This is a genomic window from Lederbergia sp. NSJ-179 (genome assembly GCF_022867885.1).
Taxonomy (GTDB): domain Bacteria; phylum Bacillota; class Bacilli; order Bacillales; family Bacillaceae_C; genus Lederbergia.
In genome coordinates this window covers 1-85,563 of record NZ_JALIFP010000017.1, presented here as the reverse complement: position 1 = coordinate 85,563, position 85,563 = coordinate 1, and the positions used below count along the sequence as shown (strand labels likewise).

Annotated in this window: 81 protein-coding genes, 4 pseudogenes and 1 other annotated feature; of the genes and pseudogenes, 29 read left to right on the top strand and 56 right to left on the bottom strand. The window is 39.0% G+C overall.

From position 1 onward, the window contains the following. Together MUB24_RS13760 and MUB24_RS13755 are read left to right on the top strand one after the other, a co-directional pair. Positions 1-453, top strand: a pseudogene (locus MUB24_RS13760) (IS1634 family transposase); the annotation flags it as partial. Between the two features lie 214 nt (positions 454-667). Continuing rightward, a complete protein-coding gene (locus MUB24_RS13755; RefSeq protein WP_244705018.1) occupies positions 668-841 on the top strand; it encodes a hypothetical protein in 174 nt (57 codons plus the stop codon). A gap of 48 nt (positions 842-889) precedes the next feature. Here the strand turns inward: MUB24_RS13755 and MUB24_RS13750 are convergent, their stop codons facing one another. The 8 genes from MUB24_RS13750 to MUB24_RS13715 form a co-directional block, all read right to left on the bottom strand. Then, positions 890-1,081 (bottom strand): hypothetical protein, encoded by a 192-nt coding sequence (locus tag MUB24_RS13750; RefSeq protein ID WP_244705016.1) that lies wholly within the window; start codon positions 1,079-1,081, stop codon positions 890-892. Positions 1,082-1,232: 151 nt separating this feature from the next. Beyond that, positions 1,233-2,375 carry an ABC transporter permease subunit gene (locus MUB24_RS13745; RefSeq protein ID WP_244705014.1) on the bottom strand — a complete coding sequence of 381 codons (1,143 nt, stop codon included), beginning with the start codon at positions 2,373-2,375 and terminating at the stop codon, positions 1,233-1,235. Beyond that, positions 2,372-3,244, bottom strand: coding sequence for an ABC transporter ATP-binding protein (locus MUB24_RS13740; RefSeq protein WP_244705012.1), 873 nt, complete (start codon positions 3,242-3,244; stop codon positions 2,372-2,374). The genes MUB24_RS13745 and MUB24_RS13740 overlap by 4 nt, the downstream gene beginning before the upstream one ends. After that, a complete protein-coding gene (locus MUB24_RS13735) occupies positions 3,244-3,984 on the bottom strand; it encodes a hypothetical protein (protein WP_244705011.1) in 741 nt (246 codons plus the stop codon). Before MUB24_RS13735 ends, MUB24_RS13740 begins: the two co-directional genes overlap by 1 nt. Continuing rightward, on the bottom strand, positions 3,977-4,531 hold the full coding sequence (locus tag MUB24_RS13730) for an RNA polymerase sigma factor (protein WP_244705009.1): 555 nt from the start codon (positions 4,529-4,531) through the stop codon (positions 3,977-3,979). The genes MUB24_RS13735 and MUB24_RS13730 overlap by 8 nt, the downstream gene beginning before the upstream one ends. A 276-nt stretch (positions 4,532-4,807) precedes the next feature. Beyond that, a complete protein-coding gene (locus tag MUB24_RS13725; RefSeq protein WP_244705007.1) occupies positions 4,808-6,466 on the bottom strand; it encodes a 2-isopropylmalate synthase in 1,659 nt (552 codons plus the stop codon). A gap of 58 nt (positions 6,467-6,524) precedes the next feature. Continuing rightward, positions 6,525-6,795, bottom strand: a binding site (T-box leader). Positions 6,796-7,158: 363 nt separating this feature from the next. Continuing rightward, on the bottom strand, positions 7,159-7,338 hold the full coding sequence (locus MUB24_RS13720) for a type II toxin-antitoxin system antitoxin (RefSeq protein WP_244705005.1): 180 nt from the start codon (positions 7,336-7,338) through the stop codon (positions 7,159-7,161). A 10-nt stretch (positions 7,339-7,348) separates the two neighbouring features. After that, positions 7,349-8,194, bottom strand: a complete 846-nt coding sequence (locus MUB24_RS13715) for an SPFH domain-containing protein (RefSeq protein ID WP_244705003.1) — start codon at positions 8,192-8,194, stop codon at positions 7,349-7,351. Between the two features lie 306 nt (positions 8,195-8,500). On the opposite strand from MUB24_RS13715, the gene MUB24_RS13710 reads away from it, so the two are divergent. The 7 genes from MUB24_RS13710 to MUB24_RS13680 all read left to right on the top strand — a co-directional run bounded on the left by MUB24_RS13710 (position 8,501) and on the right by MUB24_RS13680 (position 15,279). Next, a complete protein-coding gene (locus tag MUB24_RS13710; RefSeq protein WP_244705001.1) occupies positions 8,501-10,270 on the top strand; it encodes an alpha-helical endospore appendage domain-containing protein in 1,770 nt (589 codons plus the stop codon). Positions 10,271-10,758: 488 nt separating this feature from the next. Next, entirely contained in the window at positions 10,759-11,058 is a 300-nt protein-coding gene (locus MUB24_RS13705; protein WP_244704999.1) for an alpha-helical endospore appendage domain-containing protein, read from the top strand. A gap of 248 nt (positions 11,059-11,306) precedes the next feature. Next, on the top strand, positions 11,307-11,696 hold the full coding sequence (locus MUB24_RS13700) for an alpha-helical endospore appendage domain-containing protein (RefSeq protein ID WP_244704997.1): 390 nt from the start codon (positions 11,307-11,309) through the stop codon (positions 11,694-11,696). A gap of 66 nt (positions 11,697-11,762) precedes the next feature. After that, positions 11,763-12,218: a hypothetical protein gene (locus MUB24_RS13695; protein ID WP_244704995.1), complete on the top strand. Its 456-nt coding sequence runs from the start codon at positions 11,763-11,765 to the stop codon at positions 12,216-12,218. Between the two features lie 17 nt (positions 12,219-12,235). Beyond that, positions 12,236-13,252, top strand: a complete 1,017-nt coding sequence (locus tag MUB24_RS13690) for a glycosyltransferase (RefSeq protein WP_244704993.1) — start codon at positions 12,236-12,238, stop codon at positions 13,250-13,252. A gap of 17 nt (positions 13,253-13,269) precedes the next feature. Then, complete coding sequence (locus tag MUB24_RS13685; RefSeq protein ID WP_244704991.1) at positions 13,270-14,331, top strand: polysaccharide pyruvyl transferase family protein; 1,062 nt, start codon at positions 13,270-13,272, stop codon at positions 14,329-14,331. 18 nt (positions 14,332-14,349) lie between these two features. Then, positions 14,350-15,279: a glycosyltransferase family protein gene (locus MUB24_RS13680; RefSeq protein ID WP_244704989.1), complete on the top strand. Its 930-nt coding sequence runs from the start codon at positions 14,350-14,352 to the stop codon at positions 15,277-15,279. Between the two features lie 90 nt (positions 15,280-15,369). Here the strand turns inward: MUB24_RS13680 and MUB24_RS13675 are convergent, their stop codons facing one another. After that, positions 15,370-16,461 (bottom strand): glycosyltransferase, encoded by a 1,092-nt coding sequence (locus tag MUB24_RS13675; protein ID WP_244704987.1) that lies wholly within the window; start codon positions 16,459-16,461, stop codon positions 15,370-15,372. Between the two features lie 458 nt (positions 16,462-16,919). Here MUB24_RS13675 and MUB24_RS13670 point away from each other — a divergent pair, with 458 nt between their 5' ends. After that, the gene (locus MUB24_RS13670) at positions 16,920-17,333 is read left to right on the top strand and encodes a carboxymuconolactone decarboxylase family protein (RefSeq protein ID WP_244704985.1); all 414 of its coding nucleotides are present in this window, start codon (positions 16,920-16,922) and stop codon (positions 17,331-17,333) included. Here the strand turns inward: MUB24_RS13670 and MUB24_RS13665 are convergent. The 14 genes from MUB24_RS13665 to MUB24_RS13610 all read right to left on the bottom strand — a co-directional run bounded on the left by MUB24_RS13665 (position 17,261) and on the right by MUB24_RS13610 (position 30,879). After that, a complete protein-coding gene (locus MUB24_RS13665; protein ID WP_244705020.1) occupies positions 17,261-17,560 on the bottom strand; it encodes a GIY-YIG nuclease family protein in 300 nt (99 codons plus the stop codon). The two genes, MUB24_RS13670 and MUB24_RS13665, sit on opposite strands and share 73 nt — an antisense overlap. A gap of 330 nt (positions 17,561-17,890) precedes the next feature. Further along, positions 17,891-20,479 carry an FtsX-like permease family protein gene (locus MUB24_RS13660; RefSeq protein WP_244704983.1) on the bottom strand — a complete coding sequence of 863 codons (2,589 nt, stop codon included), beginning with the start codon at positions 20,477-20,479 and terminating at the stop codon, positions 17,891-17,893. Between the two features lie 445 nt (positions 20,480-20,924). Next, positions 20,925-21,683 (bottom strand): ABC transporter ATP-binding protein, encoded by a 759-nt coding sequence (locus tag MUB24_RS13655; RefSeq protein WP_244704981.1) that lies wholly within the window; start codon positions 21,681-21,683, stop codon positions 20,925-20,927. Between the two features lie 64 nt (positions 21,684-21,747). Next, positions 21,748-23,544, bottom strand: coding sequence for an FtsX-like permease family protein (locus tag MUB24_RS13650; RefSeq protein ID WP_244704979.1), 1,797 nt, complete (start codon positions 23,542-23,544; stop codon positions 21,748-21,750). Then, positions 23,520-24,320, bottom strand: coding sequence for an ABC transporter permease (locus MUB24_RS13645; RefSeq protein WP_244704977.1), 801 nt, complete (start codon positions 24,318-24,320; stop codon positions 23,520-23,522). The genes MUB24_RS13650 and MUB24_RS13645 overlap by 25 nt, the downstream gene beginning before the upstream one ends. After that, on the bottom strand, positions 24,313-26,136 hold the full coding sequence (locus MUB24_RS13640; RefSeq protein ID WP_244704975.1) for an ABC transporter ATP-binding protein: 1,824 nt from the start codon (positions 26,134-26,136) through the stop codon (positions 24,313-24,315). The genes MUB24_RS13645 and MUB24_RS13640 overlap by 8 nt, the downstream gene beginning before the upstream one ends. Positions 26,137-26,175: 39 nt before the next feature. Next, positions 26,176-26,691: a TlpA family protein disulfide reductase gene (locus MUB24_RS13635; protein ID WP_244704973.1), complete on the bottom strand. Its 516-nt coding sequence runs from the start codon at positions 26,689-26,691 to the stop codon at positions 26,176-26,178. A 5-nt stretch (positions 26,692-26,696) separates the two neighbouring features. After that, positions 26,697-27,206 (bottom strand): MauE/DoxX family redox-associated membrane protein, encoded by a 510-nt coding sequence (locus MUB24_RS23685; RefSeq protein WP_396426760.1) that lies wholly within the window; start codon positions 27,204-27,206, stop codon positions 26,697-26,699. 1 nt (position 27,207) lies between these two features. Beyond that, positions 27,208-27,624 (bottom strand): MauE/DoxX family redox-associated membrane protein, encoded by a 417-nt coding sequence (locus tag MUB24_RS23680; RefSeq protein WP_396426759.1) that lies wholly within the window; start codon positions 27,622-27,624, stop codon positions 27,208-27,210. Between the two features lie 2 nt (positions 27,625-27,626). Further along, positions 27,627-27,968: a hypothetical protein gene (locus MUB24_RS13630; protein WP_244704971.1), complete on the bottom strand. Its 342-nt coding sequence runs from the start codon at positions 27,966-27,968 to the stop codon at positions 27,627-27,629. Between the two features lie 168 nt (positions 27,969-28,136). Continuing rightward, positions 28,137-28,370, bottom strand: coding sequence for a hypothetical protein (locus MUB24_RS13625; RefSeq protein ID WP_244704969.1), 234 nt, complete (start codon positions 28,368-28,370; stop codon positions 28,137-28,139). Between the two features lie 43 nt (positions 28,371-28,413). Beyond that, on the bottom strand, positions 28,414-30,201 hold the full coding sequence (locus tag MUB24_RS13620) for an asparagine synthase-related protein (RefSeq protein WP_244704967.1): 1,788 nt from the start codon (positions 30,199-30,201) through the stop codon (positions 28,414-28,416). Then, the gene (locus MUB24_RS13615) at positions 30,198-30,623 is read right to left on the bottom strand and encodes a lasso peptide biosynthesis B2 protein (protein ID WP_244704965.1); all 426 of its coding nucleotides are present in this window, start codon (positions 30,621-30,623) and stop codon (positions 30,198-30,200) included. Before MUB24_RS13615 ends, MUB24_RS13620 begins: the two co-directional genes overlap by 4 nt. After that, positions 30,616-30,879 (bottom strand): PqqD family protein, encoded by a 264-nt coding sequence (locus MUB24_RS13610; protein WP_244704963.1) that lies wholly within the window; start codon positions 30,877-30,879, stop codon positions 30,616-30,618. The genes MUB24_RS13615 and MUB24_RS13610 overlap by 8 nt, the downstream gene beginning before the upstream one ends. Positions 30,880-31,287: 408 nt before the next feature. Here MUB24_RS13610 and MUB24_RS13605 point away from each other — a divergent pair, with 408 nt between their 5' ends. Beyond that, the gene (locus MUB24_RS13605) at positions 31,288-31,821 is read left to right on the top strand and encodes an RNA polymerase sigma factor (RefSeq protein ID WP_244704962.1); all 534 of its coding nucleotides are present in this window, start codon (positions 31,288-31,290) and stop codon (positions 31,819-31,821) included. Between the two features lie 479 nt (positions 31,822-32,300). Here the strand turns inward: MUB24_RS13605 and MUB24_RS13600 are convergent, their stop codons facing one another. The 5 genes and pseudogenes from MUB24_RS13600 to MUB24_RS13580 form a co-directional block, all read right to left on the bottom strand. After that, positions 32,301-34,007, bottom strand: a complete 1,707-nt coding sequence (locus MUB24_RS13600) for an ABC-ATPase domain-containing protein (protein ID WP_244704960.1) — start codon at positions 34,005-34,007, stop codon at positions 32,301-32,303. A gap of 194 nt (positions 34,008-34,201) precedes the next feature. Continuing rightward, positions 34,202-35,110, bottom strand: coding sequence for a sensor histidine kinase (locus tag MUB24_RS13595; protein WP_244704958.1), 909 nt, complete (start codon positions 35,108-35,110; stop codon positions 34,202-34,204). A gap of 20 nt (positions 35,111-35,130) precedes the next feature. Further along, complete coding sequence (locus tag MUB24_RS13590; protein ID WP_244704956.1) at positions 35,131-35,880, bottom strand: ABC transporter permease; 750 nt, start codon at positions 35,878-35,880, stop codon at positions 35,131-35,133. Then, complete coding sequence (locus tag MUB24_RS13585; protein WP_244704953.1) at positions 35,877-36,788, bottom strand: ATP-binding cassette domain-containing protein; 912 nt, start codon at positions 36,786-36,788, stop codon at positions 35,877-35,879. The genes MUB24_RS13590 and MUB24_RS13585 overlap by 4 nt, the downstream gene beginning before the upstream one ends. Positions 36,789-36,885: 97 nt before the next feature. Beyond that, positions 36,886-37,047, bottom strand: a pseudogene (locus MUB24_RS13580) (winged helix-turn-helix domain-containing protein); the annotation flags it as partial. 536 nt (positions 37,048-37,583) lie between these two features. On the opposite strand from MUB24_RS13580, the gene MUB24_RS13575 reads away from it, so the two are divergent. Then, entirely contained in the window at positions 37,584-38,393 is an 810-nt protein-coding gene (locus MUB24_RS13575) for an aldo/keto reductase family protein (protein ID WP_244704951.1), read from the top strand. Between the two features lie 287 nt (positions 38,394-38,680). On the opposite strand, the gene MUB24_RS13570 is transcribed toward MUB24_RS13575, so the two are convergent. The 7 genes from MUB24_RS13570 to MUB24_RS13540 all read right to left on the bottom strand — a co-directional run bounded on the left by MUB24_RS13570 (position 38,681) and on the right by MUB24_RS13540 (position 46,079). Next, positions 38,681-39,070: a VOC family protein gene (locus MUB24_RS13570; RefSeq protein WP_244704949.1), complete on the bottom strand. Its 390-nt coding sequence runs from the start codon at positions 39,068-39,070 to the stop codon at positions 38,681-38,683. Then, a complete protein-coding gene (locus tag MUB24_RS13565; protein WP_244704947.1) occupies positions 39,070-40,098 on the bottom strand; it encodes an S-adenosylmethionine:tRNA ribosyltransferase-isomerase in 1,029 nt (342 codons plus the stop codon). Before MUB24_RS13565 ends, MUB24_RS13570 begins: the two co-directional genes overlap by 1 nt. Further along, a complete protein-coding gene (locus tag MUB24_RS13560; protein ID WP_244704945.1) occupies positions 40,098-40,823 on the bottom strand; it encodes an SDR family NAD(P)-dependent oxidoreductase in 726 nt (241 codons plus the stop codon). Before MUB24_RS13560 ends, MUB24_RS13565 begins: the two co-directional genes overlap by 1 nt. A gap of 426 nt (positions 40,824-41,249) precedes the next feature. After that, on the bottom strand, positions 41,250-43,289 hold the full coding sequence (locus MUB24_RS13555; protein WP_244704943.1) for a HelD family protein: 2,040 nt from the start codon (positions 43,287-43,289) through the stop codon (positions 41,250-41,252). Positions 43,290-43,469: 180 nt separating this feature from the next. Continuing rightward, positions 43,470-43,697 carry a hypothetical protein gene (locus MUB24_RS13550; protein ID WP_244704941.1) on the bottom strand — a complete coding sequence of 76 codons (228 nt, stop codon included), beginning with the start codon at positions 43,695-43,697 and terminating at the stop codon, positions 43,470-43,472. A gap of 253 nt (positions 43,698-43,950) precedes the next feature. Further along, positions 43,951-45,327, bottom strand: coding sequence for a sensor histidine kinase (locus MUB24_RS13545; protein WP_244704939.1), 1,377 nt, complete (start codon positions 45,325-45,327; stop codon positions 43,951-43,953). A gap of 41 nt (positions 45,328-45,368) precedes the next feature. Further along, positions 45,369-46,079, bottom strand: coding sequence for a response regulator transcription factor (locus MUB24_RS13540; protein ID WP_244704937.1), 711 nt, complete (start codon positions 46,077-46,079; stop codon positions 45,369-45,371). Positions 46,080-46,234: 155 nt separating this feature from the next. On the opposite strand from MUB24_RS13540, the gene MUB24_RS13535 reads away from it, so the two are divergent. The 8 genes from MUB24_RS13535 (at position 46,235) to MUB24_RS13500 (ending at position 54,837) form a co-directional block, all read left to right on the top strand. Next, complete coding sequence (locus MUB24_RS13535) at positions 46,235-47,002, top strand: ABC transporter ATP-binding protein (RefSeq protein ID WP_244704935.1); 768 nt, start codon at positions 46,235-46,237, stop codon at positions 47,000-47,002. Then, positions 46,989-48,848 carry an FtsX-like permease family protein gene (locus MUB24_RS13530; RefSeq protein ID WP_244704933.1) on the top strand — a complete coding sequence of 620 codons (1,860 nt, stop codon included), beginning with the start codon at positions 46,989-46,991 and terminating at the stop codon, positions 48,846-48,848. The genes MUB24_RS13535 and MUB24_RS13530 overlap by 14 nt, the downstream gene beginning before the upstream one ends. Position 48,849: 1 nt before the next feature. Beyond that, positions 48,850-49,224 (top strand): YxeA family protein, encoded by a 375-nt coding sequence (locus tag MUB24_RS13525; RefSeq protein WP_244704930.1) that lies wholly within the window; start codon positions 48,850-48,852, stop codon positions 49,222-49,224. A gap of 795 nt (positions 49,225-50,019) precedes the next feature. Next, positions 50,020-51,210 carry an ABC transporter substrate-binding protein gene (locus MUB24_RS13520; RefSeq protein WP_244704928.1) on the top strand — a complete coding sequence of 397 codons (1,191 nt, stop codon included), beginning with the start codon at positions 50,020-50,022 and terminating at the stop codon, positions 51,208-51,210. A gap of 299 nt (positions 51,211-51,509) precedes the next feature. Then, complete coding sequence (locus MUB24_RS13515) at positions 51,510-52,388, top strand: branched-chain amino acid ABC transporter permease (RefSeq protein WP_244704926.1); 879 nt, start codon at positions 51,510-51,512, stop codon at positions 52,386-52,388. A gap of 13 nt (positions 52,389-52,401) precedes the next feature. Beyond that, entirely contained in the window at positions 52,402-53,376 is a 975-nt protein-coding gene (locus MUB24_RS13510; RefSeq protein ID WP_244704925.1) for a branched-chain amino acid ABC transporter permease, read from the top strand. Further along, positions 53,351-54,136 (top strand): ABC transporter ATP-binding protein, encoded by a 786-nt coding sequence (locus MUB24_RS13505; protein WP_244704923.1) that lies wholly within the window; start codon positions 53,351-53,353, stop codon positions 54,134-54,136. Before MUB24_RS13510 ends, MUB24_RS13505 begins: the two co-directional genes overlap by 26 nt. Beyond that, complete coding sequence (locus tag MUB24_RS13500; RefSeq protein ID WP_244704921.1) at positions 54,130-54,837, top strand: ABC transporter ATP-binding protein; 708 nt, start codon at positions 54,130-54,132, stop codon at positions 54,835-54,837. Before MUB24_RS13505 ends, MUB24_RS13500 begins: the two co-directional genes overlap by 7 nt. A 117-nt stretch (positions 54,838-54,954) precedes the next feature. Here MUB24_RS13500 and MUB24_RS13495 read toward each other — a convergent pair whose 3' ends face one another. The 3 genes from MUB24_RS13495 to MUB24_RS13485 form a co-directional block, all read right to left on the bottom strand. Beyond that, positions 54,955-55,614 (bottom strand): DedA family protein, encoded by a 660-nt coding sequence (locus MUB24_RS13495; protein WP_244704919.1) that lies wholly within the window; start codon positions 55,612-55,614, stop codon positions 54,955-54,957. Between the two features lie 55 nt (positions 55,615-55,669). Continuing rightward, entirely contained in the window at positions 55,670-56,203 is a 534-nt protein-coding gene (locus tag MUB24_RS13490; RefSeq protein ID WP_244704917.1) for a hypothetical protein, read from the bottom strand. A gap of 336 nt (positions 56,204-56,539) precedes the next feature. Further along, positions 56,540-57,121, bottom strand: coding sequence for an LOG family protein (locus MUB24_RS13485; RefSeq protein ID WP_244704915.1), 582 nt, complete (start codon positions 57,119-57,121; stop codon positions 56,540-56,542). A gap of 97 nt (positions 57,122-57,218) precedes the next feature. Between MUB24_RS13485 and MUB24_RS13480 the strand changes: the two genes are divergently transcribed. Then, entirely contained in the window at positions 57,219-57,539 is a 321-nt protein-coding gene (locus MUB24_RS13480; RefSeq protein WP_244704912.1) for a MazG-like family protein, read from the top strand. A gap of 659 nt (positions 57,540-58,198) precedes the next feature. Here the strand turns inward: MUB24_RS13480 and MUB24_RS13475 are convergent. The 6 genes from MUB24_RS13475 to MUB24_RS13455 all read right to left on the bottom strand — a co-directional run bounded on the left by MUB24_RS13475 (position 58,199) and on the right by MUB24_RS13455 (position 63,215). Next, complete coding sequence (locus MUB24_RS13475) at positions 58,199-58,771, bottom strand: hypothetical protein (RefSeq protein WP_244704909.1); 573 nt, start codon at positions 58,769-58,771, stop codon at positions 58,199-58,201. Next, complete coding sequence (locus MUB24_RS13470; RefSeq protein WP_244704906.1) at positions 58,755-59,009, bottom strand: hypothetical protein; 255 nt, start codon at positions 59,007-59,009, stop codon at positions 58,755-58,757. Before MUB24_RS13470 ends, MUB24_RS13475 begins: the two co-directional genes overlap by 17 nt. Before the next feature lie 515 nt (positions 59,010-59,524). Further along, complete coding sequence (locus MUB24_RS13465) at positions 59,525-60,355, bottom strand: Cof-type HAD-IIB family hydrolase (RefSeq protein WP_244704904.1); 831 nt, start codon at positions 60,353-60,355, stop codon at positions 59,525-59,527. Between the two features lie 17 nt (positions 60,356-60,372). Further along, positions 60,373-60,645, bottom strand: coding sequence for a DeoR/GlpR family DNA-binding transcription regulator (locus MUB24_RS13460; protein WP_280516991.1), 273 nt, complete (start codon positions 60,643-60,645; stop codon positions 60,373-60,375). Between the two features lie 750 nt (positions 60,646-61,395). Continuing rightward, on the bottom strand, positions 61,396-61,599 hold the full coding sequence (locus tag MUB24_RS23285) for a PTS sugar transporter subunit IIA (protein WP_280516989.1): 204 nt from the start codon (positions 61,597-61,599) through the stop codon (positions 61,396-61,398). Positions 61,600-61,628: 29 nt separating this feature from the next. Next, positions 61,629-63,215 carry a PTS transporter subunit EIIC gene (locus MUB24_RS13455; protein WP_280516988.1) on the bottom strand — a complete coding sequence of 529 codons (1,587 nt, stop codon included), beginning with the start codon at positions 63,213-63,215 and terminating at the stop codon, positions 61,629-61,631. Between the two features lie 395 nt (positions 63,216-63,610). Between MUB24_RS13455 and MUB24_RS13450 the strand changes: the two genes are divergently transcribed. Beyond that, the gene (locus MUB24_RS13450) at positions 63,611-64,078 is read left to right on the top strand and encodes an ImmA/IrrE family metallo-endopeptidase (protein ID WP_244704901.1); all 468 of its coding nucleotides are present in this window, start codon (positions 63,611-63,613) and stop codon (positions 64,076-64,078) included. An 81-nt stretch (positions 64,079-64,159) separates the two neighbouring features. On the opposite strand, the gene MUB24_RS13445 is transcribed toward MUB24_RS13450, so the two are convergent. The 4 genes from MUB24_RS13445 to MUB24_RS13430 form a co-directional block, all read right to left on the bottom strand. Then, positions 64,160-64,654: a hypothetical protein gene (locus MUB24_RS13445; RefSeq protein WP_244704900.1), complete on the bottom strand. Its 495-nt coding sequence runs from the start codon at positions 64,652-64,654 to the stop codon at positions 64,160-64,162. 87 nt (positions 64,655-64,741) lie between these two features. Next, positions 64,742-65,758, bottom strand: a complete 1,017-nt coding sequence (locus MUB24_RS13440) for a DUF3231 family protein (RefSeq protein WP_244704898.1) — start codon at positions 65,756-65,758, stop codon at positions 64,742-64,744. A gap of 657 nt (positions 65,759-66,415) precedes the next feature. After that, the gene (locus tag MUB24_RS13435; protein WP_244704896.1) at positions 66,416-67,051 is read right to left on the bottom strand and encodes a nitroreductase family protein; all 636 of its coding nucleotides are present in this window, start codon (positions 67,049-67,051) and stop codon (positions 66,416-66,418) included. A 20-nt stretch (positions 67,052-67,071) separates the two neighbouring features. Continuing rightward, positions 67,072-67,683: a TetR/AcrR family transcriptional regulator gene (locus MUB24_RS13430; protein ID WP_244704894.1), complete on the bottom strand. Its 612-nt coding sequence runs from the start codon at positions 67,681-67,683 to the stop codon at positions 67,072-67,074. 130 nt (positions 67,684-67,813) lie between these two features. Between MUB24_RS13430 and MUB24_RS13425 the strand changes: the two genes are divergently transcribed. Both MUB24_RS13425 and MUB24_RS13420 read left to right on the top strand, forming a co-directional pair. Beyond that, positions 67,814-68,998: an MFS transporter gene (locus MUB24_RS13425; protein WP_244704892.1), complete on the top strand. Its 1,185-nt coding sequence runs from the start codon at positions 67,814-67,816 to the stop codon at positions 68,996-68,998. Between the two features lie 19 nt (positions 68,999-69,017). Continuing rightward, positions 69,018-69,132 (top strand): annotated as a pseudogene (locus MUB24_RS13420) (TetR/AcrR family transcriptional regulator); the annotation flags it as partial. Between the two features lie 513 nt (positions 69,133-69,645). Here MUB24_RS13420 and MUB24_RS13415 read toward each other — a convergent pair. Next, positions 69,646-71,715 carry a multicopper oxidase family protein gene (locus MUB24_RS13415; protein WP_244704890.1) on the bottom strand — a complete coding sequence of 690 codons (2,070 nt, stop codon included), beginning with the start codon at positions 71,713-71,715 and terminating at the stop codon, positions 69,646-69,648. 217 nt (positions 71,716-71,932) lie between these two features. Between MUB24_RS13415 and MUB24_RS13410 the strand changes: the two genes are divergently transcribed. Next, a complete protein-coding gene (locus MUB24_RS13410) occupies positions 71,933-72,412 on the top strand; it encodes a MarR family winged helix-turn-helix transcriptional regulator (protein ID WP_244704887.1) in 480 nt (159 codons plus the stop codon). Positions 72,413-72,733: 321 nt separating this feature from the next. On the opposite strand, the gene MUB24_RS13405 is transcribed toward MUB24_RS13410, so the two are convergent. From MUB24_RS13405 to MUB24_RS13390, 4 genes are all read right to left on the bottom strand, one after another. Then, complete coding sequence (locus tag MUB24_RS13405) at positions 72,734-73,165, bottom strand: SRPBCC family protein (protein ID WP_244704886.1); 432 nt, start codon at positions 73,163-73,165, stop codon at positions 72,734-72,736. A gap of 34 nt (positions 73,166-73,199) precedes the next feature. Further along, on the bottom strand, positions 73,200-74,837 hold the full coding sequence (locus tag MUB24_RS13400; protein ID WP_244704883.1) for an FAD-dependent monooxygenase: 1,638 nt from the start codon (positions 74,835-74,837) through the stop codon (positions 73,200-73,202). Positions 74,838-74,862: 25 nt separating this feature from the next. After that, positions 74,863-75,450 carry a PadR family transcriptional regulator gene (locus MUB24_RS13395; protein ID WP_244704881.1) on the bottom strand — a complete coding sequence of 196 codons (588 nt, stop codon included), beginning with the start codon at positions 75,448-75,450 and terminating at the stop codon, positions 74,863-74,865. Between the two features lie 796 nt (positions 75,451-76,246). After that, the gene (locus MUB24_RS13390) at positions 76,247-76,855 is read right to left on the bottom strand and encodes a TetR/AcrR family transcriptional regulator (RefSeq protein WP_244704879.1); all 609 of its coding nucleotides are present in this window, start codon (positions 76,853-76,855) and stop codon (positions 76,247-76,249) included. A gap of 119 nt (positions 76,856-76,974) precedes the next feature. On the opposite strand from MUB24_RS13390, the gene MUB24_RS13385 reads away from it, so the two are divergent. From MUB24_RS13385 to MUB24_RS13375, 3 genes are all read left to right on the top strand, one after another. Continuing rightward, positions 76,975-77,544 carry a cysteine hydrolase family protein gene (locus MUB24_RS13385; RefSeq protein WP_244704877.1) on the top strand — a complete coding sequence of 190 codons (570 nt, stop codon included), beginning with the start codon at positions 76,975-76,977 and terminating at the stop codon, positions 77,542-77,544. A gap of 72 nt (positions 77,545-77,616) precedes the next feature. Further along, positions 77,617-79,026, top strand: a complete 1,410-nt coding sequence (locus MUB24_RS13380; RefSeq protein WP_244704875.1) for an MFS transporter — start codon at positions 77,617-77,619, stop codon at positions 79,024-79,026. 538 nt (positions 79,027-79,564) lie between these two features. Next, a complete protein-coding gene (locus MUB24_RS13375) occupies positions 79,565-80,770 on the top strand; it encodes an oxalate decarboxylase family bicupin (RefSeq protein WP_244704873.1) in 1,206 nt (401 codons plus the stop codon). 433 nt (positions 80,771-81,203) lie between these two features. Here the strand turns inward: MUB24_RS13375 and MUB24_RS23830 are convergent. The 3 genes and pseudogenes from MUB24_RS23830 to MUB24_RS13365 all read right to left on the bottom strand — a co-directional run. After that, positions 81,204-81,581 (bottom strand): annotated as a pseudogene (locus MUB24_RS23830) (ISAzo13 family transposase); the annotation flags it as partial. A gap of 329 nt (positions 81,582-81,910) precedes the next feature. Beyond that, positions 81,911-83,308, bottom strand: a complete 1,398-nt coding sequence (locus tag MUB24_RS13370) for an MFS transporter (protein ID WP_244704871.1) — start codon at positions 83,306-83,308, stop codon at positions 81,911-81,913. A 154-nt stretch (positions 83,309-83,462) separates the two neighbouring features. After that, a complete protein-coding gene (locus MUB24_RS13365; RefSeq protein WP_244704869.1) occupies positions 83,463-84,242 on the bottom strand; it encodes a nuclear transport factor 2 family protein in 780 nt (259 codons plus the stop codon). 287 nt (positions 84,243-84,529) lie between these two features. Between MUB24_RS13365 and MUB24_RS13360 the strand changes: the two genes are divergently transcribed. Continuing rightward, positions 84,530-85,135 (top strand): TetR/AcrR family transcriptional regulator, encoded by a 606-nt coding sequence (locus MUB24_RS13360; RefSeq protein WP_244704867.1) that lies wholly within the window; start codon positions 84,530-84,532, stop codon positions 85,133-85,135. Positions 85,136-85,563 lie beyond the last annotated feature (428 nt).

Sequence of the window (85,563 nt, the reverse complement as noted above, 5' to 3'; positions counted from 1 at the left end):
GGAGAAAAATTATCCGATGTAGACTTGCTAAAAGCCTACAAAGGGCAACAGACCGTAGAAAATCGTTTTCGATTTTTGAAAAATCCTTATTTCGTGGGAAGGATTTACCTAGAAAAACCTAAGCGAGTGGAAGCCTTCGCCTATGTCATGATGTTGAGCGTCATGGTGTATAGCCTTTTTGAGTACCTCATTCGTAAAAACATGGAAGGAGAGAACGAACCACTGGACTTAATGGGCGGGAGCAGAAATAGTTTTCGACCAACAGGAGAGTCTGTCTTGGAGATTCTGGATACAGTGGACATCGTACACTTTAAACAGGAAGAAGGAATAATCCGTGTATTATCGGTCAACGGAAAAGCTCGTGTGGAACGTATTTTAGGTTTACTTGGCTTGAGTGAGAGTGTTTTTACGGAGCCACAAGGTCAAAAGATTGTCGAAAAAACAGGCCAGTAACATAGGCTTAAAATCCTTTTGCTTCGTTAGTGTCGATATATGTTGTGTGCTGTCATTATTTATAAAACACTGTCATAAGAGCAATGATCGGTTGCCTTTATGACAGTGGGCTTTTCAGAAAAAATTTTGCGTGGTAGGTGTAGCGCGGAATATGGGAATGAAATATTGCCACTGAGAAAAAGATAATATGTAAAACGAAGGTGAAGTCGCTATTTTGCCAAGTTCAAACTATCATGCAACAAAAAAAGAAGCTACCTTCTTGCTCATAAAAGTAGAGAAGGTAGCCTCTCCTGAAATTAGCTACTTGTTTTATTTATCTCAATTGCTTTTTTCATTAAGTCGCGAGTTTTCTGCCGTCCCTCTTCCGTTACCAGAGGACGAAGCATAAATACCATTGGTTTTGTATCAATTTCTTGTGCTAATTGACCTGGTTTGCTTAACGAGCGATTCTTAAGCAAATATCACTCCTTGTTTCCTCTACATAAAATCGATAACGTTCATTTTCAAAGGATTGTTTGGAAGCAAAGTTGTAAATATCATTCCTTCCTGCTTCCTCATCAGAAGAGGTACCGCCGACTAGGCTAGATATGGCCATACAAAGGATAAGCATCATACTTGATGATTTCATTCAACTACTTCGGTTTCTTTACATTCATACATTCGTATAGTCACCTACCTTCGTAACCGCAAAGGCAGGTGTTGAGTTCTCCTTTCATAACCCGATATAAATCTTATAAGACAAAAAACAACTGAACATATTCCTCCAAACTCCTAAAAAATCATATAACTTGGTAATTTTTCATTCGCAAATACACGATGACATCTAAAACAATTTTAATAACCACTAAAACTACCATGGTAAGCACGATATTTTGTACAAAAGTATTAAGAATAAATTCTTGTTTTGAACTCATTAAAGATAAAAAATCCTCAATCCGATAGTGATTGATTGGAAACAAGTTTAATAGTTTATATATGATACCCCTTTTAATGAGTTGAGTGATTGCTTTCGGCAAAAGGAATAATCCTAATGCCATGGTTAGAGCACTGAACGGTGAACGAGTGATAGAGGATACATATAATGTGATCCCTACAATCGAGAGCAGACCAATAAATTGGAGAGCCCCAGCTATCAAGAACACTTGTAAATGATTGATTTCATCTGGAAAACGAAACAACCCTAATGAAAAATTTGTTTGAATACTCGTATCCCAACCAGTAAAACCACTATTATACACATAGAAAGCGACCAGTAAAATCACTTGAATCAAAAGAAAGAGAAAAGCGGAAATCAGTGTTGCTGCCATAATTTTTGCGATCGTTAATTTGTTTCTGCCAAACCTTGTAGACAATAACAACTGATTCATATTTCTCGAAGTATCGCTAGAGAAAACAAGAGAACAGACTAGAATAGTTACAATACTAGTAAGAATGAATAATTGACCCATGACTTTAAAAAGGTCGTACCATGTGACGTAGCTACCAATCTTTAAAGGTGTTTCAAATTGGGCAAACCCTATTTCTTTGATCGTTTTAGGGTTGATTTGATCAATGGTCATTTTTTCACCTTGCTGCATGGCGTTATTCATTTTTAAATAAATATCTTCATCTTTTGGAAAAAATGTATCGGCTATTTCATAAGAGAACAGATCAAAAGTTCTATTATTCACATCAATACTTTGATATCGATCGATATAATCTGCAAGGATCTCCCTTACGTTTTGATCTGTAAATTCTCCAGTACTTTTTTCAACGACCTTATGATAAAGTTTAAGACCTTCCCCTTGCTTCGTGTTGACTTGTGAATAATGAAAACCAATAAGCAATATACTTGCCAAAACAAAACATGATACAATTAGTGCGCCAATAAACGTTTTGTTTTGCCGTATTTTTTCCATTTCATATTTTACTATTGTTCTCATTTTTCAGCGTCCTCTCTGAAATAGTATAGATATAAATCTTCCAATGTTGGTTGGACTTGTTCGGCATTATGAGTAGGTTTTTCTTTTGAAATAATTCTTAATACTGTCCCCGTTGCTTCGTGCTTTTGGTTACTAATCACATGTTTGGCTACCATCTCATCCAGTTTATTTTTTTCAACGATGGACTCCCAAACGTACCCCTGAATGGTATTGACTAGTTCAGAGGAAGCGCCTCTGTTTTCAAGTTTTCCTTGTTTCAAAACAAGGATTTCGTCTGCAATATATTCAACATCTGAAACGATATGAGTAGAAAGAATGACAATTTTATTTTCAGAAAAAGAGCTAATTAAATTTCGAAATCGAACCCGTTCTTTTGGATCTAAACCAACTGTCGGTTCATCCAAAATTAATACTTCAGGATCATTAATCATGGCTTGGGCAATTCCTAACCGTTGTTTCATTCCACCAGAGTATTTTTTTATCTTTTTATTCTTTACATCTTCTAATCCGACTAGTTTTAAAAGTTCAAGACATCTTTTTTTCGCAAAATTTTTATTGATCCCTTTAAGAGCAGCAATATATAACATAAATTTCATCCCGGTGAAATCAGGATAATAACTGAAATCCTGTGGTAAAAAGCCTAAAGTGGAGCGAAAAGCATCGGGATCGCTTCGTCCATCGTCATGATTATATGTAATGGTGCCCGCAGTTTGTTTCACTACCCCACAGATAATTCTAAACAAAGTCGTTTTTCCTGATCCGTTTGAACCTAAAAGCCCGTAAACTCCTGGTTCTAAACGAAATGATACATGATCAAGGACAAGCGCATCGTCATAGTTTTTTGTTATATTATGTAGCTCAAGTAACATTAGTAAAACGCCTCCCATTTTTTAACTTTAAGCATATTCATGACAATAAATACTAAAAGGAGCATTGAAAAAATGTATCCTGCTCCCCAATACTTCATCTCAATTTCATAAATATTGAAAAAGTTGGCTAAAAACATAACACCCATAAGAATGAGCCCTGAACTGATCCAAAAAACAACAGATGAGAGAGTATTTCTCCAAATCGTGAACAGAGAAAACAAAACGATACAAGTAATATTAAAAGGAACAAGTAAATATAAAATGATTTTCCAAAAAGAAATGACCATCACACCCTGACAAATAAAAGCGAGACAAGTAATGAATACTAAATCGGCTAATCCAAAAATCAGTAATTTTATTACAATATGCTGCCGTAAATCATATTTAAGTGTTTGCTCTAATTCCCACATTCCAGATGTAAAACTACGAAATAATTCATCGATAAAGAAAATCACGGAGAAGATCACTGACACTGTGAGACATTGTATAATGAAGATGGCTGGGTCATCATAAATTACTTTCGTAATCAAAAAAGTCGTCAAAATAAGGAGAGCGAATTGAATCAGCCACGTTTGAAGCCTTGTAAATCGAATAGACGAACGAAAGAGGTCAAACAGAGAATATCTGCTAAGTTGCTGTTCCATTATTTTTTGCTTTCCTAAATCAATGACCGCTTGTCGCTGAATTTCATCGCTTTTAATTTCATGGGTCTTGATTTTTTTGATCATTTCATTATCCATTCATAAACTCCTCTCTATCCAATAATTGACTAAGTTTTTTAAGGCCTTGATGAATTCTTGATTGCGATGTAGGAATGCTTGTCCCAGTAATTTTGGCAATGTCTTTCACCTTTAAATCATAGTAATATTTCAAAATTAATGCTTCTCTTTGAATATCAGGAAGAGTATTTAAGGCGACTTGAATTTGGTTTGCACTTTCCTCCATGATTAAATTCGACATAATCGTTTCAGAACCAACATTTAATACGTTCTCATCTAATTCAGACTGTGTGAATTTCTTTTTGTTATAGTAGTTATTACACACATTTACAGTAATGGTGAATAAATAATTAAAGAACTTCCCCCTAAATTTATATATATCGATGTTTTCAATCACTTTCAGAAAGATGTCTTGGGTTAAATCTGCGGCTAAAACTCGATCGCCCAAACATCTTCGTACACAAAATGAAAAGATTTGATGATAGTACTTGTTTACTAGTTTCTCCCAAGCCTCGGTATCACCCGATTTTATTTTCCGAATTAAGCTATAGTCTTCGATCGTCCTCACCTATTCATAACAAAAATACTCCTCACTATAAATTAACAAAGTTCTATCAAAAATCATTTAAGTTTAGGGAATAAATTTCACTAAAAAGAAATGTGACTTGAAAACGACCGAGAAATGAAATAGAGATATTGCTTTTTACACAATACCTCTTTATTCAATACGTATTCGATTTTGGTATAAATTTGAACGTTGGCTAGAAACACTGACATGTTTCTCCACATCAGCATATCACAGTTTTTTCCACCATTCTTTAGAACATAAATAATCTCGAAAAAATTAGAAAACCTCCAGTTTATTTACCGCAGCAGCTAAAGCCTGGACAGATGCCTTCATAATATCTTGATTGATTCCAGCTCCCCAGTACATCCGCCCTTGGTGTGAAATCCCAATCTGCGCTGACGCCTCGGCGATCGAACTTTTGCCTAACGAGTGCTGCTCATAAACTTCTAGATTATAATCGATCCCAAAATATGCTTGGAGTGCGTTGCTTACGGCATCCAAGCTCCCTGTGCCTTTTCCATGTATCTCAATTTGTTGATTATCTTTAAGCAAAGTCAACGTTACTTTCTGCTCCCCATTTTTGTTAAATTGATAGTCAATGACTTGAAATAATGGATAATAATCAACATAGTGCTCGATAAATACACGATAGATTTCTTCGGCAGAAAGCTCTTTGTTTGTTTTATCTGATATTTTTTTAGTCAAATAGCCCATTTCTTCATTCATTTTATAAGGCAATTTGATCCCATAATTACTTTCAAGGATATAACCAATCCCACCTTTTCCTGATTGACTATTAATCCGAATGACGTCGGTTTGATAATTTCTCCCCAAATCTGCCGGATCGACCGGAATATAAGGTACATCCCACTTTTCCACATTGTTTTCTCTTCTATATTTCATGCCCTTCGATATCGCGTCTTGATGCGATCCAGAAAATGCTGTAAAAACAAGATCTCCAGAATATGGTTGTCTTTCATGAACCGTCGTTCTTGTTAATCTTTCATATTTTTTACGAATCGTATCGAGGTGACTAAAATTCAATTCTGGATCATAGCCTTGCGAATACATATTCATCGCTAAGGTAATCAAGTCGACATTTCCGGTACGTTCGCCAATGCCAAATAACGTTCCTTCTACTCGTTCTGCACCTGCCAGAACACCAAACTCTGCATCACTAACTCCGCATCCACGATCATTATGCGGATGAATGGACAATGTAACGCCGTCTCGATACGACAGGTTTTTATGGATATACTCAATTTGACTTGCATAAATATGAGGCATCGCATTCTCAACAGTTGTCGGAATATTAATGATGGCTTTATGTTCTGGTGTCGGTTTCCAAATATCTAGTACACTATTACAAATATCCAACGCATACTCAACCTCTGTTCCAGGAAAACTTTCGGGACTATATTGAAAATAAATATCGCCTTCTGTTTCTTCGGCAAGCTCTTGTACTAGAATTGCACCATCTACAGCAATTTGTTTAATCTCTTCTTTGGTTTTCTTAAATACTTGTCGACGTTGTGCTTCTGAGGTTGAGTTATAGAGATGGACAATGGCCTTAGGCACACCTTGAATTGCTTCAAAGGTTCTGCGAATAATATGCTCTCTTGCCTGTGTAATGACCATAATCGTCACATCATCCGGAATCATGTTGTTATCAATCAGGGTCCTCAATAGGTTAAACTCCGTATCAGAGGCAGCAGGAAAAGCGACTTCAATTTCTTTAAATCCGATCTCAACTAGTAGCTGAAACATCTCTAGCTTTTCTTCTACATTCATCGGAATCGGTAAAGCTTGGTTTCCATCCCTCAAATCCACACTGCACCATATAGGCGCTTTTTCTACCGTTTCTTTCTTTACCCAATCATAAGAAAGTGTTGGAGGCAAATAATATTTTTTCTCGTATTTTTGATGATTAAACATGATCAATTCCTCCCTAAATTTGAATATAAAAAAAGCCCTTCTTTCTCCAGCAACTTGCTATGGAGACGAAAGACTGATCTTACGCGGTACCACCCCGATTTCATGATAATAAGACATTATCATGCACTTTACAGATACAGGCATTCTTGCCTTATACCCTTTCCCTTGTAACGGTGAGTTCTCCGTTCTTAGCTACTCTCATTCCACTCTTCCTGATTTGACTAAGCCTGCTCTAAGGCGAGTTCCCCGTTTTCCTACTATTGCTTCACATCAACCAGCAACTTTCTGAAAGTTAGCCAACAGGTACTATTCCTTGTCATCGCATGTTAATTTTTATTTGTATATCATCATAGCAGATTCATATAAAAAGGCAAAGGGGTAGAGATCACTTTATAAATTGTTTTTTATGTACGTTACATTGAAGGTAGTGAATGTCAAAAAACCCTTTCCCCACACGTTGCGTGATCGGATACAAGTTGAAAGGAGTTCAACCCCTTATGGACAAAGAAACCTTTTCCGTTTTCAAACATGTTAGACGTCTCTCAGGAAAGCCGGTAGACCATCTAGAAGTGAACAAATGCTGGATGCCAACAGCAAAAAGCCATTAGAAATTAGGTGCGATACCAATTTCTGATGGCTTTTTCATTTGGAATGCGGCTCTCTCATCCACAATCGAGTCAGTGCCAATTCCATTAATCTTCCCCTATGTCCTGGTCTTGTTTTTTCGGTAACCTACCTGCTCGCTTAGCAGATTCTCTGAGCAAAAATTCAACGTGGCTATTAACACTGCGAAATTCATCTTTTGCCCATCGTTGCAGTGTATCGTAGAGTTCGGGATCAATACGTAATGGAAAGTTTTTTTTCTTAGCCATCATAAGACCTTTATTGGTAAAGTGATCCCGTATTAATAACGGGTTGGGTTCCTTGATCCGAAACAATGGCAACAAGTAAATTATTGATCAGTGCTACTCTACGCTCATCGTCTAATTCCACAATATGGTCTGCCTCTAAACGAGCAATCGCATCCTGTGCCATCCCAACAGCACCTTGAACAATTTGCTCACGTGCGGAGATAATCGCACTTGCTTGTTGACGTTGTAACATAGCTTGAGCAATCTCTGTAGAATAAGCTAAATGTGTTAAGCGAGCTTCAATCACCTCAACGCCAGCAACCTTTAAACGTTCCTGAAGCTCTGTTGTCAATTCATCCGATACTTCATCTGCATTGCCACGTAGTGTTAGTTCATCATTGGTAAACGAGTCATATGGATAGGTAGTCGCCACTGCACGAATGGCTGTTTCGCTTTGAATTTCAACAAATTGTTCGTACCGATCAACATCAAAAACGGCTTTCGCAGCATCAACGACCTTAAATACAACCACTGCTGCAATTTCGATTGGGTTCCCGTTCACATCATTTACTTTCAATCGATTACTATTGAAGTTACGTACTCTTAAAGAAATCGTTCTGCGTACAGAGAATGGAACGGTTATTAAGATCCCTTCCTGCCGTACCGTTCCCATATACTTTCCTAAAAATATAACTACAACAGATTGATTAGGTTGCACAATCGTAATCCCACTAATGAGAACAACAGCCATAATAATAAGCACAATTCCCAAAATAAGTTGTGATTGAAAAATACAAAACGCACCGATAGCAAGTAAAATAACAATCAAACCGATCCCCAGTATTCCGTTTAAGCTCCAAGCTTTCCGTTCCTCCATAAAATCACCCTTTCATATCTTATTTATATTATTATGATATCACTTTTATATTATAATGTGAATTCTTATGTAAGAAATCAGTTGATATAATTCGTCCAAATATTTTTCATGCTAGTCCTTCTTACGCTTCTTTTGCCTCGACCGCATGTTTTTAAGAAAAAAAACAATAAAGAATAACTTTGCCTATACCGACTTGCTTATTGTGAATATATTGAATGAGAAAACAGCATTTAAACGTAGGGAATTCCTCTGTTTAATGATGCAGCTTTTTATTCTATATATATATCACTTGAAAGGAGCATGACAATGTCTCTACCTAATATCCCCAATTTCACTCCTACTATTTCTGTATCAAGAGATGATGTAATCAACTTACTACTCGCTTCCATTGCCATGGAAGAATTAGGACTTTCTCATATTATTAATGCAGAAGGAGAAAAAATCCAATACGCATTAGGTACAATACCTGGTTTAACTATTCCATCCTCATTGGATGAAATTTTGGAGGTAAACGAGAGTGTACAAGATATGCTTTCAACTGCGATGAAGAAGGAACTAATCTTAGAGGACAAATTAAGACGTGTAACAAGTATCATACCTAGTGGTGATATTGGACCGACCGGACCTACAGGGCCGACGGGGGCTACTGGACCAACTGGGGCTACCGGACCGACCGGCGCTACTGGAGCTGACGGAGCTACTGGACCGACCGGGGACACTGGACCGACCGGCGCTACTGGACCGACCGGAGCCACTGGACCAACTGGGGCTACTGGTGCTGACGGAGCTACTGGACCAACTGGGGCTACCGGACCGACCGGGGACACTGGTGCTGACGGAGCTACTGGACCGACCGGAGCCACTGGACCGACCGGAGCCACTGGACCAACTGGGGCTACCGGACCGACCGGGGACACTGGTGCTGACGGAGCTACTGGACCGACCGGAGCCACTGGACCGACCGGGGCTACCGGACCGACCGGAGCCACTGGACCAACTGGGGCCACTGGTGCTGACGGAGCTACTGGACCGACCGGAGCCACTGGACCGACCGGCGCTACTGGACCAACTGGGGCTACCGGACCGACCGGCGCTACTGGAGCTGACGGAGCTACTGGACCGACCGGGGACACTGGACCGACCGGAGCCACTGGACCAACTGGGGCTACCGGACCGACCGGGGCCACTGGTGCTGACGGAGCTACTGGACCGACCGGAGCCACTGGACCGACCGGCGCTACTGGACCGACGGGGGCCACTGGACCAACTGGGGCTACCGGACCGACCGGCGCTACTGGAGCTGACGGAGCTACTGGACCGACCGGGGCCACTGGACCGACCGGCGCTACTGGACCAACCGGGGCCACTGGACCAACTGGGGCCACTGGACCAACTGGGGCCACTGGTGCTGACGGAGCTACTGGACCGACCGGCGCTACTGGACCAACTGGGGCCACTGGTGCTGACGGGGCTACTGGACCGACCGGAGCCACTGGACCGACCGGGGACACTGGTGCTGACGGAGCTACTGGACCGACCGGAGCCACTGGACCGACCGGCGCTACTGGACCGACCGGGGCCACTGGACCAACTGGGGCTACCGGACCGACCGGCGCTACTGGAGCTGACGGAGCTACTGGACCGACCGGGGCCACTGGACCGACCGGAGCCACTGGACCAACTGGGGCTACCGGACCGACCGGCGCTACTGGACCGGCCGGAGCCACTGGACCAACTGGGGCTACCGGACCGACCGGGGCCACTGGTGCTGACGGAGCTACTGGACCGACCGGCGCTACTGGACCAACTGGGGCCACTGGACCGACCGGGGCTACTGGTGCTACCGGACCTGCTTTTGCAGAAAACGGCTTTTCTGCCACTCAAGCAACAATAACTGTAGCCGGATCACAACAAATAGTCAGCTGGTCTACGCTGACACCTGGTTCTTACCCTAACCCTAACTTTTCCGCATTAAATGGAATATTCACAGTCCCTGAAACAGGCCGTTATTCCATTAGTGCAACAATAAACTATCAAACAACAGCCGCACTTACCATTAATCTGGGGGGGGAGTAGACCCAGCTTTTGAAGTTCAACGGATTACGCCTGATCCTGCAACATTGGTAACCGGCTTATTCCCTATATTGAACGTAAACATTGCTCTGCTCCTCACCTTAAGAGCAGTATTAGGTAACGGAACTGTAACTCTTGCAAGAGAAGTCGAGCTTAATGCCGGGGACCAGATTGGTCTATTCTATGTAGCTAATGGTTTAACCATCAGTTTAAATTTAGGTGGTAGTGGCCAGCAAGGTATTTATTGGTCTATCAATCAAATTGCATAACAACTTAGACTGGAGCATCCTTTTTGCTCCAGTCTGTTTATATGCTCTTTCTAACTGTATAAACACATTTCATCACCATACTTTCTTTCAATTATCCAAGCAATACTTTTTTCTGCATAAATTAGCTTTAATAGTCATCTACCCAATGGAGGAACAGAGCGCCTAGCCCTTACATATAATAATACCGCACTAACAAATCTATGAAGAAATGAGGAAATCCACTTGTCACAAGCGAATATCCCCAATATTACACCTGAGATTTCAATTGACAGAGATGATGTAATTAATTTATTGTTAGCCTCCATCGCCTTGGAAGAATTAGGCTTGGCCCATATAATTAACGCAGAAGGAGAAAAGGTTCAATATGTGTTAGGAACTTTAACAACATCACCTGATATGATTTCAGAATTAGACGACCTATTAATCATTAATGACAATGTCCAATCCACGCTTGAAGTTATTCTGAAGAAAGAATTATTACTACAAACCAAACTAAAAAACATCATTGAACTCATTAACTGATGTCCTTAAAAATTTTCATTTAAAACCATTCACTAAATACAAGAAAAGTGAGTAAAATGAATCATATGCAGAAAAGCCTACTTTTACTTTGTTTAAAATTTAAATTAGTGTGTTGATAAAGTAACATTTCCATCAGTGAAATTTCACTGATGGTTAGCGAAACGTATCAGGATATTCAGCGTCCGTTGATCCCGAGAATCGCAATAGTGGTAGGGTCTTACGGATTTATAAAGCTAGGAGGAAGAATCATGTCAATGCCAACCATCCCTGACATTACACCTATCGTATCATTAACTCGCTGTGAGACAATCGAATTATTATTATCATCCATCGCGCTGGAAGAGATTGGGTTATCTCACATTTTGAATGCAGAGGGAGAAAAACTGCAAGCCTTCTTGAAAAGACGTGATCATTGTCTAGATGATTACTTAATACTAAATCACAGTGTCAATCAAACACTTCGTACAATTGTCAAATCGCAAATGCTTCTTCAATTCAAGTTAGAGGATGTAGCTGATCTAGATGATCGTTGTGAGTGTACTTGTGAAAAGTCAAAGCATAAACCTAAAAAAGAAGATTTTCACAATTTTTATGATCCGCTCCGGCCTGAAGACCATAAGCATTGTCGCGAAAAATAAGGAAATTTCATGCAGTATTACTGCACGTTCGTTCTGGATGACCACCTGTTGAGGAGGAAATGTAAGGTGTGCAAATATGACATGACTGTCAACCAAGATTTTATGAAAAGTGAAACTGAATATCTAGCATATATGCAAGCCTTCTTACATTTTCTATCATGCTATTTACTAGAATTAACAAAAGATTCAATTACAGAAAAAGAAAAATGGAAAGCGGAGAAGCAGTTGCTAAGTTCCCTACTTATATTGGAGAAGTTGCATCACCATGTTATAGCAAGAAAAAAACTATTAGAACCCTTTTTTAAATTAAAAGAGGAAACTTCATCTATAGATATGATTGCAGAAAAATTAGGACATCAGTTGTTAAATACCAAAAAAATTTTTTCGAATCATCCCTTTCAATCAGATCAACTCAAGCAACAATGTGTAACCATTCTAAGCCATTTAGTAAGCTATTATCCAATTATCCCTGTGGTTAATCAATCTCCCCCTGGTCTACCGTGGGTTTCTCAAGATTTGTAGGAAGGAGAGCGAAACACATGAAACAGATTCCCACTATTAGTTTATGTATGATCGTTAAAAATGAAGAAAAATTCTTAAAACAATGCCTAGAAAGCGTTCGTACACTAATCGATGAGATTATTATGGTTGATACCGGCTCAACGGATCGAACCATCGATATTGCCAAAGAATTTCAATCACAAATCTTTTATTATAGTTGGGATGACCATTTTGCAAATGCAAGAAATTCCAGCTTACAAAAAGCCACCACTGACTGGATTCTATGGCTAGATGCAGATGAACAATTGGACCATAGTAAGATAGAAGAAATCCAACAAGCCGTGCAAAGAACAGAAGCGATGGCGCTCTCCTTACCTATCGTCAATTATAGTGGTGACACACTAGAAGAGTCCAAGGATCAAGCTCACCTATATTACCAACCGCGGCTATTCCGTAATTATCAAGATATCCGTTTTGTTCACCGAATCCATGAAACATTGGATATTCCTAATCACGCCTCTATAGAATATCTTGATACACCCATCTACCATTACGGTTATATTACAGAAATAACTGAAAGCAAAAATAAAACAGATCGTAATAAACACTTATTAATGAAGGAATATCATAAAACAAACCATAGTCCATGGATTGAATACCATTTAGCCAGTGAATATTATCGTGAGCAGGATTATCAACAAGCCTTTGAGCTCGTCAACCAGTCCTTGTTACAATTTTTATTAGCGTCTAAAAAACCACCAGCCCTCCTGTACAAATTGAAATATGATATCTTACTGAGAACAAACAGTTTAGAACAGGCACTTGCTGGAATAGAGAAAGCACTCCTTCTATACCCTGATTATGTTGACTTACATTTCTATAAAGGCTGTATGCTGTTTGAACAGGGCGATTATTCCAGTGCTTTGCACAGTTTTAATAGATGCTTAGAATTGGGCGATCATCATCCTCATTATCTGATCTTAACAGGCGTAGGAAGCGATAAGGCTCTTGAATATAAAAAAGACTGCTTAAATAAGCTCGGCAGAGATAAATAATGCCAGGAGGTTATCACTTGAAACATGTATTATATATCGGTTGGATAGGTTATCACAATCTAGGTGATGAACTTATGTTTGACTTATTCAAACATAAGTTCTCCAAGCTAGGGGAATACTATAAACTTGATCTTGTCAATAATGAAAAGCGCTATCTTGATAATGCTCCTTTACATGTCTATGATTTAATTGTCCTTGGGGGTGGCTCTATTATTAGTGGACCAGATCAGCTGATTCAGCCCTATATTATTGAAACCTTATACAAGGCTATACAATTAAATAAAAAAGTCATGATTTGGGGTTCAGGTATTGACTGGGCACCTAAATCATATATAGCGCCTGATGCCCCAATATCTTGGCAGGCATCACCTGAAATAAAACAAAAGGCACAAACTGTTTTTGCGGAAAGCGTTTGGACTGGCGTAAGAGGTCCATTGACACAACAAATACTCCAGCATTGTGGGATAAATACTCCCATTGAAATAAGTGGGGACCCTGCTTTTCTATTAGACAAAAAATCTACCGATGAAAAGACGAATAAACTGATTGGTGTAAATTGGGGAACCTCTTATCAAAATATTTATGGGCACGATGAAATCATACTTGAAAATCGGTTAGCCTCTGCCTTAAATCAATTGATTGCCAAGGGGTATAAGCTCTATTTTTATTTAGTATGGCACGCCGATTTAGAAGTCACCAAACGCCTGTGCCAGAAATTAACCAATCAGCAAGCCATTACGCTTGATGAAAAAGTATATCATCAGGATGAATTAATGGTTTTAATGAATCGTTTTGATTTCACGATTAACTTTAAATTACATGCCAACTATCTATCCCTTGCTGCACAAGTTCCATTTATTGCCCTGGGCTATCGTTTTAAAATATTTGACTTTGCTGCCTCAATTGATTTAAGTGATATGGTAATTGCAACCGATGATGCTCAGCTTTCCGATAACATTCTAGCTCTTGAACAACAAATCGCTACCAACAAACAGAGGATCATCAACAGCATGCAACAATATCAACAAATCTATCAAAAGAAATTGATGAAACCCTTTGAACAGGGACTCTATCTTTAAAGGTAAGGAAGCGTAGCAATGAGTAAATTAAAGATATTATTTGTAACGCGCAATGATCGGCAATATACAGTACCTGCTTCTTATTATTTTATTCAGGAGCTTAGTAAGCTGGCCGATTTGTATGTATCACATAGGTCTTGTGATATTAATGAGATCGTAGCAAGCTTAGAGGAGAAACCAGATTTTATCTATATCAATGATTATTTCGAAAATGGTTCTCCGATTATCAAGGGATTAAAAGATGTAAAAATCCCCCTTGCCGTAGGCCTTCATGATCTCCATTATCAAAAGCCATATCGAAAAGCGATGCTTGAAAAGGAAGAGATCAAACATATTTTTACTTATTATCGCGATAAATTTCTGCAATGGTACCCCGAATTCTCTGCACAGATGTACTGGCTTCCACACCATGCACACACAGAACTTTATCATGATTACCAACTTGATAAAAACATCGATTTATTGATGACAGGCTCTTTACTAGAAGACTACTATCCATTAAGAGTACTGATGCAGAAACGATTATCAAAGCGGGCAGAATTCACCTATCTCCCCCATCCTGGCTATCGTCATATAAAAGAACAGGAAAAGAATACGTATGTAGGTGCCCGTTATGCAAAGGTATTAAACCAAGCCAAAATCAGCCTCACCTGTGACTCTGTTTTCAAGTATCCTTTAATGAAATACTTTGAAATCACTGCTTGTAATTCATTACTTCTAGCCCCTTACTCGAAAGAATTAGGCGATTTGGGCTTTGTTCCTGGTGTGCATTTTGTATCAATTGATGAACAGAATTTTGAGGAGAAGGCTTATTATTATTTGGAACATGAAGAAGAAAGACAAACCATTGCACAAAATGGCATGCAATTGTCACAAAAGCGCCATTCCACCAAACAACGAGCACAGGATTTCATAAAGAAAGTTGAAACCATTTTAACAGACAGTTAGCTACCTAAAGGCAGATAAACGGTAAACGTAGCAAACTATCGATTCTTTTTGAAACGGGCCCTTTTCTACAACAGAGAAAAGGGCCTAATCTTACTGTTTATTCTTCGCATACTCTTTGAAAAATCTCTCATTATATTGTACCTGGGTATCATTTGGCCGATATTGCTTTGCCTTACTATTATGTTCAATTGCTCGGTCTTGGTCACCAATTTGCCAATAGCATACACATAACTGTAAGTGAGGATACCAAGTGGCATAACTCTCCTGATAAAAACCCTGGCTATCACTAACGTCTACCTCTATGGCTAATCGATACCAAATAATCGCTTTTTCAAACATATTCTTCTCCTTATATAGATCGCCAATTCGACAGGACACTTCTGGTCGTGGAACATCGTAGATAATAGACATTACCAATGCTTCAATCTCTTTCTCCAGATTCCCTAGGCTTCTATAGCAAGAAGCCATATTAATGCAAGCTCGAATTTCATCCTCTACCCACCCCTTTTTGGTAGCAAGGAACTCTCGATAATAAATGGCAGCCTTTTGGAATTGGCGATGATCCTTTAATTCATTGGCATAGTAAAACAAGTCACGTGGACTAAATTCCTCTCCTTGCTTTAAACGCTTTTCATATATTTTCAGGTTGCGATCTTTCGGCACAGATTCTATTGATTTATCTGCTTTTCGATGTCTGATCGCAACATCGGATGAAATAATATTTCCATATACTTCCAAATATTCATGAACAGGACCAATCCATTGAAAATTCCTTGATCGTTTGACTAGCCTATTCCTTCGATAACTGAATGTTGGATTATCAAATTCATCAAAGGCAATTTGATAGACCATCGAAACAGCATCCACTGATTCGTCCAAATTTTCTATTACTTGTCTTAATTTCTGTTGATTTTCCTCTGTCAATATATCGTCTGCATCAAGCCAGAGAATATAATCACCATGTGCTTGACTAAACGCAAAATTTCTTGCCGCTGAAAAGTCATCCACCCATTTAAAATCAATGACCTGCTCTGTGAATTCCTTAGCAATTTCCTTTGTATGATCTGTAGAACCTGTATCGACAATAATAACTTCATCACAAATAGGCGCTACACTTTTTAAACACTGGCGCAACACCTCTTCTTCATTTTTTACAATCATACACAAACTAACCTTAACCATACATGTACACCACCAATAATAAGATATAGTAATATATGATCAGAATGGTTATTGTGAACCTTATACTGGACTCAAAAATGGAAAAATAAAAAATGAGAAGATCAGCCATGTATTTGAACTGGTCTTCTCATTATCGTTTTCAAAAAGATGGAACTGTCGATTGTTTCATGCTTAAGAATAACTCAATCTTCTAAAATAAAAAAATCTCTTCCTAAATTCTACATGTATCTGTATATTAACACACTTTATCAACGCTCATTTGACAAAAGCGAAAGATAGGACTATGTTTAAAGACAATAATAATCACCGATTAATATTATCGACAACTGTTATTATCTTTAATCGTTTATCCAAAAGCTACATACGACCATAGAGCTTTAATATCCATGTTTAATACGGCTGTTGCATGAACTGAAAAATATGAATATGCACAGACATTAACCTGGGAGGAAAGGAATATGACACAACGAATGAATTATTTTGAACTTGCACCCGATGCGGTGAAGATCATGAGAGAGATGGAAAAGTATACGAAAAAAAGCAGCATTAAGAGAAATTTACAGGAGCTAATAAAGATCCGAGCTTCACAATTAAATGGTTGTGCATTTTGTCTCAATATGCACACGGCTGATGCAAGGAAAATCGGAGAAACGGAACAACGTTTATATTGTGTTAGTGCGTGGGAAGAATGCACTTTCTATTCAGAGGAAGAAAAAGTAGCTTTAGAATTAACGGAACATATTACACTCATTGCAGAAAAGCGTGTTCCAGATGATTTATATGCGCGTGTTCGCAACTATTATTCCGAAAAAGAATATTTGGACCTAATCGTGCTCATTAACCAAATCAACAGCTGGAATCGGCTCCTCTGAAAAAGTTCACATTCTCCTTCATCACCAGGGTAGATTTGAACACCTTCTATCTGTAAATAAGGTCGCAAGTAATCTATATGCCAGCGTTTCTTTTTTTCCATCTGGATATGCCTATTTACTCTTGCTTGAATATTTCGCTTTGCACTTCCCACATATATATAATAGCCTTTAGAAAAATGAAAACCACCCAATTTTCCGATTGTAACCGCCTCTTCATCCTTTGGCATAAATGCTTTTATCGCATAAAGGGTATCAGATTCTTCGATTGAGTAATCCATAGCTTTTATCGCTATTCACCTCTATATAAATTGTTCCGATGATACACATTCATAATTATAGCAATGTGTATTCCCTTTTACACAGCTATATCATTCTAGTTTTCCCTCAAGCTGCTTGATATCTTCTCTTGGTGGTAGGCCAAACATACGAGTATAATTGCTGCTCCTGTAGTTTTAACTGCTTTTGAAAGAGATTGCTAATTTCCAAGAAAGACATGGCATGTAAAAACCGCCCTCTGTTATACGCGCTTTAAATGGGGTTTAAACAAGTAGGGTGATTCATCCACTAGTCTTGAAAACATCCATTATTTTCATTCTGGCTATTTTGCCCGCCATCGGTAATGTTGCCATCATGGTCAATATAAATATGACAAGATAGAGAATTCCCACCCCGCCCAAAGGAATATACGTAAATATTATTCTAAAATAACTATCCATATTGTAGACTGAAAAAAGTAGTATAGTTGCAGACGCGCTACCCATCATGATGGATAGGATAGCCAAGACAACTCCCTGCCAGGCTACCATTTTCATCATTTGAAAAGGCGTTAAAAAAACGGAACGCAATACGGCATAGTCCCGTCTTCTCGCATGGATTCCCGCATTGATTGCATTCATTACGCCTCCCGTGCCACAGATAATAATAATCACCGTCACTCCCAAGAGCAGCATCAGGATTTGTTGACGTAAAGTATCTATACTACTAATCGCTTCCGTTATATGGCCCCATCTCATTTCTGGGTATTCCCGTTGCAAAAGATTTAGGTCCTGCTTCATCTGCTCCTCGTAACCATCCTTAACTTCGACATACATTTCCCATAAACTTAAGGGTTGGACAGCTGGATGGCTTTCATCTATAAATAATGCGTTTGCATGTTGAGGTAGCGCGTCCATCTTATCGGTAATATCAACAATGACAACTGAAGTGGGCTGATCATCGACAATGATAGAGACCATATCTCCCATCTCTATTCCCAGTTCATCTGCAACTTTTTTGGGCAAAACACCGACATCCTCTAATGCATTATCTGGCAATGAAGCTAAATGCCATTCAACCAAGCTCCTTAAATCCGTCACAACATAGTGTAGCAAAGCTTGCTCCGCATCTGTCGAACCATCAAGGTTGTTGTTTCCATTCATCTTTGCAAATTGCGTTACCGGCAGTGGCAAGACATTCTCCACCCCCTCTAGTTCTTCTATTTCACGCTTTAAATACCACGGCATTTCAGGGGCAGAGGTAAGATAGAATTCCTGTTGTGCGTTAACAAAAAAATCTGCGTTCAAATATTCTGCCTTGTCCACTGAAGCGGAACGCCCAGTAGAAAGAAACACAGTTGCAACAGGAACACACACCATGATCACAAGCGCCATTAATATGACCGTTGATAGCTGTGATTTTTCCACCATTAGCCTTTGAGCTGATAACTTTAGTGAACGGCTTGCCACCCAATCCGGCAATAGGGTTATGAATCGCAAGAAGGCCATTCCCACCCAAACCGTCCTACTTAATAAAGCCATACACAGGAATAGGCCGCCAAGCATACTGGACAATGCTTTCATATTGATTAGCGGAATACTACTAGTGTCTTCCGGTATAAGATAGTTAACCAGCCATAACAATAATCCGGCAATGGTAAAAATCACCCACCATACTGCTTTGCCACTTCCCTCATCTGTACTATCCATTGATTCTCGAAAGCTCTGTACGGGATCGGTATCGATCACCTTTCTGACTGCGCCAAGGGAAGCCAACAATATAGCAAGCCAGGATACAAATGCGGTGACCGCCATCCCTATACCGCCGGAAGAATGAGCTTCGGTAACTAAATTCAGATGCAACAATCTAGAAACCCATATGATCCCATGTCCACTAAATCCCCAAGCCAAAATAAAGCCCAAGAATGAACCGACCGCACCGATCAAAGCCCATTCATAGATGACCATTTTCATGAGTTGTCGCGTACTTCCCCCGACCGCACGAATGACAGCCAATTCTTTCAGACGCTCCCGGTATGTTGTTTGCATCAAATTATATACCAATAAGACACTTGCTATGAAAGCAATGATGCTCAGTATATATCCATAAACACGAAAAAAGGCGTATTGTTCCTCTTCTTCCACCAGTCCATTTAACGCATCTACACGTACTTCCCTTGGTAACTCTCTTTTTAAATCATCCCCTATAAAGGGAATATTGGCTTTTGGTTTCAGTTCAATCAAAATGGGATTCATCGTTTCCGGCAGCCCCATCATTTCTTGTAAAGATGCCAAATGAAAGAAGATCCAATTCTCACTAGACTCTCCTTTATTTTGAGTTGGCTGAACAACTTCAGCTACTCTCCAAATGACACTGTTCCCGTCAAGTAAATCAATTTCAATAGAATCGGATACTGCAACATTCCACTGGGCGGCCAAGCTTTCCGATAATGCCACTTCATGGTCCGACAAGTCTTGCTTGAATTTGTAATATTCCTTTGTCACTTTTTCATTGTCAACACCGACATAATGGAAAGCTGTGTCATCAATGACAGCGCTTTGATTTTCATATAGAATCCTGCCTGCCATTTTTCCTTCCAATGCTTTGCCCACCGATTGTATTTGATCAACACTATTTACTTTTTCAAGAATATCAGTATCCAAGCCGCTCCATTCATTTTCACTTGTCGGAGGAGGTGAACTGATCCTAATATCGGCTGATCCGTATTCATTCTCTAACCGCTGGTGTAAATCTTGATTGAACATGATATGTAGCTGAAACATGGAACAGAGCTGGCCGACGCCTAAAGCAATCGCCAATATCGAGAACAACATCCTGCCCTTTTTCACAAGAAGCATTTTGAGGGATAACTGCCACAACTTACTGACCAATATTTTCAACCATCCTTTCTACGAAAGAATCCTGATACCAATGAGCCTGTGAAGTAGACATGATATTCTCCCCTTCAATTTATAGGATCCTTATATCCTTGTTCAATTAGTTTCCAACCAATATGTGATCTGAAAGCTGTGATAGTTCACTTAACTAGTCTGAGTAAACGGTTGCAATTATAAGTTCTGAGTGTGGATCCAGTGTGCAGTATGTTCGTCTAAAATAACAATTGAGCAATTGGAAGAAAATAAAAGAGCCACTACAAATGGGAATGACATGAAATATGGGATATTAAGTGCAGGAGGATAGATAAAATAACCGTTTATCAATACACGAATGATGACCAATGCCCTCGGAATATGGCTTTCTGTATATATGAGCAAGCCAGCCATATTATCGATAGAGATTGGTCATCAATCTTGTTCTTATTGGTTTTTCCTGCTCTCACTTTACCGCAAGCTGATCGAGTACACACCTGAGTCGTTCCTGTTCATCCTCGAACTGGGCATGCTGACGCCATTCCTGCTCAATGCTTCCATCTTTTATATAAATAATGCGATCCGCATGTGCTGCTACAGTGGGTTCGTGCGTAACAAATAGAATCGTTTGCCCATAACTCTCCCTCATTTGCTTGAACAGCTGTAACACTTCCTCTGTCGTAGTCGAATCTAAATTCCCTGTGGGCTCATCTGCTATGAGTAGTGCGGGACGATGGATTAGAGCCCGGGCAATCGCTACTCTTTGCTGTTGCCCGCCGGAAAGCTGGCTGGGAAAATGCTTCCGCCGCTCATATAGACCAACAAACTCTAGTAATTGTTTTGTCCGTTGCAAAATTTCTTGCTTTTTCAAACCAGCAAGAACAAGGGGAAGGGAAACATTATCCCATGCCGTAATCCCATGTAACAAATTAAAGGACTGAAAAATAAACCCCATTTTTTCTCTGCGAAATCGAGTGGAGTGTGGTTCGTTGAATAGTAAGTGGTTAACATTTTTGCCTTCAAAATAGATATCCCCTTTGGAAGAGCGTTCCATCCCTCCTAAGATATGCATTAGTGTCGATTTACCAGATCCACTCGGACCCATGATGGCGACAAACTCCCCTTTTTCAACTTGGAAATCGACGGAATGCAACGCCACAACACGATTCCCCCCTAGCTCAAACGTTTTGGAAAGATTACTAATTTCTAAGAATGCTTCTGTCAATCTAAAAACCTCCCTGCCTCATAACTTCATAGTGCAACCCCATACTGTAATGGCACAAAACGTGCTAATCAGCTGTTTTAAATACATCCATAATATGCATTCGCGTTATTTTTCCTGCCGTAGGTATTGTTGATAGCACGGACAATCCAATCAGTATGAGATATAACACACCCACGTTTCCAAGAGGGATATGGTCAAAGATACCATGAAATCCACTTGAACTATTGTATATTGAAAAGAGTAGAATAGTTGCCGTTATTGTACCGATGAATAAAGATAGAACAGCCAAGATACCCCCTTGCCATGCAATCAGCTTCATCATTTGCATAGGGGTTAAATAAATGGAACGCAAAACGGCATATTCACGTCTCCTTGCATGGATTCCCGCATTAAGTGCGTTTAATACACCACCAATACCAGCAACTATTATGATGACTGTAATTCCCTGTAGCATAGCTTGGGACTGTTGGCGTGTAGTATCAAACGTCCGAAGCGAGTCTGTCGTCTGGATCCAGACCATCTCCGGATATTCTCGTTGCAAAAGCTGAAGCTGTTGCCTCATTTGTTCGTCATAACCATCTTTCATCTCCACTAAAATTTGGTTTAAGTTACCAAGCTGAATATCAGGATGGCTTTCAGTGATTAATAATTTGTTCAGTTGGAATAGATCCATCTCGTCAATAATTTCAACTATTGTAACGGAAGTGGATTGATCATCGACTATCAATGGTAGAGAATCGCCAATTTGGATTCCTAGTTCATTGGCCATATCTTGTGGCAGAACGCCTGCATTCTCTACTAGGTCATCTGGCAATGAAACTAAATCCCATTCTGCCAATGCCTGCAAATCTGTTACACCGTAAGATATCAAATGATCCTCACCTGTAGAAGTAGCTTGGGTATCGTGATCATTTAACCTAGCAGCACGAGAACTCGGTAATGGTAGAACCTTCTCCACCCCTTCTACTTCTTCCGTTTCATGCTTTAAATACCACGGCATCCCAGGGGAGAATGAATTTTCTTGTTCTGCACTGATTAAAAAGTCCGCTTGTAAACGTTCGGCATGAGAGGCAGCCTCAGGACGATTCATCGATTGAAACAACGTGGTGACAGGAATATATACCATTATCACAAGCGCCATTAAGATCACCGGAAACAGTTGCGCTCTTTCTACCATCAACCTTTGCGCTGATAATCGAAATAAACGACTCGTCACTCTTTCCGGTAACAAAGTGACCCATCGCAATAAGGTAACACTTAGCCAAACTGCTCTACTTAATAGGGCGATGATCAATAATAGTCCACCTATCATACTGAACAACACTTTAATATCCATCTCTGTAATTCGAGTATCCGAAAGAAAGAAGCTGGCCATCCAAAATAATAATCCGATCACTGCAGAAATGATCCACCATATACTTTTACCACTATGTGCAACCTCCCTATCCAACGATTCGCGAAAACTTTGTACAGGCTCTGTATAACGAACCTTCCTGACAATTCCAAGGGAAGCTAGTAGTACAACCATCCAAGCTCCAAAAGCAATGATTCCCATTCCTATGCCACCACTTCTTGATCGCTCTTCAACGATAAGCTCTAAATCTAATAACCTAGAAGCCCATACCACTCCTTGGCCACTCAACAACCAAGCGAAGACAAAACCGACTAATGAACCAATCGCTCCGATAATCGCCCACTCGTAAATGACCATTTTCATCAGTTGCTCAGGACTCCCACCAACTGCACGAATAACGGCCAGCTCTTTTAAACGTTCTCGGTATGTGGTTTGCATCATACCGTAAACCAATATCATACTGGCGATAAAGGCAATGACGCTTATGATATAGCCAAACCCCCCCAAAAAAGGTATTGATCTCCTTCTTCCTCCCATCCTTGGAGGGCATCTACACGAACTTCGGCTGGCAACTGACCTTTCAACTCACTACCTCTCATGGCCACATTAGCTCCAGTTTCCAACTCAATCAACACAGGATTGACCGTTTCTGATAGTCCCAATACTTCTTGTAATGATGGTAAATGAAAGAATATCCAATCATCATCTATAGCTTTCTCAGTTCTGTTCGTTGGCTGTACGACCTCAGCCACTTTCCAAGTGACATTTCCCCCGCTAAGTAAGTCGATTGTGATGGAATCAGATACCTTTACATTCCAATGATCAGCCAAGCTTTGGGATATGGCCACTTCATAGTCTGACAGGTCTTGTTCAAATTTGTAATACTCCTTTGTGAGCTTTGCATTGTCAACACCAACATAATGAAACTCTGTATCCTCTATTATAGCGCTTTGATTTTGATATAGAATACTGCTCGCCATTTTCCCTTCTAATGCTAGACCGACTGAATGAATTTGCTCAAAGCGATTGATCTCCTTCAGTATGGAAGTATCTAAACCACTCCATTCATCTCCAACTGCAGGAGGAGGTGAACTAATCCTAATATCTGCAGAACCATATTTATTTTCGAATCGTTCTTGCAAATCTCGATTAAACATCATATGTAACTGGAATATGGAACATAATAACCCAACACTTAAAACAATTGCCAAAATCGAGAAAAATGTTCTTCCTTTTTTGACTAGCAACATTTTGAGGGATAATTGCCATAGTTTACTAACCACTATATTCTACATCCCCTTCCGCAAAGGAATTCTGATACCAATGAGCCTGTGAAGTGAACATCTTATAATATTTTCCCTTGATATCCATTAATTGCTGATGCGTTCCTTGTTCAATCAATCTCCCCTTACTTAACACTAATATTTGATCAGCAAGCTGTGCAGGACCTAGGCAGTGTGAAATGGTCACTGTCGTTTTCCCTTTAGATAGTTCATGAAAACGATTAAAAATATCAAGTTCTGATTGTGGATCTAGTGAAGCAGTCGGCTCATCTAAAATAACAATCTCTGCTTCGCGCATTAAAGCACGCGCAATTGCAATCCGTTGCCATTGCCCTCCAGATAGCTCCTGACCTCTATTAAACTCTGAGCCTAACGGAGAGTCTAATCCATCCTTCATAGTTGTTACAAATTGATCAAGACCAGCCATTTCCAAACATTTCATGATCTTATTATCATTATCAATATCAGAAATGTTTCCCATCGCTACATTATCTCTTAGTGGATATTGATATTGCATATAATCTTGAAACACGGCAGTTAGTTGTTTTCTAAGGTATGACTCATCTATAGTATTAATGTCAGTGTCATCAAATAAAATACTTCCTGTTTTTACTTTGTATAGCGCTAACAAACAATTTACTAATGTTGTTTTTCCAGAGCCATTTTCACCAACAATGGCAATGCTATCTCCCCGGTTTATTTCGAATGATACATTATCTAGCACCTTTTTTTCTTGATTCTCATAACTAAAAGATATATTTTTAATATGAATTTTTGAAAAGTTGATTTTTGCGCTTGAATTTACATTAAGAGAGTGTGGGATATCCTCTGATAAAAAACTCTTTACATTATTTATATACAGTGTCTTTTCAAAAATGCCTGCAACAGATTGTGCTATTGTACCAAACTGTGTTTGAATTGTTAGAGCAGCCCCAGATAAAGCAACATAATCTCCTACTGTCAGCACCCCAGAATCGACTTGCCAAACCAAAATGACCGCAATTACCAAAGTTGCCAAGGATAATATAATATGAGAACTCACACTGACCTTACCCTCGTATACAGTATGACTTAGATTGACTTTTCGCAATTTATAATGTATTTTCTCCCAGCGTTCCAGTAGAAAAGTCCCTAACTGGAAAATACGGATTTCCTTAGCCGCATCTTTCCTACTTAAAAGACGAAATGTATATTCCATTTTTCGAGCAAGTGATGTGTTTTCCACTGTTTCCTTATATCTCCTATTTTTTAAAAAAATCAATAGAATTATACCGGGAAAACCAGCTGTAATTAAAATAATAGGTAGAGTCCAATGTGCATATACTAGAATTATTATGACAGAAGTGATGGAAATTATATTTTTTATTAGATCGATAATGTCTTGTAATAGATTAGCAACATTATAGGTTAGTGACTGCACGGCCATTTTTATACGATCATAGAGTATTGAATTATCAAAGTAGTCCAAAGATAAATTAATACATTTTTCTCCTACTAAGCGCTTTGTTCTAAATGTTAGGTCAGTATTTACAACTGAATTCACATAATTACTAAAAACCATTCCAATCGTTTCACCTATTTTTAATATGTGAGTTAAAGCCAATAATAATACTACACTAATAAGTAATCTTTTATCGCCACCCAATATCGTTATACTATCAATTATAGTCTTTTGTAACCATATATGTATGGCAGGAAATACCGATGTGACTAGTGCGATCAACAACCATGACATAACTAAATAAGGATGATCTTTCCATATCATGAGCGTGGATTCTTTAGAATGCTCCCACACCTTTTCAATGTTTGTTTTCATATATACACTTCCAGTATATTAAATAAAAAAGAGAAAAATTTACGCACTTTTAGCTTGACTAAACCAAGTAGCTATATCCCTTGGATGTAATTTCCCATTATTCATAATAACACCTTGCCGATTAATAACTAAAATAAATGGGTAGGTAGATATATTCAATCTTCTTCTCACTTCGTGCATAGATACTAAATAGGCATCTAGTTTTATATTATTGGAATTAATGTAGTGATGTACCTCTTGTTGTTGATTTCCAAAAAAGAGAAGGCCTATTGATACTGAATAATTTTGTGCTTGTTCTTCAAGAAGTGGTATTATTTTTTTACAATGTTTACAATTAGGACTTACAACACATATAATATTATAATGATTGTCCTGAATAATATGCGGAAGACGAACTGATTTGTTATCCATTGTCTCTAGTTTCACTGAAGGTACAACGGTCCCAGCTGTTACTCCCTCATTTACTGTACCCCTATGCATACCTAAGGAATATAAAAGAATTGATTGTATAATAACAACAATTAAAATCACCAACACCACAACTTCCAGCAACAAGTGAATCACCCTCTAGGTTTATATAATTTAGTTAATATGCTAGCAAAGAACAGGCTTATAATAGATAAACTGAGTAATAATAGGGAAATATAATTGAAATCAGTAAATGGAATATTGATTTTCGGAGTAAGAATGATAACTACTATAAAAAGTACTAAGATGAGACTATTAAAAATACCATCCTTACCAATTTTACCAGGTAAAATTGAACCATAACAATTGCATGTAATTTCAAGGTCAGTGAATACTGACAAGATATTTACTAATAAGAAGCAAATAAAAAGTAGAAGTGATGCCCATACAATCCAATTTGTTTCAAATATAATTAGGAGCAAACCTAGTAAAATTTCAATAAATGGAAGACAGATGCCAATTGTATACGATAGTTTCTTAGGTGAGGGAATTATTGTGGAAACGACTCTCGCAAATCCACTGATATCATTTAATTTCCCTATCCCTGCGATTATTAGATTTAATCCTACTACGTAAGTCATAATCAGGTTTAAATATTCCATACTACTTGCCCCATTCATAAATTAGTATAGTGAGCAATATAACCACTAGTTTTGTATTAAATAATATATGCTTCATAGTTATTTTTTTCGGAGTATTTATTTCAAAGCAACCACACCCTCGTTCTAAGGTTCTTCCAAAATTCTTTATAAGCAGTATTAAGAATAATGTTTGCATTATGATACCAATTATGGCTCCAAATGGACGAAGAAAAGGCACCACTATCCATAGCCCAATACATAATTCAAAGACAATTATGATCGGAGTAATGGTTCTCAACATAAATTTCGGGAAAATATTATACTGTTCAATTACTACCATAAAACCATATGGATTTTTAAGCTTTACTAGACTACTTTTCAAAAAAATCAAACATATATACATGCATAGTATTAAAATAATAATAAACACATTAATCATTCCTACGAATTTATTCCTGCCTCATGTAATACTTTTTGGATGTTAGAAATAGGTAAGGAAAATTGAGATACTGTTAATCCCGCTTGCATTACAATCAAGCAAGGAAGTCTATTTACATTTAATTCAAATAAAAAGTTACGATCTTTGGCAAGGGCATCTGAATAGTCTATTGTATAATACTTACAATTTGCATTAGATAAATAGCTTAAGATATTTTTACATTCAGAATAACGCTCAGGACTTAATGTCAAATCAACCAAAAGTATAACGCCAGTAAAAGTATTTAATCCTTTGCCCCTTATTGTTTTTACTGACGTTACACCATTATCAAGATCCATAAACATTCCGATTTTCCTGTATAAATACATGAACAGCACTATTTGCAATAAAACTGAAGTCAATATTAATATCACATTAATTAGCCCCATTGTCCTTTTTTATTCAAATCTAGAATTAATAAGTAAAAATGTGTGCCTAAGTTTAAATTTATTCCTTACGAGAATTTCACTTTATTAACATCTTTGGCCATTACCGGCCTCTTGACATGGGAATGTAGGTTCTTTATCAAAACAGTCAGTTTTTACCCAAATGCAATACCCATCTTCATCACAATCCAGAACATTATATCTACCTATAGACCCAGTTCTGTTGAAAAATACGCCTTCGGTACCCCATCCACACGCCCCTTTGACTAAATCCTTCGACAATCCGTATTCTACTAAACTTGGTGATTGATATGCTTCCATAAAAAGTCCTCCCTCTATAATATTTAGACTTAGGCACACATGTTTAACTTACTAACCTCTCTAATTTATACAGCCATATCTCTAAGGATAATAATACATAAATGTCATCTCTTACTAGCTTACCTTGTTTCCAATTGTTCATTAGGTTCTTCCATTCGCTCCGAGTAATTAGTCCAAATTCAGCAATTCGACATTTTTCTATTACCTGATATAAGATGGGCCAGTTTTCATTAAGACCTTTATATATTGTAGAAATCGAACCGATTTTATTTAAATTCCACAAGACTTTCTCTGGTAATTTACCTTCCATAGCTTGTCGTAATATTCTTTTATAAATTCCGCCTTGCCATCTGATATTACCAGGAGTGCTATATATAAACTCTATAAACCTTTTATCAAGAAATGGAGTCTGTACAGCAATACCGTATTTTCGGGCCACAATACGATCACAATATAAATGAGCGGTAATTCCTGAAAGTTGCTTAATGAATTCCTTTTGAGAGAATAAGCGAGCATATCTCACATCTTTATTAAAGTTGTCACGCATAGGTCTGAGCAATTGTTTTTGATCATAACCTCTGTTCAAATTAGGTACTATCCCAAAAAACCATAATACCCGTAAAAATGACTCTTGGGTTCTGTAAGAATATTGATAAGCGTTTTTTACTGAGTTAATAATCTTCCCTCTTTTTAATTGATCTGCGATAACTAGTTCAGTGCCATCCAACACATGATCTCCACCAAATCCAGTAAAAAGATTTTTTGCTTTGACAATATGACTCGTGTTCCAAAGCATTTTATCTAATATTGCATGCGTAAACGAGTTTACATGAGGCTCAAAGCTCCACGAAGATTGATCAGAAAAATCTCTCAGAAAAATTTCATTATCACAGTTTTGAAAAACACCTTGAGTTGAATACATTTGAAGAATAGGCTCTATATATTCTCTTTCATCTGATTCTCTATGTTCATCATAAACACTACTTATTGGTGTTATTTCACAGCTTTCGAATTGTTTTGCTAAAGCGAATATTGTAGGTGAATCTAGCCCTCCACTCATCCAAACTGCATTTTTATCTTCTGATGTCATTCTACTGCGTACAGCTTCCCCCATAATTTCAAGAAAATGCTCCTCATACTGTTCCATTTTTTTATATTTAATTTCTTTTTTGTTCTCTATAATGTTCCAGTAATTTGTGACGTTGACTTTTTTATCATTCATCATCAACCAAGATGCACTTGGAAGCCTAAATACATTTTTGTAAGGTGTGCTCGTTGTATCTACACAGCCATCAGATACATAATACTCATTAAAGTAATTATTATTTAAATTTGAAAGGTCAATTTTATTTCCTATAACATGCAAATCACTCGCAATATATACGACATCATTTTCTTTTAACCAAAAAAGTGTTTTGGTCCCCAATTGGTCCCTTGCACAAAACAATTCAAGATTATCTTGGTCCCACAGTACAAATGAAAATTCCCCTATTATTTGTTCAATGAAACTTTCCCCTAAATTTTTATAAAGATATAGGAATATGGCTTCATCACATTCGGTATATTTCTCAGCAATGCTATATCTGTTAATAATATCTTTTCGATTATCTATGCGGATATCTCCCACTATGTAATAATTATCAACTTGGATTATACGTGTATTTGTGTATAAGTCTGAAACACTACTGATAAAAAAAGCTGAATTGTTATTAATTATTTCATCGTGTTCCACACTTGCATTACACGAAGTCTCTAGACTTCTATATCGATGCAGTTCATCTAAATTTAGCGACTGTTCCTTTAAATCAATAATACCCAAAAACCATTTCATTGAGGAATCCCCCCCTTCGAAGTTAGAATTATCATAAAATCCTTTATAGCATCTTCTGGTTCAGTTAAGCTCATCCCGTTTAACTCTATCCATGCATGAGACTCAAATGGATGCTTTTTTACTCCAACAACCATATCTACCTCGATATCAGCTACACGCCTAATATACTTATAACTCAGCAATGAGCGTTGTATACATTCTGCTTCTAAGGGATAAAATCTGCATACTGTATTAATCAACTTGACTACTTGGTTTATGACTTGAAGGCTAGTTTCATCAACTGTTTTTTTGTTTTCTAAAGAATATTTAGTGGTATATTTATCAAATATGTACTCAAATCCATGCTTTTTTAATAAATAATCCACGTGAAGCAATGTTAGATAAATCGACATAAACAGGAACGTACGCTTTATTTTACTCATCTACTATCACCAACTCATGCTTACTTAGTTCAATTAATAATTCTCTTATATCTTTTTCTGCTACTTCACGAGATACATTATATGTTTGCACAATATTATCAATTATAGCTTTTTTACTATCACCTCTTTTTATCAAATCCCATACATATGTCCCCATGACGTCTAATCCAAAAAACTTACCATTCTTTGTGTTTAATAGAATATATTCTCCCTTGTCAGTTGTAGTTAAAATTGACTTAGGAATAATATATTTCATAATCCTCGCCCCTTTCTATAAACTGATTAATTTCAGCTACCAGTTACATTATATGTTATTTTTTTAAAATCAAAAGAATATTTATAATCTTTAGTAAAACAATTTGTAATAAATATTTTAAACCTATCAAGTTGGTTGGAATTCTACTAGTGGATTTAGTTTTTATTTGCAGTTAGAGCATTTAGTAATATGAACATAGTAGCAAAAACCTTTCGCAAGTCGAAATATCAAACGATCTTCACTACCTTTTCTTGTGCCTTTATATATAAAACGTCAGACAAGAGTAAAAAGTTCCCGTTTTTAGAAAAAAGGAAAGATTTTTTATGATATACTTCCTATATTGCTTGTAAAAGCCTATTACTATCTGAGGAGGAATATAAATCGTGTTTTATTTGCATGATGAGCACAATGAAAAAAAGCCGTTTTCATCAAAGTGTATTCAACTCCGCATACGGTATAACCAAGGACTATCAAATAGCTGAGGATATTGTTCAGGAAACTTTTATTAAATTAATTGAAAATCCCCCCGATATAAGGGATGAACATCTTCTTCAAAAATGGCTAAATGTAACCGCTTCAAATTTATCAGTAGATTATTTGCGCAAAATGAAACGTCAAGAAATTAACATGGAGCTTTTTTTTAACCAATGTTCTTTCCTATTCTCCACATGGCATTCTAAAGTAGAACGAGAGTTGGAAAACAAATTATTTGTAGAGCTTTTATCGGAAGCTTTAGATATTCTCCCACGGGAATGGTCTCAAATTGTATTACTTAAATATTATTATGAGATGAGCATTGAGGAGATTTCAACACTGTTAAGTGTGAAGAAGAATACAGTGAAAACTCGCTTATTAAGAGCGAAGCAGAAACTATCGAGGCATCTTTCAAAAAATGATGATATAATAGAAAGATTAACAACCTTTACTGAGAAAACTAGATAACCATAACGAATGTTATGCAGCTCAAGTTTTAGACATGACAACCTAGCCTTAACACTGACTGGAAAGAAAAGAATTAATGCGACTCTATGATTATTCCGCACTGCATTAAGTCATTAAGTACTGTTTTCCGCAAATAATTCGGTCAACCTCTTTCTATATTGGAGTAGCTACTCTTTTTTGCAACTACTCTTTTTGTGAGTAGAATTTTACATATAGCTTTCAGTTTGCTTAGGAAGATAACTTTCGGAAACCAGCACAGCGATCCATTAATTGCAGGTTATGAATAAGTTCTATAAGAGTCCATCTAATCCTTCCTTATTTCGAAAATCGAAAGATATTCTTAGTTATTGATATTTTCTTCTGCAGATCTTTAGCCGTTGAACCACCTGCATAAAATTGTCCATGCTTCCCCCACTGAATAAGAAGTCTGTTGGGGGAGCATGGATGATTTTATGATGACAAATAAATTATATATTAAATTAAGCTTTTATCCTTAATCCCCGATAGCGATTAAGAGCCGCGCAAAATTCTAGTTTTCTTGGTAGGGCCAGGTTCCCCGGATGAACAGTATAAGGCGAGATGGAATCCAGTCCAAATTGTTCGATATGCGTATAAATCCGGTCAGCAGCTTGAGAGATAGTGGTCTTTTCATCCAGTAGTTCATTTTTGAAAAAGTCCAGCATGACCGCAATACAGTTGGTTTGACTATCATCGACTAGTTGTTCTAGTCCAGACATATCGATCTGTTCCCTACCATATAAAATCGTATGTCTTCCCTTTGCTTTTACGCGATTTTCTTTCCCTGTTCGTGAAAAACTAACTTTTAAAGGGATTCTGGCGGAAATCTCACCAAAGCTATGATTCGATATATTTTCTCTTTTATAGCCATCGGTGCTTGCAATCGTCTTAGCCGCCTCTGTTACATCCTTCAACTGGTATTCATCCATCATGATAATATGATCGGCCACATCAAAATAATCCCCTGAACCACCTACGATCAGGATAGTAGAAACACCTACCCTATCAAACAACGGTTTTACTTTATTTGTAAATGGGGTGATTGGTTCTTTATCCGGGGCAATCAATTTCTGCATACGTCCATCTCGGATCATAAAATTTGTAGCGGATGTATCTTCATCAATCAACAGCAGCGAGGCTTCAGCTTCCAATGCCTCCATCACATTAGCTGCTTGAGAGGTACTTCCACTAGCATTTTCCGAAGAAAACTGTCGGGTGTTCTTTTTGCCTGGTAGATTGTTGATAAAGGGGCTAATATTCACTTTTTCAATATTTCGTCCATCTTCAGCGCGAATCTTCGCTGCGTCTTGGCGGGTAATGACCATTTCTCTGCCATCACCAGCAATGTGATGATATACACCGAGCTCCAGTGCTTGAAGCAGCGTAGATTTCCCGTGATAACCGCCGCCTACAATCAAAGTAATCCCCTTAGGAATCCCCATTCCAGTTATGGTTCGTCCACTTGGCAACGCGATTCGCATTTCAAATTTTTTCGGACTTGTAAAAGGTATACCACCTTTTAACGGCTTATCGGAAACACCGCTTTCTCGTGGTAGAATAGAGCCGTTTGCAACAAAAGCAACCAGCTTCTTTCGTTGTAATTCCTCACGGATATAGATTTGATCCAACATCAAAATCACTTGATTGATCATCGCTTCTTGATTCACATTACGATATAACAGCGATTGGTTGACAATTCGTGGAAGGATTTCCCTAAAAATCCGCGTTGCCGCTTTCCCTAAAATCCGTCTTCCACGAGCTGGCAAACCGATTTCAAGGCGAACTTCCAAGTGATCCGCTTTTATTAAAACAGAGGTGCGTTCCAATATTTCTTGGCCACAGCGATCAATCAAGATCATTCCACTCTTTCCTGTTCCTTGACCAGCTTTGTTCCATTGTTGAATTCCTTTCCAGAACGTTCTCGTCAAAAAATCAGAAACAGCAATCATTTTATGTTTTGAATCAAGCCATTCATCGGGAATTCCGGCCGTTTCTCTCTTCATCATAATGCGCATCTTAGATGGCGGTGCAAAGGGATCGACTTGAATATGATCAATCGCAAGCTGATATTGCCTATATTCGTATACTCCTTTGATTCGTTTATAAGCACTATATTTTCGTCCATCTAAGGATTCTAATAATTGCTCAAGATCTTCAGCGCTCTTCATATAAAAATCTCCTCTTTACTACTTGTCTCTTCTTTTTTGCCCCACTCATCCTACTGTATATATGTGGCAAATTATTATCCATAAAAACTTTAGATCATTTCTTCAATTGTATCAGTTTAATAAGGTCGAAACATTCGATAAGATTTTTTAAGGAAAAGACTTGATGTGTTATAGAATGGCACGCTGTCTATCCCCTAATTCCATTTCTTAAAAAATACGTCAATCCTAAATTCGTCCTCATATACTTCGGCAACGACCTTACCATCTTGTTTGTTGATCAGCTGTTGAACAATATGCAGGCCTAACCCATGCTGTCCACTCGTTCTGCTCCTATCCATGCTATATGTTCGGTCAAAAATACGTTCTAGTTCGTTCTGATCAAATGCCTCGATATCATTTGCTGCCCGTAACCGAATGTATTCCTCTTTTTCCATCAGATTAATCGTGAAATAGCTTTTAGCATAGCGCAACGCATTTTGAATAATATTAGTAATAATTCGGTTCGTTGCCTTTTTATCAGCCAAAATAGGCGATACGACTGCCTCATCTACCTCCACCGTTAATTGACTTTTTTCAAAATCTCCATAGAACATTAGCATTGTTTCTACCACCGCTTGGTCTAAATACACCTGTTCCATATCCCATTGCTTGTCCGATGACTCGATTTGCGAAAGCTCATAGAATACATCCACCATCATGGTGAGATTGTTAATCTTTTTTTGAATAATCTCCAAAAATTCCTTTTTCTCCACTTCTGATAAAGACGGATCAGTTAATAATTCCGAGAAACCTTTAATGGATGTTAAAGGTGTCCGCAAATCATGTGAGATATTCGTCATTTCCTGCTTCAGTTCTTTCTCTCTCTTTTGACTCTGTTGCTGGTCTTGCTTAAATAAATGAATCAGCTGGTTGACCTTGGTAATAAACCGGATGACTCCCTTACTATGCGTATTGGTTCGCACCAATTCATTCGTACCGAAATTCTCAATAATATTCGCTAATTGGTGTGTCATTCTTCTTAAATCCCAATGAAGATACAGCAACATCCCAACACTAATCACTAGCAGAGAAGCAAGAATAATGCTCATCAACCAGCTGCCCATTGCTATTCACCCCTTCCTTATCAATCAATGTTTTGTTTACCGAATTTGATTGCCCCTAATAGTAAAGAAAACACAGAAATTACAATGCCAGTAACCCAGTAACGATAATCAAATTGAGCCGAATGGTTCATAAAATTAATTAAGTTGTCGTTTAATTGTGTGCTTGGTGCATATTTATATAGCTCATTTATCCCTGAAACCCAGTGGAGCATCATTCGTAACAGATCATCAAAAAAGAGAAAAAGGAATAGCACTACGATAATGATATAGACTTCACCAATTTTCAGCATTCTCATCATATGAATGATAAAAAATCCGCTAAGGACAAGCGGGATCATATTGAAACTAGCGACCAAGAAATTCCTAACTGATTGTTCCTCACTAACGAAAAGACTCTCTCCCAATCCAATCATTAAAAGGAGACCCACTACACATACCAGCAGAAAATAACTTAAGGTTAGAATTAGCTTTGACCAAAAAATCGTGTTTCGGGAGACGCCAAAGGATACAGCTTGTTTGATGAGAGACATATCCTTACCAGTAAGAGCCAAATTAAAAAGAAAGCTTACGATGATAACTACTATCCCGCTACCAATCACATTTGAATAAAAGAAAGTGCTGGTTGCATAAGGAAAATCCGCTTGATGCTGTTTAGAATAATACAATACCAACGCCGCTGCTGTAATGAGAAGAAAACCAATGACACTCGTCAAATAAAGACTTTTTTTGCGTAGTAAACGATAGTTTTCACTTTTCATATAATTAATCATTCGTTATCCCCCACCAATCCTAAGAAATACGATTCTAAATTCAGTGCTTCCATACGAAACTCCATCACTAACACACCATTATCGATTAAGAGACGATTAATTTCGCCAGCTTCCTCTATATGATTTTGTATCGTTATGACTTGATCGGGGAGGACTTGATACTGGATATCAGCATAGGCTTGCTCTAATACCTGTGCTGTCTTAGCCGTATTATCCACTTTAATCTGAATTTGTTTCCTGCTTTTGTCATCTAATTCTTTTTTATCTAAATCTTCCACAATCTCCCCGTCTTTGATAAAGACAAATCGTGTGGCCAGTAGCTGCAATTCCGTTAAAATATGGCTGGAAACCAATATGGTTATTTGTTTTTCTTGATTGAGCTTCAGCAACAGCCTGCGCATTTCCCTAATTCCTTCAGCATCTAAACCATTAATCGGTTCATCCAGCACGAGACAATCCGGACTGCTTAGCAGACAAAGTGCTATACCTAATCGTTGCTTCATTCCCATAGAGTAGTCTTTGAAGCGTTTCTTCTGTTGATTTGCTAAACCAACAATTTGCAAAACCTCATAAATACGTTTCTTTTCCACAACTCCACGCTGAATTCGAAAATATTCTAAGTTTTGCCTCGCTGTAAAATCCGGGAAAAAGGCTGGTGTTTCAACCATAAACCCCATTCTTTTTTTGGCATCCACCAAATCACTTCCTGAGGCACCAAATAAATGAATATCGCCTGTAGTTGGCATTATTTGTCCTGCTAACATTTTGAAGATGGTTGATTTACCAGCTCCATTTTTACCAATCAAGGCACAAATTTCGCCTTTTTCCACTAAGAAATCAAGCGGTTTGATCACTTCCTCATTCTTAAATGTCTTCGTCAATCGATATGTTTGGATAATAGCGTCCATCTTGCCCGACTCCTTCGCTAAATTTTCTTGATATTCTTAGTTTAGCTTAGGTGTCTTTAATATCCTTTAAGCAAAACATAAAGAAATCATAAAGAATTTAAATTAGCATGAAACCGACTCCCCAAACGGTTTTAATATATTCATCCGGCGTGACTTCGGCTATTTTTTTGCGCAGGTTGGAGATATGTACACTAATGGTATTGTCATCCCCTACATAAGTCCCCTTCCAAATTTTTTCATAGATCTCCTGCTTGGAAATCCAATAAAATTAAATCGAAAGTATTGTTTTTCAGCTGCAACAGCCCTCCTGTACCTGAATAATCAGACTAGCCAAACCGAAATCATGTACACAATCGCTCGAATATATTTTTTATTCGTCGTTGAGATGGATTTATTCGCCGTCACCCGTTTTTATTCGTCGTCAGGCTACTTTTACTCGTCATGCTCGTTCTTTATTCGTCATCATGCTGCTTTTATTCGCCGTTAAGGCTATCAGACCCATTATTTGGCTCGGATAAAATCGCCTTCCAGCAAATAAGTATCTGCTCTCCCTTAAAATCCCCTTTATCTCATAACCAAGGTGTCTCCTCCTTTTGTTCAACAATTATTTCGAAAAGCCCTTTAATGCATTTTGAAACTCTCCCTTTGGGAAAATCACCTTTTCAGTAACATCATATAATGGTACAATTCGAATAACAAATGCCTATATTAAACCATGAAGAGGTTCATTTTCTTACGAAAAACTAAGTTTACTAAAAAATTAAGGCAATAATATGAACGAGGGAGGAAGTATTCATGGAATTTGTTACATTAAGCATGGGCTCGAAATTACCGATTGTTGGCAGTGGTACTAATACCTTTGGGAAAGCAGACCGTAACTATATGGGAGAGATCAATGATGATACCACTGAATTGGAAAATGCGATCGCCTTAGGATATCGACATTTTGATACAGCGATTTCTTATCGCAATGAAGCCGTTGTAGGTAAAGCGATCAAAGAAAGTGGTTTACCTAGAAGTAACTTCTTCTTGACCTCAAAAATTCCTGGTAAAGAAGAATACACCGCTAGTGAAGCTGCGGTGCGTCGTGGTGTGGAAGAAAGTTTGACAGCTCTAGATACATCCTATATTGATTTGTATTTAATTCATCATCCATGGGGCGATTTGGCAGAAATCCTTGGCGTTTGGCGTGTCTTAGAAGAATATGTCGATCAAGGAATTTTAAAAGAAATTGGTGTGTCAAATTTTAATGAAAAAGAATTAGGCTATCTTTTAGAACATGCTCGCATTCAACCAGCAGTCAACCAAATTGAATCCCATCCCGGAAAATGGAACGATGGAATTATCAGTTATTCCTTAGAGAATCAGGTCATCCCAGAAGCATGGGGACCACTAACTAGAGTCAGTGATGAAGCTCAAGAAACTCTAAGTGCAATCGGAACAAACTACAATAAAACGTGGGCACAAATCATTTTACGTTACCAAATTGAACGTGGTGTTGTGGTGATTCCTAAATCCCATAACAAAGAGCGCCAAGCCTTAAACTTAGAGATTTTTGATTTTGAATTAACGGAGGACGAACGTAAGATCATTGCGAGCTTGTAATATAGAACTTAGCTTATGCAATCAAATAGCACTTAGTAGGACAATATTGCTCATTAATTTTTTTGATGGAAAATAATGAAGTACTCTCTATTTAGTCAGTTGTAGATACTTATGACGCGGATTGAGGATAATGGCGAACCAATTTCGTATTTAAAACATACTAACACTAGTAGTACAGACCAAGTGCATGGTTTGTACTGCTAATATTAGTATGTTTAGGTTACCAATAAGTTAATTTTCATCTCTTCCAGAAAGAGAACAATGGACCGCTCGTGCCAAACAATGGATCAGTATCTGGCACAGGAACATTTTGAATGTTTTCTATTGCACACTTGAATAAGCTCTATTACCTCACCATCAAGTCCCTCATAAAAAACAGTCACCCAGCCATTTTTCAGCTTATAGGGGCCTTCTGAAGAAGAGAGTCCCTTTCCTCTCAGCCTTTTCATCCAGCTTTCTATGTCTTCGACTTGCCACGCTATATGGACTGAATGGCATGGGGGCGGAATGTCCTCTAATTCAATTAATTCGATTTTCACATCTTCATTTTTTAAAAAGGCAATTTTTTCACCGCTCAACGTAAGGAATTGCTCCATTTTAAAGTCAAACATACTTTCATAGAATGAAATGGAGTGATCTAAATTACGAACATCAATACCAGCATGATGCCACCTCATCATTTCTCTCCCATTGACAGGATCAGATTCATATCACCAAACTCATGCCAAAGATATTCGGCTGATAATGCTTCCTCATAAGCCTTCATAAGAAGTTTTTCATCAATAAAAGCACTAAGTAGATCCAGATGGCTTGCCTGCGGTTCATGAAACCCTGTTAAAAGTCCGTCCACTGCTCTCAGCGGGTACCCTTTTTGAATATATAGACGCGTGATCCCTTCCTGTGCTTCAACATTTCCAACATGATTAACCGCTGTTTCAAGGGCTCGAACGACGGTTGTTCCAACTGCAATGACACGTCCCTTATTTTTTTTCGTTTTGTTTACCAATTCTGCTGTTTCTTCTGGAATGCAAAATGCCTCAGGATGGTTACTCGGATCAGGCCATCGGTCATTTTCATAATAACTTAATCCAGCATGCAGCTGCAGATAAGCGATTTTGACTCCCTTTCGCTTTAATCTACTGAGTAGCTTCCAGGAAAAAGCTCTTCCTGCTGAAGGCATTTCCACTGAACCTGGAATGGAAGCATAAACAGTTTGATACATCTCTAACGGCCATGGTGTTTTAATATATTCATAGTAGACCGGCTCCCCGTATCGATAAATCGCATCATATAAATCCAATCCACTCTTTGAAAAGGAAAGAATGACCAAAGGCGCCTCATTTCCTTTTCCTATAATGGTTGCTGATAATTCTCCGGGTAGATCTATCTCTTCCCCTACTTTCAATGCGTCTTCTACAATGAGTGCTTCCCACTCATGATCAGATAATTTTCGGGATAATCGAATTTCAATCGTTTGCTTCCCTCTTTTTCCTTTTAACACAGGCGGAAGAGTGCGGCTATTATTTAGCACAAGCAAATCTCCCTCGCGCAAGCTGGAATCCAGCTGATCAAAATAATGATGAAAGCATTCCCCTGTAGCTCTGTCGAGAGTCATTAAACGGACATGATCCCTACTGATCCCTCTATATTCCGCAGGGGTACTTGCATCTAAATATTTAGGCACTTGGAAGGAACGGGTAGCCATTATTGAATGTCCCCTTGTTTATCTAAAAGGGATTGGGCTTCATATCTGATTCCGTTTACTTCCATGGATTCATTCAATGCGATGGATACAAATACTTTTGCTGTATCATTTGGGTCACCCAGTTCATAGTCACAATCCGGAACGGCAATCCAGTGCATCTCCGTATCCATTTCACCAGGATCAACCATACATACACTGACCCCTGTATCCTGCAGTTCGTCGGCCCATGTTTGTGTTAAGCCCTCCACAGCGAACTTGGAAATACCGTAAGCACCCCATTCCGCATATCCTGTTTTCCCTGCATCCGATGTGACATTAAGGATTCTTCCTTTATTTCGGGTTAACATGCCCGGCAATACACGCTTCGTGACAAGGAAAGGATTCATCGCATTCACTCGGAGTACTTCCGCAAAATCATGATCCGGATAATCAGCCAACAGTGTAGGTCCTGGTCCAAATATGGATGCATTATTAATTAATACATCAATCCTTCCAAACGCTTCTTCCGCAATCGATACGAAACGATCGACATCCTTAGCTTTAGAGATATCTGCATTGACTGCGACGACTTCTGCTCCAAGCTCCCGGGCTTCCAGCTCCACCTTATGCAACAGCTCTTCCCCTCTTGCACAAATGGCAAGCCGTACTCCCTGCTTTGCGAATGCCAAGGTCAATGCTTTACCAAGGCCTTTAGATGCTCCTGTGATCATAACAACCGTTTTCATAAAATTCACTCGCTTTCTTAATAAATGTCCTTACTATTACTTTATAGAAAGAGAGCATAGGAAACATCGGAAAGAAGACAGAAAGCTACTACTAAAAAAAGATGATTCATACATACAACTTTTGAATGAGAAGAATGCATTTAAAATCATCAATTCTTTATACCGATGACTTTCACCATTGAACATAGTCAAAAGGGAATGATAAATGAGTCGATCTATGACGGCCACCATTAAGAAAAGCGCAAGCGCCCGTTTAATGGATGAACGGCTAAGTTCGCGCCGTCCTGGCGCAACGCCGTTCTGACCAACATCCTGTTGGCCCCCGACAAGCAAATGTTCTGAGACAAAGAAAGGCGTTTTTGCCTTTCATTGTCTCAGGTTATTTGACCTCGAGCTGCCTTACCTCTAAAGAACGATTATCACGCTCTATCCAAGAGAAATCAGTTCAGATGGTTTTCCACTATAAAAAATCGATAAATGATGGAGTGCTCTTGTACAGCCAACATATAATAATTTTGTTGTTTGCTCATGTTTAGGGTAATGTACTTCATCGACATCGACCATTAGAACGGCATCAAATTCTAATCCTTTTGATACATACACAGGCAATAAGGAGAGTCCTCCTTCGTATGTTTTATCTTCGCTTGTAATCATTTTTAATGCTGGAAGTTCACTTTTCAAATTAGCGTAAACCTGATCACATGCTGATTCAGATCTTAAAATAACCGCAATCGTATTCATACCTTGATGTTCCATTGCATTTACCCAGCTGACGATTTTCTTCGTTTTATCCTCTGCTTGTATTTGTTGGATCTGCACATCTTCCCCACTCCGAAATACTGGCTCCGCATAAGCAGGTGGGTTTTCGAGATGACTTAGAATCTTATTAGAAAACGCAATAATCTCATAGGTGGAACGATAGCTTTTCGTCATTTGGAAGAATTTCGCGCGGGATGTACCGAAAAGTTCAATAAAACGTTCCCATTGGTCAATTCCTTCATCACGATGAATACCTTGTGCCAAATCTCCTAATATCGTAAATGATGCTTTTTTTGTACGTGCATTTAATACGGAAACTTGATAGGGTGAGAAATCTTGTGCCTCGTCAATGACAACATGATCAAACCGATCTTCTTTCTCGATGCCAAACCAATAATCGTGAATATCCAATAAAGGAGCTAAATCATCCAGAGCTATATTTTTCTTTGGCGGTAAAATGTCTTCTTTTCCCATTCTTTTTAAGATTTGTGCATAAAGCTCATAAGGTTTTCTATTTTTCCATTTACGTAAGTATTTTCTTAGTTGCGTCTTTCCCTCTTTTCGAGCTTGCGCTTGTTCTTTTTTCTCCTCATACATCTTTGCCTCAATTTCAATCCAACGTGTTAATTTTGCTTTAAGCCTTTCGTATTTCTTTACAACAGGGTTATCTTTAAAGTCTGTTTCTAGCCAGCTTTTTATTTTTTCTAGGGAAACGCCTTGTTTATTCTCCCAGGGAATAAAATCTTCTGCAGGAAGCCACTCTTTCTCTAATTGTGATAATTGCTCCCTTATTTTCTGTTGAAACGCTAATGTTCCTTTCAAGTTACCCTGATCAACACGTTCTGACTCAAAAAAGGCCTTTCTTCTTTTGCTAAGAGATTCTAGGTGGCAATTCGGATCATCAATAATCGTCATTGCCCACTTTGGAAAGGTTGTTTGCACAATATCCCCTACGCCCAATTCAGGTAGTACTTGAGATATATAATCCAGAAAGATCGTGTTCGGTGCAAAGATAATCATGCGATTTGCATTTAATTGCTCGCGATATTCATATAACAGGTAGGCCAGCCGATGAAGGGCTACGGTCGTTTTTCCACTCCCCGCTACTCCTTGTATAATGACGGCTTGGTTTAAAGGGTAACGAATGATTTCATTTTGCTCCCCTTGAATAGTGGCGACAATGTCACGAAGTCGATTATCTTTTTGATCGCCTAATTTATATAATAGAAATTCATCTCCTCCAGACAATTCCTGTTCTCCGCGAATATAGCGGTCTACTACTCTTTGCAGCTCTTGTTCATAAGTAACAATATTTCTTTTTAAATAGATTTCACCTTCAACGATGCCATCAGGAGATTGATAATAGACATCCTCTTCACTCCCACTAAAACCATAGAATAAGCTGGAAATCGGTGCACGCCAGTCCGTAATTATAACATTTCCGTTTTTCTCATCGAAAACACCGGCTTTTCCAATATACGTTACTTTTACCTCATCTGCTTCTTCCTCTTTAAAATCAAGCCGAGCAAAATAAGGATCTTTTTTAGCACTGATTAATGATTCTAGCATTCTCTTCCTACTCTCATCTAAGGCTATTTCACTAATATCATCACCAACATATCCAGATTTAGCGGCTACCTCCTCATATTGCTTGTTAATAATAGCTAATTTTTTGTTTAATTCCTTCTTTTCATCTTCAAATTGCATTTCGAATCCCTCCTTAACTGAATGTCTTGTTATTTTAGCAAGTAAAAATCGAAAAATATAGACTTATAAATATATTTGATGTATACTACTTAATAGAGTATTGCCAAAAATTCACTTAACATAAAATAGTAAAACACACATGAAAAACCATCATTATTGTTGGTTTTTCATGTGTGTTTTTTAGTGTTTTTTAAGGTTCTTCTTGCCGCTCCCACTGCGGGCGGGTATTGTATTTATCCCCCAAGCTTTTGTGAGCAATCCATGGCAGTGAACGGGACTGCGTTTCTTGTTCGGAATTGCAGCCGCCGTGGTCTTCCCTGAACCTGTTACACCACACATCATAATAATGAATGGATTTGAAGTGATTTGTCTTAATATGTCCTCTACATTTTCTTCAAAATTCATCAATACGATCACTCCTTCATAATTTCACCTTTTTCCTCTATATAATCGGGTTACTTGAATTTTCTGCCATAAATTTTGCAACAATTCGTCGTTGAGGTGGATTTACTCGTCGTCACTCCGTTTTTATTCGTCGTCATATTTGTTTTATTCGTCGTGCCACTTTCTTTATTCGTCATCACGCTACTTTTATTCGTCGTTAAGGTTTTCAAGCATCCTGCAGACCTTCTGCAAGCAAAAAATCCCTACAAATAGGGATTTACGGAATCTCAATCTCGATCGTCGTTCCTTTGCCTTTAGCACTCGTTAATTGAACGGTGCCTCCATGTGCTTCAATGATATCGCGGGAGATCGCCATACCAAGACCTGTCCCATAACTATTGCTAGTATTGGTTCCGCGATAAAAACGTTCAAATATTTGTTCTTGCTCCTCCTTAGCGATGCCTCTACCATTGTCCTTAATTGTAATACCATTATCTGTGACGATTACATCAACCTCAACATCGTCATCGTTATGAAGCAGAGCATTATAGATAAAATTAAGTAAGGCACGTTTCATTAAGTGTTGATCAATATTCCAGTTAAGCGTGGTAGCAGTGCTATCATATTGAATATGCTCCGAACTAAATTGTGGATCATTTAATAAATCAATCACGATCTCACGGACAAAGTGTTCCATATTGGTCGGTTGCTGGTGAAGGGGTAATTCCTGATTTCGTAACCGCATCGTTAAATTAAAGTCGTCAAGAAGCTCTCTCATATAAAGAGATTGACGTTCGATCACCTCAGCATACTCTAGTCGTTCCATATCAGATAGATTTTCACTCCGTAATAATTCCGCATAGCCCCGAATGGAGGATAGCGGTGTTTTAATATCATGTGAGACGTTGCTAATCCATTCATTACGCATTTTTTCTAGCTTTTGACGTTCCTGCTCGTGAGCCTGCATTGTTTCCGCTACATCATTCAAATTGGCAAAGACATGCTTATAAATTCCCGGTCTTTTCACTTTTTTCGTTATGAATACACGTTCCTTTAAGGAATGGATTCGATCAATTATACGATTAACAGGTTTGGTTAAAATTGTGCTGAATAAAAAGCCTATGAGAGTAGCGATTAATAAATTGACAATCATAATCGCTCCAAGGAATCGGGGAATATAGGTTAACATCTTTCCTTGATCAACCATCATAACATGACGCTTTTCTTGCGAGTCAGGAACAACCACTAAATAGCTGTAATCCTCGTAATCTCCGATAAAATACGTATTTAAGTCATCATCCATGTACTTATATTTATGAACAAGCTCCATGGGGCTATAATGCTTAGTAGCGTCCTCAGGCGCTTGGTAGGAATTAATCACGTTACCATTTTGATCGAGAATTTGTAACCAGGCACCAAATTGCTTCAAGGCTTCTTGGCCAGTAGGTGAAACAACTAGTTCATCGTCATTTAATTGTAAATATTTCTGGAAAGAACGGGTGAAATCTTCCCCGGAATTACGATCAAGGCCAGTATTCTCTTGATTGCTCTGATAGACGAGAAATCCAAACAAAATGATTGTATTTACAACAAATACAATTAAAACAATACTAAGCACAGATAATAAATATCGCAGCGTAATTTTCCATTTCAATCTATCTCACCTGCTTCCATCCTCTGATTCTTGGCTGTCTGTTAATGCGGGATAAAACGATAACCTAACCCCTTGACTGTGAGAATATGCTTTGGTTTCGATGGGGAATCCTCCACTTTTTCTCGAAGTCGTCGAATATGTACCATTAAGGTATTGTCAGCACCATAGAAGTCCTCTCCCCAAACGGTGCGGAATAATGTTTCTTTACTTAAGATTTGATTGGGATGCCGAAGAAAGCAGGCCATTAATCCGACTTCTTTTGCTGTTAACTCTAATCGCTGTCCATTCTTAGTTATTTCTGTTTCTTCTGTATTCATCTTAAATACCCCAACGGTTTTCTCCTTCTTTTCCATAGTTCGGGCACTTGATTCCATTGTATATATCCCGGCACGCCGAAGCTGAGCCTTTACACGGTAAGCCACCTCTTTTGGACTGAACGGTTTGGTAATATAATCATCCCCGCCAATCGCAAGCCCAAGTATCTTATCCACTTCATCTGACTTAGCCGATAGAAATAAAATAGGAATGCGAGATGTCTCCCTAATCTTCCGGCAAAGATCGTAGCCCTCACCATCTGGAAGCATGATATCTAAAATAGCGATGCTAGGTGCAAACTGCTCGAATTTCTCCCAACCCTCTTGTAAGGTGCCGGCTGTTTCTACTTCGGCAAAACCTTCCTTCATTAAGGTAGTTTTCATCAACTGACATAAATCCTTTTCATCATCGACAATTAATATGCGTGGTGCCTCCATATCTCTCATCCTTTCACGATGTATCTCTTATTTATCTCTTATCATAACAGCTTTTTATCGAGGAATACCTCATTTAAGAATTTTGTAAGGTAGACGTGAATTTCATGTAAGGGTGGCGAAGTATAGTGAAAGTATCAGAAAGAGGTGCATAACAAATGGAATATGTATTAAAAGTAAACAATGTCGAAAAAACTTACGGAAAAGGCACGAATACCTTTAAGGCCCTTGAAAATATATCGTTCACCATTGAACCGGGTGAATTTGTTGGGGTAATGGGACCATCTGGTGCTGGGAAATCGACTTTATTAAATGTATTGGCAACAATCGACTCCCCCACTAATGGAGATATCTTTATTGAGGAAGATAATATTGCCAAGATGAAAGAAAACAAGTTGGCAGACTTTCGTCGAGATCATTTAGGGTTTATTTTTCAAGATTATAATTTATTAGATTCTCTAACAGTAAGAGAAAATATTCTATTACCACTTGCAATTGCCAAGCAGCCTGCAAATGAAATTAAAGAAAAAGTACTCGGTATGGCTAAAACATTTGGTATTGAAGATTTATTAGATAAATACCCTTATCAAATTTCAGGTGGACAAAAGCAACGAACCGCTTCATGTCGCGCGTTAGTAACAAAGCCAAAATTATTATTTGCAGATGAACCGACAGGGGCACTTGATTCCAAGTCAGCAACTGATTTATTAGAGAACTTAAGCTCCTTAAATTTAGAACAGGAAGCAACAATCATGTTGGTCACACACGATGCCTATGCAGCTAGCTTTTGTCGCCGAATACTTTTTATTAAAGATGGCCAATTATCGCAAGAAATGATTCGGGGTAATCATACACGCAAGGAATTTTTTCAATTCATTTTAGACGAATTGGCAGAATTAGGTGGTGATGGACATGACATTATTTGATCTAGCCGCAAAAAATATCAAACGCAATATCAAACATTATGCACTCTATATCGGGGCAACGGTGTTTTCAATCATTATTTATTTTACTTTTGCTACGTTAAAGTATAGCGATAATATCAGTGGTTTAGCAGAAACATCAAGACAAACCCAAAGTATTATGAGTGCTTCCGCCTTTGTACTAATGATCTTTGTGGCTATTTTCATCCTATATTCCAATACATTTTTTATGAAAAAAAGAAAAAAAGAAGTGGCGCTCTATTCTTTATTAGGGGTCAGAAAACGAACAATCGGCTTCTTGCTTTTCTTTGAGAATATGATGATTGGAATTATTTCATTAGTTATTGGTGTAGTACTGGGATTCTTTTTATCGCAATTACTTTTGCAGATTTTATTGAAGTTAATGGGAATGGAGATGACACTTGGGCTGACTTTCTCTGCTAACGCCATTCTCAATACAGTTGTTGTATTTTTTGTCATATTCCTCGTTACATCATTACTGGGCTATCGTGTTATTTATCAATTTAAGTTGATTGATTTGTTTCAGGCAGCTAAAAAGGGAGAGGAACAGCCCAAAGCCCGGATCATTGCTGTATTGACTGGTGTGTTAGCTTTAATTTTGGCTTATTGGATCGCATTACAGGATTTTGCAACCTCAGAGGTGTGGCGAGTCTTGGGTATTGCAACACCCCTTGTGGTGATAGCATTAACGATTATTGGCTCTTACTTTTTATTCAATAGTGTGTTCGTTTACGTATTAAATAAAATGAAGAAAAGAGAAATTTGGGCATGGAAAGGTCTTAATCTGATGACAGCTTCACAGCTTCTATATCGCATTCGTGGGAACGCAAAAACATTAACGATTATTGCCACCTTAAGCGCGACAACGATTACTGCTGGTGGAGCCGTCTTCGGCATGTATTATAACACAGATAAGAATGTCGAAGCTTATGCGCCATTTTCCTTTATGTGGCAAGGACCACAATATGAAATAGAAGAAGAATCGGTAGAAGCAAACATTGAATTTGAAACAAAAAATATTCGGGTGCCTGGTGAGGAAATGGATAAAGAATACTCTATCATTGATCAATCCACATTTGCTCAGCTTGCCAAAGCATTAGATTGGGACGATATTGAGCAAATTAATCGGAAACAGACAGAGGCACTGTTGATTGAACCTTTCTATGATGAACGCTGGTCGGAGAAAATTGAAGAAGTCGTAGTGGGCAATAATCAGTATCAGATTCAAAAAATGTATCCCAAGTCTATTTTTAATGTAGAAGTACTACCTGGCAGTGTGCTTGTCTTAGGTGGTAAACAGTATCAAGCGCTTGCTGGAGAAGCAACAAAATTCCACGCCATTCAATTGGATAATTATAAGAAACATGACGATTTATCTGAGGAACTAGCTTCTTCACTTGATACCGAAAAATTCTCAAGTGCACTTAGAGATTATCAAGAGTCATTAAAAGCCTCAGGTACCCAGTTGTTTGTCGGTAGTTTCCTAGGTTTAGTGTTCTTATTAGCAACAGGAAGCATTATTTTCTTCAAGATGATGACAGAGGCAGAAGAAGATAAAAGTAAATACGGAATTCTTTATAAAATTGGTGTATCGAAACAAGAAATGAAGCGGACAATCCGTTATCAAATGGGCTTGGTGTTTATCGCCCCATTATCCCTTGGATTAATGCATGGCACGGTCGCTTTAATCGCCATTTCAAACTTATTACACATGAATTTGTGGGAACCAATCTTATGGTGGATGCTCGCTTATACATTTGTCTATATTATTTATTATTTTATTACCGTTCAATGTTTTTATCGAACAACGATTCAGGAGGGGAATTAATTTGAAAAAAATAGTTGCTGTTATTGGTGTTTTAGCTTTATTCGTCGGGGCTGTAGTGGTGTTGTTAACAGTTGATTTCAATCGCTTTGGGAAAGACCATGTATATGTAGAAGTAATCGAACCAACTGACATAACAGAAGATAAGCTGGACAATGGAGAGATTATGACTAGGTATTGGTACAACCAAACGGCGTATAATGAAAAAGGGAAAGCAGTGACAGTAGAATTCTCTGCCTTCAGGGAATTGCGTCAAGGTGCTTATTTAATGCTCTATGTAAAGAAGGGCAATGAAGTCACTTCTTTTGATGAAGTGCAATGGAAAGAGATTCCAAGTGAAGCACAAACAAAGCTAAAAGCAGAGAATGCTTCATTATAGTGGGAAAAGATTGGGACAAAACTGTTTTCACCAAAGAAAAAAACGAACTAATGGGAGGCATATAACCGCTCCGGAAATATACTTCGCTTTCCGCGGGCGGCCGGTGAGCCTCCTCAGACCTACCGGATGTAGGTCACAAAAGCGTTGCGACGTACAAGGACGTACTAGTGCAGGCGACGCAACAGGACGTTGCACTTTGAGCCTGCCGCCAGAACGGCGCGAACTTAGCCTTTGATCCTCATTCGCACTGCGGGTCCCACCGCTGCCTTTCATCCCGGTCGGGAGCACGTTCTCTAGTTGGAGAGCGTGTTCCTCACTCCTCACAGATCCGTGCGGGCAATATTATCACACACCGCCCTTCCTACCTCCATTCACAGAATATAGTTTCGGTCATATATGTTCACTTTCACTCTAGGATTTGGTAAAGGATATTTTCTAAGGAATAAGTTGAACTTATCCCAACTGAATGATTTCCTTTGGCTTCTTCGGTTCATCCATTTATATAATTCAAGGAAGTTCTTAACTATCTGTAAATTGTCCGTTATGCAATAGTGATTGAAATAACCATTGAGCAACCTACGTAATCTATCCATGATGTCCTCAATATCCATTCTTCGGTTGGCCTTGAGCGAGCAAAAAAAATAGAGTAGAAAACTTCTTTTGAAAAATATTGGTATATTCACCTAAATTACTACTAAACTAATAAAGAAATATTATGTTTCAGAATATTGTTAGTTATTTTTCAAGAAATGAAACAAGGAATGTAAATCCATTTTTCACGAGGGGGAAAAGGAAATGAAAAAGAGAAATGTAGCTAACATTTTTCTAGCTCTAACATTAACTGTTGGTGTTATGGCTGGCTGTAATGATTCAAAAGAATCTAGCGGCGGGGGTGGCTCTGTGGACAAAGACAGTACCATTAAAGTCGGTGCAAACCTTGAATTATCCGGACAAGTAGCTTCTTATGGATCATCTATTGCACAGGGGTTAGAGCTTGCAATGGAAGAAATTAATAAAGAAGGCATTGACGGAAAGAAAATTGAGCTTGTAAAAGTCGACAATAAATCAGAAGCATCCGAGGCTACAAACGGAGCATTGAAGCTGACTAGTCAAGACAAGGTCGTTACTATTATTGGAGCAGCGACAAGTGGAAATACAAAGGCGCAAATTCAAATTGCACAGGATAACAAAATCCCTCTCATCACTCCAACAGGGACTGCAGAAGACATAACCGTAAATGACGGAAAATTAAATGATTATATCTTTAGAACTTGCTTTATTGATCCTTTCCAAGGTGAAGTGGCTGCTAATTTTGCAACAAACGAACTAAAAGTTAAAAATGCTGCTGTTTACATTGATAGTGCCAGTGACTATTCCAAAGGTTTGGCAAAATCATTTAAGGACGTATTTGAGAAAAACGGCGGGAAAATTGTGGCAGAAGAAGCTTATGTAGCGAAAGATACCGATTTCCGTGCTACATTAACACGCATTAAATCTGCCAAACCTGATTTCGTCTTTATTCCGGGGTACTATGAAGAAGTTGGTCTCATTGTAAAGCAAGCCCGTGAACTTGGCATTGATGTACCTTTAATGGGGGCAGATGGCTGGGATTCTCCCAAGCTTGTTGAAGTCGCAGGTGGAGACGCTTTAAATAACACGTTTCTCACAAACCACTATTCTTCCGGTAATACCGAAGATCAAAAGGTTCAAGCATTCGTAAAAGCATTTGAAGCGAAATACGATGGCAAAACTCCAGATGCATTTAACGCACTTGGTTATGATACTGTTTATTTCTTGGCTGATGCCATTAAACGTTCCGGCTCTGCTGAACCCGAAAAAATTACAGAAGCACTTGTTAAAACAAAAGACTTATCTTTAGTTTCTGGTAATTTTACAGTAGACGAAAATCATAACCCTATTAAATCAGCTACAATTCTTGAATATAAAGATGGAAAACAAGAATTTAAAACCATTGTAAATCCATAAGTTGATTAGTAAGGGGGCTAGTCCCCCTGTTCTTTTTATCAAAAAAATTGACTTATAAAGTGAAACTTCATTCAGTGGGGGTTTTTTTCATCCCCCACTGAATAATAATGATCTTAGGCTAAATGCGCCGCGTCCTGCGGCAACGCCTAAGTGACCAACGTCCTGTTGACCTGAACGAATCGGGGATTTGACTTTCAGTTGATCCCCCACTTACAATTCTCGTTTTTTCCTCGAATTATTGAAGTGGGGGTCTTACTGCCAGTTAATTCGGGATAAAGTAAATCAAGGGAGGGTTCATAATGGAACTCATACAACAGTTAGTGAATGGGATCTCACTCGGTAGTATATATGCTCTGATTGCCTTAGGCTACACGATGGTGTATGGGATTGTTAAGCTGATCAACTTCGCTCATGGCGATATATTTATGATTGGAGCATTTGTTGGTTTTTACACCATAACGGTTTTGCATCTCTCATTTTTTCCTGCTCTCATTTTAGCGATGGTTATATGTGCCCTTTTTGGCGTTATCATTGAGCGAATCGCGTATAAGCCCCTACGTAATGCCACCCGGATCGCCGCCTTAATCACGGCAATTGGCGTTTCCTTACTTATTGAATATGGGTTTATTTATGTTCGCGGTGCCCAACCTGAAGCATATCCTGGAGATGTCTTAAATGTTGGGAATATTGAAGTATTTGGTGTAACCATTAGTGGGCAATCAATCATTATTTTAGGTGTGTCTGTCGTATTGATGATTATTCTTCAATTCATTGTTCATAAAACGAAGATCGGAAAAGCCATGCGTGCTGTTTCTCATGACGCTGAAGCAGCAACGCTTATGGGGATTAATGTAAACAACACGATTTCAGCGACCTTTGCGATTGGTTCTGCTTTAGCAGGAGCAGCTGGGGTCATTTTTGGAACGTATTATACTAAAATAGACCCGTTAATGGGAATTATTCCTGGACTAAAAGCCTTTGTTGCCGCTGTTTTTGGTGGAATTGGGATTATACCTGGAGCAATGGTAGGCGGTCTTGCACTTGGGGTCATTGAAGCATTAGTCAGTGCAGCAGGCTTTTCACTCTGGCGTGACGCAGTTGCCTTTGTTGTACTTATTTTGATTCTTTTATTCCTTCCGTCCGGCCTGTTCGGTAAAAATGTACGAGAAAAGGTTTAGGGGAGACAAAAAAATGACAAATATTAAAAATGCAAAAGGCTTTTGGCTCTCAATTTTATTAGCAGTAGTCATCTTTTTGGGCGTTCAATTTTTAATTAACGGAGCAATTTTAAATTCTTTCTATACAAACATTTTATTTTTAATGGCTATTAATATCATTTTGGGCGTCAGCCTCCATTTAATTATTGGGATTACTGGCCAGTTTTCTATAGGTCATGCAGGATTTTTGGCTGTTGGTGCCTATGTATCAGCCATTTTTACGATGAAGCTCCAACTTCCTTTTGGATTGGCACTAGTGGTTGGTGGAATTGTCGCTGCACTTGCAGGATTGATTATAGGAATACCGACCCTCCGTTTAAAAGGTGACTATCTAGCTATTGCCACTTTAGGTTTTGGTGAAATACTTCGCATTGTGTTACTTAACATCGAATACGTCGGGGGAGCAAGTGGAATGCAGGTCTCTCATTTAACTACTTGGCCCTGGGTATTTGCATGCATGATCATTACGATTATCGCCATCAGAAACTTTACGAACTCAACGCATGGCCGCGCATGTATCTCCGTAAGAGAAGATGAAACGGCTTCTGATGCGATGGGGATCAACACTACTTATTATAAAGTACTTGCATTTGCGATAGGGGCATTTTTGGCCGGAATTGCTGGAGGGTTATATTCACATAACTTTTATATTATTCAGCCTTCAAACTTTGGATTTTTAAAATCATTTGATATTTTGATTATTGTCGTGTTTGGGGGATTAGGCAGTATGTCAGGTTCCGTTATTTCTGCCATCCTTTTAGCCATGGTTTCGGCGTATCTGCAAGATTATCCTGAGACAAGAATGATCATTTACAGTCTACTCCTTATCATGATGATGATTTATCGTCCACAAGGATTAATGGGTACAAAAGAAATTACATCATTCTTTAAAAAACGTAAAACGGTTGAAGGAGGTCCGACGGATGGCAACAAACACACCATTGCTTAAAGTAAATCAAGTGGGCATCCGTTTCGGTGGTTTAAAAGCAGTAGCGGGGCTAAATATGGAGTTGTATAAGGGCGATCTTGTTGGACTTATTGGTCCAAACGGGGCGGGAAAAACAACTTTCTTTAATCTTTTAACAGGGGTTTATGTCCCGACTAAAGGAAGTATTTCGCTAAATGGTGAACGTCTAAATAATGTCCCGCCATATAAAATAAATCGTAAAGGAATAAGCCGAACGTTCCAAAACATTCGTTTATTTCGTGAACTTTCCGTTTTAGATAATGTAAAAGTAGCTTATCATTCACTTGCAAAGCATGGCTTTATCAGCTCCATTCTCAGACTCCCATCTCACTTTTCTGGTGAAAAAGAAATGGAAGAAAAGGCAATGGAATGTTTAAAAGTATTTAATCTCGATTTATATAAGGATGAAAAAGCAAAGAACCTTCCATACGGACAACAACGACGTTTGGAAATTGCACGGGCGCTTGCAGCGAATCCCAAACTGCTATTATTGGATGAACCAGCTGCAGGGATGAATCCGCTGGAAACACAAGAGCTGATGAATTTAATCTCCTTAATTAGAGAGAAATTTGGATTGACTGTACTATTAATTGAACATGATATGCCGCTTGTCATGGGGGTATGTGAACGCATCTATGTACTGGATCATGGGCAATTAATCGCACAAGGTACGCCAGAGGATATTCGTAACAACCCGAAAGTAATAGAGGCGTATTTAGGCGAGGAGGTTTCTTCATGTTAAAGGTTGATGACATCAATGTTTATTATGGAAATATTCACGCTCTGAAAGGAGTTTCTCTCGATATTAACCAAGGAGAAATCGTTACGCTAATTGGAGCAAACGGTGCTGGAAAGAGCACGCTCTTAAAAACAGTTTCTGGATTGTTAAAGCCAAAGCAAGGCAACATTATTTTGGATGGGCAATCAATCATCGGAAAAGCAGCTCAAACTATTGTTAAACTAGGCCTTTCCCATGTACCGGAAGGACGTCGTGTTTTTGCCAATTTGACCGTAGAAGAAAATCTTGAATTAGGAGCCTTTTTACGAAAAGATAAAGCTGGCATTAAAAAGGATATGGAAAGTGTATTTGAAAGATTTCCACATCTATTAGAACGCCGCAAGCAGCTTTCGGGAACATTATCAGGTGGGGAACAACAAATGCTGGCAATTGGCCGTGCCATTATGGCGCGCCCGCGACTTTTATTATTAGACGAGCCTTCTATGGGGCTTGCACCATTATTAGTAAAAACAATCTTCCAGATTATTGATGATATTAATAAATCAGGAACGACGATTCTTTTAGTGGAGCAAAATGCGAATATGGCTCTTTCCATCGCAAATCGTGCCTATGTTATTGAAACGGGCCGAGTCGTTTTATCTGGGACAGCAGAAGAATTAAATGCTAGTGAACAGGTAAAACAGGCTTATCTGGGTATGCAGTAATTCCCGTATTGGATAATCTAAAAATTGAGCCCCTTGGTGCATACACAAAATCCTCACCTTACTTTTTTTAGATGGGGATTTTGTGTATGCTTTATTTACCTCTAGAGATGCCATATTTTAACGCTTTTTCCCTGCTCCCTTATCCAATTTAGCCCTAATAAAACCCATAATCGATGGAAGAACGGAAATGATGATAATGAATAAAATCACACTCGAAAAGTTTTCCTTAATTATAGGAATATTGCCGAATAAATAGCCTAATGTTGTGCAAATACCTACCCAAATAATAGCCCCGGTAACATTGTAAATGAGGAAATACCGATAATTCATACGGCTGGCACCTGCAACAAAGGGTACAAACGTACGAATAAAGGGCATAAAACGAGCAAGCACAATCGTTTTTCCACCATGCTTATTGAAGAAGGCCTCCGCTTTCTCCATTTTTTCCTGATTAATCACTTTACCAAGCCAGCTATTGGGCGGGATCGACGTTCCAATCTTCTTTCCAATATGATAATTCACCGTATCACCGAGTACAGCAGCGCTCAAAAAGACAACAAGTAATAAAGTAAAATGAAATGCGCCAACCGCAGCAAAAGCACCACTTGCAAATAATAAGGAATCACCAGGTAAAAATGGGAATATTACTACTCCCGTTTCTACAAAGACGATTAAAAATAAAACGGCATATGACCAACCGCCAAAAATATTAATGATCTCTACAAGATGTTCATCAATATGAAGAATAAAACTAATGAGTCCCCGAATTAAATCCATACATGTTCTCCTCTGTTTGCGACAAAAGCTGAACGCCTTTTTACCCTAATCATCCTTATCCTTGAGATAAGACGGAAAAATTCATTTTTTCATCCCGCTCTATCATATGTCCCATATGATTCTCAATAAATGTAAAATAACCATTTGATCCTCGTCTTTTTATCCAGAGTTTGATAGATTTTTCAATCCTTAACAAACATTTTACATGGATAGCATAATATTTCTTAGCATCAAAATAACGCTCATCTTCCATTACAACTTCACGAACTTCTTTATTGGTATAGGGGTCAAAACTCATAAGAAGCCCATGCAAAAAAGCCTTATTATTCAAAGTAACGTGATCGCTAAAGTCGTACTCCACTTGTTTGATATAACCGTCTATAGTAAGTAAAGCCATTCGGATAGCGGTTAAGGCTTCCCTGTCTGTGCGGTTGGGGTCCTGACGGTGGAGCTTCAGCAAATTGCCTTCCATTGCGGCAAGAGGATATGTGTAATGCTCTTCTTGTCCCTTAGCAATTGTTCCGAAATCTTTGGCCATTCTAGTCGAAATTTTGTCTAAATTATATGAATCTACCACTATTTTTTCCATATATACATCCTTCCATTTTCAAAGCCATCGATCATCGAAATTTCTTCAATGACTTTTTCTTTTGTTTCTGATTTTAATGCCTCCACTAAGACACAACGTTCTGGAAAGTGCTGACGAACTTCTAACTACTATTATATCATTTTTTATATGCAAAGAGTTGGACTACTTTTTTATTATTTCTTAAATTCCCCATCAAAAATTACTCACCTAAAGATGATAGAGATTTTAAAAAAATAGATTAGTTTTTCGCTCCAAAGATTCCCGTACTCAGAAGAAAAAGCGAAAGTTTCTTTCCATTTATACAGGTTGATTGGAGCAGAAGGCGTTGTTTGGCATTTAACTCTGTTTTTCATTCATGTAAGTTTTTATGGTTGGTGGTTCATAAGAATCAAATTTTTCAAGTAACCGATTTGGTTCAACGTCTATAAGTGCCATTGAGCGATACTTTTCATGTAAAAATTGTTCCTTTGCCATATGATTAAACAGTTCAACGAGAGGATCAAAGTAATGATTAATATTTAGAAGACCACAAGGTTTTTGATGAAGTCCTAATTGAGCCCATGTGAAAATCTCAAAAAACTCTTCTAATGTCCCTGGCCCACCTGGTAAAGCGACAAACCCATCTGCAAGCTCTGCCATTTTAGCCTTTCTCTCATGCATAGAATCAACAACTATCAGTTTTGATAATCTTTTATGAGATATTTCTCTCTGCTCTAAAAAACTAGGTATAATTCCAATGACTTGACCGCCTTCACCTAAAACAGCATCGGCAACTGCTCCCATAACACCAATACTAGCTCCACCATAAACAAGTGTAATATCGCGTTTAGCCAGTTCTTTACCAAGTTTTTTGGCACTGTCTATATAAATATTAGATGCTCCATTACTTGAACCACAAAATACCGCTATGCTTTTCATTATGATCGTCCCCCTAACAAATCCAGCGTTTATATTATACAAAAGTCTTGATAATTTGTTAAACTTTACAATAGTGGAATGTAAGGAGTGAGATAAAATGGATGTAACTGAATTTCAACAATGGGTAAATGATTATTATGAAAATAGAGGCTGGTCTGAGCTAGATATTTTTATTCGAATTGGCTTTTTAGCAGAGGAAACTGGAGAAGTAGCACGAGCCATTAGAGCCCTTGAAATTGGGAGGGACAGACCGGACGAAGTAACAGAATCATATATAAACAGCAGAGAGGCTTTAGTAGAAGAGCTAGGAGATGTATTAGGTAACGTAATCGTGATCGCTAATAAATATAATATCTCTTTAGAAGAAGTATTTAATTCTCATAAGAAGAAGCTCTCAAAACGTTACTCTGATGAATGAATATGACCTTTTCCAGAGATACAGAGTGAAAAATCATAAGAAAGAAAACTTCACATACTTTTTCTAAATACCTAGAACTATGTCGATCTCATAAAACGAAGGTGAAGAAATGAACTTCATTGAATTCCTTTATTGAATTAGATTCAGTCAGCTTTATATGCCTGAATCTGAAAAACTGGAACTAGAATATAGAACACATCATTCTACAATTTCCTCACATAGCTTTTGCTTATTTCTCGAATATTTTTTCTAAGTTTTCCATGTATAAATCGCCGTCTATATTTAGGAATAAACGCAATAGGTGACGTGCAATTCCACTTTATATGTGATAAACTTGATATATCCACTATGGATGTCCTCCTCTGCCTAACATTGGCTTGCGAAACCTTTGTCATTATAGTAGAGGAGGACTTTTTATCATACGTAAGGTCCTTCCGTTTCTGTTCTCCCCGCGAGTAGCGAGGAGGCTTAATCTAGGCTTAGTTGTTGATCAGTATTCACAAAAGACATTCTATTATCTATATCACAAGAGCATCCTCGGATCTGAAGACGCAGTCCCTCTCATTCCGAAAGGGACTATAAAAAATAAAAGTGCAATGTCCCGAGCCCTGTAATGTAATTGATTTTAGGATTTAATGTCCTTTTTGTAAATAATCCATTCATTCTTTTTCATACTTGGCTTCATTACGCCAATGATCTAATTCAATCTTTTCTGTAGGTGTTTCTAACTTCGACTCCATATAATCCAAATCAATATCTTCCATATACATTAAAAATAAACGAAATCCCCATTCTCGATCTTGTGCACTTTTCCAATGTACCGCGGCGCGTAATCGATCCAATATAATATCCTCAATCCCAATCACATTTACTTTTCGTTTTCCTACTGGTACAGTTGTGACTTTCCCATAATCCCCAGCTAAATAATTATCTGGAATTTCCACTGAAACACCTATTTCAGGATGAAACCAGTCTTTTCCAATTTTCTCAAATCCTAAAGAATGTAAAATATCGTTAGCTTTGTCATACCCATCAAGGACAAAATCAATATCATGAGTGGTATATCCATTTAATGAGTAGATTTCGACGGACAATCCACCGACAATGATTGGTTCAATGTTCTGCTGTTCCATCAATTCAGTAAAAATTGCCGCTGTATGAAGCATTCGTTCAAATTTTGGTTTGTTTTTTAAAGCAAATAAGGATTCTTTAGCTTTATCTATATTTATCAACGCTAAACACCCGGCTTTCCTTGTCGTATTGCACTTCACCAGTCTTTAAGGCCTTTCGAATTTTTAAGCGCGCCAAACGGTTGAGTGCTAAAATTTCATCACGATCTCTTGGGCGAACTCTCCCCTTAGTCCAGCCTTCATCTTCGCTTTTGGAACGAAACTTATTAGCTGCATAATCAACGGATTGCCTTTTTGCTTGTATCCTTTTATTAATCTCATCTAAAGTCATTTTTCTCATCACTACACCTCTTCACAAAAAGGTATTACTACCATTATATCCTAGCTTTAGGAATGTTTATCAAAAAAGTGAAATCTTCAACAAAATTATTGAATTCATATTAACTTATTCTACCACTGATAACTATTTTACTATTATTTTCATTTTGTTAGAAACGGACGTTGAACTGTATCCCTTTTCACTTGCAAGCCTCGCCTCCACTTCAATCATACCTAAAGATCGGTAAGTGGCGGGTAGTTAATAGACAGGCCATACTCCATCCATGGTTATTGTTATTCTTCACTTAGCCGGAAATCCAACTCATGGGGACAGACTTCGGGAGCCTTTCTCCTGAAATTCCTCGTAGGACAGGAAAAATTCTTTCAGTAAATCCAAGTAAAGTCGTAAATAACCCATTTTCAAATGAAACTAAATAGCTTTTCTTCTGGTCCCTATCATACTCATGAAGGCACCTTTATATTTTCCAGATGATTCATCCGTTATTGAATCGTTTAACATTTGCTAAAATAAATCTATCATACATTTATAACATATTTTTTCAAAGCTTCCGACACACCATTCTCATTATTACCCCTGATCTTCACATCTGCACTTTTTTGAACTTCTTCAGGAGCATTAGCCATAGAAATTCCTATTCCCGCTAAAGATAACATAGGAATATCATTAAAATTGTCACCGATTGTCATTGTTTTTTCTAAAGGGACTTTGTAATAATCAGTTAATTCCATAAGCGCCTTTTCCTTTGAAACATCACAATGAGTTACCTCTAAATAATTCTCTTTCGATAAATAAAATGAACTGGTTTTTAACTGCAAGTTAGGCCAATATTTTTGAAGCAACACAATCTCTTCCGGACTTCCAATCAACAGAAGTTTATGGAGAGGTAGTACTGTTTGCAACATCAATAACTGCAAATTTTTGACAATCGGTTGTTCATTAGTAATAGAAGCCTCGATTTTAGCCCATTTGTCATACTTATCTACATACCAATCTCTTCCAGAATAGAGATTTATGGATAGATGCGGAAACTCATGTTTTGTGATATCAATTAATATTCGAACTTCATCTTTATTCAACTCATGACTAAGAATCGGCGTATAATCATCCAGTTTGGCATTTTTTAAAACAAGTGCACCATTATAACAAGCAATTGGATTATCAGTAATCTCCAATTCCTCCACAATTGGATACATCCCTCTAGGGGAGCGTGCAGATGCTAGAACGAAGGGAACATCTTGATCTTTTAACAATTTTAAACTCTCTTTCAAGTTACTATCTACCACATGCTTATCATCTAGGATTGTGCCATCGATATCGCTCATCACTAGCTTTATGTTCTTTTCCAATGGTTTCCATCCCCTTGTTAATAAATTATTTTTAAACTAGAGTTTTCTAAGCTAGACTCTGAAACAGCTGAGTTTTCATTCGTTATAAAATAATCAAATTCACTAATATCCCCTATCGAAAAAGTAACCGATTTTTCAAATTTACTGGTTTCTGCTAATAAAATTTTGACTTTGGCATTCTTTAAGACTAATTGTTTCAAATAAGCATCTTCTTGATCCTCAAAACTGATTATCCCATTTTTCAAACCAGCTGCTCCGATAAATACAACATCAAAAGAAATATGGTTCAGAATCTCTGCCTCATTGAGAGCTGACTAGCATATCCAAAACGTGGGGAGGTAATAAACCACGTTCTGCTTGGAAGTAAAAGTCACTGCGGCTTAACTCTACACAGAGAGAGTAAGAGTCGGAATAGTTAGAGTGGTGAGCAAATCTGGAGGCCAAAAGGCTTTAACGAATACTGCAGCCCCGAAAACACGTACCTTTTAAAACTGTTTATAAAGGGAATGCGAAGCGCCGACCTAGTGAGTTAGTGGGGAAGGTCGATGTTCTATGGGTAGAAATGGTCAAGTGCACCATAGAAGCTGCCGAGGGAGGGGTTTTGGCATCCAGGGAAAGACTTTCAGAGATAACGACGAGAAGGTCCTACTTCCAGCTGGGATGGCAACAACCAGCAAAGACCAACCATATAAGCGTGGCGGGTTGCCGGGACGACTATTAAAAACAGGTGCGACAGGCTTGTAATAAACGGGGTAACATTAGGGAAACGTTAAAATGTTGGCTGTACCCCTTACTGGGTTGAATGGGTATTAGACTATAGAGATTATATTTTTTACTAAAAGTTACCGAAAACACAAAGACCACCCGTTCGTCTGTGAACGGGTGGTCTTTACGGGGAGCTCGCAACATTAAACTACTTCAGGATTCCCTTTATCAGTTTTTGTCCCGCTTATCCTGATAATCGAATCACCTGTTTTTACAGCACCAGTGATTTCTTGTACTTCAAATTCAATAAAATCCTTATAGTTGGTCACAACAACTCAAGTTACAGTTGAAATGCCTTTTCCCCTGATTGCATCGATATCAAATTTGACGAGTGTCTGTCCTTTTTTCACTTTATCACCCATTTCGATAAGGGCTTCAAAGTGTTCGCCTTCAAGTTGGACCGTATCAATTCCGATATGGATTAAAAGCTCTACGCCATCGTTTGACGTTAGGCCTATGGCGTGTTTTGTCCTGAACATGACGGCTATTTCCCCATCAACCGGTGATTTCAAGACCCTTGATCAGGTTCAATTGCGATTCCCTTTCCAATGATTTCTTCTGAGAATGTTTTATCGGGTACTTGATCCATTGGGATTATTTTACCTGTCAGGGGACTAACCACATCTGTGCTCCCAGTCAGGGCTTGTTTAGGTGTGTTTAACTGTTCTTCATCTGGTTCGGATTTCCCTTTTTCATCAGCCTTCGTTTGGTTAGTTGTTAAGTTGTTCAATTCATATTTGGTCATCATTGTAAAGGCAAAGCCCAGTGTGAAGCTTAAAACGATACCAACAAGAATCGCCCAAAATGCTGACATGTCACCATCTGGTGCGATATAAGCCGGCAGGGAAAAAATACTTGGTGCTACAAATGAAAATGTTTTTACTTTAAACAGTACTGCAACACAACCGGCAATCGCACTTGCTGCCATGGCAGCAAACAATGGTTTTTTCAATTTTAAAGTAACCCCGTACATTCCTGGCTCGGTAATACCAAAGATAGCTGACAGTCCGGTTGAGAATGTAATCGAACGATGCTCGGGTTTCCTTACTTTCACAAACACGGCTAAAATGGCTCCAGCCTGGGCCATATTACTAATTAAAGCAAATGGCAGCCAAAAATTATCAAACCCATTGCTGGATATGCTCTGGATGGCTGTCGGCATGAATGCATAGTGCATGCCCGTCATGACTATAAATGGATTAAATCCTGCAAGGAGCAGACCAGCTAAAGGACCGACAGTTGAAAATAATAAGGTTAACCCTTTTGATAAATAATCACCAATATAAAAGCCAAGTGGGGCAATGACTATCAAGAGAATTGGCACTGTAATTATTAGAACCAGAACAGACGACAGAATGGCTTTCAGCATAGACGGCACTATTCTGTTAACCAATCTATCAACATAACTCATCACCCAGACACCCAAAATGATTGGGATGACAGACGAACTATAGTCCATATAAGGGATGTCAAAAATCCAAAACTTCATCGGCTCCAGACCTTTTGCAGATCCCGCAATCAATGATGGGTACATTAATACCCCAGCCAGAAAAACAGCAATAAATTCATTGACAGAAAATTTCCGTGCAGCAGATACGGCGAGTAGGAAAGGCAAAAAGTAAAAAGCTGCATCGGAAATCATTGTAAATACTTGAAAAATGCCGCTTGACTCTGGCATCAGATCTGTAAGGTTTATTAATGCCAGAACAACTTTCATCATACCTGCCCCGATAATTGTTGGTAAAATCGGTGTAAAGATAGCGGCAATCACTTCTAATAATCCGTTGACTTTGTTTTTGAAACCTTTTCTTGGTGCCGATTTTTCGGAAGCTTGCTGCTGTTTTGTGTCATGTCCAATTAAACGGTTGATTTCATCTGACACTTTATCGACATTATTACCTATGATTATTTGAAATTGTGACGATGTTTCCTGAATATCCAGCACACCATCCAATTGTAACAGTTCCTCTTTTTCGATTAGACTGTCATCCACTAAATTAGTGCGTAATCTTGTCATGCAATTCCAGACCAAAGAAATATTATCTTTGCCACCAACAAACTGAATGATGTTCTTTGCTAAATTTGTCTTGTCCATCTTTTTTCCTACTCCTGTATTTATAGATTTTCGCCATCTGTTTCGATGACCTCTTTATACCAGTAAAAAGATTTTTTCTTGTAACGTTTGCCTGTTCCATAAAATAAAGGACTTTACCTCGTTATAATATTATTAATATATAACATGGTATTATGAAGGGAAATCATTATAAACGCTGTGAATAAAGGCTTTCACCAAAAATCCTCGTTATAAATTCCGGGAACGCAGGTTTAAAATAAATAGGAAATAAAAAAGGAGATATTGCTTTTACACAATATCTCTCATTTTTCTCCATTTCCTCTGGCGGGATTTTGGCGTAGAACCTATTCATTTTTGATTGTTTCATCTATTTTACGTACCATCGAGATGCAGTCAAATCAACGTTTTCAATTCAAATGCTCTTAGTGAATTATTCCCATTTAGATATATATCACCCAGGACAATTAGACATCTTAGAAATAGCTAATTCACTAGACATTAAAGTTCATTTTATAAACATTTCAAGTAGAGCCTATAAAGGTGAAATTATTATTGATTCACGTTTATCGTCCGAAGAACAATGGGAAGATTTTGCATATGAACTTTGTCATGTTCTATTTCAATATGGAAACCAAATTATAAATATAAATAGCCTTTTTCTCGAATATCAAGAATGGAAAGCAAATAACTTTGCATTACACTTCTGTGTTCCTACTTTCATGCTACAAAAATCGTTAATAAAAGATCAAATTGCAAGTATACCCGAAGCTATACCTTTTATAAAAAACCAATATAACGTTACAGATGAAATTGCAGAAAAAAGATTGATTCATTTTAGAAATCAGTTACAAATATCAAGATTACTACAACAACTTAATGCGTAATGACAATAAAGTTGTCCCCTTTTGAAGGGGTGAAGCCACATTATTCCGTTGATAAATGCGGCTGATTTCAAAAATAGTTGTTTACTTTTCACATTCGCCCGACCCTACGTTAAGAAACTTTTTATATTTCAATAACAGTAACATGATGAGAAATCCCGAGGCCAATCCCGGTATTACAAATAGGATGGGTAGCCAAACAGGCCCCCATAACATCCCAAATAAAGTGAATTTTGTAGAATAAATCACACCAACCGTTACCCAATAGGCTGTAAATACAAAGGGAAGAAAAGAATGAGGATGCCTTCCACCTCCAGCGTCTTTCCAAGCATCCCATATTGCAAAAATAATCAGGCAAGGGTAAAACATCAACCATGCATAATTCGTTTTCTCAATGGCTTCATTGATACTCCCATGAAAACTTAATAATATAATTTGGTGAAAATTGGACTGAACATTAACCAGAAACACCAAAGCAATGAGGAGTAGTCCCTTTAGAAATCTGCCGTTTAGAATTTGACCAAGACCCGGTAACACAATACTCCAAAACAGTTTCTCATATTTATTTTTCCGGTTCATATAATCCCGTCCAACTGATTCTACTGGTTATAACTTTTTTACTGCAAAAGAAGGGCAACATAATTCAGCATTGCCCGATCTTAGTCTTTATTTACCCTGTCCTTTTGATAATTGGGTTCTATCCTCCATTGGAGGTGGTTCCTCCATCAAACCATGTTGAATCATGAGGTCTCCTCCCTCATTTGCAAAGTCGAAAATATCTTTAACAATTGGTATCATTTTTAAAGGTAAGTCTTTCCTTAGACTGAAGGACGTACCTATAGCATCGCTGCCTAAGCCAAAACTACTCAATAAGGACGTATTATAAATCATAAGCTTATCCGAAAAAGGCGACATTGTTGAATCTGTAACCCTACCTGCTGGTGTGGATGGAGGATTAATATCACTGTCCAATAATATTTCGCTGGATTTTGTAATGATTGTTTTAGACAACTCTTTACCTCGGAAAAAGTGTTTCCGAATATCTTTTATCTTAGCTACTTGAGCAAAGCCTGTCATTAATTTCATTCCGTCTACATTCACTTCAATCGCTTGGTATAGATAAGCGACTTCAACTGTATTTAATGATCTCCTGTGACCCGTGATTTTAAACCCTGACCGATAATCCTTTGACTCAGCAAATTCAACATGGTTGGGTAAGGTGACAGCCGGGGATTTTGGAAGTACACCTTTGCTTAGCAAAAACTGTGTCGTTTTTTCATAGATATCCTCCGCAAATGCTGAGCACCTTTTGTATAAATCCGTGATGTCTTTCCGGTAACTCATCGTTATATGTAATGCATGTAAACCTGAAGCAATTTTCATCATCGTACGTAAATACATCACCTCATAAATGTCATCAAACAATTGTGGCGCATGAAGGTTTACATCATTTTCTGTAAACCCAATTGGAACTGCTGCCCCCTCCTGTTTAAAAAGTTTACTTAGTTCATTAACAAAATTACTTTCTCCTTCGTAAAATGTTTTCAATATTTCTGTAGCTTCTGGATCTTGGTTATGTGATAAAAAAGATTCAATCACTCTTACCATCATGGTCTTTTTTTGATAAATGATCCAAAGGGTTGCAAGCTCGGATGATGTTATCGGTATATGTCCTGTTGACATTTGATCACTCCTCATGCTTTATATTTGTCAGTATGTTTTACCACCTTCTGAAAAATATTCATTTTAGGATTACTTGGTTGTAACTCTCGATATGAAAAAAGAAGTAATACTTCACTTTAAAAACGTTACATACCACTTCTTTTTATACTGTAGGTAAGCACCCGTTTGCTGAATAAAGCTGGAAAATCATTTCATCTATTGCAAAGGATTAACTTTTAAATAAAATTTGCTCTAATGAACCATACTGAGAGACGCGGGGACAGGTTCGTCATCCCGCTTGTAAGAAAAGGGTAAGGCGCCCGTAATCGGTGACAAACAAATGTTCCGAGACAAGAAAAGTCCGATCTTGACTTTTATTGGCGCGGAATTATGACCTCGAGCCGATGGCGCCTGGAGCTGGATCCAACACAAGCCAATTTTTATACTTCCTTACCTTGGGACAATAAACCTGTCCCTATGTCCTTTAACATATATAAAGAAATAAGTCTCGCATAAATACTGATCCTATAATGCGTTTTCCGTTTTCATCAATTAATTTGCAGCTTGTGGTTTTCAAAGTAAAAAGGGGTGTCCTTAGGTCACTTTTGTGACCTAAGGACACCCTCTTGTCGACCGATGCTTTCGGACTCGTGAATATTCTATCCAGCTTTATTTGGATTATTTCCATTGGGCGATATCATCAATTGGCAATCGAACGGGAGGACGGCCTTCGTCCGCCGCTTTACCAATAGAAATAATAACGATTGGGATGTAACGCGTGGCATCAAGCCCAAATGCTTCTGCAATTTTTTCTTTGTTGAATCCAGACATCGGATTGGTGGCGTAGCCGTGTGCGTAAGCTGTTAGCAATAATTGCATAGTGACAAGTCCGCCGTCAACCATTACGGATTCGCGCTTTTCTTGTACAGAGAAACGATCAAATAACGGTACGACAGTTGAAATGATTTTTTCCTTAATCTCCTGCGGCATGTGGCCGAGTTCCACCGCTCTACCGTATATTTCATCGGCGCGGTTCGCAAACTCGAGATCACCAAACACGGCAATGACCGCTGAGGAGGTAATAACTTGTGTCGAATTAAACGGTGCAAGCTCAAGCAGCTTCTCCTTGGCTTCCTGACTTTCAATGACAACAAACCGCCAGGGCTGCAAATTGAACGCTGACGGCGCAAGCGTTGCCTCCTTCAATATTTGGCTCATTTCCTCTCGGTTTATTTTTACTTCTGGATTGTATTTTTTAATGGTACGTCGTCCGTAAATAACCTCGTTAAAATCAGTATTTGTTATAGTCATCATGTTTCCTGCCTTCCTTAAATTTATTGAGAGTCGAGAGAAGCGTGAGGGCCACTGACAAGCAAACGATCAATAATATCAGTCAGTGCTTGCCTTTTCTCTATATATTCTTGTTCATTCCATGAAAAAATCCCTTTGTCCAACCAGAAGGAAGCGCCCACCAGTAAAAATTCTACAGCTAGTTCTGGTTGCTGTGCATTGAATGCCCCTTCTTCTACACCTTGTCTAACGATTTGTTTTGCATAGGGAAGTAAGGCCATAATTTCGGCAACAATCCATTTTTGATGCATTGTGATGTTGTTTTCTTGATGAATGTATTCAAGTACGTCCACATCTTGTTCATTCGGAGAAGCTTCCGTAAAGATCCGTGTAAGCTTCTCTAAAGCATTCCATTGAGTACTTTCGACTAAGTGCTTCGCTTTTTCAAGTCGTGAGGCCAAGGTGCGTTCACATGCGGCATTGATGATTTCTTCTTTGGATTGAAAATAGTAGTAGAACGTTCCCTGCGCAACTCCAACTTTCTTGACGATATCTCTGACGGAGGTATGCTCATACCCCTTTGTGGCAAACAACTTGATCGCGGCATTCAAAATCTCATCTCTGCGCTCCTGTGGGTCTTTAGAAATTCTCGGCATTATTATAAGTCTCCTTTTTGTTCACTCCTGTCATATTTTTAATCATACATGTTGACTGATAGTCAGTCAAAGTATAAACTTATTTTACACACTGACTGACAGACAGTCAATAAAAACAGGAGGAATTTTTATGAACAAACGAAAGATTTTATTGGTGCTTGGACTTTCTGCCGCGATTGTTTCTCTCGGTCAAAGTTTGTACGTTCCATTGCTCCCAGACCTTCAGCGTGATCTTCACACTTCTTTATCATTAGTTAACCTCACAGTTACTTTATTTACGGTCGCGATGGCCGTGATGCAGGTTGTGCTTGGACCTGTCGTCGATCGCAGCGGCCGCAAAAGAATTCTAATTCCCGGGATGATTATCTATGTACTGGCTACGATTGGATGTATGTTTTCTTTCTCTATTGACATGCTTCTCGTTTTCCGCGTCATTCAAGGAATTGGTGCGGCTGCAGTACCTTTGGTTGCTGCAACCATGATCGGAGATGTATTTGAAGGTGAAAAGCGGGCTGAGAGTATGGCCACATACCAAATGATATTGGGGATATCCCCTGCTGTTGGGCCTTTAATTGGCGGCCTGATCGGATCTGTATCCGGGTACACTGGCGCCTTTGGTTTTGCGGCGGCCAGTGCCGTTCTCATTATGTTTACCGCCTTGTTCTTGTTACCCGAAACCATGCCAACAATTTCAACTACCACAGGTAAAAGAAAACAGCTTGGACTAAAAGCATTTGGACGGATTTTTCAAAGCAAAACCGGTCGTGTCTTGTTGTTGAGCGGTTTCGTTCTTTATGATCTCTTTTACACATTTATTGTATTCCTACCCACGATATTGGCGTCCCAATATAATTTGGGCGCTGCCACTATCGGGGTTTTTTCCCTGGTGTTAATGGCGTTTAATCTTGTTGGCAGTAAACTCAGCGGAAAACTTCAAACCAAAATTGGTTCTGTAAAATCATTGTTTTGGGTCAGCTTTTTTATAGTGGCCAGTCTTGTTATTTTTGTTTTTGCCGCCCAGCTTTCGCTTATAACATTGCTTATTGCATTAATGCTTACCGGTTTTGTAAGTGGACTGGCAATGCCTGTGATGCCAACCTTATTATCGGCAGAATTTGTTCAAGAGCGAGCAACTGCGATGGGGGTCTACAACTTTGTCCGTTATTTGGGTATGGCAGCAGCACCGATGATCGGTAGTATTTTATATCCCATCGGCGGTACAGCTTTGTTGATTGGAGTAACGGCTGCCTTTGTTGGAGTCACCGCAATGGCTACTCGTCAATTATTGCCGAGAAAGAGCGAACAGACAGCTTAACCAACTATCATGGTAGCAAAACGGTTACGAACGACGGAAACAAAAAAATCGAGCAAATATTCAGTGCCTCAATTGAATTATTTTTCAAATACGGCTTTCAGAAGGTTAGGGTGAATGAGATTGCGTATAAAGCGAATTAAGAGGGTTGATACAAAATGATGGAGTTGTTCTTTTATGGGGAAGCTGGCGCGCACAGCTTCAGGAAAAGTGAACCGAATCCCTTTTTTGCGAAATTAACAATACTTTGTAATTATTAGATTCTTACCTATATACAACTAGTACCGTCAATAGATTTATATATTAAGAAAAAAACTATTCTAATATGATTTTATTAATGATCATCTTGCAGTTGAGTGTCAGTATTTACATCTAATAATGCTGCTTTTAGAGTGTTAAGGGTCTCGCCTTCAGCGATTGTCTCTATTTTAAGCATTAAAACCGTTTCGGCCACACGACCCGAGTATGGGAAGCAAGTAACAAGCTTCGATATCTATACTGCTGTATTAACTACGTACTCCTGACGAATGTAAGAAATGGATGGAAAGCCGAGACAACCATTTCCATTAAAAAATCCAATCTCGGCTATTTTGCCCGTATTTAAGACGAATGTTGCCAGCTCTTTGGAATACTCGTAATCATGATCAAGCCTATTCCGGACTATTACCCGTCTCACTTCCTATCGCGAAAGGAGTGTATACATTTTCATAAGCCACATGCATTGTCATTCCTTTTTGGGCATGATCTAGATTGTGGCAGTGATCCATCCATAGTCCGGGATTATTTGCCAAGAAAGCAACTTCAAACGTCTCGCCGGGTTCAATATTTACAGTATCTAGGACAAGTGGGCTACCACTAATCGGTTTTCCATTTTTACTAATGACTTGGACATGGTGTCCATGAAGGTGCATCGGATGATCGGCAAAACTCCGATTTACAAATGTTGTCTTCACAAGATCTCCCTCCTTGACCATAAGGGTCGGAGTATCAGGAAACGTTTTTCCGTTAATAACCCACTGTTGTCCTGCCTCTCCGTTATAGACTCCAAAATAGGTCTGATCTAGAATGAGTGTAAACGTTCTGTCGAACACGGTCGAGGTATTGAATGAAGCCTGTGCCGGTGATCCATATTTAGTAATATCTAAAATCTCTCCTTCATCGAGCACATTTCGTTTCCCATGTCCGTCTGGGCTATACACTATTCCTATTGGTTTGCCTTCCATTAGCATTGCCAGCGTAACGGCAGTGTCAGGCATGATGAATTCGATATCGTAACGCCCCCCTCCTCCGATTCGTAATAAACTAGTCGTCAGAGTACCTGGCTCATTCAACTCATACCCATCGATGGCTACAACCTTGAAAGGAACGCCGTTTAAAGAAAACGTGCGAGTTAAATTACCCGCATTTATGAGACGGAGCCGTATGGGTGTTCCCGTATTAACCGTTTTTCTTTGGAATGTATCTGCCGTATCGAGGGCTGGAATATTCCTGCCGTCCGGAGTGATCCAATCATGAGCGACAATCGTCGTATCCATCGTTTTTGTTTCATGTTGATATTGACTAGATGGATGTATGATAAATGCCCCGAATAGCCCCTTTTGCACTTGGACGGAGGACTGCTGGTGAGAATGATACCAATGAGTTCCCACTTCTTTTACGACAAAACGATAGGTATATGACTCTCCAGGCATGACGGCGTCCTGCGTCATCCCGGCCACTCCATCCTCACCATTAGGGACATCTACTCCGTGCCAATGAATGGTAACCCCACTATCGATATTTTTATTCACCAATCGTACTTCCACCAAATCTCCTTCATTGGCGACAAGCTCTGGGCCTGGGCTCTGTCCATTAAATGTCCACGCTTCAATGGATTCGCCGGAAGCAAGACGAATCTTCTTTGTCTCAGCGTAGAGGACGTATTTTTTGTCTGGTATGTCTGTTTGAGGTCCTTTCAACTCCACAACACTAATCGACTTACTGTCTGAATTGGAATCATGACCGTCATGGTGGGCATTTGTATTTTTATCTAAGCTGGAATCTCCACCCCCAAAATCGGCAGTATGGTGATGAACCATATTCATCCTGCCGGGAAATTCACTCATCTTTTGAGAAACGACTAATCCTGTTATGGCAACTACAAACACCAAAACGAAATATACAGCTCCTCTTACGATTCTTATGCTATATCGGGGAAGCCGATTTTCCAGAAGCCTTATCCTTCTTCCATGGTAAAGCCATAGCAGACCTGCTGAAGTGATCAGTGCCCCACCATAAATCAAAAGATCTTTTGTATTAGGAATGGCAGGAATGTCTATCGTTACTAGAAAAAAGGCAAGTACTGCTCCCACAGTCATGACATGTACAGACACAATAAAGAACAGTGAAGACTTTTTATTGGTTTCCCTCGATAAGTTAGGCAGCGCAAAGATCAACACAATTGCCGCTGGCAAGCTTAACAGAGGCAATAGGTTCAAGACCCGGTCCATGATAAATAGCCATCCGTAATTCACAAAAATTATTATAATATCCAGTACCCAAACCATGATTAGGGCGGTACCGATGTAGACGCCAATTTTGGCTGCTTTTAGCCATAATCGGAAGCTCGATTCACTCTCTCTCACATATTTGAGGTGATTCGCGGCATAGCCAGTAGCCCCTGAGACACCCACTAGTACCAGTAATAACAAAAATTCTACTCCCATAAGAAATTCGAACACGACTATTCCCTCTTTTCCTGAAATTTATCTTAATTATTAAGATACATGAATGAACCATGTTTATTTCATAATATCAATCAGTCGTTACCTTTACCTCAGTCTTAAGGCTGGTTAAGAGCTCCTAAACTTTAGTTAAGATTGCCCAACATATATCGCTCAGTGAATGGATCCCTTTATGCTATACTTTATAAATCGAAATCAATGAAAGGTGGTATGTATGATGCGACCGACACAAAAAGACCTTCATCTAGCACTTTTAGAAGCTTCCAAACAGTTATCCACTCAAACCGTCATGTTCCATCAAGCGATAGCTGGGCATCTTGGCCTTAACATTACAGATCATAAGTGCTTAGATTTGATTCTAAGCAGAGGAAGAGCCACTGCAGGACAGCTAGCTGAATGGACGGGACTAACCACGGGTGCTATTACAAGCGTGCTAAATCGCCTGGAAAAAGCGGGCTATATCCGTCGGACGAAGGATCCTAACGATCTCAGAGTGGTCTATGCCGAGCCGCTCTATTCGCAATTGCATACGATTAAAAAGGCATTCACTCCATTAAACGATGCCATGCTTGAACTCTACTCGAAGTACAGTCAAGAGGAGTTACAGACCATACTCGATTACTTGATTCTCTCCTGTCAATCTCTTCGAAATCTTACCGATGACCTTCGTAAACCGACTATAGAGAATCAGTAAAGCCGATGTTGTTAGAACATCGGTCACCTGTACTAGCATGATTGGGGCAAGTGTAATATTCTGGATTGAACGAAGGGAATCCGATTGCTTTCAGCGAGTTATAGAAATACACCAGTGGATATTATAGATTACTAGTTGTTCGTCATTGAATGAATCCCCGCCTTCAATCGTGACAGTCCAACTCCATTTATCTTAATAATTAAGATAAACAACAAAAAAATGACGTATTACGGTTACAAATTTAGAACTAGTTTAAGTCCTATACTTAGCAGGCGATGCTGAAACCTATACCACTCTCGCACTGCAGCAACTGTATGGGGGTTAACCCTTAAGGACAGCCTTCAAGCCGGCAGCTGTTTGCGGCTGCTCTTTCTTCATTGATTGACGCATGAAAAATTCAGCTACCTTTGGAACGTTGTCAACTTCAATTGAGAAATGAACACGGCAAGATTGATCCGAGATCGGCTCAATACGATAGCTTTCACGAAACGATTGTTTTTCATCGGGAACTGTCTCCATTGTCAACAATTGATCCTGAACAAGCTCGGTCACGATCATGTTTTTTTCACTCTTGAAGCCTGAGTATTTTCCACTTTCGAAATACTTGCTCCCCAACTGAGCCGGTCCTTCAGGAGTGACTCGAGCCTCCATAATGCCTTTAATCCAAGAAGGTCGCCCCTTTAGATCAATGAGGCGTGAAAAAACGACAGATGCGGGATAATCATAGATTTCGGTATATTCAAATGTAAGCATAATGATTTTCCTTTCCTTAATTGATATAATTGTTTTAGCGAAAAAGGATGGTCGACAGGGCATTGGTTAACACTTTTTCCATTTCTTCCTTATTCTCCTCAGTACCCGGTTTTCGCCATCCGATATACCCATCAGGCCGCACGATGATAGCCCCTGAGGAAGTTATTCCGTATGCGTCAAGAAAATCGTTTTTGGGATTGCTGAAGTCACCTTCGTGACCACCAACCTGATAAATATCTATCAGGAGACGGAGTGTATCTTTAACATGTTTAGCAACCTCCACCCAGTTTTGCCCGTTTGATCCAACGAGTAAGACAAATCGAGAACCAAATAGATCTAATGAAGAAATGGTAACTCCGTCCCGTTCGAGAACGATGTGTGCCGCACGGGTTCCCGGCTGTCCCTTCCATAACTCGGGCGACTGTACAATCGGAAGGTTCTTTCCGTCCGCTTCCGGTACAAATGCCCCGTCTTGATAACGATACCCCATATTGACATCCAGGGTACTTACTGTAATTCCATCCGATCCCTCGTGTTCACGCTGCTGAGAAAGCATGACGACCTGCTCTGCCGTATAATCCGCTACAGGCCGCCGTTCAACATCGTATGTCGCAAGCAAACCCGAACCGGCTTCACCGCGCAAGACGGCGGCCAGCTTCCAAGCAAGGTTCTGCGCCTCGGCAATGCCAGTGTTGCCTCCCAAACCGCCGCTTGGAGGTTGAACCCGTGCGGAATCGCCAACTAGAAAAATGCGGCCTTGTTGGAAGCGATCTGCTACGCGAGCGGCCATTTCCCAAGTCAATACTTTTTTGATCTTAACAGGGATGTCAGGAATGCCGATTGCTGCCCGAACTAATGCAATACAACGTTCCTCCGGATAATCGTCAATTGTTTCCTCTTCGGGATCATATATAACATCCAACCGGTATATATGAGGCCGCCTGAAAGTTCCAGGATACAATACAAGACTTCCGCTTACGGTATCGTTGGCGAAAAAACACATATGCGCGTTTTGCCTTCTAAACAGTTCATGAATGTCTGCATCAAAAACGACGCTGATCAGATGGAAAAGCGTACCTTCTCCATGTTGGCCAATATCTAATTGTCTACGGGTTCCACTTTTACTCCCATCCGCTCCTACCATATACTTGGTTCGGACACGGCGTGTTTCGCCGCTGATTCGATCACGAATCATGGCCGAGACGCCATCCTCGTCAGCTTCGAATTCGATCAACTCTGTGTTGTAGCGCAAATCGACACCGGCTTGCTCGGCCTGTGTCCGGAGAACCGGCTCCAGCAGATCTTGTGCCATACCGTTTCCTTCAACTGGACTAGCATCCGTAAAGTAAGCACTCATATCTTCCATCAGATTATCAAACACTTGCCCAGCCAAACTCTCTACAAACATAATGCCAAACTCCCGCGGAAAAGGGGGTTCTTCACGGCGAATCTCCTCCTCGATCCCTGCTGAACGGAAAATTTCCATCGTTCTGGCCGTTAGGCTCGAAACGCGCGGGTGAATGGACGTTCCTGGATGACGCTCAACGACTAATGGCTTCATTCCCTGTCGAGCCAGAAAAAGGGAGAATGACAGGCCTATCAGACTTCCTCCAACCACGAGGACAGGCACCGTTTCATCGAATGACGAAGATTTATTTAATCGTGTATTCATTAAAAATCAACCTTTCTTATATAAGTTAGTTTTCTTTCTCGCGCAGCTCTTCCATGCTCCATTTCAGCTTTCTAGCATGAATATCCTCGATGATGGATTGGATCCATTCCTTTTCTGCCGCAAGTACTTTTTGTTGATATTCAGCCTCCAGTAAAAATAAGCGCGGCAGCCCCACCGATGCTCCTTTCTGAAATTGATCTTCAAGATGTGAGAGTGTCTTTTCAAGAGCGCTTACTCTTTGTTGGAAGAGCAATGCGACATCTTCAGGCGTTAACAATGCCAGAAAAGACACGGCAGCAGGAAACTCTAAAAACTCCTGAGCCGGTGTAGAAATCATTTCCCGGATCCATGAATAGGCAGCATTTCGACCTAAATCCGTGATTTCATAAACAATTAAATCGGGTCTCCCTTCATTCTTTTTCTTTTCTTGGATGGCAATGGCCTCGTCTCGATGTAAACGATCAATCGTTTGGTAAATACTCGTTCGATGACGAACGTTAATAACCTCATCTTTCCCCCTCTCTTTAATAAGCTGTTGCATACGATAAGGATGCATAGGCTCCTCAATCAAAAAACAAAGTATGGCTAAAGCGACAGGTGATTTTTTAATCATGTTGTTTTTCATAGTAATGATATTACTATTAATAATATGACGCGTCAAGATGAACAGCACATATTTTTTTGATAAGCGAAGTGGTAAGGATTTCGAGCAACGCGCTATCGGCCAAACGGATGGGATCGAGATTGCCCATATCGTTTAGTTGCTGAAATTGAAGGGTTCTGTTCAACAAACTAACATGAGCATAACCAAATTCCCCCAAAATACCACTTTTATTTTTGATACAAGTCTTATGAGACACTCTTATCCTTATTTTATCAGTCTACTATACTTGTACCAGAAGAGTACAAACGCAACAATTCCATAACAATTTAAAGCTAAGCTTGAGATATCGAGTGGGATGCAACCAAGCGAAAAATTAATAAACACGGCGATAGCCTTCTTAATCCTGACGTGTCTTATAAAAGGGCGTGCTTAGTACCCCCTCCGAAAACCTATTTTAAAAAGGCGATGTTAAATTCGCCTGTTAAAACGCTATAGTTTGATTAGTACATTTTTACTTTTTTGAAGATTAATGTCATTCGTCAAAAATATGTGTAAAAAAGAAAAACAAGTGCTTATCAGTAACGATAACATCTTGTTCTTCTTTCAGTTATAGGGAACTTATTAGTTTAATAGAAAATCTATTTAGTGACTTTCCACACGATAATCCGAAATACCAACAACATGGAGGTCATCGTATAGATCCAGGGATTACGCAATCGAGCAACTTCTAGAGTAACGAATAAGATCCTACTTGCCCTCCTTCTCTTTGATGATTATCAGCAGGTGAAATTATTTTCGACTTCTTTCATCGATGTAGAATAAATGTTGTATAGAGTAGTTCCAAAATCTCCTCAGGTGAATATCCCCGTACTTCCCGTTGGAACAGGTAGCCATCACTTTTTAATGCCTCAAGTAACATGTCGGCTTTGAAGATGTTGTTTCGAACGGCTACTGTTTCTTTATTCATCTCATTAAACAGCTCTACCAGCAACCGGTGCAATTCATCATATAAAGGACTGCGTGTTCCTGATTTTTTTCGATTTGTTGACGCGGAATCCTCGACACCTTTCAGCAATTGTATTTTGCTTTCCCTGAAACGGAGAAATAAGCGGAGAATGCCTTTTAATCGCTGCTCCGGCGGGTCTTTGTGATTGTGCTCCAAATATGCTTGAATGTCTTCGAAACATAAAACAACATTGTCTTTTATTAAATCTAGACATAATTCTCCTTTGTTTCTATAGCGACGATAAAGCGTTCCCGGTCCGATTCCGGCTTTTGTGGCAATTTGATTCATGCTGACCTGTTCAACCCCATGTTGTTCAAACAACCTGATGGCCGTATCCAATATTCGCTGGCGGTTCGCGGCAGCATCGCGGCGTTCCGTATGTGTAAAGCCTATTTTTCCATCCTTCATCTTCATCACTCCCAAAAATTCAAAGCAAACCCTTGACAATCGGAGACATCTCCGTTTATTATGAAATGGAGATATCTCCACTTCTTAATATTAACCAAATAAACGGGAGTTGACAATTCATGCAAAATCATTCTGGAAAAGCTGCATTATTGGTCATGGATATGCAAAACGGGATGGTATCACGTTTTGCCAGAAACGAGGAGGTGCTGCAGCCAAATCAAAAAGCGATTGCAAGTGCCCGTGCACACAATATCCCGGTTATTTTTATACGTCTCGGATTCAGCAAAGGTTATCCGGAACTCAACCGACAAAGTCCAATTTATGCCCGGGTTGCCGAATATGGCGGTATGACGATTTTCGATGAAGCGACACAGATTCATCCATCCGTTAAGCCTCTAGAAAACGAACCGGTTGTCACAAAATATCGGGTGAGCGCCTTTTCCGGCAGCAATCTTGAGGTCATCCTGAGCGCTCAGGAAATCGATACACTCATTCTTAGCGGTATTACCACGAGCGGTGTCGTGCTATCGACATTGCGGGAGGCTGCAGATAAAGATTATTCACTAACCGTACTAAAGGATGCCTGTCATGATGGCGATCCTGAAGTTCATCACATGCTGATGGAGAAATTATTCCCTGTGCAGGCAAATGTAATGACGGTCGACGCCTGGATCGACACATTGGATTGAACAACAAGGGCCTGTTTCGGAAACGGTGGAACAGGCCTGACTAAATCGGATTATCGAAGGAAGGAAAAAAACTTGTTTTACGCTGGAAATAAGAAAAACGAGGCTGCAAGTAATAATCATTTTAATCAAAAACTGATATTGCCCATGATTTTAGGTTCAATCCTCAATCCTATCAACTCTTCTATTATGTCAGTGGCGTTAATTCCAATTGGGCAGGCATTTGATGTTCCGCCTTCGCAAACAGCATGGCTTGTTTCCGCTTTATATCTTGCCACTGCGATTGGGCAGCCTGTGGTTGGGAAGCTGATTGATCTTTTCGGTCCCCGGTTGCTCTTTTTAATTGCAACATCTCTAGTCGGAATCTCCAGTTTCATCGCCATTTTTGCCCCGAGTTTTTGGTGGCTGGTCGTTGCAAGAATTCTACTCGGGTTGGGAACCTGTGCCGGTTATCCCGCATCCATGTATCTTATTCGCAGTGAAGCTGAACGAACAGGCGAAGAAAGCCCAAGTAGCATACTGGCAACGCTCGGGATTGCGAACCAAACGATTGCCGTGATCGGGCCTGCATTAGGGGGCGTGCTCATTGGTACCGGGGGCTGGCAAAGTATCTTTATCGTCAATATCCCTTTATCGCTTGCTTGTATTCTATTGGGCTACTTCCGCTTCCCAAAGGTCTCATCAAAGGCCGCCGGAGAAGAGAAAAAGCTCCTTTCTATTGATTTTACGGGAATCATTTTATTTGGCATCACCTTAACCACTCTTTTGCTGTTTTTGATGAATCCAGGTTTGTCGAAGAGTGCTTTTCTATTGGTTGCGGTAATAGCAGGGGGGATTTTTGTGATTGCCGAGTTGAAAATGAAAAATCCTTTTATCGATATTCGCGTATTCAGCGGAAATATCCCCCTGGTACTCACTTATGCCAGAGGTTTACTTTCAGGTTTAGTTGCTTATTCCTTCATTTATGGATTCCCTCAATGGCTGGAAGACGGAAGGGGGCTATCCGCCTCCATTGGTGGGCTGTTGATGTTGCCCATGTCTTTAACGGCGATTATCGTGACCCAGGTGACAGGAAAAAGTCCCGCCATCCGTTTAAAATTGATTGCCGGCAGCATTGTTCAATTCATTGCTGTTACATTGCTGCTCTTTACACATCATACAACGAGTGTTGTATTTATAGCCATAATTGTTCTTCTGTTAGGGATACCACAAGGCTTGCTGAATCTGGGTAACCAAAATGCCGTCTATTATCAAGCGAATCGAAGACAAATTGGTGCTTCAGCCGGTTTACTCCGAACGTTTATGTACTTGGGCGCTATCTTAGCTTCTGCGGCAAACGGCCTGTTTCTGAAATCCGGGGCGAATACACCAGGGATTCACCATATTGGTTTATTTTGTGGCGGCGTTACCTTGGTCCTCATCTTGATTACCTTGTTAGATCGCTCATTAAACCTCGTGAGCCATCAAGCCGAGGCAAAAAGTTAAACACAGGGTAAATTTATGATGAAACAATCTTCTATTATTACGGTACGGCAACGATTCACAAAATATATGGCCATTTTGACAAAACTCAGCCAAGTATCTGGATTATTGGTTGAGTTTCGTGGTCTTTTTCGCCCCGGACATTTCTTTATCGAGTAGAAACTCCAGTTAATCCCGTGCAGATTCTGAGGATGTTTTTTTTACTTCATTATTCTTTTGGTAAAAATCTCCCCCCGTTTTTTCTCCAAGCCTCTATTTTAAGTTCATTGTTTATGAACGCTGCAGTAAATGCGCCCATAGAAGCGGCAGCAATCGTCTGATGCATTTGCGATGCCACATCCCCAGCGCTGTATACGCCGGGGTTTATCGCAGAATGCTTCGTCCGGTTTTGCTTCGGAATCTACTCTTTTACTGTCAATTAATTAATTTAATGCAGCATTATAATTTGAAATAATAATTCCTACCAAAGAGGACAAATTATAATTTCAACTTACTCTGCATAAGATTAGACTAATACACAGCGAGAAAGGTGATGAACCGTATGGAAAATAGACCACGAAATCAAGCCTTCTTCGGAAATATACCACAACCGATAAGGAATGATGGCGCTGGTTGGTGGGATTTAGGTCCAAGGGACATTATGCGAGACTACGAGAACCCCGACATGCTTGTTCCGCCCGCCACCGATGCTGGGATGCTTCCTAACTTAAAGTTTTCTTTCTCCGATTCCCATATGCAGTTAAATCATGGTGGCTGGTCACGCGAAGTGACAGTTAGACAACTTCCAATTGCGACCACGATTTCTGGGGTGAATATGGCTCTTACTCCAGGTGGTGTGCGTGAATTACATTGGCATCAGCAAGCGGAATGGGCAATCATGCTTGTGGGGCGAGCACGCATTACATCAGTTGACCAGAACGGGAGGAACTTCATTGCTGACGTAGGCAAAGGAGACCTATGGTACTTCCCTCCTGGAATTCCACATTCAATTCAAGGATTGGAAGAAGGTTGCGAATTTTTGCTCGCCTTTCCTGACGGTAACTTCTCTGACCTCAATACTTTAAGTATCTCCGATTGGTTCTCACATACGCCAAAGGACGTCCTTTCAGCTAATTTCGGTGTTCCAACAAGCGCTTTTGCCCATATTCCAAATCATCAACTATACATTTTCCAAGGAACTATTCCTGGTCCACTCGAAAGTCAACAGGTAGCAGACCCACAAGGTATGGTACCAGAAACCTTTACACATCGACTACTTGCACAACAGCCCATTGTTACTCCGGGCGGGAGTACCGTACGTATAGTCGATTCAACCAACTTTCCTATTGCCACTCAAATTGCTGCTTCTTTGTTGGAAATCAAACCGGGCGCAATGAGAGAAATGCATTGGCATCCAAACAATGATGAATGGCAATATTATATCTCAGGTACAGCTCGCATGACGGTTATGGCACCGAATGGTACGGCTCGTACTTTCAATTATCGTGCTGGGGATGTAGGATATGTACCGCGTGCCTTTGGTCACTACATCCAAAACACAGGTAATCAAACCGTGTGGGCTTTGGAGATGTTTAAGAGTGACCGCTTTGAAGATGTTTCACTAAATCAGTGGATGGCGCTTACCCCTCATCAAATAGTACAACAGAACCTAAATGTAGGACCGGAATTAATGAATGCGTTGCGAAAGGAAAAACAATATATAGTTTCATATCCGGGGTATCCCGACTCCCCCAGAAAGAGTAGGTAATACAACCGAACCAATTTGTTTAAGAAGTAAGTGTTAGACATATCTAAAATTCCCCTACCAAATTTTATTTTTGGTAGGGAACCATATTATTTTAATCAATATGCTGACTTCTGTGTTGCCCACAAAACGTGGGCAACACAGAAGATCCTTATCCTGAATACATGAGCAGCGGAGAAACAAGCCAACGAAGAAATTCGCATTGTCATTTTTGCGGGACTTTTTGAACACCCTTTTAAAATAAAATGAGATATCACCTCTATTATCAGTGATACCTCCTCACTCCCCAAAGCCTCAGCCCACTTTTATTTTATAATTATAATTGTTCACCCATCGTGCTCTCTCATTTTAAAAACTAGTTCCTATACATCTCTGAATTAGGTACATTAAAAATAATAATAAGCCAGTTTTCGCAAAAGAGAGACTTTAGAAAAAATTCTGTATAGCCTTTTTCAATCAGTTGTTCCCTTATTTGCTCAACAGTAAGTCTGGTAAAAAGTCGGGTCTGTCTGGCTCTGACTCTGACTATCCACGATTTCCTTTATGTCCTTTAGAAGATTCGATAATTTTTCTTCCGCCTTTTTTCTGCCTCTCAAATGAAAAGCATCTTCACAACAGATTCCTGTTTCCAGCTCGTAAAGGCCCTTTCTAATGGTATCCCGACTAACGTTAAATTCCTCAGCTACAAATGATTGACCACCTCTTCCATAAGCTTTGGCGGGTTTGGCCAAGGCTATTGTTTTATCTGAACCAGTTAATTTATGGATAGTATCATGTATATGTCTTTGAATTTTGCAAAAAAGTTCAGTATCATAGTATCTATATCCTTTGGTTTGTTTTTTGTTTTCTCTCCATTACATTAAAACATAACCAAAGGATAGTTTTGTATCTTTTTCCATTAATTGACTAGTTATTTATTTGAATGTGCCTACTAAAGAGATAACCATTTTAATGGCGGGTTGGTGAGAAAAAAATATATTGTATACTCAAAATTCCTCGTGACTATTGAGTATTGAATTAACCTACTTGTGGTACGATTCACTGTACAGTATCAAAGCACAAAACATCATCGAACCACAAAAAGATATTTATCAACATAGAAGAATGGGCCACTCCTTACTCTGGAGTGGCTCTTACTTTTGTTCATTCAACTTTCTCCCTTAAGAATTTTTTGACCTTAGCCTTTTTACGCCCAAATTGTACATAATAAAATGTAACCGTCACAACAACTAGAATGGCTAGTGCTAGAAAAATGTTGCTATATATAAAAGAAGCGCTATTTTGATTTAGCGGATTTAAGCGAATGGTCGATGTGCCAAAATCAAGTACCTTGCCGATCGCAGCTGTTGATACAGCTGCTGAAATAAAAGTGATCATGGTAAACAAACCCATTCCTACTCCCGTATGCTCTTTTGATAGCGTTTGTGAAACAGTGTTCGACATAGCGATTAGCATGAATGACTGACCTAGGACAGCAAAAATAAGAAAGATTGCAATAAGGACTGGCGACATGCCGACGACTGAAGACAAACAGATAAAACCGATAATAAGAAGTGTTGCTGCAGTATACACAAGAAACGGATTTCCCTTTTCATCAGCCAACTGTCCTCCCCTCCGTCCCAATAATGCAGCCACAAGAGCTGCCGGCGACATAACAATTCCAATGAAAGCCGCTGACAATTGGTTTATAGAAGAGAGTAACTGAGGTGTAATAAATGGAATAGCAAAGCTAACTCCAATCATTACGAAAGCAATGATAAGACTGAATGAAAACGATTTGTTTCGAAATATAGCCGGATCTATAAATGGCGCTGAAGCGTAGAAAATACGTAATAAGAACAAAATAAAGAAAATGGTCCCGGTCGTAACAAACCATATATTCCCATTTGTTAAAGCCAGTAACAAGGTGGCTACTGTACCTGCCAAAAGTGTTCCGCCGATAAAATCCATTTTGCCGGCACTCCGCTTTTCATCATTTAAATATTTACGATACATTGGCAATGTCAGCAACGATAGAAGGGAAATCACAAATAAAACTTTCCAGTTCCACATACTGCTTGTCACCCCGGCCACAATCGGACCTAAAGCCGAACCTAGTGCGAACCCGATTGCAACGGTACCCAAAGCACGTCCACGTTTTTCGGGTGAAAAGTAACGAACCGGAACGATCATTGAAATCGCTGGAATGACAGATGCACCAGCTGCTTGTACAATTCGTCCCACAATAAGCATCAAAAATTTAATAGCCACCAAACCAACAACTGATCCAATTGCAAAAAGTAATAGACCAAAGGTCAACAAATTCTTTAAGCTATATGTGTCTGACAATTTTCCATAAGTTAACGAGCCAATTGCATAGACAATCATATAACTCGTGACGATCCAGCCTGCTTGTGATAGTGAAAGCTGAAACTGTTTACTGATATCTGGAAGTACAACATTAAACATGGTTAAATTCATGACGGCGATAATGAGTGTAAAGACAAGAACGCCTAATAATAACTCTTCATTATTCCTTTGAATTCTATGATTGGTTTGCATTAAGAGATACCTCATTTCTTTAGTTAAGCATTGTTGAAGCAACACTCTTTTATTTCTTTGATGATTAATTTATCGCTCAGATATGTCTGTGATACGAAAAACATCGCCGTCATTTAATGTGGCGATGTTTTTCTGCGATTCCGCTAGACAAACTTCAAAATCTACTGTTCGAATTTTTTCGCTTCTCTTCCGGCAATATGGTTTCGATTACGTCCCAATGCTCGGCGATTTTTCCATCCTCTACGCGGAACAAATCATAGAAAGCAGTATGCTGACCATTAAATAGACCTTCACTCACCACAAGAACAAAATCACCTTGTCCGATAATCTGATGAACTTGAGTGTATTGAAATGTAATACCTTTCTCCTCGAGTGCCTGCATTGCAGCGTGAAGACCGGAAAGGCCATCTGCAATATGTGGACTATGCTGAATGTAGTTATCCCCATCAAAGTATGAGGTAAGCAGATCTGGGTTCTTTCCAACTAAGATATTCTCTACAAAACTTTTAACATATTCTTTGTTTGCAACGGTCTTGTCTATATCCTTAATTGTGGTCGGTCCGTCAATCATCGTATGATTGCTTGGTGTCTTTTCTACCTTTTCTTGCAAATTATCCCAATGTTCAACGATCAGTCCATTCTCAAAACGAAATATATCAAAAACGATTTTGGGGCCGAAAAAATCATATTCAGAATGAAGTACAACATAATTTCCGTCCACTAACGCACGCTTAACACTTACCTTTGTACCTATTTCCTTTAAATGATCAAGTGCGCCAAGCATGGCATCACGACCATCGAGTAAGGACTGATTGTGCTGAATATATTGATCTGGATGAACGTAAGCCGTAATCGCTTCGGGGTTGCCGCTCTCAAAACTTTCCAGCACGGCGACTGCCTTACGAACAAGCTCATTTTTAGTATTTATTGTCATTTCAAAAACCTCCGTATTTATTAAATTTCACATTCTTTAAGTTAGATTAGTATAATCCCTGATTGACCAATTCCTAACTATTAACTTCCACTTTACTTCCCCTCCTTCAAATTTATAGGCATCAGATAAATAATGAACGATATGTTGTTTATTTATCTAATACCCATTATAATAAGAGGAGATACCATAAACAATATCCAATATTTTTGTTTTTGATGGATAATATACAATTCGTAGAAATTTGTCGCTTAACGATCTAAATTTATTTTTTGAGAGGGGACGAAAAAATGAACAAGAAAACCGATCTAAGGGTATTGCGGACGAACCAATCGATTCGAAAGGCATTTTATGAACTTATTCAGGAAAAAGGCTATGAAGCCATAACGATCCAGGATATTGCCGATCGCGCAATGATCAATCGAAACACTTTCTATCTTCATTACCAAGATAAGCCTGATTTATTAGATAAATGTGTGGATGAGTTATTGGAGGAAATAAAAAACGCAATCGCTCAATGTCCTATCAGCATGAGACCTTTTAGTATTTCTACACTCGAGACCGTCATGCAGACTATATTGGAGCACATTGCGCATAATACCTCTTATTATCAAGCGATGTTAGTTGGAGAGAATAAAATTTATTTGTTTCAGTCAAAAATGGAGAAGATTATTAAAGATAAGTTAAATGAGGGCTGGACTTCTTCTCAGGGAAAATCTACTTTAAAAATATCGAAAGAATTGCTACTCGAATATCTCGTATCAGCTTTTATGGGGGTCATCATTTGGTGGATCAAAAACGATTTGCCCCTTCCTGTGGAAGAAGTTTCATCACAATTTAGTAAAATCGTTGCCTATGGACACTTCAAAGCTGCCGGAATCGCCGTCGAAGAATAAAATTAGTAAGAAAGAAATAGCCTAAGTACTGAGTATAAATATTTTGCCGTATAGAAATATACTAGCGATAAACCATGTTGGAACTGAATTACTCGCTAATTCCAGTTAACTCGATGGATGTAAGCAACACGCGGCCTGCAACATCAAAAGCGACATGAACGCACTGTTTACTTATCAACAAAAGAATAAAAAGTTACGATCAAACAAATGAGTAAGAGATGCAGGGAACCTAACTACTCAAAAAAGAAGACAATTCTAAAGTTCCAGAATTACGACCGATCTCAAGTAGGTGAATATGTAAAGCAACACTTGATGAGTGCCGGAGCGCAAAGAGACATTTTTACGGAGGCGGCTATTGATGAAATCTATCAATTTTCCAATGGGACTGCAAGATTGATTAATAAAGTTTGTACACATTCCCTGATCTA

Bases quoted from the DNA above. Each gene is read 5' to 3' on its own strand.
- MUB24_RS13690 (WP_244704993.1), top strand. From the start codon at position 12,236: ATGAAACAGATTCCCACTATTAGTTTATGTATGATCGTTAAAAATGAA.
- MUB24_RS13480 (WP_244704912.1), top strand. From the start codon at position 57,219: ATGGATGTAACTGAATTTCAACAATGGGTAAATGATTATTATGAAAAT.
- MUB24_RS13425 (WP_244704892.1), top strand. From the start codon at position 67,814: ATGAACAAACGAAAGATTTTATTGGTGCTTGGACTTTCTGCCGCGATT.
- MUB24_RS13365 (WP_244704869.1), bottom strand. From the start codon at position 84,242: ATGACAATAAATACTAAAAATGAGCTTGTTCGTAAGGCAGTCGCCGTG.
- MUB24_RS13470 (WP_244704906.1), bottom strand. From the start codon at position 59,009: ATGAGAAAAATGACTTTAGATGAGATTAATAAAAGGATACAAGCAAAA.
- MUB24_RS13625 (WP_244704969.1), bottom strand. From the start codon at position 28,370: ATGGAAGCATATCAATCACCAAGTTTAGTAGAATACGGATTGTCGAAG.
- MUB24_RS13455 (WP_280516988.1), bottom strand. From the start codon at position 63,215: ATGGACAAGACAAATTTAGCAAAGAACATCATTCAGTTTGTTGGTGGC.
- MUB24_RS13710 (WP_244705001.1), top strand. From the start codon at position 8,501: ATGTCTCTACCTAATATCCCCAATTTCACTCCTACTATTTCTGTATCA.
- MUB24_RS13535 (WP_244704935.1), top strand. From the start codon at position 46,235: ATGGAATATGTATTAAAAGTAAACAATGTCGAAAAAACTTACGGAAAA.
- MUB24_RS23680 (WP_396426759.1), bottom strand. From the start codon at position 27,624: ATGATTAATGTGTTTATTATTATTTTAATACTATGCATGTATATATGT.
- MUB24_RS13740 (WP_244705012.1), bottom strand. From the start codon at position 3,244: ATGTTACTTGAGCTACATAATATAACAAAAAACTATGACGATGCGCTT.
- MUB24_RS13605 (WP_244704962.1), top strand. From the start codon at position 31,288: ATGAAAAAAAGCCGTTTTCATCAAAGTGTATTCAACTCCGCATACGGT.
- MUB24_RS23285 (WP_280516989.1), bottom strand. From the start codon at position 61,599: ATGTTCAGGACAAAACACGCCATAGGCCTAACGTCAAACGATGGCGTA.
- MUB24_RS13615 (WP_244704965.1), bottom strand. From the start codon at position 30,623: ATGAGTAAAATAAAGCGTACGTTCCTGTTTATGTCGATTTATCTAACA.
- MUB24_RS13640 (WP_244704975.1), bottom strand. From the start codon at position 26,136: ATGAAAACAAACATTGAAAAGGTGTGGGAGCATTCTAAAGAATCCACG.
- MUB24_RS13720 (WP_244705005.1), bottom strand. From the start codon at position 7,338: ATGGCTAAGAAAAAAAACTTTCCATTACGTATTGATCCCGAACTCTAC.
- MUB24_RS13610 (WP_244704963.1), bottom strand. From the start codon at position 30,879: ATGAAATATATTATTCCTAAGTCAATTTTAACTACAACTGACAAGGGA.
- MUB24_RS13390 (WP_244704879.1), bottom strand. From the start codon at position 76,855: ATGAAGGATGGAAAAATAGGCTTTACACATACGGAACGCCGCGATGCT.
- MUB24_RS13575 (WP_244704951.1), top strand. From the start codon at position 37,584: ATGGAATTTGTTACATTAAGCATGGGCTCGAAATTACCGATTGTTGGC.
- MUB24_RS13745 (WP_244705014.1), bottom strand. From the start codon at position 2,375: ATGAGAACAATAGTAAAATATGAAATGGAAAAAATACGGCAAAACAAA.
- MUB24_RS13680 (WP_244704989.1), top strand. From the start codon at position 14,350: ATGAGTAAATTAAAGATATTATTTGTAACGCGCAATGATCGGCAATAT.
- MUB24_RS13520 (WP_244704928.1), top strand. From the start codon at position 50,020: ATGAAAAAGAGAAATGTAGCTAACATTTTTCTAGCTCTAACATTAACT.
- MUB24_RS13440 (WP_244704898.1), bottom strand. From the start codon at position 65,758: ATGTCAACAGGACATATACCGATAACATCATCCGAGCTTGCAACCCTT.
- MUB24_RS13530 (WP_244704933.1), top strand. From the start codon at position 46,989: ATGACATTATTTGATCTAGCCGCAAAAAATATCAAACGCAATATCAAA.
- MUB24_RS13450 (WP_244704901.1), top strand. From the start codon at position 63,611: ATGCTCTTAGTGAATTATTCCCATTTAGATATATATCACCCAGGACAA.
- MUB24_RS13385 (WP_244704877.1), top strand. From the start codon at position 76,975: ATGCAAAATCATTCTGGAAAAGCTGCATTATTGGTCATGGATATGCAA.
- MUB24_RS13590 (WP_244704956.1), bottom strand. From the start codon at position 35,880: ATGATTAATTATATGAAAAGTGAAAACTATCGTTTACTACGCAAAAAA.
- MUB24_RS13360 (WP_244704867.1), top strand. From the start codon at position 84,530: ATGAACAAGAAAACCGATCTAAGGGTATTGCGGACGAACCAATCGATT.
- MUB24_RS13665 (WP_244705020.1), bottom strand. From the start codon at position 17,560: ATGCCAAAGGATGAAGAGGCGGTTACAATCGGAAAATTGGGTGGTTTT.
- MUB24_RS13565 (WP_244704947.1), bottom strand. From the start codon at position 40,098: ATGGCTACCCGTTCCTTCCAAGTGCCTAAATATTTAGATGCAAGTACC.
- MUB24_RS13750 (WP_244705016.1), bottom strand. From the start codon at position 1,081: ATGAAATCATCAAGTATGATGCTTATCCTTTGTATGGCCATATCTAGC.
- MUB24_RS13370 (WP_244704871.1), bottom strand. From the start codon at position 83,308: ATGCAAACCAATCATAGAATTCAAAGGAATAATGAAGAGTTATTATTA.
- MUB24_RS13735 (WP_244705011.1), bottom strand. From the start codon at position 3,984: ATGGATAATGAAATGATCAAAAAAATCAAGACCCATGAAATTAAAAGC.
- MUB24_RS13715 (WP_244705003.1), bottom strand. From the start codon at position 8,194: ATGGAGGAACGGAAAGCTTGGAGCTTAAACGGAATACTGGGGATCGGT.
- MUB24_RS13395 (WP_244704881.1), bottom strand. From the start codon at position 75,450: ATGATTAAAAAATCACCTGTCGCTTTAGCCATACTTTGTTTTTTGATT.
- MUB24_RS13410 (WP_244704887.1), top strand. From the start codon at position 71,933: ATGATGCGACCGACACAAAAAGACCTTCATCTAGCACTTTTAGAAGCT.
- MUB24_RS13500 (WP_244704921.1), top strand. From the start codon at position 54,130: ATGTTAAAGGTTGATGACATCAATGTTTATTATGGAAATATTCACGCT.
- MUB24_RS13725 (WP_244705007.1), bottom strand. From the start codon at position 6,466: ATGTTTAATCATCAAAAATACGAGAAAAAATATTATTTGCCTCCAACA.
- MUB24_RS13495 (WP_244704919.1), bottom strand. From the start codon at position 55,614: ATGGATTTAATTCGGGGACTCATTAGTTTTATTCTTCATATTGATGAA.
- MUB24_RS13430 (WP_244704894.1), bottom strand. From the start codon at position 67,683: ATGCCGAGAATTTCTAAAGACCCACAGGAGCGCAGAGATGAGATTTTG.
- MUB24_RS13505 (WP_244704923.1), top strand. From the start codon at position 53,351: ATGGCAACAAACACACCATTGCTTAAAGTAAATCAAGTGGGCATCCGT.
- MUB24_RS23685 (WP_396426760.1), bottom strand. From the start codon at position 27,206: ATGGAATATTTAAACCTGATTATGACTTACGTAGTAGGATTAAATCTA.
- MUB24_RS13600 (WP_244704960.1), bottom strand. From the start codon at position 34,007: ATGAAGAGCGCTGAAGATCTTGAGCAATTATTAGAATCCTTAGATGGA.
- MUB24_RS13445 (WP_244704900.1), bottom strand. From the start codon at position 64,654: ATGAACCGGAAAAATAAATATGAGAAACTGTTTTGGAGTATTGTGTTA.
- MUB24_RS13435 (WP_244704896.1), bottom strand. From the start codon at position 67,051: ATGATGACTATAACAAATACTGATTTTAACGAGGTTATTTACGGACGA.
- MUB24_RS13630 (WP_244704971.1), bottom strand. From the start codon at position 27,968: ATGTTTATGGATCTTGATAATGGTGTAACGTCAGTAAAAACAATAAGG.
- MUB24_RS13400 (WP_244704883.1), bottom strand. From the start codon at position 74,837: ATGAATACACGATTAAATAAATCTTCGTCATTCGATGAAACGGTGCCT.
- MUB24_RS13540 (WP_244704937.1), bottom strand. From the start codon at position 46,079: ATGGAGGCACCACGCATATTAATTGTCGATGATGAAAAGGATTTATGT.
- MUB24_RS13515 (WP_244704926.1), top strand. From the start codon at position 51,510: ATGGAACTCATACAACAGTTAGTGAATGGGATCTCACTCGGTAGTATA.
- MUB24_RS13620 (WP_244704967.1), bottom strand. From the start codon at position 30,201: ATGAAATGGTTTTTGGGTATTATTGATTTAAAGGAACAGTCGCTAAAT.
- MUB24_RS13670 (WP_244704985.1), top strand. From the start codon at position 16,920: ATGACACAACGAATGAATTATTTTGAACTTGCACCCGATGCGGTGAAG.
- MUB24_RS13675 (WP_244704987.1), bottom strand. From the start codon at position 16,461: ATGGTTAAGGTTAGTTTGTGTATGATTGTAAAAAATGAAGAAGAGGTG.
- MUB24_RS13555 (WP_244704943.1), bottom strand. From the start codon at position 43,289: ATGCAATTTGAAGATGAAAAGAAGGAATTAAACAAAAAATTAGCTATT.
- MUB24_RS13510 (WP_244704925.1), top strand. From the start codon at position 52,402: ATGACAAATATTAAAAATGCAAAAGGCTTTTGGCTCTCAATTTTATTA.
- MUB24_RS13375 (WP_244704873.1), top strand. From the start codon at position 79,565: ATGGAAAATAGACCACGAAATCAAGCCTTCTTCGGAAATATACCACAA.
- MUB24_RS13700 (WP_244704997.1), top strand. From the start codon at position 11,307: ATGTCAATGCCAACCATCCCTGACATTACACCTATCGTATCATTAACT.
- MUB24_RS13585 (WP_244704953.1), bottom strand. From the start codon at position 36,788: ATGGACGCTATTATCCAAACATATCGATTGACGAAGACATTTAAGAAT.
- MUB24_RS13485 (WP_244704915.1), bottom strand. From the start codon at position 57,121: ATGAAAAGCATAGCGGTATTTTGTGGTTCAAGTAATGGAGCATCTAAT.
- MUB24_RS13595 (WP_244704958.1), bottom strand. From the start codon at position 35,110: ATGGGCAGCTGGTTGATGAGCATTATTCTTGCTTCTCTGCTAGTGATT.
- MUB24_RS13570 (WP_244704949.1), bottom strand. From the start codon at position 39,070: ATGAGGTGGCATCATGCTGGTATTGATGTTCGTAATTTAGATCACTCC.
- MUB24_RS13405 (WP_244704886.1), bottom strand. From the start codon at position 73,165: ATGCTTACATTTGAATATACCGAAATCTATGATTATCCCGCATCTGTC.
- MUB24_RS13490 (WP_244704917.1), bottom strand. From the start codon at position 56,203: ATGGAAAAAATAGTGGTAGATTCATATAATTTAGACAAAATTTCGACT.
- MUB24_RS13560 (WP_244704945.1), bottom strand. From the start codon at position 40,823: ATGAAAACGGTTGTTATGATCACAGGAGCATCTAAAGGCCTTGGTAAA.